This window comes from Labrenzia sp. 011 (assembly GCF_003075075.1).
Classification (GTDB): domain Bacteria; phylum Pseudomonadota; class Alphaproteobacteria; order Rhizobiales; family Stappiaceae; genus Roseibium.
In genome coordinates this window covers 1-114,602 of sequence record NZ_QCYM01000015.1, presented here as the reverse complement: position 1 = coordinate 114,602, position 114,602 = coordinate 1, and the positions used below count along the sequence as shown (strand labels likewise).

General features: G+C 62.8%; 105 protein-coding genes, 1 tRNA gene and 1 pseudogene (1 of these 107 running past the window's edge). 68 read left to right on the top strand and 39 right to left on the bottom strand.

The features are described 5' to 3' along the window. From DCO57_RS16160 to DCO57_RS16105, 12 genes are all read left to right on the top strand, one after another. Positions 1–489: the 3' portion of a GNAT family N-acetyltransferase gene (locus DCO57_RS16160; RefSeq protein ID WP_116699938.1), read on the top strand. The gene continues 57 nt to the left of window position 1, outside the view; the window shows 489 of its 546 coding nt (coding positions 58–546); its start codon lies beyond the left edge, outside the window; its stop codon occupies positions 487–489. A 41-nt stretch (positions 490–530) separates the two neighbouring features. Further along, the gene (gene obgE / locus DCO57_RS16155) at positions 531–1,577 is read left to right on the top strand and encodes a GTPase ObgE (RefSeq protein ID WP_116699937.1); all 1,047 of its coding nucleotides are present in this window, start codon (positions 531–533) and stop codon (positions 1,575–1,577) included. After that, positions 1,565–2,716 (top strand): glutamate 5-kinase, encoded by a 1,152-nt coding sequence (gene proB / locus DCO57_RS16150; RefSeq protein WP_116699956.1) that lies wholly within the window; start codon positions 1,565–1,567, stop codon positions 2,714–2,716. The genes obgE and proB overlap by 13 nt, the downstream gene beginning before the upstream one ends. 105 nt (positions 2,717–2,821) lie before the next feature. Further along, a complete protein-coding gene (locus tag DCO57_RS16145; protein WP_116699936.1) occupies positions 2,822–4,102 on the top strand; it encodes a glutamate-5-semialdehyde dehydrogenase in 1,281 nt (426 codons plus the stop codon). Further along, positions 4,099–4,734: a nicotinate-nucleotide adenylyltransferase gene (locus tag DCO57_RS16140; RefSeq protein WP_116699935.1), complete on the top strand. Its 636-nt coding sequence runs from the start codon at positions 4,099–4,101 to the stop codon at positions 4,732–4,734. Before DCO57_RS16145 ends, DCO57_RS16140 begins: the two co-directional genes overlap by 4 nt. A gap of 227 nt (positions 4,735–4,961) precedes the next feature. Continuing rightward, the gene (gene rsfS, locus DCO57_RS16135) at positions 4,962–5,345 is read left to right on the top strand and encodes a ribosome silencing factor (protein WP_116699955.1); all 384 of its coding nucleotides are present in this window, start codon (positions 4,962–4,964) and stop codon (positions 5,343–5,345) included. Positions 5,346–5,427: 82 nt separating this feature from the next. Continuing rightward, positions 5,428–5,910: a 23S rRNA (pseudouridine(1915)-N(3))-methyltransferase RlmH gene (gene rlmH, locus DCO57_RS16130; RefSeq protein WP_116699934.1), complete on the top strand. Its 483-nt coding sequence runs from the start codon at positions 5,428–5,430 to the stop codon at positions 5,908–5,910. 36 nt (positions 5,911–5,946) lie between these two features. Continuing rightward, the gene (locus DCO57_RS16125) at positions 5,947–6,444 is read left to right on the top strand and encodes a GNAT family N-acetyltransferase (protein ID WP_116699933.1); all 498 of its coding nucleotides are present in this window, start codon (positions 5,947–5,949) and stop codon (positions 6,442–6,444) included. A 330-nt stretch (positions 6,445–6,774) separates the two neighbouring features. Next, a complete protein-coding gene (locus tag DCO57_RS16120) occupies positions 6,775–8,100 on the top strand; it encodes a peptidoglycan DD-metalloendopeptidase family protein (protein WP_244287959.1) in 1,326 nt (441 codons plus the stop codon). Then, on the top strand, positions 8,097–9,425 hold the full coding sequence (locus DCO57_RS16115; protein ID WP_116699932.1) for a S41 family peptidase: 1,329 nt from the start codon (positions 8,097–8,099) through the stop codon (positions 9,423–9,425). Before DCO57_RS16120 ends, DCO57_RS16115 begins: the two co-directional genes overlap by 4 nt. Before the next feature lie 117 nt (positions 9,426–9,542). Continuing rightward, on the top strand, positions 9,543–10,688 hold the full coding sequence (locus DCO57_RS16110) for a divergent polysaccharide deacetylase family protein (RefSeq protein ID WP_208977984.1): 1,146 nt from the start codon (positions 9,543–9,545) through the stop codon (positions 10,686–10,688). Between the two features lie 77 nt (positions 10,689–10,765). Continuing rightward, positions 10,766–11,296 (top strand): RNA pyrophosphohydrolase, encoded by a 531-nt coding sequence (locus DCO57_RS16105; RefSeq protein WP_116699931.1) that lies wholly within the window; start codon positions 10,766–10,768, stop codon positions 11,294–11,296. Positions 11,297–11,427: 131 nt separating this feature from the next. On the opposite strand, the gene DCO57_RS16100 is transcribed toward DCO57_RS16105, so the two are convergent. The 3 genes from DCO57_RS16100 to DCO57_RS16090 form a co-directional block, all read right to left on the bottom strand. Further along, positions 11,428–13,596 carry a hypothetical protein gene (locus tag DCO57_RS16100; protein WP_208977983.1) on the bottom strand — a complete coding sequence of 723 codons (2,169 nt, stop codon included), beginning with the start codon at positions 13,594–13,596 and terminating at the stop codon, positions 11,428–11,430. A gap of 153 nt (positions 13,597–13,749) precedes the next feature. Beyond that, positions 13,750–14,895 carry a tRNA epoxyqueuosine(34) reductase QueG gene (gene queG / locus DCO57_RS16095; RefSeq protein ID WP_116699930.1) on the bottom strand — a complete coding sequence of 382 codons (1,146 nt, stop codon included), beginning with the start codon at positions 14,893–14,895 and terminating at the stop codon, positions 13,750–13,752. Between the two features lie 72 nt (positions 14,896–14,967). Next, complete coding sequence (locus DCO57_RS16090) at positions 14,968–15,660, bottom strand: glutathione S-transferase family protein (RefSeq protein ID WP_116699929.1); 693 nt, start codon at positions 15,658–15,660, stop codon at positions 14,968–14,970. 378 nt (positions 15,661–16,038) lie between these two features. On the opposite strand from DCO57_RS16090, the gene DCO57_RS16085 reads away from it, so the two are divergent. Beyond that, a complete protein-coding gene (locus DCO57_RS16085; protein ID WP_116699928.1) occupies positions 16,039–16,845 on the top strand; it encodes an undecaprenyl-diphosphate phosphatase in 807 nt (268 codons plus the stop codon). Between the two features lie 115 nt (positions 16,846–16,960). Here the strand turns inward: DCO57_RS16085 and DCO57_RS16080 are convergent, their stop codons facing one another. Then, positions 16,961–17,992, bottom strand: a complete 1,032-nt coding sequence (locus DCO57_RS16080; RefSeq protein ID WP_116699927.1) for a WYL domain-containing protein — start codon at positions 17,990–17,992, stop codon at positions 16,961–16,963. Between the two features lie 237 nt (positions 17,993–18,229). On the opposite strand from DCO57_RS16080, the gene DCO57_RS16075 reads away from it, so the two are divergent. Then, entirely contained in the window at positions 18,230–18,466 is a 237-nt protein-coding gene (locus DCO57_RS16075; protein WP_116699926.1) for a DUF1127 domain-containing protein, read from the top strand. A 223-nt stretch (positions 18,467–18,689) separates the two neighbouring features. Here DCO57_RS16075 and DCO57_RS16070 read toward each other — a convergent pair whose 3' ends face one another. Continuing rightward, on the bottom strand, positions 18,690–19,664 hold the full coding sequence (locus DCO57_RS16070; protein ID WP_116699925.1) for a complex I NDUFA9 subunit family protein: 975 nt from the start codon (positions 19,662–19,664) through the stop codon (positions 18,690–18,692). A gap of 190 nt (positions 19,665–19,854) precedes the next feature. Between DCO57_RS16070 and DCO57_RS16065 the strand changes: the two genes are divergently transcribed. The 3 genes from DCO57_RS16065 to DCO57_RS16055 all read left to right on the top strand — a co-directional run bounded on the left by DCO57_RS16065 (position 19,855) and on the right by DCO57_RS16055 (position 21,921). Next, positions 19,855–19,941: transfer RNA gene (locus tag DCO57_RS16065), tRNA-Leu, on the top strand. 266 nt (positions 19,942–20,207) lie between these two features. Then, a complete protein-coding gene (locus DCO57_RS16060; RefSeq protein ID WP_116699924.1) occupies positions 20,208–20,717 on the top strand; it encodes a hypothetical protein in 510 nt (169 codons plus the stop codon). Then, the gene (locus tag DCO57_RS16055) at positions 20,710–21,921 is read left to right on the top strand and encodes a biotin/lipoyl-binding protein (protein WP_165814756.1); all 1,212 of its coding nucleotides are present in this window, start codon (positions 20,710–20,712) and stop codon (positions 21,919–21,921) included. Before DCO57_RS16060 ends, DCO57_RS16055 begins: the two co-directional genes overlap by 8 nt. A gap of 1,070 nt (positions 21,922–22,991) precedes the next feature. Here the strand turns inward: DCO57_RS16055 and DCO57_RS16050 are convergent. Both DCO57_RS16050 and DCO57_RS16045 read right to left on the bottom strand, forming a co-directional pair. Then, positions 22,992–23,792, bottom strand: coding sequence for a creatininase family protein (locus tag DCO57_RS16050; RefSeq protein WP_116699922.1), 801 nt, complete (start codon positions 23,790–23,792; stop codon positions 22,992–22,994). Between the two features lie 60 nt (positions 23,793–23,852). After that, positions 23,853–24,239 carry a RidA family protein gene (locus DCO57_RS16045; protein WP_116699921.1) on the bottom strand — a complete coding sequence of 129 codons (387 nt, stop codon included), beginning with the start codon at positions 24,237–24,239 and terminating at the stop codon, positions 23,853–23,855. A 351-nt stretch (positions 24,240–24,590) separates the two neighbouring features. Here DCO57_RS16045 and DCO57_RS16040 point away from each other — a divergent pair, with 351 nt between their 5' ends. The 17 genes from DCO57_RS16040 to ptsN all read left to right on the top strand — a co-directional run bounded on the left by DCO57_RS16040 (position 24,591) and on the right by ptsN (position 40,695). Then, positions 24,591–25,601 carry an ABC transporter substrate-binding protein gene (locus DCO57_RS16040; RefSeq protein WP_116699920.1) on the top strand — a complete coding sequence of 337 codons (1,011 nt, stop codon included), beginning with the start codon at positions 24,591–24,593 and terminating at the stop codon, positions 25,599–25,601. Positions 25,602–25,697: 96 nt separating this feature from the next. Further along, entirely contained in the window at positions 25,698–26,504 is an 807-nt protein-coding gene (locus DCO57_RS16035; RefSeq protein WP_116699951.1) for an ABC transporter ATP-binding protein, read from the top strand. 40 nt (positions 26,505–26,544) lie between these two features. Further along, on the top strand, positions 26,545–27,423 hold the full coding sequence (locus DCO57_RS16030; protein WP_116699919.1) for an ABC transporter permease: 879 nt from the start codon (positions 26,545–26,547) through the stop codon (positions 27,421–27,423). Then, the gene (locus tag DCO57_RS16025; protein ID WP_116699918.1) at positions 27,424–28,755 is read left to right on the top strand and encodes a cytosine deaminase; all 1,332 of its coding nucleotides are present in this window, start codon (positions 27,424–27,426) and stop codon (positions 28,753–28,755) included. Between the two features lie 2 nt (positions 28,756–28,757). Beyond that, positions 28,758–30,164 carry an FAD-binding oxidoreductase gene (locus DCO57_RS16020; RefSeq protein ID WP_116699917.1) on the top strand — a complete coding sequence of 469 codons (1,407 nt, stop codon included), beginning with the start codon at positions 28,758–28,760 and terminating at the stop codon, positions 30,162–30,164. A gap of 60 nt (positions 30,165–30,224) precedes the next feature. After that, positions 30,225–30,821, top strand: a complete 597-nt coding sequence (locus tag DCO57_RS16015; RefSeq protein WP_116699916.1) for an NAD(P)H-dependent oxidoreductase — start codon at positions 30,225–30,227, stop codon at positions 30,819–30,821. A gap of 196 nt (positions 30,822–31,017) precedes the next feature. After that, complete coding sequence (locus DCO57_RS16010) at positions 31,018–33,375, top strand: heavy metal translocating P-type ATPase (protein ID WP_116699915.1); 2,358 nt, start codon at positions 31,018–31,020, stop codon at positions 33,373–33,375. A 25-nt stretch (positions 33,376–33,400) separates the two neighbouring features. Continuing rightward, positions 33,401–33,820, top strand: a complete 420-nt coding sequence (gene cueR / locus DCO57_RS16005) for a Cu(I)-responsive transcriptional regulator (RefSeq protein ID WP_116699914.1) — start codon at positions 33,401–33,403, stop codon at positions 33,818–33,820. Then, positions 33,820–34,254 (top strand): c-type cytochrome, encoded by a 435-nt coding sequence (locus DCO57_RS16000; RefSeq protein ID WP_116699913.1) that lies wholly within the window; start codon positions 33,820–33,822, stop codon positions 34,252–34,254. The genes cueR and DCO57_RS16000 overlap by 1 nt, the downstream gene beginning before the upstream one ends. Positions 34,255–34,270: 16 nt before the next feature. Continuing rightward, complete coding sequence (locus tag DCO57_RS15995) at positions 34,271–34,726, top strand: cytochrome c (protein ID WP_165814755.1); 456 nt, start codon at positions 34,271–34,273, stop codon at positions 34,724–34,726. A gap of 132 nt (positions 34,727–34,858) precedes the next feature. Continuing rightward, complete coding sequence (locus DCO57_RS15990) at positions 34,859–35,479, top strand: ribonuclease H-like domain-containing protein (RefSeq protein WP_116699911.1); 621 nt, start codon at positions 34,859–34,861, stop codon at positions 35,477–35,479. 58 nt (positions 35,480–35,537) lie between these two features. Further along, positions 35,538–36,206, top strand: coding sequence for an LPS export ABC transporter periplasmic protein LptC (gene lptC, locus DCO57_RS15985; protein ID WP_208977982.1), 669 nt, complete (start codon positions 35,538–35,540; stop codon positions 36,204–36,206). Beyond that, the gene (locus tag DCO57_RS15980) at positions 36,203–36,769 is read left to right on the top strand and encodes an LptA/OstA family protein (RefSeq protein ID WP_116699910.1); all 567 of its coding nucleotides are present in this window, start codon (positions 36,203–36,205) and stop codon (positions 36,767–36,769) included. The genes lptC and DCO57_RS15980 overlap by 4 nt, the downstream gene beginning before the upstream one ends. 115 nt (positions 36,770–36,884) lie before the next feature. After that, entirely contained in the window at positions 36,885–37,637 is a 753-nt protein-coding gene (gene lptB / locus DCO57_RS15975; RefSeq protein WP_244287958.1) for an LPS export ABC transporter ATP-binding protein, read from the top strand. A 94-nt stretch (positions 37,638–37,731) separates the two neighbouring features. Continuing rightward, a complete protein-coding gene (rpoN, locus tag DCO57_RS15970; RefSeq protein ID WP_116699908.1) occupies positions 37,732–39,270 on the top strand; it encodes an RNA polymerase factor sigma-54 in 1,539 nt (512 codons plus the stop codon). A 315-nt stretch (positions 39,271–39,585) separates the two neighbouring features. Continuing rightward, positions 39,586–40,167 carry a ribosome-associated translation inhibitor RaiA gene (gene raiA, locus DCO57_RS15965; protein WP_116699907.1) on the top strand — a complete coding sequence of 194 codons (582 nt, stop codon included), beginning with the start codon at positions 39,586–39,588 and terminating at the stop codon, positions 40,165–40,167. Between the two features lie 60 nt (positions 40,168–40,227). Further along, entirely contained in the window at positions 40,228–40,695 is a 468-nt protein-coding gene (ptsN, locus tag DCO57_RS15960) for a PTS IIA-like nitrogen regulatory protein PtsN (RefSeq protein ID WP_116699906.1), read from the top strand. Between the two features lie 107 nt (positions 40,696–40,802). On the opposite strand, the gene mdoH is transcribed toward ptsN, so the two are convergent. Continuing rightward, complete coding sequence (gene mdoH / locus DCO57_RS15955) at positions 40,803–42,602, bottom strand: glucans biosynthesis glucosyltransferase MdoH (RefSeq protein WP_208977981.1); 1,800 nt, start codon at positions 42,600–42,602, stop codon at positions 40,803–40,805. A 137-nt stretch (positions 42,603–42,739) separates the two neighbouring features. Here mdoH and DCO57_RS15950 point away from each other — a divergent pair, with 137 nt between their 5' ends. From DCO57_RS15950 to DCO57_RS15910, 9 genes are all read left to right on the top strand, one after another. After that, positions 42,740–43,732, top strand: coding sequence for a zinc-binding alcohol dehydrogenase (locus DCO57_RS15950; RefSeq protein WP_244287957.1), 993 nt, complete (start codon positions 42,740–42,742; stop codon positions 43,730–43,732). A 47-nt stretch (positions 43,733–43,779) separates the two neighbouring features. Beyond that, positions 43,780–44,178 carry a 6-carboxytetrahydropterin synthase gene (locus tag DCO57_RS15945; RefSeq protein ID WP_116699903.1) on the top strand — a complete coding sequence of 133 codons (399 nt, stop codon included), beginning with the start codon at positions 43,780–43,782 and terminating at the stop codon, positions 44,176–44,178. Positions 44,179–44,184: 6 nt separating this feature from the next. Further along, entirely contained in the window at positions 44,185–45,237 is a 1,053-nt protein-coding gene (locus DCO57_RS15940) for a glycosyltransferase family 4 protein (protein ID WP_116699902.1), read from the top strand. Then, positions 45,234–46,031 (top strand): class I SAM-dependent methyltransferase, encoded by a 798-nt coding sequence (locus DCO57_RS15935; protein WP_116699901.1) that lies wholly within the window; start codon positions 45,234–45,236, stop codon positions 46,029–46,031. Before DCO57_RS15940 ends, DCO57_RS15935 begins: the two co-directional genes overlap by 4 nt. Before the next feature lie 368 nt (positions 46,032–46,399). Then, a complete protein-coding gene (locus DCO57_RS15930) occupies positions 46,400–46,648 on the top strand; it encodes an acyl carrier protein (protein WP_116699949.1) in 249 nt (82 codons plus the stop codon). A 3-nt stretch (positions 46,649–46,651) separates the two neighbouring features. Further along, positions 46,652–47,833 carry an acyl-CoA dehydrogenase family protein gene (locus DCO57_RS15925; protein WP_116699900.1) on the top strand — a complete coding sequence of 394 codons (1,182 nt, stop codon included), beginning with the start codon at positions 46,652–46,654 and terminating at the stop codon, positions 47,831–47,833. Between the two features lie 3 nt (positions 47,834–47,836). Further along, on the top strand, positions 47,837–48,745 hold the full coding sequence (locus DCO57_RS15920; protein ID WP_116699899.1) for an amino acid--[acyl-carrier-protein] ligase: 909 nt from the start codon (positions 47,837–47,839) through the stop codon (positions 48,743–48,745). 16 nt (positions 48,746–48,761) lie between these two features. Continuing rightward, complete coding sequence (locus DCO57_RS15915; protein ID WP_116699898.1) at positions 48,762–49,784, top strand: DUF1839 family protein; 1,023 nt, start codon at positions 48,762–48,764, stop codon at positions 49,782–49,784. Further along, the gene (locus DCO57_RS15910; RefSeq protein ID WP_116699897.1) at positions 49,785–52,226 is read left to right on the top strand and encodes a glycoside hydrolase family 2 protein; all 2,442 of its coding nucleotides are present in this window, start codon (positions 49,785–49,787) and stop codon (positions 52,224–52,226) included. Here DCO57_RS15910 and DCO57_RS15905 read toward each other — a convergent pair. After that, positions 52,219–54,318 (bottom strand): GumC family protein, encoded by a 2,100-nt coding sequence (locus DCO57_RS15905; RefSeq protein ID WP_116699896.1) that lies wholly within the window; start codon positions 54,316–54,318, stop codon positions 52,219–52,221. The genes DCO57_RS15910 and DCO57_RS15905 overlap by 8 nt on opposite strands. A 406-nt stretch (positions 54,319–54,724) precedes the next feature. On the opposite strand from DCO57_RS15905, the gene DCO57_RS15900 reads away from it, so the two are divergent. Continuing rightward, positions 54,725–55,525: a WecB/TagA/CpsF family glycosyltransferase gene (locus tag DCO57_RS15900; RefSeq protein ID WP_205756179.1), complete on the top strand. Its 801-nt coding sequence runs from the start codon at positions 54,725–54,727 to the stop codon at positions 55,523–55,525. A 21-nt stretch (positions 55,526–55,546) separates the two neighbouring features. On the opposite strand, the gene DCO57_RS15895 is transcribed toward DCO57_RS15900, so the two are convergent. After that, entirely contained in the window at positions 55,547–56,626 is a 1,080-nt protein-coding gene (locus DCO57_RS15895) for a glycosyltransferase (RefSeq protein WP_116699895.1), read from the bottom strand. 194 nt (positions 56,627–56,820) lie between these two features. Here DCO57_RS15895 and DCO57_RS15890 point away from each other — a divergent pair, with 194 nt between their 5' ends. Continuing rightward, positions 56,821–57,717, top strand: a complete 897-nt coding sequence (locus DCO57_RS15890) for a DUF6492 family protein (RefSeq protein ID WP_116699894.1) — start codon at positions 56,821–56,823, stop codon at positions 57,715–57,717. Here the strand turns inward: DCO57_RS15890 and DCO57_RS15885 are convergent. Both DCO57_RS15885 and DCO57_RS15880 read right to left on the bottom strand, forming a co-directional pair. Next, a complete protein-coding gene (locus DCO57_RS15885; RefSeq protein ID WP_116699893.1) occupies positions 57,693–58,628 on the bottom strand; it encodes a glycosyltransferase family 2 protein in 936 nt (311 codons plus the stop codon). The genes DCO57_RS15890 and DCO57_RS15885 overlap by 25 nt on opposite strands. Positions 58,629–58,732: 104 nt before the next feature. Then, positions 58,733–60,109, bottom strand: coding sequence for an O-antigen ligase (locus DCO57_RS15880; RefSeq protein ID WP_116699892.1), 1,377 nt, complete (start codon positions 60,107–60,109; stop codon positions 58,733–58,735). A 189-nt stretch (positions 60,110–60,298) separates the two neighbouring features. Here DCO57_RS15880 and DCO57_RS15875 point away from each other — a divergent pair, with 189 nt between their 5' ends. The 3 genes from DCO57_RS15875 (at position 60,299) to DCO57_RS15865 (ending at position 64,685) form a co-directional block, all read left to right on the top strand. Continuing rightward, a complete protein-coding gene (locus tag DCO57_RS15875; RefSeq protein WP_116699891.1) occupies positions 60,299–61,378 on the top strand; it encodes an endo-1,4-beta-xylanase in 1,080 nt (359 codons plus the stop codon). Beyond that, positions 61,378–62,793, top strand: a complete 1,416-nt coding sequence (locus DCO57_RS15870) for an oligosaccharide flippase family protein (protein WP_116699890.1) — start codon at positions 61,378–61,380, stop codon at positions 62,791–62,793. Before DCO57_RS15875 ends, DCO57_RS15870 begins: the two co-directional genes overlap by 1 nt. A gap of 119 nt (positions 62,794–62,912) precedes the next feature. Further along, the gene (locus tag DCO57_RS15865) at positions 62,913–64,685 is read left to right on the top strand and encodes an alpha/beta hydrolase (protein WP_165814754.1); all 1,773 of its coding nucleotides are present in this window, start codon (positions 62,913–62,915) and stop codon (positions 64,683–64,685) included. A 16-nt stretch (positions 64,686–64,701) separates the two neighbouring features. Here the strand turns inward: DCO57_RS15865 and DCO57_RS15860 are convergent, their stop codons facing one another. Together DCO57_RS15860 and DCO57_RS15855 are read right to left on the bottom strand one after the other, a co-directional pair. Continuing rightward, positions 64,702–65,454: a cobalt-precorrin-6A reductase gene (locus tag DCO57_RS15860; RefSeq protein ID WP_205756178.1), complete on the bottom strand. Its 753-nt coding sequence runs from the start codon at positions 65,452–65,454 to the stop codon at positions 64,702–64,704. Continuing rightward, positions 65,441–66,547, bottom strand: a complete 1,107-nt coding sequence (locus tag DCO57_RS15855) for a cobalt-precorrin-5B (C(1))-methyltransferase (protein WP_116699888.1) — start codon at positions 66,545–66,547, stop codon at positions 65,441–65,443. The genes DCO57_RS15860 and DCO57_RS15855 overlap by 14 nt, the downstream gene beginning before the upstream one ends. Positions 66,548–66,657: 110 nt before the next feature. Between DCO57_RS15855 and cobA the strand changes: the two genes are divergently transcribed. Further along, the gene (cobA, locus tag DCO57_RS15850; RefSeq protein ID WP_116699887.1) at positions 66,658–67,524 is read left to right on the top strand and encodes a uroporphyrinogen-III C-methyltransferase; all 867 of its coding nucleotides are present in this window, start codon (positions 66,658–66,660) and stop codon (positions 67,522–67,524) included. After that, entirely contained in the window at positions 67,514–68,854 is a 1,341-nt protein-coding gene (locus DCO57_RS15845; protein ID WP_116699886.1) for a cobyrinate a,c-diamide synthase, read from the top strand. Before cobA ends, DCO57_RS15845 begins: the two co-directional genes overlap by 11 nt. Here DCO57_RS15845 and DCO57_RS15840 read toward each other — a convergent pair. The 9 genes from DCO57_RS15840 to DCO57_RS15800 all read right to left on the bottom strand — a co-directional run bounded on the left by DCO57_RS15840 (position 68,851) and on the right by DCO57_RS15800 (position 76,396). Beyond that, positions 68,851–69,480 carry a class I SAM-dependent methyltransferase gene (locus tag DCO57_RS15840; protein ID WP_116699885.1) on the bottom strand — a complete coding sequence of 210 codons (630 nt, stop codon included), beginning with the start codon at positions 69,478–69,480 and terminating at the stop codon, positions 68,851–68,853. The two genes, DCO57_RS15845 and DCO57_RS15840, sit on opposite strands and share 4 nt — an antisense overlap. Before the next feature lie 109 nt (positions 69,481–69,589). Beyond that, the gene (gene cobM / locus DCO57_RS15835) at positions 69,590–70,363 is read right to left on the bottom strand and encodes a precorrin-4 C(11)-methyltransferase (RefSeq protein ID WP_116699884.1); all 774 of its coding nucleotides are present in this window, start codon (positions 70,361–70,363) and stop codon (positions 69,590–69,592) included. After that, the gene (cobJ, locus tag DCO57_RS15830) at positions 70,360–72,246 is read right to left on the bottom strand and encodes a precorrin-3B C(17)-methyltransferase (protein ID WP_116699883.1); all 1,887 of its coding nucleotides are present in this window, start codon (positions 72,244–72,246) and stop codon (positions 70,360–70,362) included. The genes cobM and cobJ overlap by 4 nt, the downstream gene beginning before the upstream one ends. Beyond that, entirely contained in the window at positions 72,216–72,941 is a 726-nt protein-coding gene (gene cobI, locus DCO57_RS15825) for a precorrin-2 C(20)-methyltransferase (RefSeq protein WP_205756177.1), read from the bottom strand. Before cobI ends, cobJ begins: the two co-directional genes overlap by 31 nt. Then, on the bottom strand, positions 72,938–74,137 hold the full coding sequence (gene cbiE, locus DCO57_RS15820; protein WP_116699881.1) for a precorrin-6y C5,15-methyltransferase (decarboxylating) subunit CbiE: 1,200 nt from the start codon (positions 74,135–74,137) through the stop codon (positions 72,938–72,940). The genes cobI and cbiE overlap by 4 nt, the downstream gene beginning before the upstream one ends. Further along, positions 74,134–74,382 carry a hypothetical protein gene (locus tag DCO57_RS15815; RefSeq protein WP_116699880.1) on the bottom strand — a complete coding sequence of 83 codons (249 nt, stop codon included), beginning with the start codon at positions 74,380–74,382 and terminating at the stop codon, positions 74,134–74,136. Before DCO57_RS15815 ends, cbiE begins: the two co-directional genes overlap by 4 nt. Before the next feature lies 1 nt (position 74,383). Further along, a complete protein-coding gene (locus DCO57_RS15810; RefSeq protein ID WP_116699879.1) occupies positions 74,384–75,040 on the bottom strand; it encodes a precorrin-8X methylmutase in 657 nt (218 codons plus the stop codon). A 7-nt stretch (positions 75,041–75,047) separates the two neighbouring features. Continuing rightward, positions 75,048–76,157 (bottom strand): sirohydrochlorin chelatase, encoded by a 1,110-nt coding sequence (locus DCO57_RS15805; protein WP_116699878.1) that lies wholly within the window; start codon positions 76,155–76,157, stop codon positions 75,048–75,050. Beyond that, positions 76,157–76,396, bottom strand: coding sequence for a DUF6732 family protein (locus DCO57_RS15800; protein WP_116699877.1), 240 nt, complete (start codon positions 76,394–76,396; stop codon positions 76,157–76,159). Before DCO57_RS15800 ends, DCO57_RS15805 begins: the two co-directional genes overlap by 1 nt. A gap of 636 nt (positions 76,397–77,032) precedes the next feature. On the opposite strand from DCO57_RS15800, the gene DCO57_RS15795 reads away from it, so the two are divergent. Further along, positions 77,033–77,551 carry an ACT domain-containing protein gene (locus DCO57_RS15795; RefSeq protein WP_116699876.1) on the top strand — a complete coding sequence of 173 codons (519 nt, stop codon included), beginning with the start codon at positions 77,033–77,035 and terminating at the stop codon, positions 77,549–77,551. A gap of 69 nt (positions 77,552–77,620) precedes the next feature. On the opposite strand, the gene DCO57_RS15790 is transcribed toward DCO57_RS15795, so the two are convergent. Beyond that, positions 77,621–78,913 carry an Hsp70 family protein gene (locus DCO57_RS15790; protein ID WP_116699875.1) on the bottom strand — a complete coding sequence of 431 codons (1,293 nt, stop codon included), beginning with the start codon at positions 78,911–78,913 and terminating at the stop codon, positions 77,621–77,623. Positions 78,914–79,299: 386 nt separating this feature from the next. On the opposite strand from DCO57_RS15790, the gene DCO57_RS15785 reads away from it, so the two are divergent. The 4 genes from DCO57_RS15785 to DCO57_RS15770 all read left to right on the top strand — a co-directional run bounded on the left by DCO57_RS15785 (position 79,300) and on the right by DCO57_RS15770 (position 83,185). Further along, positions 79,300–80,097: an ABC transporter permease gene (locus DCO57_RS15785; protein WP_116699874.1), complete on the top strand. Its 798-nt coding sequence runs from the start codon at positions 79,300–79,302 to the stop codon at positions 80,095–80,097. Then, positions 80,094–80,753 carry an ABC transporter ATP-binding protein gene (locus tag DCO57_RS15780; RefSeq protein WP_116699873.1) on the top strand — a complete coding sequence of 220 codons (660 nt, stop codon included), beginning with the start codon at positions 80,094–80,096 and terminating at the stop codon, positions 80,751–80,753. The genes DCO57_RS15785 and DCO57_RS15780 overlap by 4 nt, the downstream gene beginning before the upstream one ends. A gap of 122 nt (positions 80,754–80,875) precedes the next feature. Next, the gene (locus DCO57_RS15775) at positions 80,876–82,117 is read left to right on the top strand and encodes an RkpR, polysaccharide export protein (protein WP_133192691.1); all 1,242 of its coding nucleotides are present in this window, start codon (positions 80,876–80,878) and stop codon (positions 82,115–82,117) included. A 51-nt stretch (positions 82,118–82,168) separates the two neighbouring features. Continuing rightward, complete coding sequence (locus tag DCO57_RS15770) at positions 82,169–83,185, top strand: hypothetical protein (protein ID WP_165814753.1); 1,017 nt, start codon at positions 82,169–82,171, stop codon at positions 83,183–83,185. A 112-nt stretch (positions 83,186–83,297) separates the two neighbouring features. Here the strand turns inward: DCO57_RS15770 and DCO57_RS15765 are convergent, their stop codons facing one another. Next, positions 83,298–84,656 carry an IS256 family transposase gene (locus DCO57_RS15765; protein WP_244287960.1) on the bottom strand — a complete coding sequence of 453 codons (1,359 nt, stop codon included), beginning with the start codon at positions 84,654–84,656 and terminating at the stop codon, positions 83,298–83,300. 475 nt (positions 84,657–85,131) lie between these two features. On the opposite strand from DCO57_RS15765, the gene DCO57_RS15760 reads away from it, so the two are divergent. Further along, positions 85,132–87,726: a LuxR C-terminal-related transcriptional regulator gene (locus DCO57_RS15760; protein WP_116699870.1), complete on the top strand. Its 2,595-nt coding sequence runs from the start codon at positions 85,132–85,134 to the stop codon at positions 87,724–87,726. A gap of 16 nt (positions 87,727–87,742) precedes the next feature. Here DCO57_RS15760 and DCO57_RS15755 read toward each other — a convergent pair whose 3' ends face one another. From DCO57_RS15755 to DCO57_RS15720, 8 genes are all read right to left on the bottom strand, one after another. Then, positions 87,743–88,828, bottom strand: a complete 1,086-nt coding sequence (locus tag DCO57_RS15755; RefSeq protein ID WP_116699869.1) for a DUF917 domain-containing protein — start codon at positions 88,826–88,828, stop codon at positions 87,743–87,745. Then, positions 88,825–89,916, bottom strand: coding sequence for a DUF917 domain-containing protein (locus DCO57_RS15750; RefSeq protein WP_116699868.1), 1,092 nt, complete (start codon positions 89,914–89,916; stop codon positions 88,825–88,827). Before DCO57_RS15750 ends, DCO57_RS15755 begins: the two co-directional genes overlap by 4 nt. Beyond that, positions 89,913–91,466 (bottom strand): hydantoinase/oxoprolinase family protein, encoded by a 1,554-nt coding sequence (locus DCO57_RS15745; RefSeq protein WP_116699867.1) that lies wholly within the window; start codon positions 91,464–91,466, stop codon positions 89,913–89,915. Before DCO57_RS15745 ends, DCO57_RS15750 begins: the two co-directional genes overlap by 4 nt. A gap of 99 nt (positions 91,467–91,565) precedes the next feature. Next, positions 91,566–92,660, bottom strand: a complete 1,095-nt coding sequence (locus DCO57_RS15740; RefSeq protein WP_116699866.1) for an ABC transporter ATP-binding protein — start codon at positions 92,658–92,660, stop codon at positions 91,566–91,568. Between the two features lie 104 nt (positions 92,661–92,764). Further along, complete coding sequence (locus tag DCO57_RS15735; protein ID WP_116699865.1) at positions 92,765–93,865, bottom strand: ABC transporter substrate-binding protein; 1,101 nt, start codon at positions 93,863–93,865, stop codon at positions 92,765–92,767. A 28-nt stretch (positions 93,866–93,893) separates the two neighbouring features. After that, entirely contained in the window at positions 93,894–94,700 is an 807-nt protein-coding gene (locus DCO57_RS15730; protein ID WP_116699864.1) for an ABC transporter permease, read from the bottom strand. Further along, complete coding sequence (locus tag DCO57_RS15725; RefSeq protein ID WP_116699863.1) at positions 94,700–95,602, bottom strand: ABC transporter permease; 903 nt, start codon at positions 95,600–95,602, stop codon at positions 94,700–94,702. The genes DCO57_RS15730 and DCO57_RS15725 overlap by 1 nt, the downstream gene beginning before the upstream one ends. Before the next feature lie 4 nt (positions 95,603–95,606). Beyond that, positions 95,607–96,371, bottom strand: coding sequence for an aspartate/glutamate racemase family protein (locus DCO57_RS15720; RefSeq protein ID WP_116699862.1), 765 nt, complete (start codon positions 96,369–96,371; stop codon positions 95,607–95,609). A 306-nt stretch (positions 96,372–96,677) separates the two neighbouring features. On the opposite strand from DCO57_RS15720, the gene DCO57_RS23700 reads away from it, so the two are divergent. From DCO57_RS23700 to DCO57_RS15705, 3 genes and pseudogenes are all read left to right on the top strand, one after another. Beyond that, a complete protein-coding gene (locus tag DCO57_RS23700; protein ID WP_205756174.1) occupies positions 96,678–97,685 on the top strand; it encodes a nitroreductase family protein in 1,008 nt (335 codons plus the stop codon). 129 nt (positions 97,686–97,814) lie between these two features. Then, positions 97,815–98,096, top strand: a pseudogene (locus DCO57_RS15710) (IS21 family transposase); the annotation flags it as partial. Between the two features lie 339 nt (positions 98,097–98,435). After that, on the top strand, positions 98,436–99,788 hold the full coding sequence (locus tag DCO57_RS15705; protein ID WP_116699861.1) for an MmgE/PrpD family protein: 1,353 nt from the start codon (positions 98,436–98,438) through the stop codon (positions 99,786–99,788). A gap of 50 nt (positions 99,789–99,838) precedes the next feature. Here the strand turns inward: DCO57_RS15705 and DCO57_RS15700 are convergent, their stop codons facing one another. Then, on the bottom strand, positions 99,839–100,768 hold the full coding sequence (locus tag DCO57_RS15700; RefSeq protein WP_116699860.1) for a LysR family transcriptional regulator: 930 nt from the start codon (positions 100,766–100,768) through the stop codon (positions 99,839–99,841). After that, positions 100,765–101,892, bottom strand: a complete 1,128-nt coding sequence (locus DCO57_RS15695) for a zinc-dependent alcohol dehydrogenase family protein (RefSeq protein WP_116699859.1) — start codon at positions 101,890–101,892, stop codon at positions 100,765–100,767. The genes DCO57_RS15700 and DCO57_RS15695 overlap by 4 nt, the downstream gene beginning before the upstream one ends. Positions 101,893–102,146: 254 nt before the next feature. On the opposite strand from DCO57_RS15695, the gene DCO57_RS15690 reads away from it, so the two are divergent. The 9 genes from DCO57_RS15690 (at position 102,147) to DCO57_RS15650 (ending at position 110,317) form a co-directional block, all read left to right on the top strand. Beyond that, positions 102,147–102,383 carry a hypothetical protein gene (locus DCO57_RS15690; RefSeq protein WP_116699858.1) on the top strand — a complete coding sequence of 79 codons (237 nt, stop codon included), beginning with the start codon at positions 102,147–102,149 and terminating at the stop codon, positions 102,381–102,383. Positions 102,384–102,409: 26 nt separating this feature from the next. Further along, positions 102,410–103,699, top strand: a complete 1,290-nt coding sequence (locus DCO57_RS15685) for an ABC transporter substrate-binding protein (RefSeq protein WP_116699857.1) — start codon at positions 102,410–102,412, stop codon at positions 103,697–103,699. A gap of 132 nt (positions 103,700–103,831) precedes the next feature. Beyond that, a complete protein-coding gene (locus tag DCO57_RS15680) occupies positions 103,832–104,737 on the top strand; it encodes a branched-chain amino acid ABC transporter permease (RefSeq protein WP_116699856.1) in 906 nt (301 codons plus the stop codon). A gap of 9 nt (positions 104,738–104,746) precedes the next feature. Then, entirely contained in the window at positions 104,747–105,775 is a 1,029-nt protein-coding gene (locus DCO57_RS15675) for a branched-chain amino acid ABC transporter permease (protein WP_116699855.1), read from the top strand. Next, positions 105,772–106,551: an ATP-binding cassette domain-containing protein gene (locus DCO57_RS15670; RefSeq protein ID WP_244287956.1), complete on the top strand. Its 780-nt coding sequence runs from the start codon at positions 105,772–105,774 to the stop codon at positions 106,549–106,551. Before DCO57_RS15675 ends, DCO57_RS15670 begins: the two co-directional genes overlap by 4 nt. Then, a complete protein-coding gene (locus DCO57_RS15665; protein WP_116699854.1) occupies positions 106,551–107,231 on the top strand; it encodes an ATP-binding cassette domain-containing protein in 681 nt (226 codons plus the stop codon). The genes DCO57_RS15670 and DCO57_RS15665 overlap by 1 nt, the downstream gene beginning before the upstream one ends. Next, positions 107,228–108,697: an aldehyde dehydrogenase family protein gene (locus tag DCO57_RS15660; RefSeq protein ID WP_116699853.1), complete on the top strand. Its 1,470-nt coding sequence runs from the start codon at positions 107,228–107,230 to the stop codon at positions 108,695–108,697. The genes DCO57_RS15665 and DCO57_RS15660 overlap by 4 nt, the downstream gene beginning before the upstream one ends. Positions 108,698–108,775: 78 nt before the next feature. Continuing rightward, positions 108,776–109,525: an SDR family oxidoreductase gene (locus DCO57_RS15655; RefSeq protein ID WP_116699852.1), complete on the top strand. Its 750-nt coding sequence runs from the start codon at positions 108,776–108,778 to the stop codon at positions 109,523–109,525. A 42-nt stretch (positions 109,526–109,567) separates the two neighbouring features. Further along, positions 109,568–110,317: a class I SAM-dependent methyltransferase gene (locus DCO57_RS15650; RefSeq protein WP_116699851.1), complete on the top strand. Its 750-nt coding sequence runs from the start codon at positions 109,568–109,570 to the stop codon at positions 110,315–110,317. 10 nt (positions 110,318–110,327) lie between these two features. Here DCO57_RS15650 and DCO57_RS15645 read toward each other — a convergent pair whose 3' ends face one another. Genes DCO57_RS15645 through DCO57_RS15630 form a run of 4 tightly spaced genes read right to left on the bottom strand, consistent with a single transcriptional unit; the run spans position 110,328 to position 114,233 of the window. After that, positions 110,328–111,116: a CoA ester lyase gene (locus DCO57_RS15645; protein ID WP_116699850.1), complete on the bottom strand. Its 789-nt coding sequence runs from the start codon at positions 111,114–111,116 to the stop codon at positions 110,328–110,330. Beyond that, entirely contained in the window at positions 111,110–111,931 is an 822-nt protein-coding gene (locus DCO57_RS15640; RefSeq protein WP_116699849.1) for a MaoC family dehydratase N-terminal domain-containing protein, read from the bottom strand. Before DCO57_RS15640 ends, DCO57_RS15645 begins: the two co-directional genes overlap by 7 nt. Positions 111,932–111,960: 29 nt before the next feature. Then, the gene (locus DCO57_RS15635; protein WP_116699848.1) at positions 111,961–113,070 is read right to left on the bottom strand and encodes a CaiB/BaiF CoA-transferase family protein; all 1,110 of its coding nucleotides are present in this window, start codon (positions 113,068–113,070) and stop codon (positions 111,961–111,963) included. Next, on the bottom strand, positions 113,070–114,233 hold the full coding sequence (locus DCO57_RS15630; protein ID WP_116699944.1) for an acyl-CoA dehydrogenase family protein: 1,164 nt from the start codon (positions 114,231–114,233) through the stop codon (positions 113,070–113,072). Before DCO57_RS15630 ends, DCO57_RS15635 begins: the two co-directional genes overlap by 1 nt. Positions 114,234–114,602 lie beyond the last annotated feature (369 nt).

Here is a 114,602-nt window from a genome sequence, read left to right as displayed (position 1 = left end):
GACCTTGACCGCTATGTCGAACTTCTGGGCGACTATGAGGTTTGCAAGATGTTGTCCCGCGTGCCCTACCCCTATGACAGGGAGCAGGGGAGGGTGAGCCTCCTGAAAGCGCAGGACAGCTGGCGCGACGTCGAAAAGGCGACGGAACTGAGCTTCCAGATCGGGCATGAGGGTGAAATGATCGGCTGTTTCGTCTTCAAAAAGTTGCAGGAGACCCCGGAGATCGGCTATTGGCTGGGGCGTGCCTATTGGGGCAGGGGGTTCATGAGCGAGGCGGTCAGGGCAGCGATGGCCTGGCTGTTTGAAAATACGGACCACACGCGCATTGCCTGCGAAGCCATGACCGACAATCCGGCCTCCATCACGGTGGCAGAGAAAGTCGGGTTTCGAAAGGCGGGCGATGTGGGGTGCGAAAGCGTTGCGCGGGGCGCCACGGTGCCCGCCGTCCGGATGGAAATAACGCGGGACGAATTCTTCAGAGGCCTTTGACGTGAACCGGGGCCTGACAACAGGACAATAAGAGAAGAACAATGAAATTCCTCGATCAGGCCAAGATCTATGTGCGCTCCGGCAATGGCGGGGCCGGCAGTGTGTCGTTCCGGCGGGAGAAATACATCGAATACGGCGGTCCCGACGGCGGCGACGGCGGCAAGGGCGGCGATGTGATCGTCGAATGTGTCGACGGTCTCAACACGCTGATCGACTACCGCTACCAGCAGCACTTCAAGGCCGAGACCGGCATTCACGGCATGGGCCGCAACCGCACCGGCGCCCATGGTGGCGACGTGGTTCTGAAAGTGCCGGTCGGCACGCAGATCTTCGAGGAAGACAACGAGACGCTGATTGCCGACATGACCGAACTCGGACAGCGCGTTCTGCTGCTCAAGGGCGGCAATGGCGGCTTCGGGAACGCCCATTTCAAGTCCTCGGTCAACCAGGCGCCGCGCCGGGCCAATCCGGGACTGGAGGGCGAGGAAAAATGGATCTGGCTGCGGCTCAAGCTGATCGCCGATGCGGGGCTGGTCGGCCTGCCGAATGCCGGCAAGTCCACATTCCTGTCCAAGGTGACGGCGGCGAAACCGAAGATCGCCGACTATCCCTTCACGACCCTTCATCCCAATCTCGGCATTGTCCAGATCGACGGCAACAGCTTCGCGATGGCCGACATTCCCGGCCTGATCGAAGGGGCCCATGAAGGCACCGGTCTCGGCGACCGGTTCCTCGGTCATGTGGAACGCACGCGGGTGCTCCTGCATCTCGTCGACGGCTCCGGCCAGGAAGATCCGGGCGAAGCCTACAAGGTCGTTCGCGGCGAGCTGGAAGCCTATGGCGCCGGCCTGGTGGACAAGCCGGAAATTGTCGCCCTGTCCAAATGCGACGCCCTCAACGAGGAACTGATCGCGCAGCAATCGGCCAGCCTGGAAGCGGCCTGCGGCCAGAAACCCCTGATCCTGTCCTCGGCCAGCGGTCTGAATGTCGACCGCGCGCTGCGCATGATCGTGCGCGCCATCGACAGGGACAAGCAGGACGCGGCCAATCAGGTGCCCTCACCCGAGCAGGAGGGCTGGCATCCGTGACGCCGGCCTCCCGCAGCCTGAAGGGCTACAGCCGTATCGTCGTCAAGATCGGGTCCGCCCTGCTGGTTGAACGGGGCGAGCTGAAGCGCGCCTGGCTGGATGCCCTGATCGGCGATCTGGTGGCGCTGGTCGAGTCCGGCGCCGAAGTCCTGATCGTTTCCTCCGGCTCGATCGCGCTCGGCCGCGGCATTCTCGGACTGCCCGCCGGGCCGCTGAAACTGGAGGAAAGCCAGGCGGCCGCGGCGGCCGGGCAGATCGCCCTGGCGCAGGCCTATGCGGATGCCCTCGGCGCCCACGGCAGGAAGGCCGGACAGATCCTGCTGACCCTGGGCGACACGGAAGAGCGCCGCCGCTACCTCAACGCCCGCGCCACCATCGGCACGCTGTTGAAACTGGGGGCGGTGCCGATCATCAATGAAAACGATTCCGTTGCCACCTCGGAAATCCGCTACGGCGACAACGACCGCCTCGCGGCGCGGGTTGCCACGATGGCGAGCGCCGATTGCCTGGTGCTGCTGTCCGATATCGACGGGCTCTACACCGCGCCGCCGCAACAGGACCCGGAGGCCGTGTTCCTGCCGGAAGTTGCGCGCATCACCCCGGAAATCGAGGCGATGGCCGGCAGCGCCGGGTCGGAACTGTCGCGCGGCGGCATGAAGACAAAGATCGACGCCGGCAAGATCGCCACCGGGGCAGGCACCTCGATGGTCATCACCTCGGGCAAGGAACTCAATCCGCTCAGGCGCCTCGACGAGGGGGCCCGGGGCACATGGTTCCCGGCAATCGCCACACCGGCAAGCGCCCGCAAGGCCTGGATCGGCGGTCATCTGGAGCCGCGCGGCCGGATCACGCTGGATGCCGGCGCCGTGCGGGCGATGAAATCCGGCAAGAGCCTGCTGCCCGCGGGCGTGATCTCGGTCACGGGCACCTTCACGCGCGGCGATGCCGTCGTTCTCCTCAGCCCCGAGGGACGGACGATCGGCCGGGGGCTGGTTGCCTATGACGCGGATGAGGCACAGCTCATCGCCGGACGCAACAGCCGGGAAATCGAGGCGATTGTCGGATATCCGGGACGGGCCGAAATGATCCACCGGGACGATCTGGTCCTGGAGGATGCGTTTTTGAACGGAACAGGCTAAAAGGCCGGGAGACAGACGGTTTCCGGTCGATCCCGCTTTCACACGGGCCGCAGGACAGCGGACGGACGGACGGACCCGGGGACCGGTTGAACAGGAGTTTGCAGCATGCTGGATGTGGTCGATGCAAAGACTACCGGGGAACTGATGGCGGAGATCGGGCGGCGTGCCCGTGCCGCCGGCCGGATACTTGCCACCGCTCCGGCGGAGCGCAAGAACGCCGCCCTGCGGGAAATGGCCGCTGCGGTCCGGGCGGCGGTGCCGGACATCCTCGCCGGCAACAGGCAGGATATCGACACGATGACCGCCAACGGCCAGGCCGCGTCGTTCCTCGACCGCGGCACCCTGAACGCCGAGCGGATCGAGGCGATCGCCAGGGCGCTTGAGGATATCGTCGCTCTCGAAGATCCGGTCGGCAGCGTCATGGCCGCCTGGGACCGGCCCAACGGCCTTCGCATAGAGCGCGTGCGCACGCCGCTGGGCGTGATCGGCGTGATCTATGAAAGCCGCCCCAATGTGACGGCCGATGCCGGAGCCCTGTGCCTGAAGGCCGGCAACGCGGTGATCCTGCGCGGCGGATCCGACACGATCCGCTCCAACCGGGCGATCCATGCGGCCCTGCAGAAAGGTCTGGCGGCGGCGGGTCTTCCCGAGGATGCCATCCAGATGGTGCCGGTCACCGACCGGGCGGCAGTCGGCGACATGCTGCGCGGCCTGGACGGGAACCTCGATGTCATCGTGCCGCGCGGCGGCCGCAGCCTGGTGGAGCGCGTGCAGAGCGAGGCACGGGTGCCTGTCTTCGCCCATCTGGAAGGCCTGGTGCATATCTTCGTCGACAAGGCGGCCGACCTGCAGCAGTCCGTCGATATCGTCGTCAATTCCAAGCTCCGCCGCACGGGGATCTGCGGTGCGCTGGAAACGCTTCTGGTCCATGAGGACGTTGCCCACAGTCATCTGCCGGTAATCGTCAGGGCGCTTCAGGATCAGGGCTGCGAGATCCGCGGCGACGCCCGCGTGCGCGACATCTGCGAAAACATCGTGCCGGCCAGCGAAGACGACTGGTCCACCGAGTATCTCGACAGGATCCTTGCGGTGAAGGTCGTCAGGGATCTGGACGCGGCCATGGATCATATCGCCCGTTACGGATCCAGCCACACCGACTGCATCCTGACGGGAGATCAGGCGGCTGCGGACCGGTTCCAGCGGGAAGTGGATTCGGCGATCGTCCTGCATAACGCCTCCACCCAGTTTGCCGATGGTGGCGAATTCGGCATGGGCGCGGAAATCGGGATCGCCACGGGGCGCATGCATGCGCGCGGACCGGTCGGCGTCGAACAGCTGACCAGCTTCAAGTACAAGGTTCACGGGACGGGTCAGACGCGCCCATGAGTTTATCGGGTCCCGGGCCGGAGATCGGCCGCGACTGGCTGACGCTGCCCCATGCCGAAGCGGGAAACCGGATCGGCATTTTCGGCGGGTCGTTCAATCCGCCACATTCCGGCCACCGGCTTGTCGCCTCGACGGTCCTCAAGCGGCTGGGGCTGCACCAGGTCTGGTGGCTGGTGACGCCTGGCAATCCGCTCAAGAGCCATGCCGAACTGGCGCCGCTGGACACGCGGCTGCGCCAGACGCAGGCGCTTGCCGATCATCCGCGCATGAAAGTGACCGCTTACGAAACGGTTCTGGGCACGCCCTATACGGCCAAAACGATCACGGCGTTGCGCGCGATGCGGCCCGGAGTGCGATTCGTCTGGGTGATGGGAGCCGACAATCTGGCCGGGTTCCATCGCTGGCAGGACTGGCGCTCCATTGTCGCCTCTGTGCCGATCGCCATTGTCGACCGTCCGGGCGCCTCCCTTTCGGCCCTGTCGTCCCCCATGGCGAAAACCTTTGAAAACTATAGGCTTCCGGAAGAAAATGCGGCGCTGCTCCCCGATCTGAAAACGCCCGTCTGGACCTTCCTGCACACGCAACTGGACCAAACGTCCTCGACGGAACTGCGGCAAAACCGGCAAGGCTGACTTCCGGATTAGCCATGTAAGAAACCCTGTCTTGAAAATGCCAAACGGGAAGCGGTATTATGAGCGCGGTCGCGGTGACGCGGCCGAGGTACGGTCAACCGGTCCTGTATCCGAAACGGGTGACGTATGAAGTCGAACTTTTGTTCGTGACGACGTCGGGCACAGGACGGCACAAACGGCGAAAGGCACAACACCTGACCATGACCTTTGAAAGTGGGCGGACAGACATGTCCACTCCTCTGCAGGCATCCGTAAGCACTGATCTTGCGGCTAACCTTCTCGATACGGTCCTCACCAGTCTTGACGACTCCAAAGCCGAGGACGTGGTTACTCTCGACATCGCAGGCAAGAGTTCCCTGGCCGATCACATGGTGATCGTGTCCGGACGCTCCCACCGTCATGTGGGCGCGATCGCGGAACATTTGCAGAAGGACCTGAAAGCATCCGGTGCCGGCAAGGCAACGGTTGAAGGTCTGACCACCTGTGACTGGGTGCTGATTGATGCGGGTGATGTGATCGTTCACATCTTCCGTCCGGAAGTGCGCGGCTTCTACAATCTTGAAAAGATGTGGGCGCCGGAAGCGGACGAAACACCGCAATATATCGGTTGAGACGGTTGTGAGGCCCTGACGCAAGGGCCTCGGTCCGCCGAGGGATGACAAAGTCACCGGATCTTTTTCCGGCGGAGAATTCATGCGCTTTACGCTTTCCTGCATTGGCCGGATGAAGGCCGGTGCGGACAAGGATATTCTTGACCGTTACCTGGACAGGGCCCGCAAGAGCGGGCGCGGTCTGGGCATTACCGATGTCATCCTCAACGAGATGCCGGAAAGCCGTGCCCAGCGGTCCGAGGACCGCAAGGCGGAAGAGGCCAGGGGCATTCTCGCCGCGCTGCAGACCGGGGCCCGCCTCGTTGTTCTTGACGAGAACGGCAGGAACCTGAGCAGCCCGGCCTTCAGCCGCACGCTCGAGACCTGGAAAAACGACGGCGTGCCGGACATCGTCTTCGCCATTGGTGGCGCCGATGGTCACGGCGGGGAGGTTCTGGCGCGGGCGGATCTCAGGCTGGCACTCGGCGCGATGACCTGGCCGCACCAGATCGCCCGTATCCTTCTGGCCGAACAGATCTACCGGGCCATGACCATCCAGTCCGGCCATCCCTACCACCGGGCCTGACGTCGCATCCCGCCGCTGCTGTCGAAGAGATTTTTCGTGATCCCGACCATCGAAACACAACGCCTGCTCCTGCGCGCCATGACAATGGAAGACTGGCCGGACTATGCCGCGCTCATGCAGTCCGCACGCGCGGCCCATATGGGCGGTCCCATGTCGAAGGAGAAGGCCTGGGGCATGTTCTGCCACGACGTGGCGCTCTGGCCGCTGGTGGGGCATGGCGCCCTGATGCTCGAGGAACGCGCCTCCGGTCGCTGTCTCGGCCAGGTCGGCATCAATCACGGCCCGCTTTTCCCCGAGCATGAAATCGGCTGGTTCGTCTATGAGCATGCGGAAGGGAAGGGGATTGCCTTCGAGGCGGCCAGGGCGTTGCGGGACTGGGGGCTCAGGGACCGCGGCCTGCCCACTCTGGTCAGCTACGTGGACCGGGACAATATCCGCTCGCGCCGGCTTGCCGAACGGCTGGGAGCCGTGCCGGACGCGCAAGCCCTGCGCAACGATCCTCGCGATATGGTGTTCAGGCACACCGCAACGTGAGTGCGGGGCCGCGCCGCTTCCGGAGACAGGGCTTGCATGCGGGGCAGGGAATCATGAAGAATCTTTAATGCGGCTGCCTGGCGGAAAACGCACTGCCGCCCGTATCTCGCCGCAATCGGCACGTAACGGTCGGGACATCACGGAATGAATGGGGTTGGGCGTCACTCGCGGCACCTTGCGCCGTGCCGTTGGCCAACAGGGTAAACGGTTCGTTAACACTGACTGTGTATCGCAGGTGGTCTAACCTTCGGGAGCTGAGACAGGTTGAAACCGGATCGCATCAAGGTCGTGCGTCCTGGACCTAAGAGGCGGCTGGTTGTCAGACCGCTCTTGGGCAGCCTTCTTGCGGGCGCGCTTGCATTGCCGCCGCAGGCCTTCGCCACCGAAAGCATCGACGAGATACCGCAGACCCAGCCTGCCGCCGCAGGAGAAGCCAGCGCGGCCGCCGCGGCCAAGAAGGCGCGCGAGGAGGAGCTGGCCGCGCTGTCGCGGGACATTGAAATCTCGACAGACCGTCAGGCCGCCATTGCCCGCGAAATCCGGTCTCTGGACCGGGACCGGGAAACGCTGAATGCCAGGATCATCAGCACGTCCGACACGATCCAGAGCCTTGAAAACGAGTTGACCGATACCGAACGGCGGCTGAGAAGCCTTGGCGAGAACGAGGACGCCGTGCGGCAGTCCCTGATTGCCCGCCGCGATATCCTGGCGGAGGTTCTGGCGGCCCTGCAAAGGCTCGGACGGCGTCCTCCTCCCGCCCTGGCGGTGCGCCCGAGCGATGCCCTGTCCGCCGTGCGCAGCGCGATTCTCCTCAATGCCGTCATGCCGGAACTGAAGGTGGAGACGGAGGCCCTGGCCGCGGATCTGGAGGAGCTGCACCGGCTCGGCAGCGTGATTGCCGGGGAAAAAGACCGCCTGCGGGGCGATGCGATGCGATTGGCTGAGGAAAAGTCGCGTCTGGAGCTTCTGTTGAGCGCCAAAAGGCAGGAACATCAGAAATCCGTAAGGGATCTCGAAGCGGAGAAACAGCGCGCCGCAGAACTTGCGGAGCAGGCCGGGTCTCTTCAGGAACTGATCGCGAATCTGGAAACCGAAATCGAAAGCGCCCGCGAGGCTGCTGAGAAGTCCAGGCAGGCGTCGCTGGAGACCAGGGGAAAGTCCTCACGCGGGTTTGATCCCTTTTCCGACCCGGGACGGCTGGCACCGGTGATACCCTTCCAGGAGGCTCGGGGCCAGTTGCCCCAGCCCGTGGCCGGGACCCTGCTGAAGGATTTCGGTGAGGAAGATGATTTTGGCGGTGTCACGGAAGGACAATCTATCGCCACAAGGCCGGGGTCTAATGTAACCTCGCCGGCGGATGGCTGGGTGGTCTATTCGGGACCGTTCCGTTCGTTCGGTCAACTCTTGATCCTGAACACCGGTGATGGCTACCATGTGCTGTTGGCCGGAATGGACCGGATCGATGCGGAGTTGGGGCAATTTGTTCTTACCGGGGAACCGGTTGGGGTCATGGGCGCTACGCAATGGGCAAGCGCCTCGACCTTTGGCTTGGGTTCGACCCAGCCGATACTATATGTTGAATTTCGGAAGGACGGCCGCGCGATTGACCCCACACCCTGGTGGGCGCGCTCAGAAGAAGAAAAGGCTCGCGGATGATACGGAAAGCTTCCTTGCTGCTGGTGGGTGCCCTGATGGGAGCTGCGGCAGTCACGACAATGGCGCAGATGCCGCTCAATCTGTCTGGGGCGGCCAATGCGGCGGTAACGGATACATACCGGCAGCTCAATCTGTTTGGTGACGTGTTCGAGCGGGTTCGTTCGGACTATGTGGAAGTGCCGGACGATGCCCAGCTGATCGAAAGCGCGATCAACGGCATGCTGACTTCGCTGGATCCCCATTCCAGCTACATGTCACCGAAGAGTTTCCGCGACATGCAGGTGCAGACCCGCGGTGAATTCGGCGGTCTCGGCATTGAGGTCACCATGGAAGACGGTCTCGTGAAGGTCGTCTCGCCGATCGACGAGACGCCGGCGGCCAAGGCCGGGGTTCTGGCCGGTGACCTGATCACCTATATCGACGGCGAACAGGTGCAGGGGCTGACCCTCAACGAAGCGGTCGAGAAGATGCGCGGTCCGGTCAACACCGACATCGTGGTCACCGTGCGCCGCAAGGGCCGCGCGGACCCCTTCGACATCACCATCACCCGTGACATCATCCGCATCCGCTCGGTGCGCTGGCGGGAAGAGGACGATGTCGGCTACATCCGCGTCACCCAGTTCAACGAACAGACCTTTGACGGCCTGCGGGACGGCATCGAGGAAATGACCGCCAGTATCGGCGAAGACAAGCTGAAAGGCTTCGTCATCGATCTGCGCAACAACCCGGGCGGTCTTCTCGATCAGGCCATCGCCGTGTCCGACGCCTTCCTCGACCGGGGCGAGATCGTCTCGACCCGTGGACGGGAAGCGGACGAGACCCAGCGCTACAATGCCCGCGCCGGCGATCTGACGGACGGCAAGCCGGTGATCGTTCTGGTGAACGGCGGTTCCGCGTCAGCCTCTGAAATCGTTGCCGGTGCGTTGCAGGATCATCGCCGGGCGACCATCCTGGGAAGCCGGTCTTTCGGCAAGGGCTCGGTGCAGACCATCATTCCGCTGGGCGCCAACGGTGCGATTCGCCTGACGACCGCCCGCTATTACACGCCGTCGGGAACCTCCATCCAGGCGAAAGGCATCGTGCCTGACATCGAAGCACTGCAGGAACTGCCCGAGGAACTGGTCGGCCGTGTCGACACCAAGGGGGAAGCGGGTCTGCGCGGCCACCTGGAAGCCGATGGCGAGGAAGAATCCGGCAGCCAGGCCTATGTGCCGCCGGATCCGGAAGACGACACCCAGCTCAAGCTGGCTCTCGACCTGCTGCGCGGCGTTCAGGTCAACAGCGCGTTCCCGCCGGTCTCCGACAGCGCGGCTGTCAAGAACTGACAATAGTATGCGCGCCGGTCCGCCGGCGCGCACCCTCCATTCTCGTTCTGCGTATCCATACAGAAACCATGAGGCCGGCCCGCCAGTTCGTGCGCCGGTGAACAGACACGGGACGGTATGTCGAGCGAAGATCTCACAGCTCCCCTGGGAATGGGAAAACGGCGGCTGGTCAGGCTGCCGTTCGGTCTGATCGGTGCGGGCATCCTGAGCGTGGTCGTCACGACCACGCTTATCTGGGTCGCAGTGGTGGACGATCCGGTCGGCGGTGAACCCGTGGCGGTTCTGCCGCTGGATGCGGTGGTCGAGGGGGTGACATCCCAGGACATCGAGGTCGTGGAGATCCGTCCGGGTATCGGGGACGACCTCGGCCCCAATCTGCGGCCCGAAACAAGCAACGACCTGCTCGGACCCCGGTATGAAATGGTCATGCGGCCGGACGGCCTGGGGCCGGAAGCCCCTGTGACCGGTCTGTCCGTCAATCCGGATACCAGGGTGAGCGAGCGCTCGGAACTCGGCTTCCTGCCGAAGATCAGCGAGGCCGGTGTGCGGCCGCTCGATGCCTACTCCCGGCCGATCTTGCGCGAATTTACCTCCATTCCGAAGATTGCCGTTATCGTGACCGGGCTGGGATTGAGCGAAACGGGAACCCGCAACGCCATCGGCAGCCTGCCCTCCGATGTGACCTTCGCCCTGGCTCCCTACGGCGAGGAGCTTGACCTGTACATGAAGCAGGCCCGGATGGAAGGTCACGAACTGCTGCTGCAGCTGCCGCTCGAACCCTTCGACTTTCCGGACAATGATCCCGGCCCCCACACACTTCTCGTCAGCCTCAAGCCGGACAAGATGGTCGACAGGCTGATCTACCTGCTGACCCGCGCGACCAACTATGTCGGCGTCATCAACGAAATGGGCGCCCGCTTCACGTCCACGAAGCCCTCCGTGCAGTTCCTGATGGAAAAGCTGAAGGGACGCGGATTGATGTTTGTCGACAACGGAACCTCCTCGCGCAGCATCGCCGCGGAAGTCGCCGAGGAAACACGTCTTCCCTTCAGTGGTGTCGATGTGGTGCTGGACGAGGTGCCGCGGGAGGACGACATCGACGCCAAGCTGTTGCAGCTCGAAAGCATAGCGCGCGCGCGCGGCGTTGCCGTCGCGGCGGGCTCGGCCCTTCCGGTGACCGTGCGCCAGCTTGAAAAATGGACGCGCGACCTTGAGCAACGCGGCCTGCAGCTTGTGCCGGTCAGCGCGACCATTGACAGATAGTCTTCCGGCTCCGCGGCCGGACTCGTCTGGGGCCGCTGGCGGATTTCAGGTTATTCGATTTTCAGATAGGTGCATGCGTGACGAAGCTTGAACTTGGACCGGGGTTTCCCGAACCGGAAGGGGGGCTTCCCTACCGCCCCTGTGTCGGCATCATGCTGATAAATTCGGACGGCAAGGTGTGGATCGGCAGCCGTGACGACGGTTCCGGCTCTGCTGCGTACGAATATGCCTGGCAGATGCCGCAGGGCGGCATCGACAGGGGCGAAACGCCGGAACATGCCGCACGCAGGGAGCTTTACGAGGAAACGTCGATCAGATCCGTGACCTTGCTGGAAGAGGCGCCCGAGTGGTTTGCCTATGACTATCCGCCGGACGTCGTCCAGGCGTCCCGCAAGGGAAAATACCGCGGTCAGGCGCAGCGCTGGCTGGCGTATCGCTTCGACGGCTCGGACGACGAGATCGACATTCTGACGCCTCCCGACGGACATGCGGCCGAATTCGGCGCCTGGCGCTGGGAAGACGCAAAGCGATTGCCGGGACTGATCGTTCCGTTCAAGCGCCCGGTCTACGAGCGGGTTATCGCGGCCTTTTCGCATCTGACCGCATGAGCCGCAGTCTCAGCCTGAGGTGATGGACGGCCAGGGGCTGCCGCGCGGTCGCTGATGGCGGTACCGGTCTCCCGGAGCGCAATGCCGGGAAACCGGTGTCAGGCGCCCGGACCCTTGCCCGGGCCTTCCCGTCAGTTCGCCTCGATCTTCACATTGAGAAGATCCGGCAGCAGCTGGGGCGTTGCCATGCTGCCGAGGATCTGTGTCATCGGCACCGGCTTTTCCGGCTTCAGTGTCACCCTGAATTCCTTCGGGTTTTCCAGGAACGTCGAGGCTGCCTCGCTGACCATCTGCGTGAAGGCCTCGTTGCCGATCATCGCTGTCGCTCCGGCGGCCTGGGCCACCAGCGCCTCGCGGAAGACATTTTCCGGGATACCCTGCTGGCCGGCGACATGGGCAAGCCCCTTGGTGGTCAGTCCGTCATCCGTGTAGACCACGGACGCATCGACGAATTGCGCGACGATGGCCGCCATCTGTCCCTGGCCTTCGGGATCCTCGAACAGGGTCTTGGGCACATTGGCGAACCGCGCGGAGGCTTCGGCCCTGCCCAGCCCCTTGAGGTCCAGCATGAGGCGCTCCAGACGCAGCTCCAGCGTCGCCTCGTCCCAGTAAAGGCGCGTCTCGTCCGACCACTCGAGCGTCTCCAGGCCGAGCGCCTGAAGAAGCGCCCTGGCGTCAGCGTCCTCGATGGTGCCGACGGGCACCTGAATGCCGTCATTCTTGACATAGACGCTGGTGGGCACGGGAGGAACGGAGGTGGACAGGGCCATCTCCGCCTTGCCGATCAGGGTCCGGCCGATGTCCGGCGCATTCACCTCCAGCCCTTCGACCTCGTAGCCGAAGGAGCGTGGCAGAAAGGCGCGGGCCACCTCGAGCGGATTGCCTTCGCCGAACTCCGGATCGGCCATCAGCGTGGCGATCATGGCCCGCATGGGGGGGAAGTCGGCAAACTCGATATCGCCGATCGCCGCCCAGTCGAGCTTCACCGAGCCGCCTTCCCCGAACTCCGGCACATCGAGGCCGACAACCAGCATCTCGCCGATCCCTTCGGAACTGATGTCGGTCATGGCCATTTCCCGGATGGCAAGATCGACGCTGCGATCCGAAGTGGGGGCGGGAACATTGACGGCAATTCCGCTGATTCTCGCATCGGCGACGGCAAAGGAGCGGTAGAACTGAAAGATGCCGGCGATGATCTCTTCCGGAGCGGGAACCTTCTTGTTCAGCAGCCCGTCGATCATCCGCAGCAGGCTGTTCTCCTGCTTGACGACCGTGATGTCCCGGATCGATCCGCTCTCGACAGAGGCCTTGAGCGCCGTGCCGCCGGGCAGTTCCTGCGTACTTTCGTAATCGACCATGGAGCCGGAGCCGATGAGGGTCTGTTTCTCACCCGTCACCGGGATGTCCGGATCGAACAGGTCGATGAGGATGCCGATATCGATATCCTGATAGACGGTCTTGCCCTGCCGCGTCGTCTGGCGCTGCATCCGGCCCGTGGCCGCATCGAGCGTGCGCAGGTCCTGGGTCAGGAGATCGACCGAATATTCCCCGATCCGCCCGTCCTCCGAATTCGCCATGCGATAGCCGTCCAGCTCGATTGTACCGGAAAAGACCAGCTTCTCCTCGCCGTTGTCGCTCGCATGCCCCTCCAGGGTCAGCCCCGCGCTGTCGGTGCGGACCTCGTCAAAGGACGTCAGAAAGAGAGCCTGCAGGAAGGGGATCCAGCGGCTGACCGGATGATCCGGGTCGGCCGCCGGAATTTGCGGCTGGGTGAAGCTGTAACCGGAGGCGGAGATACCCGCCAGCCTGCCTTCGATCTTCAGGCGGCCCTCGTTCTCGATCGATCCTGTCACCAGAAGTTTCGTGTCATCGGACTGTGTCCAGCTGCCGGTCTCGAATTCGCCATCCTCGTGCAGCAGTCCGGTTATGGTGAGGGAGCCGCTGGACAGGGAAATGGCATAGGCCAGATCCCGAGGTTGCGCGGGAACGGCTTCCGTCGCCCCGTCCTGTCCGGAGATGTCCGTTTCCCTGGGCGGAAGGCCCTCGATGATCCCGCTGAAGATGAATTCCGGCCGTGTGACGGTCAGGGTGTCACTGCCCTCGTCATAGTCGACAGCACCGGTTTCGATCTCCACGCCAAGCTTTTGAAGGCCTTTGACATAGGCGTCGAACGCTGCGGTCCCCGTGTCCTGCGCGAAGGCGGCTCCGGAAGCCAGGACCAGCGCGCCGCACAGGGCGGGAAACCGGACAGACGCAATCGCCGGCTTGGGCCGGGAAGAGGATTCAGGCAGAGAAAACAATGTTGTGGCTCCAGAAAGGATCGTCGGAAACGGCCGGATGCGTCGCGGCCGCGCCCGATTAAGGGGGGCGTTTTCGGCCATTCGATGACTATGGCCCATTCTCATGACAACGTCGACTCGCTCTGCACTGCTGCCGCCACGATGTTTCAGCCCTCAGTGGGGGTGTGGCGCCAGCCATTCCCGGCGGACCGATTCATCGGTTTCCCCGGCGACTTCCGCCGCCTTGAGCGCAAGGACGGAATGGTCGGGGACCAGCCGGCGGAAGGCCCACACCGCCGCGCCCCTGACCACCGGATCGGCATCCTTCAGCAGGGGCCGGATCCTGTCCGCAAGGGCGGGTTGCCCGGAATTGCCGGCCGCGATCAGAACGTTGCGCAGGAACCGGCCGCGCCCGATGCGCTTGACCGGCGAGCCGGAGAAAAGCCTGCGGAAGGCGGCGTCGTCCAGAACCAGCAGATCCTCCAGCCGCGGGTTTTTCAGATCTTCCCGGGCAATCAGCTTGGCTTCGCGCGCGGCGGAGGCGAACTTGTTCCACGGGCAGGCGGCAAGGCAGTCGTCGCAGCCGTAAATCCTGTTGCCGATCGCCTCGCGGAATTCCGCCGGTATCGGGCCTGGGTGCTCGATGGTGAGATAGGAAATGCAGCGGCGGGCGTCGAGCTGATAGGGCGCGGGAAAGGCGTCCGTCGGGCAGCTGTCGAGACAGGCCCGGCACGAGCCGCAATGGTCCTTTTCCGCGCCGCTGGCCGGCAGGTCGAGCGTGGTGAAAATCGCGCCGAGAAAGAACCAGGAGCCCAGTTGCCGCGAGACCAGATTGGTGTGCTTGCCCTGCCAGCCGAGCCCGGCGGCCTGCCCGAGCGGCTTTTCCATCACCGGGGCGGTGTCGACGAAGACCTTCACGTCGCCGCCGGCCCGTGACACCAGGAAACTCGCAAGTTCCTTCAGGCGTCCCTTGACCACGTCGTGATAATCCCGGTTGCGGGCATAGACCGAAATGCCGCCGGTGCTCCGGTCCTGAAGATGGGCGAGCGGATGGTTTTCCGGAGCGTCGTCCGGCCCGTAGGTCATGGCCAGCATGATGACCGATTTCACCTCCGGCCACAGGCGCGCCGGTGCGCTGCGCCGGTCGGCGGTTTCCGCCATCCAGGCCATGGTGCCATGGAAGCCGTTGTCCAGATAGCGGCGCAGACGGTCCCCGGCCTCCGGGATGGCGTCGGCCGGCGCGACCCGGACGCCGTCGAAGCCGAGGCCGGATGCCCTCTCGGCAAAGGCGGTCAGAAGGGTGCTGGTTTTTTTGTCCAAGACTGACTGCTGCGCATGTTGGGGCGAAGGGGCGGTTTGCCCGGTCCTCTGCCGACCCTAGGGCCGGTCGGCCTAAAAATCCAGATCGGCGTAGGTGGGGGAGGGCGGCATGCCCAGCACCTTCTCGCCCAGCAGGGGACGCATGCTGGGGCGGGATTTTACCCGGGCGTACCAGCTTCTGATGTCTTCCTCGTCACTCCAGGACACTTCCCCCAGATAATCGGCGCAGGACAGGCAGGCGGCGAGGGCGAAATCGGCGAAGGACAGCCGATCCCCGGCCAGCCAGCGGCGGGCGGCGACGAGATAGGCGAAATATTTCAGGTGATGGTGAATGTTGGCCCGGGCGACCCGGAGCGCGGCGGAATCCGGTTCGCCGCCGCCGACGGATTTCGGCATGATCTGCTTGTAGATGCGCTCGCGCACCAGGTGGCCGACCACTTCCTGATCGAACTTCGTGAGGCTCCACTCCACCAGCCGCCGCGTTTCCGCACGGGCGTCCGGGTGATCGGGCATCAGCCGCTTGTCGGCGACCGCATAGCCGCGGGTCTCGTCGAGATATTCCATGATCGGGCCCGGACCGCAGATCGCCGGACCTTCGTTTTCCACCATGACGGGAACCGTGCCGGCCGCATTCAGCATCAGGAGCTGCTGGGTGCGCTCCCACGGATTGACGTGATGCTCCTCGAACGCCGCTCCGTATTCACTCAGGATGAGTCGCACGAACCGGGACGACGGCGAGAAAGGATGATGGTAAAGCGTGAGCATTTAGGGGTTTAGAGCCTGAACTGTGGCGAGACTAGGGTGGCCGGGCATTAATCTGGCCGCAATGGGGCCGCAGCCGCGGCGTGCGGGAAAACGCCTGCGGGCCTCGCCTGTCATCACAGGGCGGGCGGCCCCACGATAGACCCGTGCCGCACATGTCTCGCGGCTTTCTTTCGCGCTGGTCGGCGCCATTGCAGTCCTGCCTGTGAAACCCGGTCATTCGCCGGATGGGAACAACGTATTATTGGTGAGTTTGACTCACATATGGTTATCAAGGGTTTGACGGCCCGCGATTGCACCGTCAAATAGGCGCCATCCGGATTCGCGAGGCATAGCGGACCGGAGGGCATTTCATCAAGCCGTTTGGAGAATCGATACACAATGGACGGTCAGACGATTGTACACGCTCTTATTCTGGGGATTGTCGAAGGGCTGACCGAGTTCATCCCGGTTTCTTCCACCGGCCATATCCTGCTGCTGGGTCATTTTCTGGGGTTCGAAAGCACGGGCAAGACCTTCGAGGTGCTGATCCAGCTCGGCGCGATTCTGGCGATCCTGTCGGTGTATTTCGGCCGGCTTTGGTCCCTGTTCATCACCCTGCCGAGCGATCCCACCAGCCGCCGCTTCGTCGCCGGCATCCTGCTTGCCTTTCTGCCCGCCGCGGTGATTGGCGTGCTGGCGCATGGTTTCATCAAGGAAGTCCTGTTCGAAAGCCCGGCGCTGATCTGTTCCACCCTGCTGATCGGCGGCATCATTCTTCTGTGGATCGACCGGCTGCCCCTGAAGCCGCGCTACACCAACGTCATGGACTACCCGCTGTCTCTGTGCCTGACGATCGGCTTCTTCCAGTGTCTTGCCATGGTGCCGGGCGTCTCGCGCTCCGGTGCGACCATTGCCGGGGCGCTCCTGATGGGAACCGACAAGCGCTCGGCGGCGGAATTCTCGTTCTTTCTGGCCATGCCCACCATGGCGGGCGCCTTCGCCTACGATCTGTTCAAGAACCGCAACGTGCTGTCGATGAACGACGCGATGATCATCGCCATCGGCTTCGTCGCGTCCTTCGTGGCCGCCGTCTTCGTCGTCAAGGGACTGCTCGACTTCGTCTCCCGGCACGGCTTTGCGCCGTTTGCCTGGTGGCGCATCTTCGTCGGCCTTGCCGGCTTCGCCGGGCTGTATTTTTTCGGCTGAGCGCGTTGGCCGGCGGCCCGCATGTGCCGCACCATTCCTATATAATGAGCTCGTTTGCTCATGCAGATGCGCAGGTTTGCGGATCAGCGCGCATATCAACTCTGACGCGTTGACCTCATGCCGACCGCTCCAGCGGCGGCCCGCCGCCGCCGTAAAGCGCCGTCAGTTCCACCAGTTCCCGCGCCAGAGCCTGCCGCAACCCGTCCGGTCCGATCAGTTCCGCACCCGGGCCGAGCCAACGGACCAGCGGCAGGATGCGCGCCCGTTCCGTGGAGGGAATGCTGATCAGGACCCTGCCGTCCTCAGCCGGGGTGAACACCGCGTGACGGTAATACCAGTCGGCGCCGAGTTTCTGCGCCTGGCGGGCCGTGATCAGGATCCTGGCGATCTCCTCTTCCTGTTCCCAGCGGCGCATGGCCCGCGAAAGCCAGGTCCCGCCAAGCAGGCTCTGGATGGAAAAATCCTTGTCAGGCCGGAAGAACAGGCCGCTGATTTCAAGGCCGCGCACCCGGTCGGCCCGGTAGACCTTGACGATATCCGTGTCCACGCAGCGCCCGGCCAGATACCAGTGATCCCGGTCGAACATCACCCCGCGCGGTTCCACGTCATGGGCCTTCACGGTCTTGCGCGACGGGTTCACATGCTCGAAGCGCACGCGCTTGCCGTCCAGGATGCCGGTCATGAAGCCGTCCAGCCCCTTCTGCCAGTCCCCGCTCGGCTCCGCCTTGGTGCCGGAATGGAAGATGTCCGCCGGGATCGGCTCGATGCCGACAATCCGCTCGGCATCCTTGAACAGCCCGTGAACGCTTTTCGGCAGGGAGGCGAGCAGCTTGCGTTCCGCCGCGGCCAGATCCGCCGCCAGCGGCACCATCCGGCTGGCCCGCACCATGGCCATGGCGGCCAGCAGTGCCGCGGTCTCGTTGCGGGTCAGGGCGACGGGCGGCTGCAGGTAGCCGCTGGCCAGCCTGTAGCCCCCTTCCGCGCCCCGTTCCGCGTCCACGGGAACCCCGAGGGCGATCAGCCGGTCGATGTCGCGGTAGATGGTGCGCAGCGACACCTGGAAGCGCTCCGCCAGCACCGTCGCCGGAATGAGTTTGCCGCCTGTCAGAAGCAGCAGGATGCCGAGCGCGCGTTCAATCGGGTTCATCGGATGGCCCCACGGGAAAGAATCTCGAAAAAAAGCTTATCCCGGGAACATAACGAGATCAAACCTGACTCCCTGCTGTCAGGATTGCCCTGTCATTGTTCTTTTGTCCCTGGAAACCGGGACCGGGCCGCCCCTGCGGTGCCCGTCTTCATCGGGTTTCCGTGAAGGCGGATGCGTCGGCCGGAATGAACAAGTGAGAGCCTCCGGGTCGGGCCGGATTGCTCCGGGAGAAGTGAGATGAGCATTGAGATCGAAACTGTATTCCGCCGCCGCGCGCGCAGCCGCAGTCTGCTGGTGTCTGCCCTTGGTGTATTGGCCGCTGAACTGCGGCGCTATTTCCGCCGCAGGGCCACTGCCAGGGCTCTGTCTCACCTGACGGAGGATGACCTGAGGGACATCGGCCTGGTCCGCACGGAGTTCGGCTACCGCGAGCTGCATCACGACCGGTTCGGTGCCGATTACTGGGACAGGTGACCGGGGGGCGATGTCTCCTGAGCGCGCAAAGGTTCCGGATCACGTCCGGGACGGCGAAGGACAACGAGAGTTGAACGTGACCGGCACACAGTACCGTCCCTCCAGCTGCGCCGCTCCACCCCGGCCCCCGAGCCGGAGCCACGCAGGGGCTGCATTCGGCTCGCGGCGCCGGTCCCGGATCAGGTCCGGCTGGGGCGAGAGTCGCAATGCCATGCGCCGCGCGTCAGGCGGTGCGATGGGCGTCGTACTGGCCGTGTTCGCGGTAGTGCTCCAGATAGGTCGGCAGAATGGCGGCCAGGGTCGCCGGGGCGATACCCATGCCTTCCAGGGTGCGCCCGTCCACCCTTGCTGCTTCGGAGACGATATTGTCGGATTTCAGCAGCTCCACCTGGTCGGCGGTAAACGGCGCCATCGGGAACATCTGCAACACCTTGCCGATGGCGGAGGCGACCGGGAAGGGGATCGGCAGCAGAATGCGGTTGCGGCGGGTGACTTCCAGCATGTCCTCAAGGCACGCGCGGAAGCTCTTGACCTCCGGCCCGCCGAGTTCATGGACCGTGCCGGGCGTCAGTTCCCCGTCGACAGCGTGCGCAACCGCCTCGGCCACGTCGCACACATAGACCGGCTGGAACTTCGTCTCGCCGCCGCCGATCAGCGGCAGCACCGGCGAAAAGCGCGCCATGCTTGCGAACTTGTTGAAGAAACTGTCTTCCGGACCGAATACGACCGACGGGCGCATGACGATGCTGCCGGGCAGGGTTTCCAGAACACCCGCCTCGCCGACCGCCTTGGAGCGGGCATAGGCCGACGAACTGTCCGCATCCGCGCCGATGGCGGAGATATGCGTGATGCCGGAAAGCCCCGCCGCGCGGGCGGCCTCGGCAATGGCGCGGGGTCCGAAGGCCTGCACCGCGTCGAAGCTCTGCTTGCCGCTGGGGGCCAGGATGCCGACCGCGTTGACCACCGCGTCGGCGCCGATGACCGCCCGGTCGACCGACCAGCGGTAGCGCAGATTCGCCTGCACAGGCATGATCTGTCCCGGCATGCCGAGCGGTTGCAGGTGCGTCGCCAGATCCGGCCGCCGGACGGCGGCGCGCACGCGGTAGCCGCGCTTGGCGAGGGCCTGGACGATATGGCGGCCGAGAAAGCCGGAGCCGCCGAAAACCGTGACGAGTTTGCCGTTAAGGGAAGTGGACATCCTGAAATGCCTTCTGTCGCGTCGAATAAGGAACGGTCATGCCCCGGGATTTTCCCGGGTCTTCCACAGTCTCTTAGCCCTTTGTGCCCGGTGTGTGAAGGGCTGGCCATGTCCTTGGCGTCAAAGAACGAAAAAAGTCGCATTCCCCGATTGACAACCCCCAACCTCCCCCTTACAAGCCCCCCTCACAGCCCAGGTGGCGGAATTGGTAGACGCGCTAGCTTCAGGTGCTAGTGCTCGCAAGGGCGTGGAGGTTCGAGTCCTCTCCTGGGCACCAAACGCCGGTTTCGGACGGACTGCCAAAGTCCGAAACACTCAAAAAAGCTCCGGTTCGCCGGGGCTTTTTTTGTTTGTGGTTGGGAGCCGGGGAAAGACGTCAGGATTGACGGGCTCGGCGCCGGGCAGCCGTGAATGGTTTTCTGTGTTGAATTCCCGCACCTGATGGCATTTAAAGGATCTTAAGAATACGCATGCGGCCCGGCATTGCAGGGGCCGCGCATTCGGCCGGCCGCGTGCCGGTCATGACCAGGCAGGGGGGGCGTCATGAGTCAAACCGGAAATGTCGCCGCGACGCTCGATCCGCCGCCAGCATCCTGGACATCGCCGGGACAGAGCGACAGCTTTGCCACCGCCGGTTTGATTACGCTGCTTCTGGTCCTGTTTCTGGTTGTCTATCTTTACGCCGTTTTCGACAGATTCGCCGCTGGCCGGGGCGAGGTCACGCCCTTGCGAACGACCATCCCGACTATGCTGACCGTTGGTCTTGCCTACGACCTGATTCCACCGCTTGCGGACGTCAGTCTTCTTCTGCCCCTGACCCTGATTGTCGCGGCACTGGCGCTCGATATCACATTGTGGATGAAGCCCAGGGCTCCGGTGGTGGAGTGCTTGCCGGAGGAGCATCCTGCGGAAGAGCGCCAGAGCGAAAAGCAGACGGTGGATAAACCCCGGAAGGAAGAGCGTCCGGCACCGGAGCGGCAGACGGAGGAAAGCCCGAATCAGGCGCTCCGCGGCGATGACGCTTTGGCGGCGGAGGGCCCGGCGAATGATTGAGCTGCTCATTACCTGCTTCCCCCTGCTTCTGCGCATTGCCTATCTGCGCTTCCGCAAGCGGCCCGTCACCCTCTACAACGTGCACCGTGCCCTCTTCGTCTGGATCGTGCTGTTCATCGCGCTCATCTTCACCGTGGAATATTATCATCCGGACACCCGCGACGCCCTTATCCCCTACCGCATAGTCCCCGTCGTGACCGAGCAGGGGGGAACGGTCACCCATGTGGCTGTACGGGCCGGACAGACGGTCAAGCCTGAGGATCTGCTGTTCACCGTTGAGGATTCGAGCGAGACAGCCGCCGTCGCCTCCGCACAGGCCGGGGTCGAGGAGGTGAAGAGCCAGCTCGAGGTTGCCAAGGCGAAAGTGACGGAAGCCAAACATCAGCTCGATGAAGCCAAGGCGGTCCTGAGCGATGCAAACCTGACTTTGAAAAACCAGGAAAAGTTGCGGGACACGAAGTCGCCTGCCTATTCGCTGGACAAATACCTGCGGGCGAAGTCTGCCCAGGAGGCCCAGGCGGCGGAAGTGGCCGCGCAGCAAAGCAATGTGACCACCTTGCAGCTGAATGCGGATCGCGTCTTGCCGTCCCGCTTGACGGAGGCCCGCGCAAGGCTGAACGAGGCACAGGTCACTCTGGATAAAACCCGCGTTCATTCGTCCGTGGCCGGACGAATCGAACAGCTCACCCTGCATGTGGGCGACAGGGCCGGGCAATTCGTCGCCAGTCCTGCCATGGTCATCGTCCCCGAGCGGGCCGCCGACGACCCGCCGGAGATCATCGGCGGATTCAGCCAGACCAACAGCGCCGTCCTGCACGTGGGCATGCCTGCCGAGGTGGCCTGCGAGAGCAACATCAACAACGGCATGAAAGACACGGTGCTTGCCGCCCGGGTCACGCGCATCCAGGATGTCATTTCCACGGGCCAGATTGCCCCGAAGGGCTACCTTCTGCAGCCATCGGAACAGGTGAGAACCGGCGACCTGGTCGTGCATGTGAAACTTGAATATCCCGAACAGCAGAAATTGCTGATCGAAGGCAGCAGATGCCTGGTGCAGGTCTATACGACGCGCATTTCAGGATCTCTGGCCGGCACCTTCATGGGAGGTGTCATCGAGGCATGGGCCCTGGAAAAGGCCCTCATCATGCGCATGAAGGTCTGGGCGATGCTGTTCGTGGGAACCGGTCTGGGCGGAGGCGACTGAGGTCTGCGGCATGTGGTTCTGACCGGCAACGCGGGTCATCCCCGGCGAGCGCGGCGCGACCGGGATCCAATCGTTTGCAGAGCGTTTGATTGAGGCAATGCCGTTGCCGGGATGGGCGGGACTCAATCGGCCCGGCGGCAATTGGTGAGGTGGATTGGATTCCCGGTCAAGCCGGGGATGACCACCGGGGTGACCAGGGCCATTGACGACGCCTGGGCTTGCGTCTGCCGGAGGAAAACGGCGCGGACACCCGGAAGATGCGAAGAGGCGCGATCCATAGGGACGGCACGCGGCAAAGGAGCGCGCTGAGTTCAGCGGAGGGCGCAGTGGATGACGAGGCGCGGCCGCTCACTTCGTGGGTCATCCCCGGCAAGCGCAGCGCGACCGGGGATCCAATCGTTTGCAGAGCGTTTGATTGAGGCAATGCCGTTGCCGGGATGAGAGGGGCACACTCGGCCCGGCGGCAAGCGGTGAGGTGGATTGGATCCCCGGTCAAGCCGGGGATGACCACCTCGGGGGAGGAGAGTGGGAGCAAACCGAGAGGCTGCATGGTATCGCCCAGGCTGGAGGCACGGAGACGCCTCCTCCCCGGCAGTCATCCCCGGCAAGCGCAGCACGACCGGGGATCCATTGGTTTCCAGAGACGGGGATGTGGAGACCGGCGTTGCGGCACGTTCGGGCACTCTCCGGCCCTGCGGCAAGTGGTGAGGTGGATTGGATCCCCGGTCAAGCCGGGGATGACCACCTCGGGGGGAGAGTGGGAGCGAACCGAGAGGCTGCATGGTATCGCCAGGCTGGACGCACAGCGACGCCTCCTCCCCCGCCCCCGGCAGTCATCCCCGGCAAGCGCAGCGCGACCGGGGATCCAATCGTTTGCAGAGCGTTTGATTGAGGCAATGCGGTTGCCGGGATGGGCGGGGCTCACTCGGTCCGGCGGCAAGTGGTGAGGTGGACTGGAACCCCGGTCAAGCCGGGGATGACCATGTGAATCGGTAACGGTTGCCTGTCATGGCCGAGCGCGGCAGGCGGAGAGAGGGGGCGTTGGGCGCGGTTGTCCTCTCCCGCCAGCCTCACCCCTCCGACCACAATCTCCCCATGTCGAAGCCGTTCACATCCTTCAGCAGGTCGATGAAGCCACGGGCGGCGTGGTCCAGGGACTGGCGGCCCTTGTCGGCGGTGGCCAGGGAGGCGTTGCCGATGGCGCCGGCAGGGTTGATGTCCTGGGCCTTCCAGCCGAACTGATGCGGGCCGTGGGCGCGCAGGTGGGTGAAGTCTTGCGCGAAGCCGTGCTGGTTGGAGCGGAAGTCCGCGGCCTGCTCCATGCGCACCAGCTCCGGGTGGAGATGCAGCATGATCGAGGTCTCGACGTCGCCGCCATGAATGCCGAAGGTGAGTTCCTCGTCGGAAAAGACGCCCTCGGGTTGGCCAAAGCGGGCCCAGGCGGTGCCCGTGGCCAGCATGGCGTGCCGGACGCGCAATTCGCGCGTGACGATGTCGATCAGGGGCACGTTGCCGCCGTGGGAATTGACGATCACCAGCTTGCGGATGCCGGCGCGCCTCACGCTCTCACCGATTTCCAGCCAGGCCTTGACGGCCGTCTCCCAGGTCAGGGTCAGGGTGCCGGGCGAGGAGATGTGTTCGTTGGATTTGCCCACCGCCTGCACCGGCAGGAAGGTTGCCGGAAGATCCTCCGGCAGCAGCTCCACGACGCGGCGGATCTGGCCGGTGGCGATGGCCGTATCGGTGGCGACCGGCAGATGGGGGCCGTGCTGCTCGATGGCCGCGACCGGCAGCACCGCGATCCAGGTTTCCACGCCGGGGCCGGCAAAATCGGTCGTCGTCATTTCATGCCAATAGGGTTTCGGCAGCATCGGGAAGTCCTTCGGGTGATCGGTGGGGTGGCAGAGGGCAGGCGCGAGGGGACGGGCGGCTCATTCGGCCGCGGCGATGACCTCCACCTCGACGACGAATTCCTCGCGCGCGAAACCGGAGACGATCATCAGCGTGGAGGCCGGCGGCGGATCGGAAATGTAACTGTCGCGCACCTTCATGTAGCCGGCAAGATGGGCGCGGCCGCTCACATAGGCGTTGATGCGCACCACGTCGGCCAGGGTCATGCCCGCGTCCTTCAGGATGGCGGCGATATTGTCGAAACACAGCCGCGTCTGGCCTTCCGCGTCCGCGGGGACCGTGTCATCGGCCGCGATGCCCAGCTGGCCGGAGGCGAAGAGCAGCCGGTGGCCCGGCGGAACCTCGATGGCATGGCTGTAGCGGGCGAAGGGAGGGCGAATACCGCCGGGTGTGTGGGCGCGTGTCAATGTACATATTCCTGTCGTGAAAGGGCGCTAGCCTCAGGGTGTTCCGGGCAAACCTATCGCGCGCTTCCGGTTCGGGCAATTTCCCCGTCTGCGTATTTTGAATGCGTTTGCCAAAATTTCAAGCATGTCTATTTTTTATGCTGACACGATCCTCCTCCTGTGCAATTGTTTCCCTGCTAGCGGCGCCCGGCGACGCTGGTGAAGATTCTGGCGGGCCGAAGGATCATACCTGGCCCGTTTTATTGCCTGTTCCGCTCCCAGGGCCTTATCAAGGCACAGCGGCAGAGCATTCGGCCCGTTGCGGGCGGACTGACCTGCGCGGTGTACGACGAGATAGGGGAAGGCGGTTACATGACACTTTCACGGAAAATCGGAATTACGGCGGTTGCGCTTGTGGCATCCACGAGTGCCCATGCCCTGGAAAAGGTCACCTTCGGTACGAACTGGGTCGCCCAGGCCGAGCATGGCGGCTATTATCAGGCCGTTGCGGACGGCACCTATGAGGCCTGCGGCCTCGAGGTGGAAATCAAGCCCGGCGGCCCGCAGGCCAACAACCGTATCCTGCTGCCGGCCGGCAAGATCGACTTCCTGATGGGCGGCAACATGCTGCAGGCCTTCTCCGCCGTGGAGCAGGGCATCCCGACCCTGGTGGTCGCCGCGCATTTCCAGAAGGAACCGCAGATCCTGATGACCCATCCGGGTGAGGGTCTGGACACCTGGGACAGCCTCAAGGGCATCAACCTGCTGCTCGGCAAGGGCGGACTGAATTCCTTCTACCAGTGGATGAAGGCGGAATTCGGCTTCACCGACGAGCAGGTCCGTCCCTACACCTTCAACTCCGCACCGTTCCTGGCCGACAAGCGCATCGCCCAGCAGGGCTATGTCACGTCGGAGCCTTACGCTATCGAGACCGAAGGCGGCTTCACTCCGAACATCTTCCTGATCGCCGACTACGGCTACAACACCTATTCCACCACCGTGGAAACGCGCGCCGAGCTGGTCGAGACCAAGCCGGAAGTGGTCAAGTGCTTCGTGGAAGGGTCGGCCATCGGCTGGGTGAACTTCCTCTATGGCGACAATTCCAAGGCCCTTGAGATGATCAAGAAGGACAATCCGGGCATGTCCGACGGCCAGCTGGCCTTCTCCATCGAAAAGCTCAAGGAATACGGCATCGTCGACAGCGGCGACTCGCTGACCATGGGCATCGGCGCGATGACGGACGAGCGCAACAAGTCCTTCTTCGAAAAGATGGTCAAGGCCGGTGTCGTCAACCCGGATGTCGATTACACCAAGTCCTACACGCTGGAATTCGTGAACAAGGGCGTCGGTATCGACCTGAAGAAAAAACTCACAGGCAACTAGGCTCGGAACCGCTTCGTGTCGGCCGCAGGACATGCGACCATGGCCGGATTGCGGATCCCCGTAATGCGATTCCCGGAAACGCACTGAATGACGGCCATGGTACAAACGAAGAAACTGCATGATCCGGCGGCAAGCCAGGCGGTCGTGTCCCTGAAGGGCATCTCCAAGACCTTCTCGAACGGCACGGTCGCACTCAACAACATGTCACTGGATATCCGTCAGGGGGAGTTCGTCTCCCTGCTCGGCCCCTCGGGCTGCGGCAAGTCGACGGCGCTCAGGATCGTCACCGGCCTCACCGGGCCGAGCACCGGGCGGGTGGAATGGCCCCAGGAAACGGCGGACGGCTCGGAGCACGAGCTCTCCTTCGTTTTCCAGGAGCCGACCCTGATGCCCTGGGCGACTGTCTTTGCCAATGTCTGGCTGCCGCTGCGCCTCAAGGGCATCTCGAAGGGCGCCGCCCATGACCGGGTCATGGAAGCGCTGGAGATGGTCGGCCTGGCGCAATTCGCCAAAAGCTACCCGCGCGAACTGTCCGGCGGCATGAAGATGCGCGTCTCCATCGCGCGGGCACTGGTCACCAAGCCGAAGCTGCTGCTGATGGACGAGCCTTTCGCGGCGCTCGACGAGATCACCCGCTTCAAGCTGAACAACGATCTGCTGCACCTGTGGGAGACTTTCGGCTGGACGGTCGTCTTCGTCACCCATTCGGTGTTCGAATCCGTCTATCTGTCGAACCGCATCGTCGTCATGGCGGCCCGCCCCGGGCGGGTGGTCAACGACATGCCCATCGACGCGCCCTATCCGCGCGACGAGAGCTTCCGCACCTCCACCGTCTACAGCGGTTTCTGCCGCGAGGTTTCGCAGGCCCTGCACGGGGCAATGGGCGCGGGAGACCACATGTGATGCACACCGCCCGCGCTGGCTACCGCAAAAGGGAAAAGTCATGACCGTCGCGCTGACCGGCAAGGCCGATCCGGCCGGAGAAACAGCTGCCGCGCCGCTTGACGCGGAAGAACTCAAACGCGTCCGCGCCGCCAGGATCGAGTCCGTCGGCAGATGGGTCATCCCCATCGTCATCGTCGTCGTGTCGGTCTGGCTGTGGGACAGGATCTGCACCTGGAACGAAATTCCCCATTACATCCTGCCCAAACCCGCCCTCGTGTTCCAGACGCTGCTCGCCGACTGGCCGATCCTGTCCGTGGCCCTGCTCAATACGCTGAAGATCACCTTCGGCGCGCTGTTCGTCGCCACCGCCGGCGGCCTCGGCCTGGCGGTGCTGTTCACCCAGTCGAAATGGATCGAGATTTCCTTCTTTCCCTTCGCCGTCATCCTCCAGGTCACGCCGATCATCGCCATCGCGCCGCTGATCCTGATCTATGTGGATTCCCTGTCCGCCAGCCTGCTGATCTGCGCCTGGATCGTGGCCTTCTTCCCGATCCTGTCCAACACGGTTCTGGGTCTCAACTCGGCCGATCACAATCTGCGCAACCTTTTCCAGCTCTACGGTGCCAGCCGCTGGCAGACCCTGCGCTATCTGCGCCTTCCGGCCGCCATGCCCTATTTTCTTGCCGGTCTGAAGATCGCCGGCGGCCTGTCGCTCATCGGCGCGATCGTTGCCGAATTCGTCGCCGGCTCGGCGGGGTCCGGTTCGGGCCTGGCCAACCAGATCCTGGAATCCAGCTACCGGCTCAACATGCCGCGCATGTTCGCCGCCCTCCTGATGATCTCCGTCACCGGTATCCTCATCTTCCTGACCATGAACCTGCTGGCGCATCTGATCCTGAGAAAGTGGCACGAAAGCGCCCTGAAGCGGGAGGTCTGAATGGGCCGCATCCTGACGGCCGGTCTGCATGGATCCGGCTACCTGAAAAACGCGACGATTCCCGCCTGCCTCATTGCGGGACAGGACGGGCCGGCCGTGCAGGACCCCGGCGACCTGATCGCCGCCGACCTGGAAATCGCGGACGGAAAACTGGTGCGCATCCTGCCTGCCGGCACTCCGGCAGGCCTGCACGGCGTGTTCGATCTCGATGGCGGGCTGGTCCTGCCGACGCTGGTCGACCTGCACACCCATCTCGACAAGGGGCACATCTGGCCGCGCAAGGCCAATCCGGACGGCACGTTCCAGGGCGCTCTCCAGGCCGTCGGCGACGACAGGACCGCCAACTGGACGGCGCAGGACCTGCGCGCCCGTATGGAATTCGCGCTCAAATCCGCCTATGCCCATGGAACCTCGGCCATCCGTACTCATCTCGACAGCCTGCCGCCGCAGGATGCGGTCACCTGGCCTCTGTTCGAGGAGATCCGCGACGAATGGGCCGGCCGCATCGATCTTCAGGGCGTATGTCTCTTCGGCATCGACCGTCTGATGGAGGACGGCCGCAGTTATCTCGAATGCATCGCCGACCGGGTCGCGACCGCCGGCGGCGTTCTGGGCGCGGTCACCTATATGGTGCCCGGTCTCGACCGGCTTCTGGAAGCGGTCTTCCGCGCGGCGATGGAGCGCGGTCTTGATGTCGATTTCCATGTCGACGAAACCTTGGATCCGGCCGCCGTCAGCCTGCGCCATATCGCCGAAACCGCCATCCGCACCGGGTTCCAGGGACGGATCGTCTGCGGCCACTGCTGCTCCCTGTCGGTTCATGACGAGGCCGAGGCAGCCAAAACGCTGGACCTTGTCGCCAGGGCAGGGATCGCCATCGTCTCCCTTCCCATGTGCAACATGTATCTGCAGGACAGGCAGGCGGGGCGCACGCCGCGCCGGCGGGGTGTCACGCTGCTGCACGAGATGCGCGCGCGCGGCATTCCGGTGGCGGTCGCCTCCGACAACACCCGCGATCCCTTCTATGCCTATGGCGATCTGGATCTTGTCGAGGTCTATACCCAGGCCACCCGCATCCTGCATCTGGATCATCCGATCGCGGACTGGATCGGCACGGTGACCGGGGTCCCGGCGGATATCATGAATGTACCGCACGGACGGCTGCGCCCGGGGGCGCCTGCCGATCTGGTCCTCTTCCGGGCGCGCGACTGGAACGAGCTGCTCTCGAGGCCCTGTGGCCCGCGCGAGGTTGTCCGCGCCGGTTACAGCATCGACAGCACCTTGCCCGACTACCGCGAGCTCGATCCCCTGATGCAGCAAAGGCAAGTCTGACCATGAACGCCATCGCCGCCCTGAAAGCCGACCTCGACGGATTGCAGATTGAGGACAACCCGCAGATCGTCAGGCAGAAGAGCCGCGATTTCTTCTGGTATTCGCCTGTGCTCAAGGCGCAGCTGGAGGAGGTCACCGGCGATCTGGTGGTGACTCCGAAAACCGAGGACGAGGTCATCCGGGTCCTCAAGGCCTGCTACGCCGCCGATGTTCCGGTGACGACGCGCGGCGCCGGCACCGGCAATTACGGCCAGGCCATGCCTCTGTCCGGAGGCGTGGTGCTGAACCTGTCGGAGATGACGGCGGTGAAGGAGATCCGCCCGGGCTCCGTCGTCGCCGAGGCAGGCGCCATCCTGGCCGACATCGATGCGGCGACGCGCGCCCATTCGAACCAGGAATTGCGCATGCATCCCTCCACCTACCGCACGGCCACCATCGGCGGGTTCATCGCCGGCGGGTCGGGTGGGGTCGGGTCGATCAACTGGGGCGGCTTGCGCGACCTGGGCAATGTCATCCGCCTGCGCGTCATCACCATGGAGGCCGAGCCACAGGTTCTGGAAATGACCGGCGACGACCTGCAGAAGGTCATGCATGCCTATGGCACCAACGGCGTGATCACCGAGGTGGAAATGCCTCTGACCGCCGGTTACGACTGGGTCGACGTGCTGGTCGGCTTCGACGATTTCATGGACGCGGCCGTCTTTTCCGATGACCTGGCCCATCTCGACGGGCTGCTGGTGAAGAACATCGCCCCCATCGCCGCGCCCGTGCCCCATGACTATTTCCTGCGCCACAGGAAATTCATCCGCCGGGACCAGTCGGTCGCCGTGCTGATGGTGGCGCCCTTCGCGATGCCCGCTTTCGAGGCGTTCGTCGCCAGGCAGTCCCGGGCCGAGGTGCTTTACCGCTCCGACCTAGCCAGCGAGGACGACAGGACCCGCCTGCCGCCGACCTATGAGCTGGCCTGGAACCACACCACCCTGCGCGGACTCCGCGTCGATCCGACGATCACCTATCTGCAGGTGCTCTATCCCTTCCCCGACCAGATCAAACGCGTGCGCGGCATGCACGAAATGTTCGGTGACGAAGCGCCTTCGCATCTGGAATATGTCCGTTTCGACGGCAACATCACCTGCTTCGGCCTGCCGATCATCCGCTATTCAAGCGAAGCGCGGCTCAACGAGATCATCCGTCTGCATGAGGACAACGGCTGTCCGATCTTCAATCCGCACCGCTACACCCTGGAAGAAGGCGGCATGAAACGTACCGACGCCGTGCAGCTCGCCTTCAAGAAGCAGGCGGACCCCAAGGGGCTGCTCAATCCGGGCAAGATGATCGCCTGGGAAAATCCGGATTACGATTTTTCCGGCGACCAGGTTTTCCTGTTTCCAGGCCTGCAGCAGGCCTGACGATCCATGCCGCCGGAAACCGGCGGGAGTGTTAAACGACGTGTCGCAAAGGCCAGACCCATGCGCGTTCTTGTGGTTTTCAGCCACCCCTGCAAGGAAAGTTTCAACGCCGCTCTTTGCAGCAAGGTGGTGGAGACCCTGGAAGGGCAGGGGCACGAGGTCCGTCTCTCGGATCTCTATGCCCGGGGCTTCGATCCGGTCATGAGCGCGGAGGAGCGGCGCGGCTATCACACGCCGCAGGCCAACACCGTTCCGGTTGCCGACGACCTTGCGGACATCATGTGGTGCGAGGCGATGGTCTTCGTCTATCCCACCTGGTGGTTCGGCCTGCCGGCGATGCTGAAGGGCTGGCTGGAGCGGGTGTGGGTGCCCCATGAGACCTTCCAGATGCCGACGGCAACCCATGGGGCGCGACCGAAAATGCAGCATGTCAGGCGTATCGCGGTGGTCACCACCTGCGGCGCCAGCTGGTGGCTCTCCAAGCTGATCGGCGAACCCGGGCGCAAGACGATCCTGCGCGGCATCGGAATTCTCTGCCGTCCCGGCTGCCGGACGCTCTATCTGGCCCACTACAAGATGGACAGCTCGACCCGGGAAAGCCGGGAAAAATACCTGCGCAAGGTCGGACACAAGGTCGCGGCGTTCCTGGCGAAATAAGTCCGGAGCGCGATGCGCATGCGCGCTCCGACGGGCCGTTTCCGGTCCGCGGTGAGGCATGCCGCGCTGTCTGCGGCGGTCCGGCACCGTGAATGTGCTGCAGGAAACTGCGGCGGTTCCCCGTCCGTTATGCCTTGACCTTCCAGTAACTGGAGACTCTAAGTCTGGGGGCAGTGCCCCAAGGTGAGAGTTCGAAATGCAGGAAACAGCAGTCACATCCGGCCGGACAGCGGCAGCCGAAACAGCGATCGACCCGGTCTGCGGCATGTCCGTCACCCCCGGCACGGGCAAGCCGACCCTGAATTACAAGGGCAAGGATTATCATTTCTGCAGTTCGGGCTGCCACGGCAAGTTCGGCAGGGATCCCTATTTCTACCTGTCCGGAAACGCCGCCCGCAAGAAGGCGATGGATGCGGAGGGCGCTGCGAAAGGCGCGATCTACACCTGCCCGATGGACCCCGAAATCGTTCAGGAGGGGCCCGGCACCTGCCCGATCTGTGGCATGGCGCTGGAGCCGGCAAGCGGCGTTTCCGACGAACCCAATCACGAACTGATCGATTTCACCCGCCGCCTGTGGGTCAGCGCGCTGGCCTCCGTTCCGCTGCTGGTCCTGACCATGGGGCCGATGATCGGCGTGCCCGTACGCAGCTGGATCGGCGAAGGGGTCGCGATCTATCTGGAAGCCCTTCTGGCGACGCCTGTCGTGCTCTGGGCGGCGCTGCCGTTCTTCAGGCGTGGCTGGACCTCTCTGGTCACCCGCAATTTCAACATGTGGACGCTGATCATGATCGGCGTCGGCGCGGCCTATCTCTATTCCATGGTGGCCGCCTTCCTGCCTTTCCTGTTTCCGGAGGCGCTGAAGGACGCCAACGGTCACATGCCGGTCTATTTCGAGGCGGCTGCGGTGATCGTCGCGCTGGTCTTCGTCGGCCAGGTGCTCGAGCTGAACGCCCGCGAACGGACCGGGGATGCCATCCGGGCGCTTCTCGATCTGACGCCGAAGATGGCCCGCCGCATCACTCCGGACGGCGACGAATATGACGCGCCTCTGGAAAACGTGCTGGCCGGCGACAGGCTGAGGGTCCGGCCCGGCGAGGCGGTACCGGTGGACGGGGTGGTTCTGGAGGGGGCGTCGTCGATCGATGAAAGTCTGGTGACGGGCGAGCCGCTCCCGGTGGAAAAGGGCAGTGGCGACAGGGCCACCGGCGGCACGCTCAACAGGACCGGAACCTTCGTCATGCAGGCCGAACTGGTCGGTGCGGACACGATGCTCGCGAAAATCGTCGACATGGTCGCCTCCGCGCAGCGCTCGCGTGCTCCGATCCAGGGGCTCGCCGACCGCGTGGCAGGCTACTTCGTTCCCACCGTGGTCGGCGTCGCGGTTCTGGCCTTCGTCGTCTGGCTGCTTGTCGGCCCGAGCCCGTCCCTGGTGCATGCGATCATTGCCGCCGTCTCCGTGCTGATCATCGCCTGCCCCTGCGCCCTGGGACTGGCAACCCCGATGTCGATCATGACGGCGACGGGGCGCGGTGCCCAGGCCGGTGTGCTGATCAGGACCGCGGAGAGCCTGGAACGGCTCGCCTCGGTGGACACAATCGTGGTCGACAAGACCGGAACCCTGACCGAGGGAAAGCCGGCGGTCAGCGACCTCGTGCCTGCGCAAGGCGTGTCGGAGGAAGATCTTCTCGCCCTCGCCGGAGCACTGGAAAAGGGTTCCGAACATCCGCTTGCGGAAGCCATTCTCTCCGAGGCGGACAGAAGGTCCGTCCCGCTTGCGGAGGCTGCCGGTTTCGAAGCGGTGACCGGCAAGGGCGTCAGGGCACGGGTCGGCGAGGATGAAGTGCTTTTCGGCAATGCGGCCTTCGCGGCGGAAAGCGGGGCGGATCTCTCCGTGGTCGAAGGCCGGGCGGAAGAACTGTCCGAACTCGGCAGGACGGTCATGTATCTGGTCACGGTGACGGACGGGCAGGCGGCGTTGAAGGGGCTGGTTGCCGTGGCCGACCCGATCAAGCCGAATGCAAGGGCCGCGATCAATGCCTTGCATCGCGATGGCATCAGCATCGTCATGGCGACCGGCGATGCACCGCGCACCGCGCAGGCGGTCGCCCAGGCACTCGGAATCGACGAAGTGCGCGCCGGCGTGTTGCCGGAAGGCAAGCAGAAGCTGATCGAGGATCTCAAGGCCGCCGGCCGCACGGTCGCCATGGCGGGGGACGGCGTCAACGACGCGCCGGCGCTCGCCGCCGCCGATGTCGGCCTTGCCATGGGCACCGGCGCGGATGTGGCCGTGGAAAGCGCCGGCATGACGTTGCTCAAGGGCGATCTGGAGGGCATCGTGCGGGCCCGCAAACTGGCGCGCGTCACGGTGCGCAACATCCGCCAGAACCTCTTTTTTGCCTTCATCTACAACACGGTCGGCGTTCCGGTTGCCGCCGGGATTCTCTACCCGGTCTTCGGCCTGCTGCTGTCGCCCATGCTGGCCGCGGCCGCCATGAGCCTTTCCTCCGTGTCGGTGATCAGCAACGCGCTGCGTTTGCGCAGGCTGAGGCTTTAGCAGGGATCGTGGTACAGGTGGACAGATGAATATCGGAACAGCGTCCCGGCAGAGCCGGCTTCCTGTCAAGACGATCCGCTACTACGAGGAGATCGGTCTGGTCCGCCCCCTGCGGGGCGCGAACGGTTACCGCGACTTTTCGGCAACGGATCTGGAGCGCCTGAAATTCCTGCAGCGGTCGCGTAGCCTGGGCTTCTCGATCGAGGAATGCCGCGATCTCCTGTCCCTTTACGAGGACACGAACCGGGCAAGCGCGGATGTCAAAGCCATCACGCGCCAGAAAATAGAGGAAGTGGACCGCAAGATCGAGGAATTGAAATCGCTCAGGCGGGTTCTTCTGGACATGGCGGAAGCATGCCACGGAGACGACCGGCCGGAGTGCCCGATCATGGACGATCTGTCCGGGCGGCGGCGTGAGGGTGGACAGGAAGGCGGGCGGCACTGATGCAACGGATTTTCCTGCTCGTGACAGCGGCTCTGTCCCTGATTGTGCTCGGCGTCCTGATCTGGGGGCTGATCTCGGAGCGGACGGAGCATGCAGGCCGGCCGACGGCGGAGGGCACCGCTCTCGTTGCGGTCACGGTGCCCGGACTGAGTGCTGAAGCACGTGCGGGCGGGGCCTTGTTTGAAGAAAACTGCGCCGGTTGCCACGGCGAAAATGCCGCTGGCCGGGATGGCTTCGGTCCGCCGCTCGTGCACAGGATCTACGAACCGGGTCATCACGGGGACGGGGCTTTCCATCTGGCTGCCACGCGGGGCGTGCGCGCCCATCACTGGCCGTTCGGGGACATGCCGCCCGTCGAGAATGTCAGCGAACCGGATGTTGAAAAGATAGTCGCCTATGTCCGCACGCTTCAGCGTGCGAATGGAATTCACTGAAGGAGCGAAAAACGGAATGCGGAACGGACGGATCGGAGTGTTTGTGGTTGCGGTGCTGGCAGGTGCGGGCGGTGCCTTCGCCCACGGCGGTGCGACAGGCATCGTCAAGGAACGCATGGATGCCATGTCGGAGATCGGCGGGAAGATGAAAGCCGTGGGCCGCATGCTCAAGGGCGGCTCCTACGATCCGGGCGTGGCGGTCGAGGCCGGCAATGTGATCGCCGGGCATGGCGGAAAGGCACTGACGGATCTTTTCCCGGAAGGCAGCCTGCAGCCGCAAAGCGAAGCCAGTCCCGCCATCTGGAGCAACTGGACGACCTTCCGGCAATATGCCGGCGATCTGAAATCCTCGGCGCTTGTGCTGAAGACGATGGCCGAACAGGGGGCGGACAGGCAGGCTCTGGCAGGTGCGTTCGGCGACCTCGCCGGGACCTGCAAGGCCTGCCATCAGGAATTCCGTGTCAGAAAGTAGGGTTCCAGCCGGATGCCGTGCCGGCCGCGACGGCAATTAGCTTGCCACATTCGGCGCCATGTTCTACCAGACGATCAAATTCTTCGGTTGATCCAGCGCTGGGCGCGAACCGGAAACAGGAGACGACGCGACATGACCATCCGCTACCACAAGGGCGACCTCCCAGATCTGAAAGCCTACGAGACGGCAAGCGCGGTGGCGGTCGATTCAGAGACCCTCGGCCTCAATCCGCATCGCGACCGGCTGTGCGTCGTACAGCTGTCTCCGGGCGACGGATCGGCCGATGTGGTGCAGATCGCCCGCGGCCAGAAAGACGCGCCCAATCTGGCCGCGCTCATGACGGATCCTTCCAAACCCAAGATTTTTCACTTCGCACGGTTTGATGTTGCCGTGTTGCGGCACTATCTGAACATCGAAGTATCGCCGGTGTGGTGCACGAAGATCGCTTCGAAACTGGTGCGCACCTACACCGACCGGCATGGTCTGAAGGACATTTCGCGTGAATTGCTGGGCGTGGAATTGTCCAAGCAGCAGCAGAGTTCGGACTGGGCGGCAGAAACACTGTCCGATGCGCAGCTCGCATATGCAGCATCTGACGTGCTGTATCTGCATGCGCTGAAGGAAAAACTGGAATTCATGCTCGCCCGGGAAGGGCGGGAACATATCGCAAAGGCGTGCTTCGAGTTCCTGCCGGTCCGTGCAGAGCTCGATCTGAAGGGATGGGACGAAACGGACATCTTCGCCCATTCGTGAATTTGTCCGGCGGTGTCAATTCCCCGTCCCCTCGATCCTTTGGTTTTCGGAGATCTTGTTGAGCGTAGTCAGCGAACATGCGGGAGGCGCGGCTCCCAGACGGCCGCAGCGCGGACCGCAGAGCCGGGCACAGAAGGCTGCGCGCCGGCACAGTCTGCTGGTGCGTATCCTGCGCTGGGTCTTTCCCCTGACGGGCTTGCTGATTTTCGCCGGCATGGCCGGCCTTGTGATAGTGTTCAACATCCTGAGTGGATTCGGCGCCTCGAACATGATGCTGACAAGCGAGGGTCTGGTCATGGATCAGCCGGAGCTGTCGGGACATGACGGCGAGCGCTCCTACAGGGTCACCGCGCGGCGCGCCATTCAGCGCCTGAGCGATCCGCGCATCATCGATCTGGAGACGATCCGCGCGGACATCGTGTTGAGCCCGGACCAGAGCGCCGAGATCGTCGCGCTCCGGGGGATCTACAACAATGCGGCCGAAACCCTGCGTCTCTATGAGGGTATTCAGCTCGACTGGAGTGAAGGCTACAAGGTGGACCTGAAAGAAGTGCAGATTGATTTGACCAACGGCGCCCTGACCACGTCGGAGCCGGTTTCAATCCGCTCGGATCAGGGGCATGTTGCTGCAGGCAGACTTTCCTATGACAAGAACAAGGGTCTCGTCAGATTTTCCGATGGCATCAAGATGACCATCAATCCGGTTTCGAAGGACGGTGAGCAATGACATTTTTCAAACGCGTATTCATAGCGTCTGCGGCGGTCCTGTTTATCGGCTCGGCGCAGGCACAGACCTTTTCCGATGCCTTCGCCGGGTTCGGTTCGAACGAGGGCGAACCGATCGAGATCGAGGCGGGCGAGCTTCGTGTGGAGGATGGCAACAACACCGCGACCTTTGTCGGCGATGTGGTCGTCGTCCAGGGGGAAACCAGCCTCAAGACCCAGCGTCTGAAAGTCTTTTATGCCGGGGATGGCGAAAGCCAGCCGGAAGGGGCGGTCCAGCAGAAGATCTCCCGTCTGGAAGCCGCTGGCGGCGTCTTCATTTCCTCCAAGGACCAGACGGCCAAGGGGGATGAAGCCAGCTTCGACATGAACCGGGAATTCATGGTGATGACCGGCAAGGAGGTTGTGCTCAGCCAGGGTCCCAATGTGGTGGTCGGCAAGAAGCTGACCGTCAACCTGAAGACCGGTCAGGCGAATCTGACGGCCGGGCAGGGAGGCGTATCCGGCACCAGTGGCGGCCGTGTGAAGGTCCGCATTCAGCCCAACAGCGTGGAAAACAGCAACTGAGCCCTGAACCAGCCTGCGTCGGAATGCACGCGGGTTGTTCCGGGAGCGAATTCCTGATCTCCAGGGAAACTGCGGCAAATATCGGATGGACGACGCATCGGTGAAGATAACCCCCATGGATTCTAACGGGCCGCAGGAAGATCTGTCCCGAGCGCTGGTCGTCGAGGGCATAGGCAAGACCTATGGCCGCCGCCAGGTGGTGAAATATGTCAGCCTGTCCGTGAAACCGGGCGAGGCCGTCGGTCTTCTGGGGCCGAACGGCGCCGGCAAGACGACGACCTTCTACATGATCACCGGTCTGATCCGCCCGGATCAGGGCAAGATCTTCCTGGACGGCTTCGACATCACCCGCATGCCCATGTACCGGCGCGCCCGCCTGGGGATCGGATATCTGCCCCAGGAAGCGTCCATCTTCCGTGGCCTGACGGTGGAGGAAAACATCCGCGCCGTTCTGGAGGTGATCGAACCCAACCGTCAGAAGCGCCGGGAGGAACTCGATTCGCTTCTCGCGGAATTCGGCCTGACCCATCTGCGCAAGGCGCCGAGCATCTCACTTTCCGGCGGTGAACGCCGCCGGGTGGAAATTGCCCGCGCACTGGCAAGTCGTCCGTCCTTCATGCTGCTCGACGAACCCTTTGCCGGTATCGACCCGATCGCCGTCGGCGACATCCAGCAGCTCGTGCGCCACCTGACCCAGCGCGGCATCGGCGTTCTGATCACCGATCACAATGTGCGCGAGACCCTGGGCCTGATCGACCGGGCCTATATCATCGCCTCCGGCGAGGTTCTCACCGAAGGCCTGCCGCAGGAAATCGTCACGAACCCGGATGTGCGGCGATTGTATCTGGGAGAACGATTTACGCTTTGATGACAGGCGGCCGACTAGGCTGTAAGGTCTGTGAATAATCGATAAGCAAAAAGCAGACCAACCGCCTTTCACTCAAACGGCGCCCGGGTAATTGATGGCCATTTCGACAAAGCTGGAGATGCGGCAGAGCCAGTCGCTGATCATGACGCCGCAATTGATGCAGGCGATCAAGCTGCTGCAGATGTCCAATCTCGACCTTGTTGCCTATGTCGAAGCCGAACTGGAACGCAATCCGCTTCTTGAAAAGACCGAAGGGGAGGATGGTGACGCCGGCAGCGCGCCCGACCGCGGTGGAGAGGAGGCGGACGCCACAGCGTCCGCCGGCGACGAGCCTGTTTCGAGCGATTGGCTGCAAAGCGACCTGGAAACCGGTTCAGAGGCCATCGCGGCGCGGATGGACACGGATCTGGGCAATGTGTTTCCCGATGAGCCGGGCGTTCCCGCCTCGCCCGACCCCGCCCTTCTCAAGGCCGGTGACAGCTACAAGAATGTTTCCAGCGGCAGCGCGTCGGACGATTACAATCTCGAGGCCTTCGTTGCCGAGGAAATGTCGCTTTGCGCCTGGCTGGAAGAGCAGATGCATCTGGCCCTGAGCGATGCTGTGGACAAGCTGATTGGCAGCCACCTGATCAACTCTCTCGACGAGAACGGTTATCTCTATGTCGACCTTGAAGAGGCGGCGGAGCAGCTCGGTGTCGACATCGGCCGTGTGGAGCAGGTGCTTGGCGTGCTTCAGACCTTCGAGCCGGCCGGTGTCTTTGCGCGCAATCTGGCCGAATGCCTGAAGCTTCAGCTGATCGACAAGAACCGTTTCGATCCGGCAATGGAAGCCCTGATCGACAATATCGAACTGCTTGCCAGACGGGACCTGGCGACGTTGCGCAAAACCTGCGGTGTGGACGACGAGGATCTCATGGAGATGATCGCCGAGATCCGCGCCCTCGACCCCAAACCCGGCAGCGTGTTCGGCTCGTCCCTCGTGCAGCCCATGGTGCCCGATGTGTTCGTGCGTCCCGCCAATGACGGCGGCTGGGCGGTGGAGCTCAATTCGGACACCCTGCCCAGGGTGCTCGTCAATCAGACCTATTTCGCCCGGGTCATCAAGACGGCGCGCAACGATACGGAAAAGGAATATCTCACCGAATCGCTGCAGACCGCCAACTGGCTCGCCAAGAGCCTGGATCAGCGTGCCCGGACCATCCTGAAGGTCTCCACGGAGATCGTCCGGCAGCAGGACGGCTTCCTGACCCACGGCATCGCGCACCTGCGGCCGCTGAACCTGAAAACCATCGCCGAAGCCATCAGCATGCATGAATCCACGGTCAGCCGGGTGACATCCAACAAGTACATGGCCACGCCGCGCGGCATCTACGAACTGAAATATTTCTTTTCCTCGTCCATTTCGGCGACGGCAGGCGGTGGCGACGCCCATTCGGCGGAATCCGTGCGGCACAGAATCAGGCAGATGATCGAAGCCGAAGATCCGAAGGCGATCCTGTCCGACGACACGATCGTCAAGATCCTGAAGGACGATGGCATCGACATCGCGCGCCGGACGGTCGCAAAATACCGTGAGGCCATGAAGATCGGCTCGTCCGTGCAACGCCGCCGGGAGAAGAACTCCCGAATCTAGCGTCGGGCGCATCCGGTTCGCGCACAGCCGGGCGTTGGGAGCCTCCGGTGTCCAATCTTGCGGTTTTCCACCAATTTCACGGATGTCCCCTGAAACACGCCAGGGATTCCGTTCCATGGCGCGGGCGGGGTTCCGCATTTCTCATAATCGTTTGACTCTTCGTACAGGCGCAATTATAGGACCGCCCTCGTAACGTAAACAGGGGATGGCGCTTCCGCGCTGACTGGTCCATTCTGTAAGCTTGAAACGTATCGCGTTTCGACACCGGCGCAGACGCCGGTGACCTGTCGGTCAATAGAAAAAGAAGAGGTCCCCATGGCTTTGCGGATTTCGGGTAAGAATGTCGATGTCGGCGACGCACTGCGCGTCCACATCACAGACCGAATTGAAGATGCCCTGTCAAAATACTTCACGGGCGGCTACACAGGCCACGTTACCCTCAGCAGGGAGGGCACAGGCTTCAAGTCGGAGTGCAACCTGCATCTGGACACCGGGATACTGCTCCAGGTGTCTGCGCAGGACCAGGATCCGCGCAACAGTTTCGATCTTGCGGCGGAAAAGATCGAAAAAAGGTTGCGGCGTTACAAGCGCAAGCTGAAGGACCATCACAGCCACAATGGCCGTGAGGCGATGGAGGCGGCATCCTATGTGCTCGCTTCGCCGGAAGAGGACGAGGAAGTGCCGGTGGATTTCAATCCGCTCGTCATTGCCGAGACTTCCGCGAAAGTTAAGACAATGACCGTCGGCATGGCGGTCATGGAGCTGGATCTGACCGAAGCACCGGTTGTCATGTTCAAAAATGCGGCAAATGGCGGTGTCAATGTTGTTTATCGCCGGTCGGACGGCAATATTGGCTGGATCGACCCGGCGCTGGTGGCCAACGTGGCCGCCGAATAAGGATGCGGACGAGGCCGGCTTCCCTTCGGAAGCCGGCTTCCGAAACTTGTAGGCGAACGAATGGATCTTGGTGATCTTCTGGGTAAAGATGCGGTCATTGCCGACCTGAAGGCCAAAAGCAAGAAGCAGGCTATCCAGGAACTGGCGTCCAGGGCAGCGGAGCTGACCGGTCTTTCCGAACGTGAAATTTTCGACACACTCCTGCAGCGCGAGCGTCTGGGCTCTACCGGTGTCGGCCACGGCATCGCCATCCCGCACGGCAAGCTCATTCGCCTCGACAGGCTGGTCGGCCTGTTCGCGAAGCTCAAGAAGCCGGTGGAATTCGATTCCCTCGATGACGAGCCGGTCGATCTGATCTTTCTGCTGCTCGCGCCGGAAGGCGCCGGCGCCGATCATCTCAAGGCCCTGGCAAGGATCGCGCGTCAGCTCAGGGACACGGTCGTGACACAGGGCATTCGCGCCTCTTCCGACCCGGCAGCGATCTACGAATTCCTGACCCAGCCGTTGGCATCGTCCAACGCGGCCTGATTTCCGGACAGCCGGAAACGCTTGGTGTCAGATGCCTTGAGCCGGCATGAGACCCTCGAAACCGCGAAGCGCGGCCTCCCGGACCCAAGAGCGTTTGCTGTCGCGGTTCAGGCTTTCACAGGGGTGACGTCGCCCTGAACGAGGTCCTGCTGCGCGGCGCCCACAGGACGGCTTTTTGAAAGCGCGGCCAGGTGAAGTTCCCCAAGCTCTGAAGGCGGTGCGGTTTCTTCGGGGATGCGCCACAAGGTGGAGCGCAGGGCCAGTGCACCGAGGGTCGGAGTTGAGGTCGCGACGGCGATTGCTATGGCCAGCAACGGGCCGATGGCGACCGGGATGACCGGCCACACAAGCCCGATCTGCTGTCCCGCGATCCAGGCAAGCCCGGCCAGTCCGAACAGGGTCTGCGGCCACAGCTTGCGGGCAGCAAGCAGAACCGGCAGTCGCGTGACGCCCCGTGCCTGGGCGCCCCAGCCAATTGTCTTGCCGAAGACAAGCCCGCCCATGAACAGGGTGTGGGAAACGGCCATGACCGGTGCGAGCATGGCCGCATAGAGAATTTCCGTAAAGACGCTGATCAGGATGCGGACCGGACCGCCGAAGGCCTTGCGCATGTCCGACCGGGCCAGGACATCTGCGACCGTGGCCAGCTTGGCGGCAAACACCATGGTCAGCACGGTGAAGAACACCATGGCGCCGGTGTCCGCGCGATAGGGGGCTTCCTCCGCCACCATTCCGAGCACCGCTGCTGCGGTCATGAAGCCGATCCATGCCGGCGACCCCAGGAACATGAGGATGGCCAGAAAGAGCTGTACGCGGCTGACCGCCTTCAGTCCGGGCATGGCCAGAAGGCGGCGGTATTGCAGGTTGCCCTGGCACCAGCGCAGGTCGCGCCGGATGAATTCCAGCAGATGCGGTGGATTGACCTCATAGCTGCCGGTCTCCAGCGGCAGGACGCGCACTTCATATCCGGCGCGGCGCATCAGCACGGCTTCCACCTGGTCGTGCGACAGGATCGGACCGGCCAGCGGCCCTTTTCCGGGCAGGACCGGCAGCTTGCAATGGTCGGCGAACGGCTTCAGCCGCAGGATTGCATTGTGGCCCCAGTAGGGGCCGCAATCGCCCTGCCACCAGGCACTGCCGATCGTATAGGAGCGCATGCCCAGCCGCATGCCGAACTGGAACACACGGGCAAAGGCGCTTTCGGTCGGCAATCCGACCACGAGGCTCTGCAGGATGCCGACCCGGGGATTGGCTTCCATGCGCCTGACGAGACCTGTAATCGCCTCCGCCGACATGTAGCTGTCCGCGTCCAGCACCAGAGCGAAATCGTGCCTGTCGCCCCAGCTGTGGCAGAAGTCCTCGATGTTACCGGCCTTGTAGCCGGTGTTCTCCGCGCGCCGCCGGTAGTGCACCGCCATCTGGCCCTGAAACCGTTCGGCAAGACGCGCAGCCATTTCCTGTTCCTGCCGGGCGATATCGTCCATCGACGTGTCGCTGAGCACATACAGGGCGAACTGCTCCGGCTGGCCCGCCCGGACCAGATGGGACGCCATGGCGCCGAGGCTGGTTTCCAGACTGTCGACGTCCTCGTCGCGAATGCAGGACAGAAGCGCCGTGGAGCATGTGAGCGGACCCTCGCCCGGCTCGATCGGGCAGACGGTTTCGACGGGATCCCGGGCAAGACGCATCACCAGCAGTCCGATGACCGCGTTCCAGAAGCCGATGATGGTCCACGGCAGTGTTACAGTGAAACAGAGCAGGATCACCAGATCGAGTGCGGAATATCCGCCGGGTGAAAGCGTGACCGCCATCAGCGCGGTAAGGCCGATGAAGCTCACGATGACGAGCGTGGAGAAAATCACGCGCCGGAGGGTCATGCGGAGAGCCGCTTTGTCGGAAAAAGTCATGTCAAAGACCCGAAACATTTTTTTGACTTCCAATCAGGGCGATCATGGCGATAGTGCGCATGTCAAAGTGTCCCTACGTTGACAGAGGCTGCGTGGATGATCATGAACCGTAAAGGAAGAGCGGAATTATGGCGGTGATGGACGACACACCCCGGTCTCAGGCGCTCTGGTATACCGGCCCGGCGCAATGCGCAATCGATGCCGCGCCATGCGAAAGACCGCAGGCCGGCGAGGTTCTGGTTCGAACTCTCTTCAGCGGTATCAGCCGGGGCACGGAAGGCCTCGTCTTGCGCGGAGAAGTTCCCGAAAGCGAATGGCAGCGGATGCGGGCACCTTTTCAGGCCGGAGACTTTCCCTTTCCGGTGAAATACGGTTACGCCAATGTCGGCAGGGTGCTGGAAGGGGATCCCGCCCTTGTCGACCGCATCGTTTTTTCGCTCTATCCGCATCAAGATGTCTTTGTTCTCCCATCCAGTGCCTGCGTGCCCGTTCCGGCCGGCATTCCGGCCGAAAGAGCCGTTCTGGCGTCCAATATGGAAACCGCGATCAACGCTTTATGGGACGGAAAACCATCACCTGGGGATCACATCTGCGTGGTTGGCGGCGGGGTGGTCGGATTGTTGACCGCCTATCTGGCAAGCAGGATTCCCGCGACGCGGGTGACGCTGGTCGACACGAATGCCGCACGGTCACGAACGGCTGCGGAGCTGGGTCTGGAATTCGCGCTCCCCGGACACGCACCGCGCGGCCAGGATCTGGTGTTTCACACCAGCGCCAGCTCGGCCGGCCTGGCAACGGCGCTGGCCTGCGCCGGGGACGGGACCAGCGTTGTCGAAATGAGCTGGTATGGCGACCGCGACGTGCTGGCGCCGCTCGGCGCCGATTTCCATTGCCGTCGCCTGAAGCTGATCTCCAGCCAGGTCGGCACCATTCCCGCAGAGCGGCAGGCCCGCTGGACCTACCGGCGCCGGTTGGAAACGGCCCTGTCCCTGCTGCAGGATTCGGCTCTGGACCGGCTGATCAGTCATCGGGTTTTATTTCCGGATCTGCCCGCGCAACTGCCGACCCTGCTGGACAAGGCTTCGGATGTGCTCACTGCGGTTGTCGTCTATGACGGCAGCCCGGGCTGATCCGGTCTCACCTCGTCCCTTCCTTTTTAATGTCAGGATCCATCCAAATGTATGCAGTTGAAGTCCGCGACCACGTCATGATCGCCCATTCCTTCAAGGGAGCGCTGTTCGGTCCCGCTCAGGCGCTTCATGGCGCGACCTTCGTCATCGACGCGGCTTTTCTGGCCGAAACGCTCGACGAGAACGGCGTGGTCATCGACATCGGCCGGGCACATGAGGCCCTGAAGGAAGTGCTCGAGCCGCTCAACTACAAGAATCTCGACGAGGTGCCCGCCTTTGCTGGAACCAACACGACGACGGAATTCCTCACCCGCCATATTCACGACCATCTGGCGAAAGCCGCCCGGGAGGACCGGCTCGGCCGTCCGGGGCGCGACCTGGGGGCCATCCGGGTGACGATTTCGGAATCCCACGTTGCCCGCGCCTGGTACGAAGCCGCGATCTGACCCGGCATGAACCAGCTCTTCCTCGCCTTCCCGGGCAATCTCGACACGCCGACCGGCGGCTATGGCTATGACCGCCGCATCATCGCCGGATTGCGGGATCTCGGCTGGCAGGTGGAGCTTGTGCCTCTCGGGGAGGGATTTCCCGCCCCGTCCGCGCAAACGCTGGTCGCGGCGGAAAAGCGGCTCGCGGCACTGCCCCAGGGGTCCCGCGTGGTGATCGACGGCCTGGCCTTCGGCGCCATGGCCGCGGCTGCGGCGGCGCTGGACCAGCACCTGTCCCTGGTCGCCCTGGTGCACCACCCGCTGTGTCTGGAAAACGGCCTGACGGATGGGCAGGCGCAGGCCCTGCGCGAAAGTGAGCACAGGGCGCTTGCCTTCGCCCGGCATGTGATCGTGACCAGTCCGGCAACCGCCCGCCAGGTGGCGGACCTGTTCGGTTACCCGGCGCAGCGGATATCCGTTGTTCTTCCCGGCACCGATCGCCCCGGCACCATAGCGCGCGAACCCGCGGACGGCGTGAGACTGCTGTCCGTGGGGACCGTCGTTGCAAGAAAAGGCTATGACCTCCTGTTTCAGGCCCTCTCCGGAATGCGGGAGCGCAACTGGCATCTGGAGATCGTCGGCGGCCTGGAGTCGGATCCGCAGTGTTACCGCGCGCTGTTGCAGCAGATCGGCGACATGCACCTTGCCGGCAGGATCACGTTTCACGGGGCTGTCCCGCCGGACGCGCTGAGCGGCTTTTACCGCAACGCGGACATCTTCGTGCTTGCCAGCCGCTATGAGGGATATGGAATGGCCTATACGGAAGCATTGGCCCACGGCCTGCCGGTGATCGGCAGCGGGGGCGGCGCCGTCCGCGAGACATTGCCCGACGGTGCGGCGATCTATTGCGGCATCGAGAACGTCCCGGCACTCCGGGAGGCGCTGGAACTGCTGATCGGTGATGCCGGCGCGCGCGCGCGTATGGCGCAGGCGGCCCGGACCGCCGCCGAAGGACTGCCCGACTGGCGGGATGCCGCCGCGCAATTTGCGCAAACCCTGCAGGAGCTTGCCCTATGAGCGGATTTTCGTCTGAATGGCTGGCCCTGCGCGAGCCTCTCGACCTGGCGGCCAGAAACGCCGGCGTGGAAGAGGCCTTCCTGGCGCAGCTGCCTGAAAGGCCCCTTCGGATTCTGGATCTGGCCAGTGGCGCCGGGTCGACAATCGCCGCCCTGCAGGGAAAGTTTCGCCAGCCGGTGAACTGGCTGCTCACCGATCATGATCCGGCCCTGCTCGAGGTGGCGGCCGCGCGCTGGGACAGAGGAGCAGCAAGCGGGGTTGAAACCCGGCAGGTCGATCTTGCCGGCGATCTGGAGGGGCTGCCGCTCGCGGATGTGGAGGCCGTCACGACATCGGCTTTTCTCGATCTTGTCTCCGACGAATTCCTGCTCCGCCTCACGGACCGGATTGTCCGGTCCGGAAAGCCCTTTCTTGCCAGCCTGACCTACGACGGGCGCACCGCGTTCGAACCGTCCCATCCTTTTGACGCCGAGATGTGCGCCTCCCTGAACGCACACCAGAAATCCGACAAGGGCTTCGGCCCGGCGCTCGGCCCGGATGCGGCGGCCCGGGCGGCCGGACTTTTTGAAGACCGGGGATACAGGGTGGTTCGGGGACCGTCCGACTGGCAGGCGGGCTCCGCTGCCTCCGGCTTTCTGCAGGAATTCCTGCAGGGCTGGGTTCGGGTCGGCCGGGAAACCGGGCTGGACAAGACGGCTCTGGAGGCCTGGTGGCGTGACCGCCAGAACAAGATCCGTTCAGGAGAGCTTCACGCGGAAGTCGGCCACCTCGATTTCGCGGCTTTCCCCGCATAGGAGTCCTGAAGGCGGCCGGGGGCACAGGACCGCGCGTTGGCGAAGCAGCTGTCCTATGCACATCGCCACCGCGCTCCGTCACAGCCTTTTCGCCGGGAGGGCGTTTTGGGCAGCATGGTCTGAGCATTGCAGCGCATCTGAAAATACGGTTTTATGGATATTTGCCCTGACACGCAGGAATACAAATTAATTTATCGAGCGCGTGCACGGTTGTTTACGCTTTATTTACTTAACAAAATTTAACCAAAGTTGATTTGTAATTTTTTACCATGCCCCTTAAGTACAGTTTATTCTTTTTTTGCGAAAAATAGAGCTTCTCAACATAGTCATCGGTTCACGGTGAACCGGCAGCAATGGCAAGGATTGACATGAAACAGGCTATTCGGACCCTTCTGGCGAAACACGGCAACCTGCCTGTCGCGATTGAAAGCATCGATGACAATGCGGACCTCTATGACGCCGGTCTGTCTTCCTTCGCATCGGTTCAGGTGATGCTGGCTCTGGAAGAGGAATTCGATATCGAGTTTCCCGAGCATCTGCTGAATCGCAAGTCGTTTTCTTCTGTTGAGGCAATTGCCGCCGCGCTGACGGAAATTCGCGAAGAGCAGGCGGCCTGATTCATGACCGCCGCCAGCAGGGTTACCGCCATGGGGCTGACCGAGCGCGCCAGGCGTGCCGCCGGAATTGCCGCTGAATACGCCGACCGGGTGGATGTCGAGGGCCGCTTTCCGTCCGAGGGCATGGACGCCCTCAAGGCAGAGCGCCTGATGGGCATCCTGATCCGTCCGGAATTCGGCGGCGAAGGTGCGACCATGACCGAGATCGCCGACATATGCGCGATTCTGGGGCAGGCCTGCGCATCGACCGCCATGACCTACGCCATGCACCAGATCCAGGTCGCCAGTCTTTCCGACTACGCGCTCGGCAGTGCCTGGCATGAATCCTTTCAGAAACGCATCTGCGAAGAACAGCTGCTGATCGCCTCCGCCACCAGCGAGGCGGGCATCGGCGGCAATCTGCGCAATTCCCTGTGCGCCATCGAGGTGGAGGGAGAGACCGCGCGGCTGACCAAGGATGCGACCGTGATTTCCTACGGTGCCGAGGCCGATGCCATCATGGTGACCTCCCGCCGCAATCCGGATGCGGCCCATTCCGATCAGGTCGCGACGGTCTTCCTGAAGGACCAGTACACGCTGGAGCGGACAAGTGTGTGGGACACCCTCGGCATGCGCGGCACCTGTTCGGAAGGATATATCTTCAAGGCAGAAGCCCCGGCCGTCCAGATCCTGCCGCGTCCCTTCGCGGAAATAGCCGCCCAGTCCATGCTGGCCGTGTCTCACCTTCTGTGGGGCGCGCTCTGGTACGGAATTGCCGCCGACGCGGTGGCGCGCGCCCAGAGCTTCGTGAAGGCGGCGGCGCGCAAGTCTCCCGGCCAGATGCCTCCCGGCGCCCTGCGTCTTGCGGAAGCCTCCAGCCTGCTGCAGCTGGTGAAGGCCAATGTGGTGGCCGGCCTCAAGCAGTTCGCGGAGTGCAAGGGCGATGGCGATGCCCTGAACGCCATGAGCTTTTCCGTTGCCATGAACAATGTGAAGATCGGGACGTCGCAGACCATCCTGACCATCATCAATCACTGCATGCTGATCTGCGGCATTGCCGGATACAAGAACGGCACGCCCTTCAGCCTCGGCCGTCACCTGCGCGATGCGCATTCGGCCCAGCTGATGATTTCCAATGACCGGATTCTGGGCAACACGTCGACGATGCTGCTGGTCAACAAGCAAGACACCAGCCTTTTGGGGTAAACCATGGACGCGCAAGTCTCTTTTCTGGACCAGCTTTTCGCCGAAGGCGTGCTGCACGACAGCGGTGTCGACGGTCTTTATGCCCGCAGCGGTGAATTCGAGGACGTGATCTCGCGGTTCGAAACCTTTGCCCTGAGCTACGGCCGGGACGAAATTTCCGAAGCCATGGTCTTTCCTCCGGGCATGACCATGCAGGACTTCGAGACCAGCGGCTACATGAAGAGCTTCCCCCAGCTTGCCGGCACGGTTCACGCCTTTTGCGGCAACGATCACGACCATATGGGACTGTTGCAATGCATTGCCGCGGGGGATGACTGGTCGAAGCATCAGAAGCCGACCCAGGTCGCGCTCACGCCCGCTGCCTGCTATCCGCTCTATCCGATCCTGTCCCGGCGAGGATCCCTGCCGCAGGAAGGCGCCTATGTCGCCCTTCAGTCCTACTGCTTCCGTCACGAGCCCTCGAAGGACCCGGCGCGGATGCAGATGTTCCGGCAGCGCGAATATGTGCGTGTCGGCTCGCCGGAGCAGACGATGGCCTTCCGGGAAACCTGGAAGGAACGCGGTCAGGACATGATGAAACGGCTGGAACTGCCACATCACGTGGATGTCGCCAACGATCCTTTCTTCGGGCGCGCCGGCAAGATCATGGCCTCCGGTCAGCGCGAGCAGGAACTGAAGTTCGAGATGCTGGTTCCGATCACCACGGAAGAAAAGCCGACCGCCTGCATGAGCTTCAACTATCACATGGACAATTTCGGCAAGGCCTGGGACATCCGTCAGGCGGACGGTTCGCCCGCGCACACCGCCTGCGTCGGTTTCGGCCTCGAGCGGATTGCCCTTGCTCTTTTCCGCCATCACGGGTTCGACACTGCCCGCTGGCCCGACGGCGTCAGGTCGGCCCTTTGGGGCTGAGAGGATCGAACACCCGATGAAAGATGCTGTCTTTGAAAATCTGGACGCGGCCCGCTATGTGCGCAGTCCCCTGCATGCGCAGGACCGGGACTGGCCGGAAACCAATTGCTATCTCGATGTCTGGATAGAAGTGCTGCCGTCCCTCGGGCTGCCGCCGGAAGCCTGTTTCGCCCATGCGGTCACCCAGGACTTCGAGGGCGACCAGTTCACCTTCTTCAAGGTGCCGCTTGAGGATCTGGAAGCGCTCTACGGCCTGAAGGTCACGGAACTGGCGATCTACGACCGGGTGGAGAACCATATTCTGCACCAGATCGGACGCGGGCGCCTGTCGCTGGTCGAGGTGGACAGCTACTTCCTCCCCGATACCCAGGGCGTCGGCTATCACGAGTTTCACGGCAAGACGACCGTCGCCGTCAACCGGATGGATCCGGAAAACCGGACGATGGACTATTTCCACGGCCTGGGCCTGCACCGGCTGGAAGGCGATGATTTCGATGGCGTGTTCCAGCGCGGCGCGCACGAAAAGCCGGTTGCCTTTTTGCCCTATGCCGAGTTCGTGAAGTTTCCCGAGGAAATGCCCTCGCATGAGCATGTCCTGTCGGTTTCCGAAGACCTGCTCCGCCGCCATCTGAAACGCCGGCCCGCCGAAAATCCGGTCGCGGCCTTTGCCCGGGTATTTCCCGGGCAGGTGGAAAGGGTGAGCGAGCGCGATTTCGGCTTCTTCCATCTCTATGCCTTCAACACGCTGCGCCAGCTCGGCGCGAATTTCGAGCTGTTTTCTTCCTATCTGGACTGGCTGACCGCCCAGGGACGGCCGGGACTTGAGGAGGCGTCTGCCGAGGCCAGGGCGATTTCCACCACCTGCAAGACGGTTCAGTTCAAGCTGGCCCGTGCGGTCATGCGCAAGAAATTCCAGGGCCTTGACGAAGGCCTGCTGCCCGCGGTGACCGCCTGGGACAACCTGATGCGGCTTCTCGACGGCCGTTACGGCGCGGGCAAGGCGGATGTCGCGCCCGTCGTCAGCGCTGTCGGTGTCTGAATGACCGGTTTTTCCGCAGCGCAATGGACCCTCGCGTTGAGCGAAGCCGGTTCTGCGGACACCGGGGCGGAGCCGAGTGACTGGGTCCCGGCAATGGTTCCCGGAACCGTTGCCGGCGCCCTTGCCGCCGCCGGCCGGTACGACCCGCAGAACCCGCAACCGCTTCATGACCGCGACGCCTGGTACCGGACGGAATTCGACACCGAACCGGGCCGCTACCGGCTGTCGTTCGACGGTCTTGCGACGATTGCCGAGGTCTGGCTCAACGGCGAACGCCTTCTGGAGAGCCGGAACATGTTCCGGACCTACGAGGCCGAAGCCGACCTGTGCGCAAGCAACAGGCTGGAAATCCGCTTCCGGGCGCTGGCACCGCATCTGGATGCCAGGGGCCCGCGCGCCCGCTGGAAACCGCAACTGGCAACCTCCCAGGGCCTGCGCCTGATCCGCACGACGCTGCTGGGTCACATGCCCGGCTGGTGTCCGGAAATTCACGCCGTCGGTCCCTACCGGCCGATCCGTCTCGAACCTGCCGATACGCCCCGGATCACCGACAAGCATGTTCTCGCCGACCTGGCGCCGGACGGCAGCGCGACACTGACGGTTTCGCTGAAGCTGGAAAACGCCGCAGGCACGCCTGTGCTTTCCTGTGCCGGAAGCACCAGGGCGATGACCCTTCAGGAGGACGGCACCTGGACGGCAGTGCTGCGGCCGGAGGATGTCACCCCCTGGATGCCGCATACCCACGGTGATCCCGCGCTGTATGACGTCTCACTCCTGGTGGGAGAGCGGAAATTCTCCCTCGGTCGAACCGGTTTTCGCCGTCTGGAGGTGGATCACGGTGCGGACGGCAAGGGCTTCGGGCTGAAGGTCAACGGCGTGTCCGTCTTCTGCCGTGGCGCCGTGTGGACCTGTGCGGATCTGCTCAATCTGTCCGGCGATGTGGACAGCTACCGCGCGCTTCTGGAGACGGCCCGCGACGCGGGCATGAACATGCTGCGCATCGGCGGCACCATGCTCTACGAGACCAGGGCGTTCTTCGACATCTGCGACGAACTCGGCCTGCTGGTCTGGCAGGATTTTCAGTTCGCCAATTACGACTACCCGGTCAAGGACGACGGATTCATTCGCGAGATTCGCGCCGAGATCCGCGATCAGCTCGCGCGCACGCAGGGCTGCCCGTCGCTGGCGGTGCTGTGCGGCGGCAGCGAGATCTTTCAGCAGGGGGCCATGATGGGCCTGCCGGAAGCGCGCTGGAAGGGACCGCTTTGCGAAGAGATCCTGCCGGAGTTGGCGGGCCGGTTCCGCCCGGACGTTCCCTATGTGCCGAATTCTCCCTGCGGCGGCGTGCTGCCGTTCTCTCCGGAGGAGGGCATCGCCCATTATTATGGTGTCGGCGCCTATCTGCGCCCGCTGGAGGATGCCCGCCGGGCCAATGTCCGCTTTGCCGCCGAGTGCCTGGCCTTTTCCAACATCCCCGATCAGGCAAGCCTGGACGCGGAGCTGCCCGGCGTCAGACCCGGCCACGATCCGCGCTGGAAAGCGCGCGTGCCGCGGGATCGCGGCGCGGGCTGGGATTTCGAGGACGTGCGCGATCACTACCTCAAGACGCTCCACGGGCTGGATCCGGCGACCCTGCGCTTTGGAGACCCGGATCGCTATCTGGATCTTGGCCGTGCGGTGACCGGTGAGGTCATGGAACAGACATTTGCCGAGTGGCGCCGGCCGGGCTCCTCCTGTCAGGGTGCCCTGGTGTGGACCTTTCAGGATCTGGCGGCGGGGGCCGGCTGGGGCGTGGTCGAGGCGTCCGGACGGCCGAAACCGGCCTGTTACGCGCTGAAGCGGGCTTTCCGTCCTCTCCAGCTGTCACTGACCGACGAAGGCACCAGCGGGCTTGCCCTCCACGTCATCAACGAGCGGTCCCGGGAAAAGGCGGTTACGCTGTCGCTCGACTGCCTGAAGGACGGCCGGGTGCCGGTGGTCTCGGGAAAAAAGGAACTTCTCCTGGCCCCCCACAGCGCCCGGACCCTCAACGCCGCCGACCTGATCGGAGCCTTTTTCGACGTCACCTATGCCTACCGCTTCGGCCCTCCCTCCCATGATGTGACGGTGGTGCGGATGCAGGATGCGGAGACGGAAGAGATACTGGTGGAAGCGTTTCATTTTCCGCCCGTCGCCCAGTCGTCGGGGTCGTCGGCGGAACTGGTCGCCGCGCTCCGACAGGACGAGGACGATGTCTGGTGGCTGGACCTGCAGACGGACCGGATGCTCCGCTGGGTGAATATCCGCGTCGATCCTTTCCGGCCCTCGGACAACTGGTTTCATCTGGCCCCGGGCAGGACCCGCCGGATTGGACTGCGGCCCGATCCGCAAGCGGATGCAGGGACCCGTCCTGCCGGCGCCGTTTCGGCACTGAACCGCGCGGGAACAGTCGCGTTCAGCTAAGCGCCGTCTGCCGTTCCACGGACACGATCACATGATCGGCCGCATCCTGCAGAACCGCTTCGACCTGCGGCGAGGCCATGGGCGATTCGGAAATGACGATGAGGTCGAATTCGGGATCCAGACCGGATCTGTTCAGCACCTGATAGCTGCCCTTCGAGTCATCCTGATATTTTCGCCGCCCATGGGTGAGGCTGAGGAAGTCGATGTCGAGATCCGCCAGTTTGACGGCGTCGTTGAGATCTGTCGTCGGGTGCGGCTGGCTCGGCATGTTCGGCGAGAGCCGCTCGGCCGCCGTGTTGTTGTCGACGAGCAGAACCCGGAAATTCTTCAGGCTGGCCGCAGCGAAAACGACCGACAGGGCCGCCATGTTGTGCCGGCCGTCGACGCTGGTGACGATGACCGTGCTTGCGAATCCGTCGACGCGCTCGGACTGCAGTTTCTTGAGGATGGTGAAGACGGCCTTCCAGTAGGGCCGCATTTCGCGGTCTGTGGCTCCGCCCTTGAAGTCCCAGAGCGAGGCCAGCAGTTCTTCCGTGTCCATGTCTTCAGGGTGCCCTTGCGAGGGCAACCGGGGCAGATAGGACACCGCCAGAGCCTCGGGGTCCGGCTGCCGGGCAAGCTGCTGTTGAGGGGGGCTGGGCGAAAGCGTTGCCGGAGCGGCGAGGGGGGCGGCAGCCTCCACCGGCGCAAAGGCGGCATCCGGTCGCGGATAAAGAAGATAGCGCAGGCAAAGGGAAAACGCCGAACGGCCGATTGCCAGCAGAGTGCCGATCATGCCGCCGGCAATGAGTCCCAGAGCCACAAGGATCTTCTTTTTCGGCCAGACCGGAGAGGTCGGTGGAATTGCCGGCGAGATGATCCGTGCATGCGGAATGCTGATCTGATCGATCTCGGTGATTTCCTTGGTCCGGCTCAGCAGATTTTCATAAAGCGTTCTGTTGGTGTCCGCCTCGATCTGCAGTTCCTGCAATTCGATGCGCGATTGCTGGTCGAGATTTGACCTCGAGCGCACCGTATCGAGCTGGATTTCCAGCTTGGCGACGCGATCGCGCAGGACATCCGCTTCAAGTTGCGCGGTGCTGGCGACGCGGCGGACTTCGGCTTCGATCTGTTCGCGGATTTCCCGGGTCTGGGCACGGGCCCGGATCAGGTCCGGATGAGAGGGCAGCAGCTCGGCGGAAAGGTTCGCCTCCGCACGGGCGACAGTCGCATACTGCTGGCGCAGGTTGGCAACCGTCTGGGACGCGGTTACATCGGCAAGCGCATCGAGACTTGCGCCGGCATCCACCATCCGCCGGATTTCGGAGGCCTTGGCTTCGGCGGCGGCTAGCGCGGCCTTCTGTTCCGTGAGTTGGGTGTTGAGCTCCGCCAGTTCCTGATCCGTCAGAAGTCCGTTCTGGTCGGTGGATTGCAGATTGTTCTTGGCCTTGAAGGCCTCGACCCTGGCTTCGGCCTCGCGAAGCTGTTCTCTCAGGATCTTGAGCCTGTCGCCGATCTTTTCCTCGACCGTGCGTCCGACATTGGAGACCTGTCCCACCTGGTCGTTGATATAGGTTTCGACAATGGCGTTGGACAGGATCGCAGCCTGGACCGGCGATCCCGCATCCACCGCCACATTGATGACGAAGGTCAGGCCTTCGCGGCTGACGGACATGGCATCGCGAAGCGCCTGCACCGCGCTGTTTGCGATTGCTTCCTGCGTTTCCGGAGAGCGTTGCGCCGATCCGCCGAAAAGCGAGCTCAGAAATCCCTGGCCGGCCGGCTTTTCACCGAATTCCGGATCTTCCGTCAGATTGAGATTCGTGACGACATTCCTCAGGACGGAGGAGGACTGCAGCACGGTCACCTGGCTGTCGACGACAAAGGTGTCTTCCAGATAGCGTGCCGGTGCGCTCCGGTCCTCGAAGGGCTGGCGCACGGACGGGTCGATGAGAACCTGTGTGGATGCCCGATAGATCGGCTTCAGGCTGATGGAGATGGCGGCCGCCAGGACCGCGCCCGCGACCGCGCATGCAAGCACGATCCAGATCTTGCGCCGGAATTCGGTCAGAAGATTCAGAATGTCCCGAAATGTGGGCGCGTTTTCTGACACTTACCCGTCCTGTCTCGCGTGCGAATTTGCTGGAATGTCAAGTTTGTTCATCCCGATAGAATAATCCAACATGGTTAGCAACTGCCTAATGGGAGCCCGTGAAACGGTCCTGCCATTCACCGCCCCCGGTCGAAGGCAGTCTGTCGGGACGTGTTTCCTCTCGGGAAAAGGCCGGGCGCGCCGATCCGCAACGCCGCGGGAATGTGACGGGAACATTTCGGTCAAATCATGGCGGCTGCCCGTCCGCCGACAGGGACCGGCACCTGACATTGCTTACAGCGTAAGAATTACGGAATTTTGTACGACCTTTTCCCCATTCCTAACCCGCATTTAACTTCAGGCGTGCTAAGGCTTGGGACAGTTCGGGTCGGTGACCCGGTTTTCCCGTCAAGAGTTCTGGAACTGAATGATCCTGTCCGAAGCCGAACAACGGCCGCAATCCGGTTCAACGCGACCCCAGGCAGCAACAGTGCTTGGCGGACTTCCCATTGCGAACATCGGGATGCGGGAAACGGCCGAGCAATTTGTCCGGCTTGCACGCGAGGCCAGGAGCGGCGACCGCCTTCCCTATTATTCCACGTCGGCCAACGGTCAGGTCATTGCCATGGCGGCGAAGGATCAGGACTTCAGGAAACTTCTGCTGCGCGCGGACCAGATCCATGCCGATGGCATGCCCATGGTGCTTTTGTCGCGCCATGTGGCCAGCAATGCCCTGAGCGAGCGTGTGGCCACCACGGATCTTGTCCATGCGGTTGCCGACAAGGCCGAGTCTGCCGGTCTCAGTTTCTATTTTCTCGGCGCGCACGAAGAGGTCAACAAGTTGGCCGTGGATCGGATGCAGGCTCTTTACCCGAAGCTGAAATTCGCAGGTCGGGGCAACGGCTATTTTTCGCACGATCAGGAAAAGGCGGTTGTCGAGGAAATCAACCGGCTGAAGCCAGACATTCTGTGGGTGGGGCTCGGTGTGCCGCGCGAGCAGGAATTCGTTGTCCGCAATCTGCACAGACTGCACGGCGTCGGGGTGATCAAGACCAGCGGCGGTCTCTTCGACTTCCTGTCGGGGAAAAACAGCCGGGCTCCCCAGTGGATGCAGAAATGCGGCCTGGAGTGGCTTTATCGAACCATCCTGGAGCCACGTCGTCTGGCCCGGCGGTATCTCGTCACCAACCCGATCGCCCTGCGGGAGATCCTGCGAAACTCCAGATAGTGGACGAAGCGCGTCCCGGCCTCATGCCCGGTCGCGGACACAGGCATCGATTTTCGCGACCGCATCGCGCCAGAGCGCGTCGATTTCCCCGGCCAGATCGGTGGCCCCGGAGGTTGCCTGTCCGGCCGTCAGAACGGCTTCGGCTGCCGCGCCGGCATTCGCGCCGGTCGGGATCAAACGGAGTCCTCCGGTTTCGATCAGACGCTGAAACAGCCGGTGATGATCGAGGGCGCCGGGATTGGCCGGTGCGTTGACGACGACCGGTTTGCCGGAAGCGGCCGCCGCCAGAATGCTGCCGCGCCGCGAGGTCAGTCCGTCCGGCAGCAGGTAGCAGAAAACGTCGATCTCGCCGAAGATCGCGAAGAGTTCCGCATCGCTCTCGATGAAACCGCTTACGGCGACCCTGTCCGACAGCCCCAACCGCTCAACCTCGGCAAAGAAGTCCTTCTCGACCGTGTCCTGACCCTTGATGAAGGATCCGGCAAAGGCCACGAAAATATCCTTGCCCCGCGCCCGAAGGTCCGCGGCCACCGCGAGGAGAGACCCCACCTGCTTTTGCGGATAGATCGAGCCGAACTGCCCCAGGATCATCCGTCCGCCTGCACGCTCCCTTGCCAGACGCGCGGAAAAGGCGCCGGGCGTCAGTTTGTCGGGTGCCGTCAGGTTGGGTGGAATGGGGAGGACCGTCCTGCGCCGGGAGGCAAGGCGCGCGAGCCGGCTTGCCGCGAATTCTGCGGCGATTTCCGGGGCCGAAAAGCAGAGTTCGCTCGCCAGCAGCACGACAGGCGCCAGCACGACCCGCCGCTTCCAGTCGAGTGCGGCCCATTCGTGCAGGATCACGACGGCGCGTTTCCCTGAGATCCTTGCGGCAAGAGCCGCCAGTGTGGGCTCCAGAAGTTTCTTCTTCCAGGCGACCATCGGGAAATTCAGGATCAGCGCGTCCGATCCTTTCAGGCCCCGCAGCAGCCCGGCGGGATCGAAACCGAGCACATGTGTTGCCGCCCGTGCGCCGAGCCTGCGGGCCAGAAGCCTGGAAAACTCCTCGACGCCGCAGGTTTGTTCAGCGTCCGAGATCATGACGAGGTAACGGGGAGAGGGCATATCCAGACTTTGCGAACGGGACCACGGCAATATCGCTTCGGTATTGAAACCATGGATATAAAGAAGATGTTTAGAAGAAGTGTTCACATGTAAACCGGAAACGGGACAACCCGAAATCCGCGGACGGCACCGGGCAGACAGAAACCTCACGGCCCGGTCCCCGCAATGCGCCGTCGCCGGCGCTGGGAGCCACTATGCAAACGCCATCGGTCTCGATCGTCACGCCGAGCTACAGCAACGACCTGCAGCGCTGCGAATTGCTCTGCGAAACGATTGACCGCTTCGTGACCGGATACGAGCATCACTTCATCGTGGTCGGAGACGAGGATCTCGATATCTTCAGGCATCTGTCGGGCCCGGCCAGGACGGTTGTGCCGTCTTCGCAGCTGCTGCCGAGGCTCTTGCCGTTGCCGAAATGGCGTGGGCGGCGATACTGGTGGTCGCCGCGCATCCGATTGCCCGTCTACGGCTGGCACCTGCAGCAGCTGCGCAAGTTCGCGATGGCTGCGGCGCAGCAAAGCGACCGTGTCCTGTTCATGGATTCCGACGGGGTTTTCTGCAGGCCGACGGATCTGGGGCAGCTCGCCGGACAGCCGAAGTCTCCGCTTTTCCATTCGCCTGGCGACATCAATCCGTCCCGGCCGCATCATGTGCGGTGGTGGCGCAACGCGCACAGGATCCTGGGACTGGAGATCCCGGCATTGCCGGGAGATGATTTCATCGGCCCCATGATCGTCTGGGAGCGGGAAACCGTGAAGGGGCTGCTGGCACGCATTGAATCCGTGTGCGGCTGTCCGTGGTGGGTCGGGCTCGCCCGTCAGCGGCATTTTTCCGAATACCTGATCTACGGCATTGCCGTTGCCAGCGATCCGGTCCTTGCCGCGCGCCACGAACGAACCTGCGTAAGCCACTGCCTCACCTACTGGGGAGGTCCGCAACTGGACAAGGCCGGGCTGATCTCCTTCATGGAGGGGCTGCAGCCTTCCCAGCACGCCATCACCATACAGTCCCATACGGCGACACCGCTGCGGATCATTCGCGAGGTCGCCCTGGCGGAACCGGCCGCTCAGGCCGCGTCCGGCGCCTTGTAGGGGGCGGGCAGACAGCCGAGCGCCGCATAGGCGCGGCCCACCGGAAGGAGCAACGGATGACTGGCGGGAAGCAGCTGCCGTGTCCGGACAAGAACCGCTATTGAACGCAGGACACCCAGTCCGAGACTTGCCGCGGTCTTGGCACAGGCCACCGCCGCGGACATGCCGTTCGACCTGTCGACCATGTAGTTTATCGACCCGGTTCGGATGGATCGGGTCATCAGGAATCTGGCTGTCGTGCGTTCCGGCGGCACGAATTCCTGTATCTCGGCCCGTGAATTCCAGAAGGTCCTGAAGCCTGCCCGGCGGCATCGGGTGAAGAAGTCCATGTCGCCGCCGCCCAGGAAATTGAAGCGGAGGTCGAAGAACGGCGCGCCCAGTTTGTCGAAGACGTGCCGCCGGATCAGGCAGTTCCCCGAACCGTGAAGCTGGTCGATTTCCCGGGTCGTCCCGTCGATGGACAGGAACAGCGGATGCCTGCGCACCTCGTCCGGCACCGCACCTTCGAAACGGCGCAGGACCGGTCCGCCGACGATATCGGCAGCCTCCCGCCGCGCAAGACCGACCATTTCGGCCAGCCAGCACGGCGCGGCCGTTTCGTCGTCATCGATCATGAGAAGGAAACCGGCTTCGGGGAACGCCTTCAGGGCTTCGCTGAAGGCCCTGTTGATCGCGTAGCAGTTTCCCTGGTTCTCCTCGGTGACAACCACATTCGCAATGGAATGGGTTTCGAAAAACGACCTGGCGACATTCCTTCCCAGCGGATTGGCGGCGTCATTGTCGACGACGACGATGGCAAAGCGGAAATCGGCGGTCTGCTCCGCCAGGGATGCCAGCGTGCGGGCCAGCCAGTCCGGCCGGCGGAATGTCGGTATGCAGACAACGGCTTCGATTTTCGTTTGGTCGGACATGCAAGCCATCGATCCCATGGAGGTGAACCCTTGCGCTGCCGGGAAACGCGCCTGCTGAGGCGGCATCTCCCGGCAACTTTACCGGTGTCATAACAGGCAAGACGTTAACGTGTGTTTGTCGCCAGTCCGCCTTGCGCCCTGCTGCGCACCCTGTCCGGCAGCGCGCAGATCAGACAGGCATGGGCCTGCAATCGCAGGCCGAAGACACCGATGAGCATGGTGAACCAGACGGGGCCGGAATTGCCGAAAAACGGACTTTCGAGGCAGGCAAAGAACAGCGAGAACATCCAGATGCGAAGGAACAGGCGGGTGAGAAGCGGATCATTGTCGCCTGCAAGGGCCTTGTTCGCATATCGGATGGGCAGAAACACCAGCCAGGTGACGACGAGCAGGAAGCCCGGGATGCCGGCATTGACGAATTGTTCCAGGTAGCCGTTGTGGGCATTGGCGGCGGTCACTGCCCAGGAATAGAGGGAATACCCGCTTCGGAACAGGGCCTCGGTCTGCCAGAAGGACTGGTATCCGTAGCCGGTGATCGGACTCTGGCCGATCGCATTGAGGGCGATGTTCCAGATCGCTGTCCTGTCGGTGAACGTCGGATCGACCCCGGCGGACGCCAGCAGTTGCTGGACGCTTTCCGACATGGCTGCCGATATCAGCAGGGTGTTCACGGTGACAAGCCCGCCGACGATGATGACCGGGCGCAGGATCCGGAACGTTTCGAAGACCCAGCTCAGGAGCAGGATCAGGGGAAGCATGGCAAAGGAGGTCTTGCTGCCGGATTTCCAGAGAAAGACGGTCGCCAGAAGGACGATCATGGCGCCGAGCAGGGTGGATCTGGCCCGCGAGATATAAAGACCGAAAAAGATCGAGAACACCATGGCGGCAGCCGCAACGTTCTTGTGCCCCATGTGACCGCGCCAGTCGCCCGCCAGCTGCTGTTCCAGAGCATCGCTGGCCTGGTGGATGGCAAGATGCGGCAGGAGGGCAACGCCGTAATAGGCCATCCCGATGACGACCGTCAGTGCGATGCAGACAAGCGTCGTGAACTGTTCGCGCGATCTCGGCAACAGCAGGATGGCGCTGCCGCAGCCGCACACGAGAATCGCAAACACGATCCGGCGGAAGGCTGTGCCCGGATCGCCGGCGAACAGGCTGGCAAAGGCAAACCATGCCACGATGGCCAGAAGGAGACTGCGCGGACACAGGAGAAACCGGCGGTTGGACTTGCCGAGCACCACGAAAAGCAGCAGTCCCGACATGAGCACGACGACAATCTGGTTGAACCGGTTGGAACTGCCACCATAGGGGGTGGTCAGATTGGCCGCGTTCGGATTCGGGAAGGGAGCAAGACCGATCCAGAAGTAGAAGAACACGCCAAGGAACAGGGCTGCCGTCAGGATCCAGGCACCCGGACGTCCGCGTGCTTGCGGACCATGGGGGGCGCTGTGCAGTGGCGCGATTGGAGTGGCGCTATACATTTTCCGGTATCGAATCCGTTCGAATGCGAATCTGCATTCCAGCAGATACTGTTCCGATTAAGCATCCGCTAACCTGTCAGATTATTTAGTTTTCAGGCAACCTATAACCGTGTTACGACGCCGATAAAGACGGGTTGACGTCAAGTGAACGAGGTCTTTTCCCGACTTGGCGCTAAGGATACGAAGTCGATGCATAGACGGGATTTTGTGCTTGGTGCACTCGGCGCAGGCCTTGCGTCCACCGGCTCCATGAGCCTGCTCTTTCCGGTCGGACTGTCCGCGAATGCGGCCGCCGCGACAAATACCATTCCCTATGGAGCGGCAATCCGCGTCGACAATCTGGAAAGCGATCCCGACTATGCGGCTGCCGTGCGCACCTATTGCCAGCAGGTGGTGGGCGAGGGCGGTCTCAAGTGGTTCGATCTGCGTCCGGACCGCTCGGTTTTCAATTTCGACCAGCCCGACCGTCTGATCGCCTTTGCCGATGCAAACGGCATGACCATGCGTGGCCATACGCTGGTCTGGTACGCGGCCCTGCCGGAGTGGACGAAGGATATCACCGCGTCCGAGGCCGAATTCGAACTGACCCACCATATCGAAGTCGTCGTCGGTCGCTATCGCGGCCGTATTCCCAACTGGGACGTGGTCAACGAGCCGATTTCCGAAGACCCCGCGAAAGAGGGGCCGCTGCGCGATTCCATCTGGCTTCAGGCCCTGGGCAAGGGCTACATCGAGCTTGCCTTCAGGACGGCGGCGGCGACGGATCCCGATGCCCGGCTCGTCCTGAACGATTTCAATTTCGAGAAGACGACCGAAGTCTGCCGCCAACGCCGTGTGGCGATGCTTGACCTGCTGAAAGAGCTCAAGGATCGCGACGTCCCCGTGCACGCGCTGGGCCTTCAGGGGCACCTCACGGGGGAAGCCGAAATCGACAAGGAGGGCCTGTCGCGCTTTGTCGAGGAGGTCAGCGGGCTCGGCCTCGATATCTACGTGACCGAACTTGACGTCATCGACAACAACCTGCCCGCCGCACAGGGAGTGCGCGATCAGATCGCGGCCTTGAGGGTGAGAGATTATCTCACCGCGATCTGCGATGTCGTCGAGCCCAAGGCGATCCTGACATGGGGCATATCGGACAAATACACCTGGGTGCCGATCTGGTTCAAGCGCCGGGACGGACTGTTGAACCGGCCATTGCCACTTGACGAGAATTTCCAGCCCAAGGCGATGATGCAGGTGCTGCAAGAATTCACGCGAGCAGGTTCATAGTGCTCCGTCAGGTTTCGTCCTACATGACCGCCAATGTGGTGTCCGCGGTGTTCGGCTTCGCGCTGGTGATGCTGTTCACGCGGGTTCTGACACCGCATGAATACGGCATCTATGTCGTCGGCATCGGGATAGCGACCCTTTTCTCCTCCCTGCTTTTCAACTGGATAAAGACGTCCCTGCTCCGTTTCAGTTCGGAAGGCGAAGAGGTCGACATGCGGCTTACCGCCCTGGCGGCCTTTGCCGGGATCGTCCTCATCAGCCCCTTTTTCTTCGAACTTTTCGTCTTCGTTTCCGGGGAGTCCAGCAGCTACGCGATGGAGGCCCTGCTGGTCGCGATCGGCGTGGGCCTGTTCGAGTTTTTGCAGGAGATCTTTCGCGCCCATCAGAAAACCGGACTTTTCGCGTCCTCGATGATCGTACGGAGTGCGATGGCCTTTGTCATTTCCTGTGTGCTGGTGATCGGGTTCGACCTTGGCGGCGAGGGGCTGCTGCTCGGGGTGGCGGGGGGCTATTTCGTCACGCTCGTGTTTTTCATGCCGTCGATCCTGAAACGGCCGATGAAAGGGTTCGATCCCGAGATCCTGAAAACGATGCTGCGCTTCGGCCTGCCCATGACCGCGTCCGGCGCCGCCTTCACGCTTCATTCCTTCTTCGACCGGATACTGATCGTGGCGCTCATGGGCGAAGCCGCCGCCGGCATCTACGGCGCGTCCGCGGATTTCGTCAGGCAGATCATCCTCATGATGGGGGTCGCCATCGGTTCGGCCGTGGTGCCGATTGCGATCAGGCTTTACGCGCGCGACGGGCTCGAAGCCACAGACCAGCATATGAGAAAGAGTTTCGAGATCCTCATGGCCCTCATCCTGCCGGCAACCGTCGGCATGGCGCTGACTTCCGGCCGGCTGGCGACCTTCGTTCTCGGAGAGGATTTCCGCGATGCGGCGACGGTGCTGATTCCGATCCTGGTCTTCGCCTGGCTTTTCCGCACCATTACCTATCAATATATTCATGTGAGTTTTCAGCTGGCGAAGAAACCATTCATGATGGGGGTTCAGGGTCTCTTCATTCTCGCCCTCAGCGTCAGTGGAATGCTCATTCTCGTCCCCATATACGGCCTTGTGGGGGCCGCGGCTTCGCTGGTGGTCTCCGAAATCTGCGGCGTCGTGTTCGGCTATTACCTGAGCCGCTACGCCTATCGCCTCCCCGTGGTGATCTGGCCGGTGGCGAAGATCTGTCTGGCAACCGGGTTCATGGCGATCCCGACATATCTTTCCCTGCGCATTCAGCTGGACAATGATTTCCTGAACCTGATCGTTCCAGTCTTCACGGGCGCCGTGACCTATATCGGTGCTGTCATGCTTTTCGACATCGTCGGCTTGCGGGCCGTGTTTTTAAACCGCTTCAGGGCGGCTTGATCGGGACACTTGCCGGATAGGGCCCTGTTAACTGCCGTTGTTGTTAGCTTCCCGTTCTGGAAAGACCTGAAATATGGTGAACGATGCACATGCGGAACACCGGGCAAAAGGATGACAACGTGGCGGCTGCCGTTGATGGGCGGGAGGATGCCGGACTTTCGGCTGCCCGGCCGGTCGTCTACGCAAATCTGGCCGGTCATTTCTCCGCCGCTTGCGGCGAGGCAGAGCCGAAAGACCTTGCGGTGCTTTTTCTCCGGCCCTGGGGTCTGGAGGAGTTTCTTACCCGGCAATTCTTCCGGTATCTGGCCGAGCGCTTCGCGGCAAATGGCATTGCCAGCCTGAGGTTCGATTATCCCGGGACGGCGAACGCCCTAGATGATCCGGCCGGCGGCGGCCTCGATTCGTGGCGTTATGCCATCGAACGCTCGGCGGACGAGTTGCGGGCGCTTTCCGGGGTTAAACGGATCGTGGTCATTGGCCAGGGACTGGGCGCCGGGCTGGCGTGCGAGTTCGCGGCCCGGGCCGGGGACATTTCCGCGCTGGCACTGCTTGCCCCGGTCTTCAAGGGGCGGGGATATCTGAGGGAGCTGAAGCTCTGGTCCAGGTTTGTCGACGACGGCCTCGGCCTGCAACCGGAAGAGCGCGACAGCACGCCGGGCTCGCTAGCCGGGATCGCCATGCCGGAGTCCGTGGCCTCGGATCTCAGGAGCTTCAATGCCCTTGAAGGGGATTTCCGGCTGCAGATACCCGTGCTGCTGGCGTCCCGGCCGGAGGCGGGGGCCGATCCGGCGTTGATGGAAAAATTCGGTTCGGCGGGCTGCGCTCTCAAGAACACGGTCTACCGGGATTATGGCGTCTTGCTGACCGATGCGTCGCCTCCGGTGCTGCCCGTTGCCTTCGCTGACGATCTCGTCGCATGGCTGAAATCCCTGCCCGGATGGCACGCACATGCAGCCAGGCCCGCCAAGACGCCGGAAGTTGTCCCGCTTGTCGGCGAACATTTCAGCGAAACACCGCTTCGCTTCGGTGAAAACCACCGGCTTGCCGGCACCCTTTGCGAGCCGGCCGGCCGTTTCAGCGGCGTGACGGTGGTGATCCTCTCGACCTCCTACGACTATCAGATCGGCTGGGGCCGGATGAATGTCCAGCTGGCGCGCAGGCTGGCCGAAAAGGGCGTTGCGACGCTGCGCTTCGACGGTGCGGGCATCGGGGACAGTCCTCCGGTTCCCAGGCGCAAGCTTCAGGTGCTCTACGATGACAGCCAGATTGAAGATGCCGAGGAGGCCTGGGAGATGCTCTGCTCGCGCGGTCTTGCCGAGAAGGCCATGGTGCTCGGCAGGTGCAGCGGAGCCTATACGGCGTTCCGGGCAGCCCTTCATGATGCGCGCTGGAAAGGGTGCATCTCCATCAATCCGTATGGCTTCCACTGGCGCTTCATCGGTTTGCCGCATCCGCTGAAGGAATACTGGACCAAATTCACGGAACCGGGCCTGATGGCCCGCATTCGTGACGGGCGGATCGACCTGAAGGCGGCGGCGGTGAACATCGCCGTGCGCATGCTGGACCGAGCGGTGCAATATCCGGGAAAACTGTGCCCCTGGTTACCGAAGGTTGTCCGGCGGAACCGCAAGGTTCATCAGGCGTTCCGCAAGCTGGCCGACAGGGGAACCCGGATGACCATCGTCTATTCCGAAGGCGACGAGGCGATGGAAACATTTCTGATCAATTTCGGCGACGATGCGGAGGGACTTGCGGCCTTTCCGAACACCAGGCTGCATTTTATTGCGAATGCCGACCACAATCTGACGCCGGGACCTGCCCGGGAAAAACTGTTCAGGATCGTCGAGGAGGAAGCCCTGGCCCTGGCCGGGGCGGACAGCGCCTCCGCCTGAACGACGACCTCACATTCTAGAAGGCCATTGCCCGCCGGACCGCCAACAGCAGGTCCGGTGGGGCGCTGAAGGTCGCGGCCTCCGGCAGGTCGGGGCGCCGGACCATGACGACCGGCAGGCCGAGATGCCTGGCCGCCCTGATCTTGGCGCTGGAGCGCTTGCCGCCGCTGTTCTTGGTGACGACATGGGTGATCTGCCGGTCCCTGAAGAGTGCGATTTCCTCGTCCACCGTCTTCGGCGGGCGGGACAGGATCAGCTCCCAGTGATCCGGCAGCTTGGCCTCGGGCGGTTCGATCATGCGGGCAACCGCATGCAGATCCGTTCGCTGCGTGAAGCATGCGATGTCCTTCCGGCCGATCGCCAGAAAGGCGCGGGCATCGGACGGCAGGACCGCGGCAGCATTTTCCAGGGAGGCGACGGTCTTCCAGTTGTCCCCGTCGACCGGCGCCCATTCCTGGCGCTCCAACCGGAACAGGGGAATGCCGGTGGAGGCCGCCGCCGCGACCGCATTGCGGCTTATCTGCGCGGCGAAGGGATGGGTGGCGTCGATCATCACCGAAACCGTTTCCGCGGCCAGATAGGCTGCCAGGCCCTCGGCACCGCCGAAGCCGCCGACCCGCACCGGCACGCCAGGGTCGGACAGGTCGCTTACCGCACCGGCATAGGAGGCCGTGATGCGCGCCGTCGGGAAGGACTTCGCCAGGTCGCCGGCAAGCAGACGCGCCTCCCGGGTGCCTGCAAGCAGGAGGATATGGTCAGTTGCCATCATCAAAACCGCATTCCCCCAGCACCTTGCCCTCCCGGTCCGTCACCAGGATCTCCACCGCGACGGGAGCATCCTTGAGAATCCGGCGGACCGCCTCTTTCGTGCGCCGGGCCAGTGCCGTGCTGAGGCCGAGCCCCAGCCCGCCTTCAAGTGCCCGGTCGAGCACTTCCTTTGCCGTGTTGGCGGATTCTGCCGCCGAAATCATCGCCGCCGGGGCATCGCAATCTTTCAGCAGGTCCTGAAGAAAGGAGAAATCGACGGAACTGCGGGCGGAATGAAGATCCAGCGCGCCCTGGGCCAGTTTGGACAGTTTGGCGAATCCGCCGGCAAGGGTCAGTTTGTCGATCGGATGATGGCGCAGGTATTTCAGGAGGCCGCCGGCGAAGTCGCCCATGTCCAGATAGGCAGGCTCCTCAAGATCGTAGCGGGCGCGGATGGCGTCTTCCGACGAAGCCCCCGTCGCTCCGGCGACATGGGTCAGGCCGATGGCCCGGGCGACATCGACGCCCCGATGGATCGAGGCGATCCAGGAGGCGCAGGAGAACGGCCGCACGATACCCGTGGTCCCCAGCACGGACAGACCGCCGACGATGCCGAGACGCGGGTTCATTGTCTTCAGGGCCAGCGCGGCCCCCCCTGCGATGGAAACCTCGATCTCAACGTCGCCGGAAGCGTGATGGAGGCAGGCGACCTCGTCGATCGCCGTCTGGAGCATCCGGCGCGGCACCGGATTGATCGCGGGGTCACCGGGCGGTATCGGCAATCCGGGAAGGGTGACCGTGCCGACGCCCTCTCCCGCCTTGAAGCGCACGCCCTCGCCCTTGCGCAGCAGACGGACAGTCGAGGTGATGAGGGCGCCATGGGTGACATCCGGGTCGTCGCCGGCATCCTTGGTGATCGTGGCCGAGGCGTGGTCCTGCATATGGTTGTGGCGGGTCAGCACGAAGGCCGCGGTTCCGCCCTTCGGCAGGGTGATGTCCACGGGATCGGGAAAGACGCCGGTCAGAAGCGCGGTATAGGCGGCCTTAGCCGCCGCAGTCGCGCAGGCGCCCGTCGTCCATCCACGCCGGAGTTCTTTTGGCTCAACAATCGACATGATCCCTCTATAGCGAATGTCGCGCGCCTTTGCGCTGAAATGTCGTTTTCACTGTGTTCCGCAGCGCGGAATCGCTTGGCGCTGGCCGCTGCGCCGGGTAAACAGGACACATGAACGGCACAGATACCGATATCAGTCTGCCCGGTGGCCTGCCTGAATTCGAGCCCGGCTGGGTGTGGCTCGCTGGCGCAGGCCCGGGTGACCCGGGGCTTCTGACCCTGCACGCCCTCAACGGCCTGCGGCAAGCGGATGTGATTGTCTATGACGCACTGGTCGACCGGAGCATCCTCGACTGGGCCAGGTCCGGTGCGGAGACCGACTATGCGGGAAAACGGGGTGGCAAGCCGAGCCCGAAACAGCGCGACATCACGCTCAAGCTGATCGACTATGCCAAGGCGGGCAAAAGGGTCCTGCGTCTCAAGGGCGGCGACCCCTTCGTCTTCGGCAGGGGCGGGGAGGAAGCGCTGGGCCTCGTGGAGGCCGGTGTTCCGTTCCGGGTCATACCGGGAATCACCGCCGGTATCGGCGGGCTGGCCTACGCGGGCATTCCGGCAACCCACCGGGATTGCAACCAGGCGGTCACCTTTCTCACCGGCCATGACCAGACGGGCCTGACACCGGACGCGGTCAACTGGGAGGGCATTGCCAGGGGATCGCCGGTGATCGTCATGTACATGGCGATGAAACATCTGGAAACCATAGCCGGCAAACTGATTGCCGGTGGACGGTCTGTGGATGAGCCTGTGGGCATCGTGTGTAACGCCTCCCTGGCCGGCCAACAGGTTCTGGAGACGACCCTTGGCCGCTGTTTCGCTGACGCCGCCGCGGCGAACATCGAGCCGCCCGCAGTGGTGTGTGTCGGCGAAGTCGTCCGCCTGCGCAGCGGGCTCGACTGGCTCGGTGCGCTCTCGGGCAAGCCGCTGGTCTCCGATCCGCTCGGACTTCGGGCCGACCGGCAGACGGCTGATGCCGGATAGCCCCAACATCAATGGAGCAAAAGGCCTGCTGATTGCCGCGCCTTCCTCGGGAGCCGGCAAGACGACGCTGACGCTGGCTCTCCTGCGGGCGCTGAAAAACGCCGGCCGGTCCGTCGTCTCCGCCAAGTCCGGACCGGATTACATCGACCCGAAATTTCACGCGGCCGCCAGCGGAAGCGCCTGTATCAATCTCGATGCCTGGGCGATGTCCGGCACAACGCTGCGCGGCCTTGCCGCCCGCCAGGCGCACGGCCGGGATCTTCTGCTTGTCGAAGGTGCGATGGGCTTGTTCGACGGTGCCGCCGACGGCACCGGATCGGCGGCGGATCTGGCGGCGGCCCTGGGGCTGCCCGTGGTGCTGGTCGTCGATTGCGCCAGACAGGCCCAATCCGTCGCGGCTCTGGTCCATGGCTTTGCCGGTTTCAGACAGGACGTCACGCTGGCCGGCGTGATTCTCAACCGGGTCGGCAGCACCCGGCACGAAAAGATGCTGCGCTCGGCTCTGGAGCCCTTGCGGGTGAATGTCCTGGGAGCGTTGCCGCGTTCCGATGACCTCATCCTGCCGGAGCGTCATCTGGGCCTCGTCCAGGCGGGGGAGCATCCGGATCTCGAAGCCTTCCTGGATCGCGCGGCCAGCCTGTGCACGCGGCATGTGGATCTCGGCCGGGTGACGGAGATCGCGGGCGCGCTGGTGCCGGCGCAAAACGAGGACCTGTGTCTTCCACCACCACCGGGACAGAAAATCGCCGTTGCCCGCGACGTGGCCTTCGCCTTTGCCTATCCTCACCTGCTGGAGTTCTGGCGCCGGCAAGGTGCCGGAATTTCCTTCTTCTCGCCACTGGCCAACGAGGTTCCGGAACCGGATGCGGATGTCATTTATCTGCCGGGCGGATATCCCGAACTTCACGCGGCCCGCCTGTCGGCCGCCGGGCGGTTCAGGGCCGGCATGACATCCGCTGCCGCGGCCGGAACGCTGATCTACGGCGAGTGCGGCGGCTATATGGCTCTGGGTGACGGGCTGGTCGATGGTGACGGCACCCGCCACCAGATGCTCGGCCTGCTGCCGCTCGAAACCTCCTTCAAGACCCGCAAACGCCATCTCGGCTATCGCAGGCTTGAACCGCTGGGCGGATTGCCGTGGAGCGGGACCCTCACCGCGCATGAATTCCACTATGCGTCCATCGTCCGCGAAGGGGCGGCGGACCGGCTTTTTCGCGCCGGGGATGCGGAAGGCAGCGGATGCCCCGACATGGGACTGCGCCGGAACAACGTCATGGGGTCGTTCGCACATGTGATCGCGTCGGCCGCAGGCCGGGCGCAATCCGCTTAGACGGCCTCCAGCACCACGAGCTGGCAGAAGACGTCTTCCTTGGTGTGATAGGGGCTGTGGACGATCTCCAGGGTCTTCGTCCGGCCGTCCGTTTCCAGTTGTCCGACCCTGGCCTTGAACCCGTCCGCTTCCCAGGCACTGTCGCGCACGGTCAGAACAAGCGGGGCGCCATGCCTTGCCACGCGGACAAGTTCGTCGATCCCCTCCGGTCCCACATGCCCGTTTGTGAAGACGCCGGCACAGACCACGCCATCATAGGAATTGTCGTCGATATTCCGGAGCTGTCCGGTCATGTCCGCTTCGGTCAGCTTGCGGTAGACCCCCTTGTGCCGGGACGCCTCCAGCATCTCCGGCGTCAGATCGATGCCGTCGATGGTCAGGCCTGATTTGCGTTTGGCGAGCTCAAGGCCCACCAGGCCGGTGCCGCAACCGGCATCCAGGATCAGCGCCGTATCGGAGACGCGCCGGCAAAGGGCATCGGCGGTGATCTGCGGCGCCACATAGCCGATGTCGAGCAGCAGGTCGCTGTCGTAGCTTTTCGACCAGCTCTTGTAGAAATCCCGGATGGCGTCAGGATCGCCTCCAAGGGAGACTGCCTGTTTCAGCAACGGATTCTCAGCGCTCATGCCTGCCTCGTTCTGGTGATGGTCGGGTCAGGATAGGGGGAAGCGATGCTGCGATGCAAATTCGCTTGCCTCCGCGAGCATGATAGGTGCCCGAGACGCCAGCCGGATCTCAGCCCTTCCCCTTCTTCTTCGGGCGCAGCACATGCACGTGATCGGCGTCGTAAAGCGCGCTGTCGCGGAAATCCTCTCCCGGTTTGAGCGCATGGCCGACAAAGACCAGCGCCGTGCGGGTGATCTTTGCGGCGCGGACCTGGCCGGCAATGGTTGAAAGCGTGCCGTGGATGAAGGCCTGGTCCGGCCAGCCGACGCGATAGGCGACAATCACCGGGCAGTCGGGACCGTAATGGGGCACGAGCTGGCGTTCGACCTCGCGCAGGTTGCGGATCGACAGGTGAATGGCCAGCGTCGCGCCGCTTTTGCCGAGCGTGTCCAGATCCTCGTTGTTGGGCATGGCCGAGGACTGCATCGCGGTGCGGGTGACAATGATCGTCTGGGCCACTTCCGGAATGGTGAGCTCGGTCTTGAGCGCGGCGGCCGCCGCTGCGAAGGCCGGCACGCCGGGGGTGACGTCATAATCGATTTCCAGCGCATCAAGCCGGCGCATCTGTTCCGCCGTGGCGCCATAGATGGACGGGTCGCCCGAATGGACACGGGCGACATCCTGTCCCTTGGCGTGGGCGGTTTCGATTTCGGCGATGATCTCGTCCAGGGTCATCGGCGCGGTATCGATCACGCGGGCGCCGTCCGGGGCCGCGGCGACGATCTGTTCCGGCACCAGGGAGCCGGCATACAGGCAGACGGGGCAGGACTGGATCAGCCGCAGGCCGCGCACCGTGATGAGATCCGGGTCGCCAGGCCCCGCGCCGATGAAATGAACGGTCATTCTGTGCCTTCCGGTGTCTGGGGTTCGTTGCGGTTCGCTGGTTGAGCCGTGTCGTCCTGCCGGGCTTTCGGAGCGTCGATGCGCTTGGCATAGCCGCGCGGCGTATAGACGAAGGGTTTGCCGTCGCCCTTCATCACGGTTCTGGTGTTCGAAGACCCGACGAGAACCGTGGTCAGCATGTCGACGTCATCGACCTTGAGCGCTTCCAGGGTTGTCACGCGTACGGTCTCTTCCGGCCGCCCCAGATTGACGCCGAGAATGACAGGTGTAGCTGCCGAACGGTGCTGCAGCAGGATTTCTCTGGCCTCCGCGAGCTGGGTCCGGCGGCGTCTGGACACCGGATTGTAGAAGGCGATGACGAAATCCCCTTCGGCGGCGGCCTGGAGCCTCTTTTCGATCACTTCCCAGGGCGTCAGGAGATCGGAGAGGGAAATGGCGCAGAAATCATGACCGAGCGGTGCGCCGATGCGGGCCGAACAGGCCTGCAGGGCGGAAATTCCCGGCGCATTGGTGATGCTGACACGTTTGGCCGCATCCGATACGCCGCCGAATGCCTCTTCGCGATGGAGCAGTTCGTAAACCAGTGTCCCCATCGCATAGATGCCGGCGTCCCCGGAGGAAATCAGGGCGACATTCTTGCCCTTGCCCGCTTCCTCGAGGGCAAAGCGGACCCGGTCCTCTTCCGCGCCGAGCGGAAAGTTGTGCAGCGTCTTGCCGCTGATGTGGCTCTCCACAAGATCCAGATAAAGCGAGTAGCCGACCACATCCGTTGCTTCGGCGAGCAGCTGTGTGGCCTCCGGCGTGCGCCAGTCGTCCTTGCCCGGCCCGATGCCGATGACCGACAGATGTCCGCGCGCGCGGCCGGTCTGTTCCGGATCGATGAAATTGGGCGAGCGCGCAATCGCGCAGGTGGCGTTGTCGGTCTTCTGCTTTTCCACAGTAAGCGTGCCGAAGGCACCGGAGGCTGCCAGGGCAGCGCCTTCCGACACACCATGGCAGCCGACTTCGGCGAAAACCACGTTGGACGGGTTTTTCAGCCGGGGCGTCTCGCGTTGCAGCTCGATGGCCGAAAAGACCCGCAACGGCACGCCCAGATGCTCCGCCAGCGCGGTGACGGCAGCTTCGTCGGCCTTCAGGTCGATGGATGCGACGCAGGCGACGGCACCCCTGGCGATATTCTCGGCGGCGAGATTCTGGTCCACCAGACCGATCAGTTCCTCTGGGGAGCATCCGCGGGCGCAACCCACCCCGACCGCATATTTCAGCGGGTGGTAGACGAGCCGTGTCGGGCTGCCCTCCACGGGCTGTTCCGTCACGGTAAGCGTGATGGCGGCATCCTCGGACTGAACGAGCCTGGCCGCTTGCAGCCAGTCCGCCTTGCCCTCGATGCGCACGGTCGCACCGGAAAGCAGTTCGGCCATCACCGGTTTGGCGTCGTCCGGGTTCGCAAGACGCCAGCCCTTCGGCGGGGCGTCGAGGGCGATGCCCAGTTTGGTGTCGCCCGCCGTGGTGATCGCCGCATGACCGCCAAGGGCCTTGGCCAGCAGACGAGCCAGTTCGTTGGCGCCGCGATGACCGCCGAGCAGCGGCACGATGCTCGAGCCGTCCTCGGAAACGGCGATCACCGGTGGCTCGCTGCGCTTGTCCGAGAGGATAGGAGCCAGGGCGCGGATCAGGATGCCGCTGGCGCAGAATCCGACGATCGGATGACCGGCCCTGAACAGCAGCTGCAGATGCTCCACCGTTTCATTGAACTGCGTATCCGCCGTGGGCACGCGGCCGGCAAGCCCGTGAATGCGTGCGGTTGAAAACCGCCCGGCGATGTCTTCTGCGGTGTCGAGACCGGCCTGGTTCAGGACGAACAGGATGGGGGAAGCGTCCACGCTTCTTCTCCCTTGTATATGAGGATCATGGAAAAATAGGGGGCCGTTTGCGTATCGAGGTCAATGAGGCGGCGAACCTTTTGCTCCGGTAAGCTCGCGCGTTCCACATACCCGGCCTTGTCGATGAGGTCCATCTCGGTGAGCAGCATCTTGAGACGGGGCAGATGCCGGCCGACCTTCATGATGACCACCGCCTGGGCCTGCTCGATTCTCGTGCGGATTTCCGCATTGGGCAGGGGGCCGGGAATGACCGTCATCACGTCGTTGCGCGCGGTCAGCGGCCGGCGCAACTGTGCCGCGCAGGCGGTCAGCGACGTGACGCCGGGCACGACCTCGACAGGGAACCGGCCGGAGAGGCGTTCGAACAGATACATGAAGGAGCCGTAGAAGAACGGATCGCCCTCGCACAACGTGACCACGTCCTGGCCGGTGTCCAGAACCGCCGCGATTTGCCGGGCGGCACCGTCGTAAATCTCCTGTGCGGGAAACCTGTCGGTGCGCATCGGCACGACGATCGGGATCTCGCGTACGCCCGGAGGCAGGGCGCCGGCGGCAATAGACCGGGCGAAGCTTTCGCCGCTGTCGGGGGCCGGATAGGCAACCACCCGCGCGTTGGAAATCAGCCGGTGGGCCTTCAGGGTCATCAGCTCCGGGTCGCCGGGGCCGAGACCGATGCCGTAGAGGGTTCCGCTCATGCTTTGGTGAGGCTCCACTGGGTGACCGGCATGGACGGGCGCCAGCCGGTCAGGCCGCCGACCGCACTCGCCCTGTGCACGGAAAGTTTTTTCAGACTGCCTCCGAGCGTGTGATAGGCGCCCATGAGGATCGCCTCGCTTTCCAGCGTGACGGCATTGGCGACAAGCCGTCCGCCGGGAGAAAGCGCATCGAAGGCCGTCTCGACGATCTCGGGAGCAGTCAGTCCGCCACCGATGAAGATCGCATCGGGCTGCGGCAGGCCATCAAGTCCCTCGGGAGCCTGGGCGTCGATCAGGTCAAGCTGCGGTACTCCGAGAGCAACCGCGTTTTCGGTCGCCATCTGCCGCCGCTCCGGGTGGGGTTCCAGTCCGATGGCCCGCGCCCTGTCTGCCGCGCGCAGCCACTCGATGGCAATCGACCCGCAGCCGGCGCCGATATCCCACAGGAGCGCGCCCGGGTACGGTTGCAGTTCGGCCAGAGTCACCGCGCGGATGTCCTGCTTGGTCATCTTGCCGTCGTGGCGGAAGGCCTCGTCGGGCAGACCCGGCGTTCTGCTGCGCAGCCGCAGGCCCGGATCGGCAACGGCCTCGATTGCCAGCGTATGGAAGTCGGCAACCTTTCCGGACCAGTCTTCCGCCGTCGCCGTCACAAGACGTTCCCTGTCGCCGCCGAGATGTTCCAGGACGGTCATCCGTGTCCGGCCGTATCCCTCATCCGCAAGCAGATCGGCCACCTGGCGCGGTGTGTCCGCGTTGCTGGTGAGCACAAGAAGGCGCGCACGCGGATAAAGCGCGGCGCGCAGCAGATCAACAGGCCGGCCGTGCACCGAAAGGCACTCGGCATCCTGCAGGGCCCAGCCGAGACGGGACGCCGCCAGTTGAAAGGCGGAAAGCGACGGCAGGATCGTCATCTCCTGCGCAGGGAAATGCCCGAGGAGCGAGGCGCCGATCCCGTACCACATGGGATCGCCGGTCGCGAGCACCGCGACCTTGCTGCCTCTCCGGCTTTTGAGATCCTTGAAGACGGTCGAGAACGGGCTTGGCCACGGCCTCTTTTCTGCCTTCAGGGGGCCAGCAAGATCAAGATGCCGGGTGCCGCCATAGACGATATCCGCCGAAGACAGGGCATGCGCGCCGCCCGGTGCAAGGCCGCCGTCCTCGCCGATGCCGATCAGGGTGAGCCAGGGGAAGGTCATGTGTCCTCCAGCGTGTAGGGCCTGATCCTCGGGCTTGCCTGAAGCGCTTCGGGTTTGCCGTCACGGGAGACGGATACCGAACGGGAGCCCCGGGAGCGGTGATGTTCTGGTCCGTCATTGCCGTTGCCCGCTTCGCCCGGGATCGTCTTGATCGGGGTGCCGGGCTGAGACAGGAAGCCAAGCGAGCGCAGGGGCTTGCCGCCGGTACGCGATTTCAATCCCTGTTTGCGTTCGTCTTCCGCCATCTCAGCTTTCCTCCGGCAGGCCGGCGGCCAGTGCATTGACGGCCGCCGCCGCCATGGCGGATCCGCCCCGGCGGCCGCGCACGGCCAGAAAGGGAATGCCGAACGGGTTGGCGATCAGCGCGTCCTTGGATTCCGCCGCGCCGACGAAGCCGACGGGAAACCCGAGAACGAGCGCCGGTCTGGGGCCGCCCGCGGCAATCATTTCCAGAAGATGAAACAGGGCCGTGGGCGCATTGCCGATTGCAACCACCGCCCCCGCCAGCCCGTCGCGCCAGGCCTCGACCGCCGCGGCCGATCGGGTCGTGCCAAGCCGGGCCGCGAGTCCGGGAACGGCGGCATCGTTGAGCGTGCACCGTATATCGCTGCCCTCCGGCAGGCGGGAGCCGATGATGCCGTGAGCCACCATTTCCACATCGCAATAGACCGGCGCCGCCCTGGCGAAGGCATCGCGCGCTGCTGCAACCACACCCTCGGACCAGGCAAGATCCTGCGGCAGGTCCGTCATGCCGCAGGCATGGATCAGCCGGATCGCCACCGGGTGAAGCTCCCCGGGAAGATGCGCAAGATCGGCCTCCGCCCGCACGATCGAGAAGGACTGCCGGTAGATGGCCGAAGGGTCCTTTTCATAAGGATAGGATGGGCACGGGTCGCGGCTCACGGTTTCCTCACCCCTTCCGCTTCAGCGACTTCGGCCCGTGCGGATGGTCCGCATGCGGATAGGGGGGGTGATGATGCCCGTGATCGTGGGAGTGCGCATCGCCATGGTCATGCGCATGGTCGTGTCCGTGGTGATGCGAATGGTCATGGGCGTGATCATGATCATGATGATGCCCGGCGGCCTGCACCTGCTTTTCGCAGGCGCCGGTGCAGATCTCGTCGCAAAGCTGGCATTCGGCCTCCGCGCCGAGACCTTCCACGTGATGATGATGGCTTTCCTGCGCAAGGCCCACTTCCGCCTCGAAGCCAAGCACCTGTTCGCGGTATTTGCACAACTGGCAGTTCATCAGGTTGGCGCCCTGCAGGATTTCCTGCACCCGGTCCGCCATGGTGTCGATCACCTGCGGATGGTCGTTGAGGTAGCCAGCCTTCAGAAACTCGATGTCGGGATGCTTCGCGGCGATTTCGTCCGTGGTGCCGTAGATCCGCTGCACCAGCACGCCGGTGAACAGGAAATAGGGGAAGACGATGACCCGTCTGTAGCCGAGTTTCGCCGCGTGTTCCAGGCCGGGACCGACCAGCGGGAAGGTCACGCCGGAATAGCAGGTCTCGGCCCAGCCGAAGCCGAAGCCTTCCCACAGCATGCGCGTGATCTTGGCGACATTGGAATTGGCGTCCGGATCGGAGGCGCCGCGTCCGACCACCATCAGCAGCGTATCATGCAGCGGGACGTCGCTGTCCGCCGTGTCGATTGCTTCCTGAATGCGTGCGGCGGCGGCTTTCACCATGCGCGTGTCGACGGCCAGTTCCCGGCCATAGGAGATGGTCATCTCCGGATGGCTGGCCTGATAGGTGTTGAGCACCGAGGGAATGTCGTTCTTGGCGTGTCCGGCGGCAAACAGCATGCCCGGCACGGCCAGAACGCGCGTGCAGCCTGCTTCGCGCAGCCTGTTCAGGCCGTCATGGATCACCGGATTGGCAAATTCCAGATAGCCGTATTCCACCGGCCAGTCCGGGAAACGGGCCTTCAGACCCTTCGCAAGCTGGGCGAACTGCTTGACGGCCCCCTTGTTGCGGCTGCCGTGACCGCAGATCATCAGCCCGAGTTTGTCAGCCATCAGGCAGCCTCTCCGGCGGTCTCTTCCTCGGCCGTCTCGGCTTCCGGAGCCTCATCGGCCTGCTTCCGCTTGCGGTCCCGGAGGGCGATGATGCCGGCAACGAGGGCGGCCCCGGCCAGCGCGGCGGCGCCGACCCAGTGGGAATGGCCTGCGAGCTCGCCCAGATGCCCGGCATGGGCAAGGGCGGATGTGGGAATGAAGGCGGCGGCGAGGCCGGCAAGGATGGTCCGGTGAAACATGAGTCTCCCCCATTTGGCAGGTGCCGGGACGGCGGTTGTTGGTGCCGGCGAAAAGGGAGATGAAAGCAAACACGCGCGAAAAGCCGGTCGGGAACCACTGGCCGCGACTCATGCTCATGCAAATGCCCTGGACAGCTCCGGCCTTGGTCCCCTGCATGGGTCAACCGCATCCGGAATCGCTTTCAGTCCCTTGCAAGGACGCCGTCAGATCGCGGCACCTTAGGGGAGGCCTTCGGGCGGATCAAGCGTGAATGCGACATCCTTTGTCCGGAAAGGCGGCTCCCGGGGGCTTCGGCCAGAAGGCTCCGGAAATCGGCCTCATGCGCGCGGAGTCTCGATTCGGATGCTGTTTCTGTCCGGCCCGTGTCCGGCAATCACCGAAACAGGAACGCCATCGGGTGCCCGGTGAGCGTGAGCCAGACCGTGTCGACACGGCGGCGTTCGCCTTGCTGAATGGGAAGCCTGAGTTTCGTGCCTGTGGAGATATCCCGCATGTCTGCCGGGCTTGCGACAGGTCCGGCAGATGCAGGCAGGAAACACACCTCCCGTTTCGCCCGGCGGCAATCTGCGGACTTGTTTTGACCGCGCGAAAACGGTCTAGTAACGCCATTGGGAAGCAAACCACCGAGGAGCGGCATGCAGACACATCTAGTCTTCACGGTCATTGCCAGGGACCGGCCGGGTCTGGTGGAGCGCGTGGCCGATATCATTGCCGGCATGGGCGGAAACTGGATCGAAAGCTCCATGGCCCGTCTCGGCGGTGAATTCGCGGGTATCGTGCGCATCGGCATCGCCGGCGCGGCGTCCGACGAACTGGTGTCCAGACTGCAGGCGCTGTCCTCGGACGGTATCGACATCACTCTCAGGTCCGACCAGACCGGCGCGGATGTCCTGCAAGGGGGCTGCGCCCATCTCGACCTGGTTTCCCAGGATCATCCCGGCATCCTGCGCGACATCACCCGCGTCCTGAGCGAACAGGGCGTCAGCATCGAGCATCTGCAGACCGAAGTCGTGAGCGGCTCCATGCAGGGGGAGGCCCTGTTCAAGGCCTCCGCCGACCTGCGTCTTCCCTCCGGCCTCGCGCCGGCCGACCTGAGCGACGCGCTGCAGGAAACGGCGGCGGACCTGATGGCGGATGTCAATCTGATCGACTGATCCGATCGGCCGCACAGGTGGCGGGCAGGCGATGTCGCGCGGTTCTGCCGGGCGGATGCGGGAGGCCGCCTATGCGGCGACGCTCCAGTCCGCCGCGTCCGCGCGCGCGCCGATCAGTGCCAGGCCGTTGGCGACGGATGTCAGCTCATTGCCGCCGGAGGTCTTTTCCGCGCCGAAGCGGTTGGCGAACTGCTGCCGGACGGCCGGGACGAAGGAGGTACCGCCGGTCATGAACACCCGGTCGATATCCGCTTCCCGCAAGCCGGCCTTTTCCAGGGCTGTATCCAGTGCCCTGTCCATCTTCTGCAGGTCCGGCGCGATCCAGCTCTCGAAATCCCGGCGGGTGACCGTGGCGCGGAAATCCTTGCCAAGCGGGGCAAAAACGAGCTCGGCCTCGTCTGCGCCGGACAGCGCGGCCTTGGTCTCGGAAACGGACTTGTAGAGCGGATAGCCCTGGTCTTCCTCGACCAGGTCGATGAAAAGCTCGATCTTTTCCGGCTCCAGGCACCAGCGCAGCAGCTTCTTCATTTCCCGGAAATCGTCGGAGGTCTTGAAGATCGACAGAAGGTGCCAGCGGGCGAAATTGGAAAACAGGTTCGGCGGGATTTCCAGCTCCTTGCCCATGCTCTTGTACAGCGACCCCTTGCCCAGTCTCGGCAGCACCACATTGTCGATGATGCGATAATCGAACGTGTCGCCGGCGATGCCGACGCCGCCGCGGCCGAGCGGTGTCGCCGACAGGTGGCCCGCATGGGTGTGGAAGCGCATCAGCGAATAGTCGGTCGTGCCGCCGCCGAGGTCGGCGACCAGGATCGTCGTGTCCCTGTCCAGCGACTGGGCATAGGAGAAGGCCGCGCCCACCGGCTCCATCACGAAGAGGATGTCCTCGAAGCCGAGTTTGCGGAAGGCTGCCCGGTAACGGGCCATGGCCAGCGCCTCGTCGGGCCTGTGGCCGGCAAATTCCACCGGCCGGCCGACGACGAGCCGTACCGAGGCCGGATCGACCGTCGTGCCCGCGCGCTCGAAGGCGCATTTCAGGAAGGTCGCCATCAGGTCCTCGAACGCGAAGCGCTTGCCGTAGATTCCGGTGCCGGCGAAGGCGGAGCTGGCCGCGAAGGTTTTCAGCGACTGGATGAAGCGCACATCGCCGTAACTTTCCAGAAACTGCCGGATCGCCCAAGGGCCTACCTCCGCATGCGGCGGTTTCCCCGCGCTCCGGTCGAGAAAACTCAGCACCGTCGGCAAAGAGGCAAAGGCCTCGCCTCTGTCCCGAAACGTCATCGCCCGGGTGCCCCCGTTCCCCTCCGCCGAGACTGCCACGGTGTTCGATGTTCCGAAATCTAGCCCGATCGTCTCGGTCATGGGAATAGTCCTGGTTCATGCTCCGTGGCTGTGATCAGGCGCAGCTGGACGATACTCCCGGAGCGTGGAATGGACCGGCTGGATACGTGGGAAACGGGGTGAGTTCAAGGGGAAGATACTCGCGGCCGTACAGGCGAGACTGGTTACAGGAAACGTGGGGGAGGTCTCCTGCGTCCGGTCAGGGAAAGGCGCCTGGTTTCGGCGGACTGCCCGGGCGGGTCAAGGAATGCCCGATGTTGTCATTGAAGCTGCTTCTGTGCTAGTTCGTCTGCAAGCGTGGCAGGATATCCGAAAAACATGATATCCCGCGTGGCACTTCGGTGCACCAACCGTCTGTTTTGAAAAGCGGGCCACCGTGGATTCCATCGCAAGAACCTGATCCGGCCATGGCGCAAATCTATTCCGACCCGTTGCTCAAGAGCCTGAAACGGCAATTCGCCATTGTCTTTGCGCTGGTCGTGCGTGAAATGACGACCCGCTACGGCAACAAGTTCGGTGGCTACATGTGGGCCGTTCTGGATCCGGTGCTGACGATCGCAATTTTGACAACTGTTTTTTCGGGAATCGCACACGTACCGCCATTAGGTCGGAGTTTCACGCTGTTTTTCTCAACAGGCTATGCGTTGTTCTATATGTACAGGTCGACGTCCGAGCAGGTCAGCTCCGCTGTGGAAGCCAACAGGGCCTTGCTGAACTATCCGGTCGTGCGTCCTTACGATGCCATCATCGGTCGAGTGTTACTCCAGGTCGCCACGCTCTTCGTCGTGAACCTGCTCTTGTTCGGAGGGCTTTATCTCGTGGTGCCGTTCGAGCAGATCGATCTCGCTCCGATTCTTCTGGCTTCCGTGATCGCGATCACGCTCGGGGCCGGTGTCGGCGCTGCCAATATCGTCTGGTTTCACCTGAGCAGCACCTATCAACAGGTCTGGGGCATCATCAACAGGCCTGCCTTCATTGTGTCAGGGGTGTTTTTCCTGCCCGAGAGCATTCCGCATCCGTTTCAGGACTACCTTCTCTGGAACCCTCTGGTTCATATCATCGGTTTGTTTCGCACCGGTTTCTATCCGACCTACCGGGCGGGATTTGTCGATATGCCCTACATCGTCGGACTTGCCATCTTTTCGATCGTTTTTGGCCTTTTCCTTGTCTGGCTGTTCGATGCAGAATTGCGGGAACCAAAATGATCCGGCTGGACCGAGTGACGAAGAGTTTCAGGCTCAAGGGCGAAACACGCTACATTGCCAAGGACGTGTCCTTTACCGTCCCCAGAGGCGACAGCATCGGCCTGCTCGGCAGAAACGGCGCCGGGAAATCGACGCTGTTGAGATTGATCGCCGGGACCATCAAGCCGACATCCGGCCGGATCATTCGCCTGGCGAATGTATCCTTCCCGCTCGGGTTCCAGGGCAGTTTCAACGGGTCGCTGACCGGTGAGCAGAATGTGCGTTTTGTCGCACGGATCTATGGTCACGATACGGAAGAACTGGTGGACTATGTCCAGGATTTTGCCGAGCTGGGGAAATCCTACTACACACCTGTGAAGAGCTATTCCTCGGGAATGAAGGCACGGCTTGCCTTTGGCGTCAGCATGGGTATCGATTTCGACTATTATCTTGTCGACGAGATCACCGCGGTCGGCGACTCGAACTTCAAGAAAAAATGCAAGCGCGTTTTCGAAGAAAAACTGCAGAATTCCGATATCATCATGGTGTCCCACTCCAATGCGTCATTGAAGGACTACTGCACGACGGGAATTGTGCTAGAAGACGGTTCGTTAACGTATTTCGCCAACATTGATGATGCCATCAAGATGCATGACGAGAACATGGCACGGCGCTAGGCCGGGTTTCTCCGTTCCAAGGTTTGAACAAAATGTCTTCAGAAAAAAAAATGCCTGAGACAGAAGTCCGGCCCGATCCGAAAGGAGCTGTTTTCACCCTTCCCGCCAAAAAGGGCGGCTCGGTGTCAAAAACCTCTGATCGGGATGGAAAACTTGTCGCCCGCCTGAAGAAGTCCGGTCTCGATCCTCAGAAACTGCTGGATCTCGCACTTCCAGGCACGACCGCCAAATCCGTGGCCAAGACCCGGCACCGGCTCATCCTGTTCGGTTTCTTTCTGTTCGTGGCACTGCCCTCGGCCCTCTTTTCCGCTTACATGTTCTTCTGGGCGAGTGACCAGTATCACAGCACCACTGCCTTTGCCATTCGCAGTTCGGATCCGGTTGCTGCCACCGAGATCCTCGGCATGGTGATGGGGGGAGGCGGATCGGAATCGACGACCTCCAACAGTTACATCGTCTCGGATTATATCCAGAGCCAGGCGATCCTGGAGGATCTGCCCGAGGATATTGACCTTCAGGCGATCTTCAATCGTGAAGCGTCCGATTTCCTGTTCTCGATGGGAACCGATCTGCCAATCGAGGACCAGCTAGACTACTGGAACAGCATGGTCGATGTCAGTTTCGATTCGACATCCAGCGTGATCTATGTCGAGGTTCGCTCGTTCCGGCCGGAGGATTCGGTGACGATCGCCGAGGCGGTGCTGGAGCGCAGCGAGATCCTGGTCAACAAATTGTCGGAAGCAAACCGGCGTCAGACCGTCCGCTATGCCGAGGAATCGGTCGCCCGGGCCGAGGCCCGGCTCAAGGCCATCCGCAAGCAGATGCTGGCCTACCGCCAGGAAACCCAGGAAGTCGATCCGGAAGCGAATGCGGAGATTGCTTCGGAAATGATCGCCGGGCTGGACCAGGAACGGGCGAGCCGTGAGGCCGAGAAGGCCACCCTCATGGGGTATCTGGACGAGGAGTCTCCGCGCATCCGGATGCTGGACCAGCAGATCGCTGCTCTGGAAGGGCAGATCACTTCGGTGCGTCAGCGCCTGGGGACGGGAGGCGTGCCTGCGGGCCAGACCGAAACGGGAGATGGCCGCGACAACCTGTCCCTGAGGCTTGCGGACTATTCCGATCTTGCGGTGGAAGAGGAATTCGCGCAACAGCTCTATGTCACCTCTCTGGCGAGCCTGGAGCGGGCGCGTCAGGAAGCCGACAACAAGAGCCTCTATCTGGCGACCTTCATCCATCCGACCTTGTCCGAACAAGCCCAGTATCCAGGCAGGTTCCTCTATTCATTGGCCGCATTCCTGATGCTGGCCGGACTGTGGTCCGTTGCCGTTCTGCTCTATTACAATGTCCGGGACAGGACCTGACCGCCGGCAGGCGTCGTCGATGGCAGCCATGCAACGCTGGGGTGAATGCCCATGAGGATCGGCATCGCCACATCCGGTCTCTGGCGGCTGCGGGATGCGGTCGAACTGATGACCGGCGGCACTGCCTGTTGGCTTCCCCCCTTTGGGCTGGGCGTGGATGCGATTGCCGGATGGGGGCACAAGCCGACCGCCAACCGCACCCGTGAGCTGGCAAGGATGCGGGGGGTGCCTTATATCGCCTTCGAGGACGGCTTCCTGCGCTCCGTCAATCCGGGCAATGCCGAGAAACCACTGTCGATGGTGATGGACCGCACGGGCATCTATTACGATGCTCGGCAGCCGAGCGATCTGGAAGCCCTGATTCGCAAGCGAGCCGCATCTCCGAGGTCTGATGCCGCGGCGCGGCAGGCGATGGAACTGCTCAGAACCGCGCGCCTGTCCAAATACAACAATTCTACCATCCAGGACGTTGGTGAACTCGGTTTGAAGGCCGCGCGGCCGGAAGATCGGGTGCTGGTGGTAGACCAGACTAAGGGTGATGCCTCCATTGAGGGTGCTCTTGCCGACGCATCGACTTTCCCGCGGATGCTGGAGGCCGCTGTGACGGAAAACCCCGGGGCGGAAATCTTGGTGCGCATCCACCCGGAGACGATGATGGGCCGCAAGGCAGGGCATTTCAGTCCCAAGGCCCTACAGGATATTGCCGGGAGCAGTCCAGCAGTCGCCAGGGCATTCAATGCCGACCTCCTACGCCTGACGTCCGAACCAGTCAATCCATGGGCCCTGTTGGAGGCCTGCTCGAAGGTCTATTGCGTTTCTAGCCAGCTAGGCTTTGAGGGGTTGATAGCCGGCTGTGAGGTGTATTCGTTCGGGATGTCGTTTTATGCGGGGTGGGGGCTGACGGGGGATGGACTAGCTCCGGCGCCGCCGAGGCGCGGGGTTGCCAGCCTTGAGACGGTGTTTGCCAGCATCTATTTAGATTATAGTCATTTTATTGAACATGAGAGCGGGGTGCTTCTGAATTTTCTCGAATCTATCGACCTGATGTCACAAAGACGAAATGAATAGATGGAGTGGTTGGGTAATCATCCCCGGGCACAACGACCAAACCAACCGCCAGAGTCTCCGTCAAACTGGATAAAACTTGGGGGTGACCTGCTCCCCTTGGAGACCGCGTTTTTTAGTTCGCTCTGTTCAGGGTTTGGCCCTCTATTGACCGTTGGTGATACTCCCACGGGGTGAGCCCGTCGAGGCTCGTGTGTGGGCGGTGATGATTGTAATCGTCGCGCCAGGCCGCGATCAGCGGTAGTGTCAAAGATCTTTCGCACTTTCGTTTCCAGGCGACGGCTCCGTGGGTTTGGTACTGGTCCGCGTAGAGCGGTGCCATGTTCATGTATTTTCGGCTGGACCACTTGCCGGCGGCGATATGCCTGAGCCTGGCCGCGGCCAGGTTCAGGCATGATTGGCCGTCCGGGAACGCCCCGACAACCCGAGTTCGTCGCCGGATCTCCTTCATGATCCGCTCCAGCGGATTGTTGGTTCGGATCTTGCGCCAATGGCTGTCCGGAAAGCCGTAATAGGTCAGCGTCTCGCCGATGCTCTCTTCAATGAGATCGGCAGCTCGTGTCAGGCGTTGCCCTCGCAGATCCGCAATCACGGCATCGGCCTTTTCCTGTGCCGCCTTGCGGTTCTCCTGGGCATGGATGGCCTTCAGCATGTGCGTGACCTCCCGCACCTTGGTGGACGGCACATGGCTGAACACATTGCGATAGAAGTGCACCATGCAGCGCTGCCACTGCGCATCCGGAAGGTAATCGGCAATGCTCTCAACAAGGCCCCGGCAGGCGTCGGAGATGATCAACTTCACGCCGCTCAATCCCCGGTCCACCAGGTGCCGCAGGAAGTTTGACCAGCCGGACTTGTCTTCCTTGGCACCCTCGCAAATGCCCAGAATTTCCCGGTACCCTTCAGAATTCACCGCACTGGCCACCAGCAGAGACACGTTCCGGACCTCGCCAGCCCATGTCCGCTTCATCACGATCCCGTCCAGGTAGAGGTAGGGGTGCTCCCCTTCTATTCGGCGGTTCCGCCATTCCTCGATCTTGGCGTAGATCTTCTTGTTCAGGTTCGACACCGTACCCGGACTGACCCGCGTACCCCACAGGGCCTCGGTGATGTCCTCCACACGGCGCACCGAAACGCCGGCCAAATACATCTCGATCAAGGCTTCCTCGACGCTGCTTTCCCGCCGCTGGTAGCGCTCGATGATCGCCGTCTCGAACGTCTGGCGCCGAAGCTTCGGCATCTTCAGCTTTACGTCGCCCGCCTTGGTGTGTAGCGAACGCTCATAGCTGCCCGCCCGTGTGTCCTGGCGTCCTTCGCTGCGCTCGTAGCGCCCAGCTCCGCAAAGCCGGTCCGCCTCCGCATCCAGCATTGCATTCAATGCTTCTTCAACGGTGCCACGCACCATCTCGCCAAGATGATCCTTGATCCGTGCCTCGTCGATCCGGATCACGTTGCCAATCTCTTTGCCGTCCATATCGTCAGTCATGTCTTGCTCCCTTCCGTCACAATAAAGGGAACCGTCTCAATCGGAAAATGTGCGAAAGATTTTGTACGTTATCTGGAGAATTCGTCGGATTGTGGAGTGCTACCCAACTTGCCCTCGAGGAAGGCTAGAGTTTTCCGATGCCGTTTGAGGTCAAATTGGGGAAACACAACACTCGGGAAGACAGTCTCCCAGAATCGCGAAAGGATTTGCGAAAATTGCCCAGAGCGAGAAATGAGTCCTTATGCGAATCCTTGCCGCTGAAACCGGTAAAGTTGACGGGACCCGAAACGGAACCTGCAAAAAAAGAGGCCCAAAACCGTAGCGATTAGGAAGGATTTACTCGTTCGATCATCAGTGCAATGCCAAGTGCTTCGTAATATTCCCGGAGTTGCACTGGCAAATTGGCCGAGGAATGCTACTCTGACCTAATCCCGAAGAGTGAAGTCGACCTCCAGTAAGCACCTTGAAGACCGATACCGCAAAAATACCGTCCTTCCCGCCGCGCAACAACCTGAAGCTCCTCTCAAGGCCGGAACTCGAACATCGCCTGATCGCTGGATTGGAAGGTCAGATAGTCCTCGTTCACGCTCCGGCGGGCTACGGCAAGACCGAAGTTTTGGCGAAGCTGTTTCGAACGGCCGAGCGCCGCGGACGGAACGCGGTCTGGTTCAGCCTGAGGCCCGAGGACGACAGCGTAAGTGTTCAGAACCGTATTGCGGTTGAACTCGGGGTGGAACCTGCTGGTTCCGACTGGCTCTCAAGCCATCTTGCTACCCGGGACAAGGTCGTAGAGCTTTACTTCGATGACGTCGACAGGCTGAACGATCCGGATCTTTTTTCATGGTTCCTCGACCGGCTTTCGGATGGATTGAGGATTGTCATAGCGGGCCGCAGGTTGCCGGAACTCCGGCTGTCTCGCCTGCGCATGCGGGGGCTGCTGGCGGAGATCTCTGACGAGGAACTCGGCTTTAGCCGTGGAGAGACGCGCCAGTTGCTTGGCTCCTGGCTGAGCCAGCGGGAGCTGGAAAGGGCTGGTGAAACGCTTGGTGGTTGGCCGGCCCTGACCCGGCTGGCCGTTATCGAACTGGAGCGGGGTGTCAACGGGCTGGAACGAACCGCTCTTGTGGAGGGCGAATCGCGCGTCTATCGCGAATTCCTTAGGGAAGAAGTGTTCCGCAATCTGGATAAGACCGAACTGCAGATTCTCAAAGCCGTCGAGGGGATCGACGTCTTTACCCTCAAGATGGCTTCAACGCTTGCCGGACTTCCCTACGACTACCGCACCCTGCGCCAGATCGAGCAACTGTCTCCACTGATCGAGAGAGAAGAGCAGAGCGCCGGCTGGTTTCGACTGTCGACGGTGGTGGCCAAAGCCCTTGAGTTTCATGAGGGCCAGGAGGATGCGGAGAGCCGGAAAGCTCGGCACATCCGCGCCGCACAGCTTTTTGCCGAAAACGGCAACCTGGCAAAATCTGTTCTGCATGCGTCGATAGCCGGCGAGATCGACCTCGCCATCAAAACTATTGAACAGGCCGGAGGCGTTGAGCTCTTTCTCCGGGCGGGTTATACGGTGCTGCGCGGCATCATCGACGCTGTCCCCCATGCGGTCGTGGTGAAAACGCCATCGCTGCGTCTTTGTCGCGCGGTCATGATGGGAAAAACCGGCCAGATCCAGGAAGCGCGGGCGGTTCTGGACGCTCTGCGCGACGACACCATGTCAGGCGCCATCCCGGCGAACGAGGGATGGGAGGAAATGCTGCGTCACATCGAAAGCCTCAACGAGGTTTACGAGGATCGCGTCATGGACGCCGACGGTATCGCGCGGTTGCACGAGGAAGCCGACGGCGAGCGGACCGAGAATACCTGGCGGCTTGGCTGGATCCACAATCATCTGACGATTTGTTACACACGGCAGGGCAATCTGGAGGCGGCCAAGTCCACGGCCCTGCACGGACTGGCGCTCTATCGGGAAGAAAGGTCAAGCTATCCGCAGGCCTTCATGCTGATCCATCTGGCCTTTATCGACATGCTCAGCAACAATTTCCAGGCAGCCTACAGCTACCTGGAGGAGGCTTTCTCGATCATCCATAGCCAGTATTGGAATGATGCCTGCCTTCTTGCGATTGCCAATGTTCCGCTGGCGGGATTGCGCTACCGGCAGGGGCAAATCGGGGATGCTGGCCGGCTGATGCTGCGCGACATACCGATCATGGAAGCTGCCGAGGGTTGGGTGGACTTTTACGTCGAGGCGTATGGCGTCCTTGCCCGAGTTCGATTTGAGGAGGGCGGCCTGGCCGATGCCGAAAAGGTGCTGGAGGGCGGGTTTTCCGTCGCCGATAACCGGGATCTTCCGCGTTTGCGCCTTGCGCTTGCCATTCTGCGAATGGAGTTGCTGACGCGGGCAGGAGCGCTTGACCAAGCGGAACGCCTGGCAAGACAGTCGCCTGATCTGGACGCGGCGGACATGTGGCCGACAGTGCGGGAGCGTTGGGACGCGATCGTGGCAACCGGCCGTCTGCGACTGCGGCAGGGGCAATTGGAGGAAGCAAAGGCACTGCTGATAAAGGCGGCAGGGGAAATGAGGCTGACACGCCGTGCGGACCATCTCATTCGCCTGTCCCTTCTCTTGGCCGAGACCCATGCACGCCTCGGTGATGACGGCGCCGCGGTTGGTGCACTTGGCGAGGCTGCATCGCTGGCCTTTCCCAGCGGCCAGATCCAGCAGTATCGCGATGAGGGCACGGAATTTGCCGATGTCATACGCAAGCTCGTACGCCGGGTTGGATTGAGGCGAATGGGGCATACGACGTCACAGTATCTTGCTTGCGTTGTCGTGCCTCAGGTGCGCCGAACGCCGAGCGGCAGCCTGCTCAGCCCGCGTGAGCGCGAAGTGCTGACGCTGCTTGGCGAAGGCATGTCCAACAAGGGTATTGCCCGTCAGTTGAAGGTGGGCGAACCGACAGTGAAGTTCCACATGAAGAACCTCTTCGCCAAACTTGGCGTCTCCCGCCGCACGCTTGCGGTCAGTGTCGCCCGCAGCAGCGGTCTACTGGAATAGGTGTGGGGTAGCGGCGCTAGCGGCCCCCCAGCACCGAATAGTCCACCTCGATGCCGAAGGCCTTTGGCCCGAAGACGGCCAAGGCTTCCGGGGTCCGCATGATTTCCGGCACGCGAATGCCGAGAATATCGATGCGCTGGCCGTAGCGCAGACGTTCAGTCGGGATGGCCTCGCAAGTATCAATGTCGAGAAGGCAGATGAGATCGGGCACCACAGCCAGGATCTGTCCTTCCCGTTCCAGCATCAGGTTTTCATTCTGGATTCGGATCTTGTAGCTTGCGCTGCCGTCGAACGGGCTGATGGTCACGACGCCGACGGACCAGCCGTTTTCCACCTTGCGTTCGATGTCCGAGACCTTGCCGCTTCCCAGCAATTCCGCATGGCCGTAGTGGGTGGTCTTGAGAAACTCGATCAGCGCGACAAGCGTTTCTTTCTTCTCAGTCTTTGCCTCCCGCAGGACCCGACCCATGTCCTGGGCCAGTGACATTGTCGCAGGGACGGATACCCTTTTGGCGGTGGCGCCATCCATCGGGTAGTTGACGATGGAGACCTGTCCGCCAAGGCGGATGCACAGGCTTCGGGCCAGGAACTCGGCCTTTGCCGCGCTTTCGGTCTCCACCATGGCAAGGTTGCCCCGCTCGTCGGCAACGGCAACGGGTGCAGCCTTCACGCCGTAGACGTTGAAGGTTTCCATTTCGAGCTGAGGAAACGCCCGACCCATGCCGTCCGCATCGACCAGGGGCAAACCGGTCTGGGCCGCGAGCACGATGGGCAGGCAGGAATTCAAGCCGCCTGCTTCAAAGGGCATCAAGGCAGTCACGGTCTCGCCCGTGACATCCTCGTAGTGACGCAGCGCCAGCAGCATCTCCTCGCCTGAGGGCACCTTCTCGATCAGGATCGTCGGTGCGCCCATGGCGCCGCAGGTCACGACTTTCGCGTCGTCGGGCAACTCTTCCAACGAGATCATCTTCACCGGCCCGTTCACCTCGATGGCGCCGCGGGCCAACAGCTTGCCGATATAGGGATCACCGCCGCCGCCGGTGCCGAGAATGGCAGCGCCGACAGCTATATCTTCCAGGTCCTGCGGATGTATTTCCCTCATGCGGAAAGATCCTCGATCTTCGTGTAGGGCTCCTCCAGGCCGAAGCAGGACGGGCCGAAAACGGCAAGTGCCTCGGGTGTACGCATGATCTCGGGTACGGAAACCGAGATCACTGTTACGCGCTGGCCATAGCGCAGGCCTTCGGTGGTGATCGGTTCAGCGGTCTCACTGTCCATGATGCAGATGAGATCCGGCACGATGGCGCGTACCTCGCCGTCGACACGGGCAATCAGGTTCTCGTTCTGGATCTCGATTTCCATGACGCCGTCATACGGCGCGAAACCCTGGATCTTGGCCCGGCCCATGGAAAATCCGTTCCGGGTCTCACGCTGCAGATCGGCAATCTTGCCCGAATAGATGATGGTCGCGTAGCTGTAGAGCGTCTTCGGCATGAAGGCGAGCAACACCTCGAAAGGGTTCTGGTGGTTGGTCTTGGCCTCGCGCAGCACCTTGCCGATCTGGATGGCCAGGGAAAGTGTCCGCGGCACGGCGGTGCGCTTCACATCGGCGCCTGACATGGCGTATTCGGCGATATAGGCCGCCCCGCCCATACGGATGGCAACGCCGCGTGACAGCCATTCCATCATCTCGTTGGACCGCGCCTCGATCAGAGTGCAGTCGCCCCATTCGTTGGAGACCGCCATCGGGCAACCGGGAACGCCGTAGACCCCGAAGGTCTCCATCTGAAGCTCTGGAAACGCCCGGCCCATACCGTCGCCGTCCACGATCGGCAGTCCAAGTCGTGCGCCGACCAGGAGCGGAATTGTTGAATTGATGCCGCCGACCTCGATCGGCATGGTGTGCGTGGCGCTCTTGCCGAGGCGCTTTTCCAGCCGCTTCAGAGAATTGATGGCCTCCTCACCGGAGGGGAGTTTTTCAACCAACACGGTCGGCGCCCCCATCATGGCGGTCGGAATGACCAGTGCATCGTCGGAAAGGGTGTCCGGGTCGACCAGTTCGACGGTCAGACCGTCGTCGAGGCACTTCTGGACCATCTGGCGGCCGATATAGGGGTCGCCGCCGCCGCCCGTTCCGAGGAATGCCGCACCGACTGCAAGGTCCTTCAAATCCTGTGTGTCGAGCTTCATGCCGAGGCCTCCTCAAATGCAAGGTCGCCGACTGCCTTCACCCGGATGCGGGTTGCTGAACCCGGTAGATAGGCAAGCGGAACCTCCTCAATGTCCACGATCTTGACGCTGTTGCCGATGGCGCCTGCCGCGACTGCGTTTGCGGTGGCTTCGGCCTTGGCTTCGGCCAGGACGTCGTCGCGCTGACGGCCTTCCATGGCGTAGATCCGGTCAACTTCACCGCCGACCTGCGCAATCGCGGCTCCGATGGCATTGGCGACCCCGGCGTTATTCGGCTGGATCACTTCGCTGGCAGAGGGGAGATCGCGGGAAATTAGCACCGCCCCCCCGCCAACAAGGATCACCGGCAATTTGTCCGCGGAGGTTTTCATACGGTCGACCGCCTCGTCAACCATCCGGTGCATCGTGTCGATAGCCGCGTTGATGGTCGCCTTCGGAAGGGAGGCAACACGAGAGGCATCGCCGATATCGGCCAACCCTGCGGCAACGATGATGTCGGTCGTTGTCAGAGTATCGCCTCCGAAGACCAGGGCCTTTTTGGTGATTTCGTATCCGACGGAGTCAGGGCCGATACGGGTGCCCTCGTCGCGCACCAGAGAGCCGCCGCCGAGGCCAACTGCGAGGACGTCCGGCATGCGGAAGTTTGTGCGCACGCCACCAATGTCAACGGCGACGGCACTTTCGCGCGGGAAGCCCTGCATCAGCATGCCGACGTCAGAGGTGGTGCCGCCGATATCGACCACCATGGCATCCCCCAGTCCGGCGAGACGCGCGGCGCCGCGCATGGAGTTGGTCGGACCGGAGGCAAAGGTGAGCACGGGATAGCGTTCGACGTGATCCGGTGTCATCAGGGTTCCGTCGTTCTGAGAAATGAAGAACGGCGCCGTGATACCCTTTTCTACCAGGGCGGAACGGAAGCTGTTGACCACCTTGACCGAGAGTTCGGACAGGCAGGCGTTCATGACAGCGGCGTTCTCACGCTCCAGGAAACCAACGCGACCGATCTCGTGGCTAAGGGAGAGGGCAATACCCGGGCATTCCTCGCGCAGAATTTTGGCCGCCCGCAGTTCCATGACGGCAGTGACAGGGGAGAAGACGGAGGTGAGCGCGGCAGAACGGATACCCCGTTCCCGGATTTCCTTCGCGACGTCGAGAAGCCCCGCCTCGTCGAGGGGCGCGATCTCGCGGCCGTCGAATTCATGGCCGCCATGCAACATGAAGGTATGCCGACCGAGCGTGTCGGCGAGATCGGCAGGCCAGTCGGTCATGGGTGGCACACCGCGCGTCGCCGGGAGGCCGATGCGGATGGCGGCCACTTGCAGCAGGCGGCGGCGTTCGACCACGGCGTTGGTGAAATGGGTTGTTCCAATCATCACTGCATCGATGGCGTCCGGCTGGATACCGCTGTCGCCCATGACGATGGACAGGGCAGCGGAGATGCCAGAACTGACATCCAGTGTGGTGGGCGATTTGCAGGCCGCGACAACAGTGTCGCCGTCCAGAATGACGGCATCGGTGTTCGTGCCGCCCACATCAATACCAACACGCATTGGCGGATCCTTTCTTTAAAAGACCAAAATTTTCCGGTTCCCGGCAGACATGAGCCCGCCGGGTTGTTGTAGATTTGCGTTTTCTGTCGTTTTCCGGAGCTAGCTGCCTGTGGCGGCCGGCTTTTCGTCTGGCAGGGCCCGGGCCCTGCGTTCCGTCCAGCCGATCTTCACCTCCGTTCCCGGAGCCCATCGCTCCAGGTGAAACTGGTTTTGTCGCTCCGCAACAATCTCCTGGCCGGCGATCTCGAGCCTGTAGCGCAGCATCGCGCCCTGGTAGGTCTCATCGATGACCGTGGCTGTGAGGAGCGGTACGCCTTGCGCTTCCGCCTCCTTACCCATCAGCACGTTTTCCGGCCGGATCACCAGCTTTGCGGGCGTTCCCTTGCCGAACAGGTGTCGCGTGCTCGCATGAAGCGACTGGCCACCGAGCTCGACCGTCGCCTTGTTCTCCTTCACCCCCTGGCAGGTCACGTCCAGTATGTTGGACTGTCCGATGAAGGAAGTGACGAAGAGCGTGGCAGGCTCTTCATAGATCTCTCGAGGCGTGCCGCTGTGTTCGATCTGGCCAGCCCGCATCACGCCGATGCGGTCGGACATGGTCAGCGCCTCATCCTGATCGTGAGTAACGTAGATCGTCGTAATGCCGAGCTTCTGCTGAAGGTTCTTGATCCAGAACTTCATTTCTTCGCGCAGCGTCTTGTCGAGTGCGGACAGCGGCTCGTCGAGCAGTAGGATGCGCGGTTCCGTTACCAGCACACGGGCAAGTGCGACACGCTGCTGCTGACCGCCGGAGAGGTTGCGCTGGTAGCGGTCTTCGAAACCGGTCAGGCCGACCTGATCGAGCGCGGCGCGCACAGCAGTGTCGATTTCGGTCCGGGACTTTTTCCTCAGCTTTAGGCCAAAGGCGATATTCTCGGCCACCGACATGTGCGGGAAGATGGCGTAGTTCTGGAAGACGATGCCAATGTCACGCTTTTCCGGTGGCAGGGGCGTCAGGTCCAGACCGTCAATGATGATCTTGCCGACGGACGGCTTGACGAAGCCGGCGACCATGCGCAGCGTCGTCGATTTGCCGCAGCCCGACGGCCCGAGCAGAGCGTAGAACTCGCCTTCTTCAATGTGCAGAGACACGGAGTCAACCGCCGTGGAGTCGCCGTAGCTCTTTGTGAGATGTTCCAGCCGAATGTCCGACACGTGGTTTCTTGCCTTGTCTTGATTGGGGTCCGGGGGGCGGAGCCGCCGCCGGGACCTTCCGCGGAAGAGCGGAAAGGCCAGGCAGCGGGCCCACCCATTCGGGATCAGGAGCCGAAGATCTCGTTCGTGGTCTCGACGATGTCGATTTCGTCTACGAGATATGCCGACCAGTTCGGAATATGCAGGCCTTCCGTGGCATCTGCCGTGTTGGCAACGCCAAGGGCGGTCATCTTCTCCGGAAGGACAGCATTCTTGTTGGTCGGCCGCATCCAGAAGGTGTCGGCGAAACCGGACTGGAATTCCGGCGCCAGCATGCGGTTCAGCAGCGCGAACGACAGCTTCTTGCTCATTGGATCAGCGTATTTGCTGATCGTCTGCGTCTGGGTGAGGATGCCCTTGTATTCATCCCAGTAGTAGAGATCGACGGGCACGCCCTTTTCCTTCTGCAGAAGAGCCTCAGCATCGGACTGCACTGCGATGTTGACCTCACCGCGTTCCACCAGCGTCGCCATGTTGCCGGTAAAGTCGGAGATTTTCATCGGCATGGCGTCCTTCATAGCCTTGTAGCCGGCTTCGAAGTCGGTCTCGCCGCTGCCGAACTGGTCGCAGGCGGCCATGAAGAACATCATCTGCAGTGTGTTGGAGGTGATGTAGGTGCCGCGCTTGCCGGAATAGTCGGGCAGCCAGAAGTCCTTGAAGCTCTTCGGTGTGATGCCGACGTCGGTACGGAAGACGTAGCAGTAGCGCGAGAACGCCCAGGTGATGCCGATGCCTGTCTGCATCGAGAAGTCCCAGAGCTCCGACGTATTCGGGACATTGGCGCGCACTTCCGACACATCCATGAAGTAGTCACCCGCGCCCGCGGTCTTGAACATTTCCGGCATGTTCCAGTTGTTCATCGCGAACGGCGGATTTTCCGGTCCGGCCGCGACGTATTTCGGGAACCACGGAAAGGTGCTGTCATAGCGGACCTGGCAGTTGAAATCCTTCTGGAACTGGTCGAGAACGAGCTTGTTTTGGGTTTCTTCCCAGTAGCCGCCCCACCCGGCGATATTGAGCACAGCGCCATCGGCGTCGAACACGCCGCCGTCATAGATCACGTCCTGCGACCAGACGTGATTGATGTTGAACAAGCTGACGCCAGTGGCGGCGGCGCCCGTCTTCAGAAGCGTGCGGCGGCTGAGGCCTTTTTTTGCATCGGTCATGGATAGTCCCTTTCTGGAGGTTGACGTCTTATCGGCGGCTCAACAGTTTTTTCAGATTGGAAAGTCTTGTGCTTATGAGCGTTGAGACGGTGACGAGGCAGATTGCGAAGATTCCGGCGGCAGCCGCGGTCGGCTCGAAGGCGTAGCGCAGCGAGCTGTAGATCGCGAGCGGCAGGGTCTGCAGGTCTGGTGTGGACAGGAACAGCGTCAGCTCGAACTGTCCGAAGCTGACGATAAAGGCGAAGATCGAGCCGGCGGAAATGCCGGGCGTAATCAGGGGCAGGGTGACCTTCCAGAAGGCCTGAAAGGGTGTTGCGCCCAAAGAACGGGCTGCTTCTTCCACTGACAGGTCGAAATCGACGAGGGAGGCGGTCACCGTGGCGATCACGAAGGGCATGGTGACAAGCACATGGCCGATGATCAAACCTGCAAGGCTGCGGGCGAGGCCGACATCGCTCCAGATGAAGAAGACATAGAGCGCGAGGCCGAGCACCACGCCGGGCAAAACGACTGGCAGGAAAAACAGGCCGCGCAGAATCTCGCGTGCCTTGCTGGTGCTACGGGTCAGGAAGATCGAGGCGAGGGTGCCCAGGATCGTCGAGATGATCGTCGTTGCCAGCGCCAGACCGAAGGACAGCTTGAAGGCCGGCAGGAACGTCGGTGAGGTGAAGAAGTTCTCGATCCAGCGCAGCGAGAATCCCTCGGGCGGAAAGGTCAGATATTCGCCGGAATTGAGCCCGGCCAGCACCACGATCAGAACAGGCACAAGCAGTACCATGAGGGCAACGACGGCTATGATGCGGAAGGTGAAGGGGATCGGGTTGATATCGTCCATCAGACACGGCCTCCGGCGTTTCGGCGCAGGGCGACGACATAGAGCGCCATGGCGAAGAGCGATGTGAGGAACAGGAGCGTTGCAACTGCCGCTCCGAACTGCCAGCGCCCGACTTCCGCGATCTGCTGGTAGATATGGATCGGCAGGGTGATGACCTTCCAGCCTCCCATCAGGGCGGGCACAACATAGGAGGAGATCGCCAGGGCGAAGACCAGCAGCGTTCCGGCATAGATCCCGGGCAGGGACAGCGGCCAGGTGATCGTGCGCATGACGTGCCAGCGCGACGAGCCAAGGCTGCGCGCGGCTTCCTCGAGTGCCGGATTGATGGAACGGATCGAGCCGATCAGCGACAGCACCATGAATGGCAGGGTTACCTGGACCAGCCCAACAATGACGCCGACCTCATTGTACATCAGCGGCAGCGGCTCGGAAGTGATGCCGAGCGCAATCAGGCCGGTGTTGATGAGGCCCTTGTCTCCCATCAGGACCATCAGCCCATAGAGGCGGATGACCATATCGAGCTGCATGGAACTCAGGACCAGGATTGTGAGCAAGGTCGCGGTCCCCGCGCGGAAGGTCCGGGCGATGATGAATGCCAGTGGATAGCCGATGACGAGACAGACGCCAGCGACCGTAGCGCCCAGCCATACGGATCGCCAGATAGCCGTGTAGTAGAGCGAGCGGGAAAAGATCCGTTCGTAGTTGTTCCATGAGAAATTGCCCTGGAACGTGATCTGGCCGGGCATTGCCTTGTCGAAACTGGAGGCAAAGAGGGAGAGCACCGGGATCAGGAAGAATAGCAGGATGAACAGGATCGCCGGAATAACCAGCCACCAGAGGTTAGGTGATAGCCACGAGGGGCGCTGTCTGGGGGTGGGGGAACCGCCGGTCAGATCCGTCATCAGGTTACTCCGCCGCCGTTTTGTGAAGGTCTGGCATGTCGTATCCGGGCATCGCCTTGACTGGCGGTAACGGATAGGTGTGTGCCGAATGGCTGAGCCGGCTCCGCACCAGGGCTGCGGCGGTGTTGACGGTAGTCGGAATGGGGTCGATCACCGGCACGTCGATGCCGTGGCGAAGAAGACCGTCTCGAACGGCGGCTGCGCAGCCGAACAGGCCTGTGCAGCCGAATATCACCGCGTGGGCACCATCAAGTTCGACGGCCTTGCGAGCTTCTTCGATCAGGGCGGCGCGGGTTGTCGCCATGTCCTTTTCCAGCTCGAGCACTGGAATGTCCACCGAGCGGGCCGAGGCCATGCGGGAAGAAAGCCCGGCAAGCGCTGCGGCATTTTCAAACTGGGCAAGCAGTCGATGCATGACAGTGATGACGGAAAACTTGTGTCCAAGCATGGCGGCCACATGCATGCTGGTGTTGCAGGGGCCTAGAACGGGAATGGTCACGGCCTCACGAGACGGTTTCAGGCCAGGGTCTCCCATGCAGTCGATTACGCAGGCGTCGACGCCCTGTCGTTCCGCCTCGACGATTTTTGCGATCGTATCGGGCGCAGCCATGGCGCCTTCATATTCGCTTTCGATGGAACCGGGACCTCTGGAAATCTGCGTAGCCGAAATGATCAGGCCAGGTCCTTCCAGGGATTTTACGTCCCCATCGGGGCGAAACCCTGTGGTTGTGATCGGCGAAATGATGCGGACATGAACCGTATCCTGCACAAAAATTCTCCCTGCCGGTTTGCGAGGCAAATTACAGTTTCATACTGGGGCGCGGAAGACGGGGAGAGGAAGGGTTTTGCCGGATAGGTTTGGTGCTTATTTGGAGGAAAAATTCTAACCGTCTTATGTGAAAAACTATTCAAAGGAATAGGTAATGATTAATTTGTATAACTTAATCATAGTGTTAATCTATACAACTTATCCGGTTTAAAATTTCTAAACCTATCCCTTTGTTCCGGCGAAGGACTTGCGTGGGGCCAGTTTAGGGGCCAGACTTTGCACTGCAACATTATGGAGTCAGCCTTCATGTCCGGTTCTTTGCTTGAGCCACGCCCTTCATTTTCCAATCAGATCCGTTCCTTGACGATCCTCTTTTCAAACTGTTTCAGGGATGCGCGCCGATTCTGGCGAAGTTCCTTCACAGGTTATGTGAAATCCCGCGAAAATCTCAGAGCCCGGATCGCCATTAGTTTGCATTTCCTGGAATACGGCAATGCGCTGAAGGACTCGGTGCCGGGACATGGAATGGATCGGGCCATGATGCTTGCCCGCGATATTGAGATCTATATCGAACGGTTCGGCTCGGACGCGACGACGGAAATTGCCTTGCGGACGCTTGAAAGTTATCTCGCCTTCAATGAAGGCAGCGGACTCGATCTCAGCGTTATCGAGGAGGTCGTCGCCCGGCACGGTAAGAGTGCCTTCACCGGGCTGAAGGGCGGGGTTGAAACCGTCACGGCCGAGGAGATCCGCAAAAAGGGCATGATCGACTTCCTGGCGTTCGCTGAGGCCCGTCATTCGATCCGCACCTACGAAAAGGGAGAGGTGCCGCTGGCCTCCATCGAAAACGCGGTGCGAGCCGCCCAGCAGTCGCCGTCCTCCTGCAATCGGCAGACCTGCCGCGCTTATGTCTTCACCGACTCGGAAGCCGTGCAGAAAGTCCTCTCCCTACAGAATGGCAACCGCGGCTTTGGCGACCAGCTTGGCGGTGTTGCGATCATAACCTCGAACCTATCGCACTGGGAAAATGCGCATGAGCGCTACCAGGCCTGGGTCGATGGCGGCATGTTCGCCATGAGCTTCGTCTACGGCCTTCATGCCGAAGGGCTAGGCTCGGTCATGCTCAACTGGTCCGTGACTCACGACCAGGATGAAAAACTCCGCAAGCTCGCATGCCTGCCGGAGAGCGACCTGGTGATCACTATGGTCGGCTTCGGTCTCCTCCCTAAGGAACTGAAAGTACCCGTTTCTCAGCGTAAACCTCTCGATTATGCTCTCTTCGTGAATTCACCGGTTGCTGCGAGTGAAAATTGAAAGGCCTGTCGCAAAGTGTTGATTTTCACTGAGAACTGACTCGGTAAGGCCCGGTTTTTTCACGGAGAACTGACCCATGTTTAAACCCACCCCTGCGTAATTTCTGTGGGGGAATACGGAGTGATAGACATGGCGTTGTTGAGCGTTATCAGACGCTGGCATTTTCGTGATCAGCTTTCGATCCGGGAGATTTTTCGGCGCACCGGATTGTCCCGGAACACAGTGCGCAAGTATCTGCGCACCGATACGGTTGAATCTGCGTTCAAGATCCCCGAACGGCGCAGCAAACTCGATGCCTTTGCCGACAAGCTGTCGGCCTGGCTGCACGCAGAGGCCACCAAATTGTGCAAGCAGAAACGGACGATCAAGCAGTTGCACGCCGATCTGGTGAGCCTCGGCTATGATGGTTCAGAGGTGGTCGCGAGATTTCAGACTGAAATCTCGCGACCGCCTCTGGGCTTCGACTTTGCCGGTCAGTGGAGCGTTCGCGAACAGAACGAACTGCTTGTGCTGTTCTTCGGAATTGAAAAAGTTAACGAAGCTTGAAAGTCGCTCCCAAAACGGGAGAGAGCTGTCCGTCAGCGAAAGTTGTGACAAGCCCTCCCGCGGTTCCTCGGCTTCTAGCGCTGGCGGGGCAGGTCCGAGATCGTCCTGTCCGGCCAGAGCCTTGTGCGATAGCTGGCAGAGGCAAGTGTTATTGGTGTGGCGCCGACTGAAGCGCGATGGTGGTGGAGATTCAGGAGGTCGCGAATGTCAGATGCAAGCCCTGTCCCGACCGGACACACCGCCGTCTCTCCGCTCGATCTGTTGATAGACCTGGCGAAACGGGCGCCACGGGATTGCGCGCCGGACGCGCTTTCGCTGGCGCGGGTCTCCCTGGCGGACTGGCTGGTGTGCGGCATTGCCGGGGCAACCGAACCGGTTGCCGGGAAAATGCGTGCTTTCGCCGCCGCGGAGGGCGGAACGGAAGCTGGCGCGTCGCTTTTCGGGGGGGGCTACGCGCCCGCGCGAACAGCGGCGATTGTCAACGGCACCATCTCCCATGCCCTCGATTATGACGACACCCACTTCGACCACGTCGGTCACCTGTCGGTGGGCATCTATCCCGCCGCGCTCGCCATGGCCGAGGTTCAGGGCGTCAGTGCGGACGATCTGTGTGCCGCCTTCCTGATTGGCGCGGAAAGCGCGATCCGGATCGGCCGCGTTCTTGGCGCCGCTCACTACAACCGCGGCTTCCATCAGACTGCGACGGCCGGTGCCTTCGGCGCAACAGTCGCGGCCGGGCGCCTTGCCGGGCTGGACGAGACGCAGATGCGGGCGGCGCTCAGTCTCTGCGCGACGAGGGCTTCCGGGCTGAAGAGCCAGTTCGGCACAATGGGCAAGCCTCTGAACGCAGGCATTGCGGCCTCCAACGGCGTCGAGGCCGTACAACTGGCCGGGCTCGGCCTGAGTTCGGCGGACGACGGCATTTTCGGGCCGCAAGGGTTTGTCGAGACACATGCGGACACGGCGGCGGAGCCTTTTCTCGAAAGCCTCGCCGACCTGCGGTTCATGGACAATCGGTACAAGTTCCATGCCTGCTGTCACGGCCTGCACGCGATGATCGAAGGCTTGCGCCCGATTGCGGCCGGGGTCGCTCTGGAAGATGTCGAAAAGCTGGAGGTCCGGACCAATGCGCGCTGGTTGAGGGTTTGCGACCTGAAAGCGCCGCGCACCGGACTTGAGGTGAAGTTCAGCTATGCCTGGCTTGCAGGCATGGTGCTCTCCGGCCTCGAAACCGGCGAGCGCGGCCTCTATACCGACGCATTGGCACAGGACCCCGGCCTTGTCGCTTTTGCCGGCAAGGTCGAAGTCCTCGCAGATGACACGCTAAGCGATCAGCAGGGGGCCGGTACGCTGACCCTGCGGGACGGCACGACCCGCAGCTACACGCACGACCTGGCAGCCCCTGTCCCGCCAGCCGAACTTATGGAGCGTGTCTCCACCAAGGCCTGCACCGTTCTCGGGGCTCGGGCTGCGCCGGTGCTGCAGCTGGTGGAGCGCCTGAATGACGATCCGGGCGCCGTACCTGCCCGCGATATCGGTGCGCTGATCCGAGGATGAGTCCCTTCCCTGGAGTTTTCGCCAGAAGCTCTGGGCGCATCGGCCCCGTGTCAGACCAGACGGGCTTCCCAGATGTCGCGCTGCACCAGTTCGCGGGCCACGTCGAGCGTTAGCTGCTCCACCGCCCGGCACGCCCGGGTCATCACCCGGGACGGGTTGGAGACAATATAGACCGGCCGTATCATCGTCGGCTCGACGATGGGTGCCCTCAGCAATTCGCCGCGCCGGACGAAATCCTGTGCGGCGACCGGCGCGAAGATCGTGTAGCCGGACCCACGGGCCACCAACTCCTTGATCTGTGTCATCGCATCCATCTCGACGACGACATTCAGCTTGATGCCGTGCCGCTTGCAGTAGCCCTCGATGGTTTTGCGAAGTCCGTTCGACGGCAGGACCATATCCAGTGTCTGCAACTCCGCCAGCGGCACGGGGGTGCCGGGCGGCGTATCGAGCGGCCAGGCGTCCGGTGCGGAATAGAAGAACAGCTCTTCCTCCATGACCGGCGTCGCGCGCAGGTGCGCGGCATCCGTCAGATCGTAGAGAAAGCCGATATCGACCGTTCCGTCCTCGATCCAGGTCTTCAGGTAGCCGCTCATGGCCTCGACCGCGCGCAGGCGCACCTCGGGCAGCTCCAGCCGCACGGTTTCGGCGAGCGGTACCGACATGACCATGGAACAGGAAGGCGGCATGCCGAAGCCGACCTTGCCCCGGACCACGCCTCCCAGCTCGCGCATGTCGGCGATGCAGCGGTCGAGACTGTCGCAGATCCTGCGCGCATGCTCCACGAACACGTGGCCTTCCTGCGTCAACAGCGTGCCCCGCGGCGAACGGTCCATGAGCTTGACGCCGAGTTCCTCCTCCATCCGCTGGATATGCTGCGACAGCGAGGGCTGCGCGACACCGATGTTGTGCGCCGCCGCCGAGATCGACGGCGAGTCCGCAATGGCAAGGAAATAGCGCAGCTGGCGAATGTCGATCATTCGTCGAACTCGATCACCTGGCGGATGGCCTCGCCCCGGTCCAGCTGGTCCATTGCCCGGTTGATGTCGCGCAGCTTGAGCCGGTGCGTGAGCATCTTCTCGACCGGCAGCTTGCCTTGCCCGTGAAGCGAGAACATCCTCGGCAGGTCGCGCTGCGGCACGCAGGAGCCGATATAGCTGCCCTTGAGGGTACGCTCTTCGGCCACGAGCTGCAGTGCGTTCAGCGACATGCGCGCATCGGGGTGCGGCAGTCCTGCGGTGACCGTCGTACCGCCCCGGCAGGTGCAGCCCCATGCGGTTTCCAGTGCACGGGTCGAACCTGCAAGCTCGATCGCAACATCCACGCCCCCGCCAGTTGCTTCGCGCACGGCCTCGATGGTGTGCTCGTCGGCCTTTATGGTTCTGGTCGCGCCCATCTCCAGAGCCGTCTGCATCTTGGTCTCGAACGGGTCGATGGCGATGATCTCGCCGGCACCGGCAGCAGCTGCCCCAAGGACAGCCGAAAGTCCAACACCGCCGAGGCCAAAGACGGCAACCTTCGACCCCGGCATCACCTTTGCCGTGTTGAAGACCGCTCCGGCGCCGGTCAGCATGGCACAGGAAAACAGCGCCGAGACATGCGGCGGCAGATCGGCATCGACCTTCACGAGCGACTGCCGGGCCAGAACCGCATGGGTGGCGAAGGCCGAAACTCCGACGTGATGGTTCACCGGCTTTCCGTCCATCGAAAGGCGGCGGTGCCCGGTCATCAGCTCGCCCACGCCATGGTGTTTCGCCGCGCGGGTGCAAAGCGCCGGACGCCCTTCGGCGCAGGGCAGGCAGGTGCCGCAGCCCGGCGCGAAGATGCACACCACGTGATCGCCCGGAGCAAGGTCGCCGACACCATCGCCGACCCTTTCGACATAGCCCGAAGCTTCGTGACCCAGCACCATGGGCACCGGGCGCGGGCGCGTACCGTTGATCACCGAAAGATCCGAATGACACACGCCGGCGGCCGCAACGCGAATCCTCACCTCCCCCGGTCCGGGCTCGGCCAGGTCGATCTCGCGCACCTTCAACGCCTCTGCGGCCTCGAAATCGCGCGCCACTCCACCGTCCAGCAGCACGGCTGCTTCAATCTTCATGCTCAACTCCTCCCGACCTCTTGGAGCGCCCCTTGCCGATGCTCCAGCCAGTGGGCGCACACATAGATGAACTCTTTACCCTGCGGTAACGGATTCACCTTGATTTATTCCCCCAGCCTATGCGCTCCGGCGGGTGCGGAAAGCTCTTTTCCAGCGATATAGCCTAAACCTATGACTGGAATTGCACCAAGGTATTGGCGGTGCTTCGCGCTCTGACCCTATGCTCCACTGCATCTCGAGCTCTGGGAGGAAGCATGAGCATTCAATCGAAAACAGCGCATGCGGGCAATGCTGGCGGACGGCAAAAAAGCCTTGGTCTGGCCGTCGCAGGCATGGCTCTGACAGTCTCTGTGCAGAATGCGACGGCCCGGGACCGGACCGAAAGCCGCTGGGGCGCCGACGACTGTGTGCACGCGTTCCTGTTCGTACTCGGACAGGCCCGGCTGAAGGGTGCCGTCCAGAAGATCATCAACCCGATCGCAATTCGCTGACGGGACTGAAAAGGGAGGATTTCAAAATGAAAAAACTACTGCTGACAACGGCGATTTGCGTGGCGATGCCGCTGGCCGCGATGGCCGCGGACAAGCCCGAGGCCCTCAAGATCGGGATGACCACATTCCTGACCGGTCCGGCATCCGTGTTCGGCGTTCCGGCGCGCGACGCAATGGACATCTTCGTCAAGAACCTCAATGCCGAGGGCGGCATCAACGGCGTACCGGTCGAGGTGACATACATCGACGAAGGCGCCGGCGCCGAAGCACTGACATCGGAGTACCGCCGTGTGGCGGAGACCGAAGGCGCCGAGGTCATGCTGGCCTCGATCTCTTCGGGCAACTGCCAGACGCTGGCTCCGCTCGCCGAAGACCTGAAGGTGCCGAACCTGATGTGGGACTGCGGCACGCAGCGCATCTTCGAGGAAGGCAGCTACGACTATGTCTTCCGTCCGCAAGGCAACGCGACTTCCGAAATGCTGGCGGCCGTGGCCTATCTCCTCAAGACCCATCCGGACTTCAAGACCATTGCGGTAGTAAACCAGGACTACGCTTGGGGCCGCGACAGCTGGGACATCTTCCGCACAGCGCTCGAGGTGATGAAGCCCGACGTCAAGGTGGTCGGCGAATTCTTCCCGAAATTCGGCGCGCCCGATTTCTCGACTGAGATCTCGCGTCTTCAGGCCCTGCGGCCGGATGTCGTGCTGTCCACTTCCTGGGGCGGTGACCTCGACACCTTCGTGCAACAGGCGTTTCAGCGCGGCCTGATGAACAACTCCACCTTCGTGCTGCCGCTGGCCGAAAGCTCGCTGGAGCGTCTCGGCAGCAGCCTGCCTGCCGGTCACGTCGTCGGTGCGCGCGGCGATCACTACTTCCTGCATCCCGAACGCCGGGACGATGCCGACTTCCAGAGCTTCATGAAGCAGTACAAGGAAGCCACCGGCGACATTCCGGTCTACTCGGTCTTCCATGCCAGCCAGGCCTTCGCGGCACTCAAGACCGCCTATGAAAAGGCGATTGCAGACAACGGCGTCGACTGGCCGGACGAAGACCAGCTTCTTGCGGCGCTCAAGGGTCTCGAGTTCCAGGGGCTCGGCCGCTCGCTGCACATGCGTGAAGACAACCAGGGCGTCGAATCCCAGCTCATGGGCACCAGCGCGCAGGCAGGCGAATACCCTTTCGCCACGCTTGAAAACATCATGATCTTCGACGGCGAAGGGCTGCTGCCGCCCGTCGGCGAAACCTCTATCGACTGGATCAAGGGCCTCGACGCAAGCTTCGTCGACGGTCTCACGGTCAAGACCTACGAGAACTGATGGCGTCCGGCCCGGCGCTCTGCCGGGCCAACGCGACGATCCTGATCCGCGTTTGGCCGGAACCGGCCAAGGAGAGCGTGACTACGCTCTCCCGTCAAACGCGCGCACGATCCAACAACAAGAGGCGGTCTCATGGACTTGACCATCTTCCTGCTCGCGCTCTTCGACGGGATTTCCTACGCTGCATTGGTCTTCATCGTCGCTCTCGGGCTGACCCTGATCTTCGGTGTGATGCGCATTCTGAATGTCGCCCACGGCTCCCTTTATGCAATCGGCGCCTATGCGACGGTGTCGCTGACCGGGTTCGTTCTTTCCCTCGGGCTCGCCCCGGTGCTTTCCTTTCCGCTGATGCTGATTTCCGCGGTGCTGGTCGGCGTCCTTCTCGGCGGTCCGATCGAATGGCTGCTGCTGCGGCGCATTTACGACAAGCCCGAAGTGCTGCAGCTGCTGGTTACCTTCGCGGTGTTCATGATCCTCGAGGACGTTCAGCGCCTCGTCTGGGGAACACAGCCCTATTTTCAGGCTAGCGCGTTGCAGGCGCTGGGGAACGTGACGCTCTTCGGCGTGACGTATACGGTCTATCAGCTCATCCTGCTGTCGGTCGTAGCCATGGGGCTGCTCTTCGGCCTGCGCTTCTTCCTGCGCCATACGGTCATCGGCAAGCTGATCCTCGCCACCACCGAGGACCGCGAGGCTGCGCAGTCCATTGGCATCGATGCCGATCGCGTCTTCCTCTTCACCTTCATCGTCGGCGCCGTGCTGGCCGGGCTTGGCGGGGCGCTTGCCTCACCCACCACCTCCATTCTGCCGGGCATGGGCGCGGACATGATCGTGCTTTCCTTCGCCGTCGTCGCAACCGCCGGGCTGGGGCAGATCGAGGGGGCTGCAGTGGCGGCGCTGCTGATCGGACTGGGGCGCTCCTTTGCCATCTACGTGTGGCCGGAGGTCGCCGTGCTGGTTCCCTATCTCATCATGGTGCTGGTTCTGCTGGTCAGGCCGCAAGGGCTCTTCGGCACCTCCGTCGCCCGCAAGATCTGAGGACGCGACATGAGCGATATTTCCCAACATTCCCCATCGCGAGGCCTCGTGAAATCCGGTTCCCTGCCCTCCATGCGCGCGCTGCTGACGCTGCTCGCCGTGCTGCTGCTGGCTGCGGTGCCATTCATTGCGCCGTCGATGCAGCTTCTGATCAACCTGGCTCTCGCCAAGGGCCTCGCCGTGCTCGGCGTCACCATTCTGCTGCGGGCCGGTCAGGTCTCCTTCGGCCACGCGTTGTTCTTCGGCATCTCCGCCTATGCGGGCGCCTTCCTGACGGCATCCCTGCCGGGCGCGGACATCGTTCTGGTGCTGATCGCCGGTGTGCTTGGCGCCGCCTTGAGCGGCCTGCTGGTGGGGCTCTTCGTCGTGAGGTACCGGGGCATCTTCTTCGGTATGCTGAACCTCGCCTTTTCCATGATCTTCTGGTCGATCCTCGAAAAGTTCTACCACATCACCGGCGGCGCGGACGGTATCCGCCTGACACGGCCGTCCGTGCTCGGCATGGCGCTGGAACGGGACAGTTTCGAGGCCGTGATCTTCTATCTGTCGGTGGTACTGATGGTCGGTCTTGGCTGGTTCACCCTGCGCTGGTTCGCTTCTCCGGTGGGGCAGATCTTCCAGACCATCAAGACCAACGAGACGCGGCTCGAATATCTCGGCCTGTCGCCGAAGCGCGCGCTGCTGTCGGGTTACCTGCTTTCGGCAATGCTGTGCGGTGTCGGGGGTTCGCTCATGGCGATGACCCAGGGCGTCGTGACCCCGGAATATGTCTGGTGGGTGCGTTCGGCGGAGATGGTCTTCATCGCCGTTCTCGGCGGCGCGGGGTCCGTGCGCGGGGCCTTCATCGGGGCGCTGATCTACGAGATCGTGCGCGTCTATGCCTCTGCCTTTGCCGGCGACATCTGGCAGATGCTGCTCGGCGGCTTCCTGCTCGTAATCATCCTCTTCGCGCCCGGCGGGATCATGGGTATCGCCGACAGTCTCATCGGAAAAGGGGGCAAGAGCCGGCCGACAACAACGAAGGAGGACGCGCAATGAATGCCATGAACAGGCCTGACGCTGCGCCGCCACCGCTGCTGGAGACCCGGGACCTTCTGATCAAATTCGGCGGCGTGACCGCGGCCGACCACGTCTCCATGCAGATCGAAGCGGGAAAGAACCTTGCCATCATCGGTCCCAACGGGGCGGGCAAGACGACGTTCCTGAACATCTGCACCGGCTGGCTCAAGCCCCACAAGGGCAAGGTCTTCCTCGAAGGCGAGGATATCACCCCGCTTCCACCGCGAAAGATCGTGCGCCGCGGCGTCGCGCGGGCTTTCCAGATCCCGCAGTTGTTCACCGAGCACACCGCGCTGGAGAACCTCCTGATTTCCGCCGCAGCGCGGGAAGGGCTGCGAAACCCGCTGCAGAACCTCCACAACATCAGCCAGAGAGACGAGATGATGCATCTTCTCGATCTGGTCCATTGCACGGATGTCGCGGACCGCGTGGTCGTGGAACTGTCGGAAGGCCAGCGCAAGCTGATCGATATCGCCGTGGCGCTGGCTCTGAAGCCGCGCCTGCTCCTGATGGACGAGCCGACCTCCGGCGTCGCCTCCTCGCAAAAGCACGAGGTGATGGAGATCCTCGTCGGTGCGCTTGCCGAGGCCGGCGTCACCTCCGTCTTCGTGGAACACGACATGGGCATCGTCGAGCGCCATGCCGACGAGGTCGCCGTCTGGAACGCCGGCAACGTGCAACTGCGCGGCACGCCGCGGGAAATACTCGAACACCCCGATGTCATCCGCGACGTCATCGGCGAGGAGGTTGCCTGATGCTCGAATTTCGCAACGTGAGCGCTTCGATCGGCATCATCGAAATCCTTCGGGATCTCGATTTCCGCATCGAGCCGGCGGAGACGCTGGCGCTGATCGGACGCAACGGTGCCGGCAAGACGACGCTGCTGCGCACGGTCATGGGCTTCACGAAGGTCCAGGGAGAACTGTTTTTCGACGGCAAACCGCTGACGGCGGTTTCCCCGCCGAGACGGCCCGGCCTCGGCATCGGTTATTCGCCCGAGGACAGGCGGCTTTTTTCTGCCTTCACCGTCGAGGAGAACATCCTTCTGCCTGCCGATGCGGCCCGACTCGGCAAGGAAAAAACCCGGCGACGGCTGGACAAGGTCTACGACATCCTGCCGGAACTGAAGGAGATGGCCGGTCGGCCGGCCGGCAACGTTTCCGGTGGCCAAGGAAAGATGGTCGCCCTTGCCAGGGCCCTGATGCTCGGCACCAAGCTGGTGATGCTGGACGAACCCTTTCAGGGTCTCGCCCCGGCGCTTGCGCTTCGCTATGCCGATGCATTGCGCGCGCTCCGCGACAGCGACCGCAGCATCACCCTCATCATCACGGAATCCAACCCCGCACTGCTACGCGGTTTCGCCAGCCGCACGCTCGTCATCGAGCGCGGCGAAGTCAGCGAAGGATCGATCGATCCCGAAAGGAAAAGCACATGAAACACTTCCCCGTCAGCGAGCGCAGTCTCAAGCTGCCCCGGCCGCTCAACCTAATCGGCAACGAATTCCTGCCCGCCGCATCGGGGGCCGAGATGGATGTGCTTTCGCCGCTCGACGGCAAGCCCTTCACGACTATCGCCGACAGCGGAGCGGATGACATCGATGCGGCGGTGGCAGCTGCGCGCGCGGCCTTCGACGGCGGCGCCTGGAGCAAGCTTTCCGCAGCCGAGCGCGGCCGGCTCATGCTCCGGCTCTCGGCGCTGATCCTGGACAATAGCGAGGATCTCGCACAACTGGAAACCGCCGACAACGGAAAGCCGATCGTGCAGTCTCGCGCCGACATGCAGGTGACCGCGCGCTATTTCGAGTTCTATGGCGGCGCCGCAGACAAGGTCCATGGCGAGATCGTGCCGTTCCTGCAAGGTTACAATGTCGAGGTGCAGCGCGAACCCCATGGCGTAACCGGTCACATCATCCCGTGGAACTATCCGGCCCAGATGTTCGGAAGATCGGTGGCGCCGGCGCTGGCGATGGGGAATGCGACCGTGCTCAAGCCCGCCGAAGACGCCTGCCTCACGGCGCTCCGCATCGGGGAACTGGCCGTCGAGGCCGGGTTCCCGGCAGGAGCTCTCAATATCGTTACCGGCCGCGGAGACGTTGCCGGAAAGGCGCTTTCGGAACACCGCGGCATCGACTTCATCTCCTTTACCGGTTCGCCCGAAGTCGGCGTGATGATCCAGACCGCCGCCGCGCGAAATTTCATCAGTTGCACCTTGGAACTTGGCGGAAAATCGCCCCAGATCCTGTTCGAAGACGCGGATCTCGAGGCCGCGATACCGGTGGTCATCAAGGCCCTGATCCAGAATGGCGGCCAGACCTGTTCGGCCGGCACACGCGCGCTTGTCCACCGCAGTCTCTGGGACCGCGTCGTCGCAGACCTGAAGACGGCATTCGAAGGCATCGAAGCCAGCGCGTCCGATGAGACAGCCGTGCTCGGTCCGCTGATTTCCGCACGGCAGAAGAACCGCGTCGAGCGCTACATCGCCGAAGCGGATGCGCCGCTGATTGCACGCGGCGGCATCGCTGACGGCACACCGGAAGGCGGCTATTACGTTGCCCCTGCGATTTTCGGGCCCTGCGCACCCGATGCGAAGATCGCGCAGGAAGAAGTCTTCGGTCCGGTGCTGGCGATGATCCCCTTCGATGACGAGGCAGACGCAATCCGCATCGCCAACGGAACCGAGTACGGACTGGTTGCCGCGGTCTGGACGAAGGACGGCGCGCGCCAGCAGCGCATGGCGAAGGCTCTGCGCTGCGGACAGGTGTTCATCAACGGATATGGTGCGGGCGGCGGCGTGGAACTGCCCTTCGGCGGCATCCGCAAATCCGGGCACGGGCGCGAAAAGGGCTTCGCGGCGCTTCTGGAATTCTCCCATATCAAGACGGTCGTGAACCATCACGGCTAGGCGTGCCAAAGACAGAGAACCAGGAAACCCGAGGCGGCCCATGCGGCCGGACCAAAAGAAATCCAAGGGAGAAACGAAGTGAGACTTCAGGGCAAGACAACAATGGTTACCGGTGCGGCCTCCGGTTTCGGCAAGGGTATCGCAGAAGCCTATATCCGCGAGGGAGCCAAGGTCGCCGTGGCCGACCTCAACGCAGAGGGCGCACGTAAGGTCGCCGAGGAACTTGGCGAGAACGCCATAGCGGTTACCTGTGACGTGTCGAAGGCGGACCAGGTCGAGGCAGCCGTGGCAAAAACCGCCGAGGCCTTCGGCAGCCTCGATATCGTGGTCAACAATGCGGGCTGGACAAATCCGAACCGTCCGCTGATGGAGACAGACGAAGAGACCTTCCGCCGGATCTACGACATCAACGTGCTGTCGATCTTCCACATGACCAAAAGCTGCGTGCCGCTGTGGCGCAAGCAGGGTGGCGGCGTGATGCTGAATGTCGGTTCGGTGGCCGGCATCCGTCCGCGGCCGGGCCTCACATGGTACAATTCGTCCAAGGGCGCGGTGAACATCATGACCAAGTCCCTGGCAGTCGAACTGGCGCCGGACAAGATCCGCGTTTGCGGCATTGCGCCGGTCATGGGCGTCACGGGGCTGCTGGAACAGTTCATGGGCATGCCGGACACGCCGCAGAACCGCGAAAAGTTCCTCGCCACGATCCCTATGGGACGGCTCTCCGAGCCGCGCGATGTTGCCAACGCCGCACTTTACCTGGGCTCGGACGAGGCTGATTTCATTACCGGCGTGATCCTGGAGGTCGACGGCGGGCGCACTGTCTAATCGAATAAACCGGGCAATTCAGGCAAGAGGAGACAAAAGCCCATGCCAAGCCGCAAGATGCTCGACGCCACGCGCCAGGCCACCGGGCAGACCGCAAGGCCCGAGACCAGTGTCGTCACCGCGAAGATCCTTGAGATCCTGGCTACCGAAGACGTGCGCCGCGTCATGGATATCGGCTGCGGCAGGGGAGACCTTGCCGCAGCGCTGGTGAGACGCGGCTATTCCGTGACCGGTGTCGATCCGCTGCAATCGGCCCTCGATATCGCTCGCGGACGGGCGCCGGGCGCCGAGTTCCTGCACGCGGGCGCGGAGGCGATCCCCGCCCGTCCGGACAGCTTCGGGGCAACCGTTTTCCTGAATTCCCTGCACCATGTGCCGGCCGACCTGATGCCGGCCGGCCTTGAAGAAGCCTGGCGTCTTCTACGCCCGCGCGGCGTGCTGCTTGTGATCGAACCGCTCGCCCGGGGCAGTTTTTTCGAAGCGATGCGCCGGGTCGATGACGAGACCGAGGTGCGGGCGCAGGCGCTTGCAGCGCTGGAGCGGTTTGTGGAAAGTCACGGCTGTGAGACGGTCGAGGATAGCGAGTTGGACCGGGTCAGCCATTTTGGCTCCGTGGAGGCCTTCCTGACGTATCTCTGCGCGGCAGATCCCGCACGCCAGGCAGCAATCGACGCCGACCCCGAGGCCGTGAAGGAGGACTTTTTGCGGTATGCCGAGACGCCGGAGGGCGAGGAGACCTGGATTCTGACGCAGCCGCACATGGTGCGCGTATTGCGCAAGTTGCCGGACTGATCCGGGAGGATCAGCCGGAGTTTGCCAGAATGGCGCGCGCGCGCAGGCGTACCGGCTCGTCCACCATGGCCCCATCCACCGCGATCGCCCCGTCGCCGGAGGCAAGCACTCGACGCGCCCAGTCCTTCTCCGCCTCGCTCGGTGCAAAACCCGCGCGTATCGGCGCGACCTGCTTCGGGTGGATACAGAGCTTGCCCGTCATTCCAAGGCTTCGGGCATGACGGCTGTCGTCTTCCGTGATTGCCGGGTCCGACAAGTCCGCGGTCACGCCGTCGATCGGTGCCGCGATGCCAGCAAGGCGGGAGGCGATTACAAGGTCTAGACGCACCGGCCGAAGCGTCTCGCGTTCATGCTCGCAGCCGATGTCGGCGCAAAAATCGATGGACCCGAAGGCCAGGCGCACGGTGTCCGGACATGCTGCAATCTCGCGCGCCGCGGCAAGGCCGCGCGCCGTTTCGATCAGGGCAACGACGGGATGGCCGGTCAGCCGAGCAATTCTTGCAACGGCGTCCGGGCTTTCGGCCTTGGGCAGCATCACTGCCCCGAAGGGCATGGCTGCGGCCGCCTTGAGGTCGTCCTCGTACCAGGGCGTACTGTCCGGATTGATCCGCACCAGCACCGGCAGCTGCGTAAAGTCGCAGGCGAGTGCGGCCCGTGCCGCAGCCTTGTCTTCCGCGGCCACGGCATCTTCCAGGTCGAGGATGACGGCGCATGCGCCGGACGCTGCGGCCTTGGCAAAGCGTTCTGGCCGGTTGCCCGGTACGAAGAGCGGCGCGCGAAGCGTCTCGAGGCTTACCATGTTGCGATTGCCTCCATTGCAACGGGCCCCTCGGGCCGCGCGGTCCAGAGCTTCATGCCTTCCGCCGTTTCCTCAGCGTTCAATGTGAGATCCGCCGTATCGAACAGCGGCGAGAAACTGCGAAAGCGGAAACTGGAAGGCACGGCGCTGCAAAGATCGGCTGCGTATTGCGCAAGCAGCGTTGCCTGAAGCGGGCCGTGGACGACCAGGCCCGGATAACCTTCCTCGCCGATCACATAGGGCTGGTCGTAGTGAATACGGTGTCCGTTGAAGGTCAGCGCCGAATAGCGGAACAACAGCACCGGATCGACCGGTATCTGCTTGCGATGCAAGCCTGGTTTGGCGGCAGCTGGTTGCGATTGCGGCGTGCCGCTGTCTGCACCGCGATAGACAATGTCCTGCCGCTCGGCGATGGCGAGGCCATGTTCGTCTGAGATTTCATGGTCGACTGTGACGAAGCAAAGCGGCCCCGTGCGCCCCTGTTTCAGCACCGTGTCGCGTATGGTCGAGTTCCGAGTCACCTTCGAGCCGATCCGCAGCGGGCGATGGAACGACAGGGCGCCACCGGCCCACATGCGCCGGGGAAGCGGCACCGGCGGCAGAAATCCGCCCCTTGCCGGATGGCCGTCCGGCCCAAGGTCGCCGGCGGGGACCGCAGGCTGGGTCAGGCACAGGTGGATCAGAAGCGGCGCGTCGGCGCCATCGTCAAGCGGGCCGGTCCGCCCGAACGTGGCATTGAACCGTTCCACCAGTCCCGCCGTCAGGAGCTCCGAGCGGACCTCGGACCGGCCAATCCAGTCCTTCAGTGCATTCATGTCGAGGGGGCTTCCCGTTGCGCTCACGTTCACTGCTCCGTCTCAAGGCGGGGTTCGGGCAGGCCGGGCACCGGTCCGTAACGTCTCGTGCCACCGGTGACGAGCGGTGCGGGCGCCGGGTAGGAAACGGGACCGTTCGGCGTCTCCACCGTGATGCGGCGCAGATGCGGATGAGACGAGAGCCCTGCCATATCGTTCACCGATGCCATGGCGACATCGGCGCGGTCCAGAGCCGCCAGTGCTTCCTCATGGCTCATTCCGGCAAAGGCTTCGGCGACGATGCCGTCGGTCTCCGGCCGGTTGGCGACCCGCGCCACATTTGTCGCAAACCGGGGATCGCGGCCAAGCTCGGGCCGCTGCAGGAAATGCTCGCACAGCATGCGCCATTCCCGGTCGCTTTGAATCGAGATGAGAATGAGCTGCCCGTCACGCGTTTCGAAGGCGCTGTAAGGCGAGATCGAAGGATGCGCCATCCCGACCCTCGTCGGGGTCTTGCCGCCTTCGTGGTTCAAAAGCGGCACGGTCATCCAGTCCGCCATGACATCGAACATTGAAATCGTGATCGCTGCGCCTTTCCCGCTGATGCCGCGGGCAATCAGCGCCTCCAGAATGGCCGCATGGGCGGTGGCTCCCGTTGCGACGTCCACGATGGACATGCCGACACGCGCCGGCTCGGACGGGCCGCCAGTGATGGAACACAGCCCGGATTCCGCCTGGATCAGCAGATCGTAGGCCTTTCGGTCGGCCATGGGCCCGCCCTCCCCGTAGCCGGTGATGGAGCAGGCGATGAGGCGCGGATAGTCCCTGGCAAGCCTTTCGGGAGTGAAGCCGAGCCGGCCGAGAGCGCCGCGCTTGAGGTTCTGCACCAGAACGTCGGCATCTTCCAGAAGCCGGGCCAGTTCTTCCTTTCCGGCCTGGGAACGCAGATCCAGCGCGACGGATTTCTTGCCGCGGTTGAGCCAGACGAAATAACTGGACTGGCCGGCGGCAACGTCATCGTAGCCGCGCGCGAAATCCCCTTCGGGTCGCTCGATCTTGATCACTTTCGCGCCGGCATCGGCAAGACGCGAGGTGGCGAAAGGGGCGGCAACAGCCTGCTCGACGGCAACGACCTTGAGACCGGTGAGAGGCAGGGTCATCAGAAACTCCGCGGCAGACCGAGCACGTGCTCGGCGACATAGGACAGGATGAGATTGGTGGAGATCGGCGCCACCTGGTAAAGCCGGGTCTCGCGGAACTTGCGTTCAACATCATATTCGCAGGCAAAACCGAAGCCGCCGTGGAACTGAATGCAGGCATTGGCCGCTTCCCAGCTGGCCTTGGCCGCAAGATACTTGGCCATGTTCGCTTCCGCGCCGCAGGGCTTGCCTTCGTCGAAAAGGGCGCAGGCCCTGTAGCGCATGAGATTGGCTGCCTCGACCTCGATGTAGCTTTCGGCGATGGGGAACTGGACGCCCTGGTTCTGCCCGATAGGCCGCCCGAAAACCTCGCGCTCGCTGACATATTTCGACACACGGTCGATAAACCAGTAACCGTCGCCGATGCATTCCGCTGCAATCAGCGTGCGCTCCGCGTTGAGGCCGGTAAGGATATACTTGAATCCTTTCCCTTCCTCCCCGATCAGGTTTTCCTCGGGAATTTCCAGATTGTCGAAGAAGAGCTCATTGGTCTCGTGGTTGACCATGTTGGGAATCGGTCGCACTTCCATGCCCGATTTCATGGCCTCCTTGATGTCCACGAGAAAGATTGACAATCCTTCGGACTTCTTCTTCACCTCCGACAGCGGAGTTGTCCGGGCAAGCAGGATCATCAGATCGGAATGCTGCACGCGGCTGATCCAGACCTTCTGTCCGTTGATGACGTAGCGGTCGCCCTTCTTGACGGCGGTGGTCTTGATTTTCGTCGTGTCCGTGCCGGTGGAGGGTTCGGTCACGCCCATCGATTGCAGGCGCAGTTCCCCGGTCGCCAGCTTCGGCAGGATACGCTGGCGCTGCTCTTCCGACCCGTGACGGACGAGCGTGTTCATGTTGTACATCTGGCCGTGGCAAGCTCCGGAATTGCCGCCGGCCCGATTGATCTCTTCCATGATGACCGATGCTTCGGTGAGCCCGAGACCAGATCCGCCGTATTCCTCGGGGATCAGCGCCGCCATCCATCCAGCCCTTGTCAGCGCATCCACGAACTCTTCCGGGTAGCCGCGGGCCTCGTCTATCCTGCGGTGGTATTCGTCGGGGAACTGTGCGCAGAGCGCTCTCACTGCGTCGCGAATGTCCTGAAACTCTTGTGCAGCGTGCTCAAGCAACGCCTTCTCCTTCTGTCCGATCTGCCTGGGCCCTTGAGGCACCTTGACCTGCAACCTGCCGCACGACACGGACCAGCGGAAATACCGGATTGTCATGGGGGGCTATAAGTTCAGTCTATGGCTTAATTTTCGCATATGAGGCTCAAGCTGCCCAAGCGGGAGAAGAGAAGGGTTTGTGGCATTTTTCGCGGTCGACTGCGCGTCGGAGAGTATCGAAGAATTTCCCGGTCTCCATGAGGGCGTGATGATGTAGACGCCCGCCGCTGGCTCAGATGTGCCAAGGTAGGTTTTGTTTCAATCCTATTTGGAGGCGTCGATGTCAGAAGTTCATACAATTGGTTTGGATTTGGCGAAATCGGTATTCCAAGC

Coding starts and splice junctions, on each gene's coding strand:
- obgE (WP_116699937.1), top strand. CDS start 531: ATGAAATTCCTCGATCAGGCCAAGATCTATGTGCGCTCCGGCAATGGC.
- DCO57_RS16145 (WP_116699936.1), top strand. CDS start 2,822: ATGCTGGATGTGGTCGATGCAAAGACTACCGGGGAACTGATGGCGGAG.
- DCO57_RS16140 (WP_116699935.1), top strand. CDS start 4,099: ATGAGTTTATCGGGTCCCGGGCCGGAGATCGGCCGCGACTGGCTGACG.
- rsfS (WP_116699955.1), top strand. CDS start 4,962: ATGTCCACTCCTCTGCAGGCATCCGTAAGCACTGATCTTGCGGCTAAC.
- rlmH (WP_116699934.1), top strand. CDS start 5,428: ATGCGCTTTACGCTTTCCTGCATTGGCCGGATGAAGGCCGGTGCGGAC.
- DCO57_RS16115 (WP_116699932.1), top strand. CDS start 8,097: ATGATACGGAAAGCTTCCTTGCTGCTGGTGGGTGCCCTGATGGGAGCT.
- DCO57_RS16110 (WP_208977984.1), top strand. CDS start 9,543: ATGTCGAGCGAAGATCTCACAGCTCCCCTGGGAATGGGAAAACGGCGG.
- DCO57_RS16090 (WP_116699929.1), bottom strand. CDS start 15,660: ATGCTCACGCTTTACCATCATCCTTTCTCGCCGTCGTCCCGGTTCGTG.
- DCO57_RS16085 (WP_116699928.1), top strand. CDS start 16,039: ATGGACGGTCAGACGATTGTACACGCTCTTATTCTGGGGATTGTCGAA.
- DCO57_RS16080 (WP_116699927.1), bottom strand. CDS start 17,992: ATGAACCCGATTGAACGCGCGCTCGGCATCCTGCTGCTTCTGACAGGC.
- DCO57_RS16075 (WP_116699926.1), top strand. CDS start 18,230: ATGAGCATTGAGATCGAAACTGTATTCCGCCGCCGCGCGCGCAGCCGC.
- DCO57_RS16070 (WP_116699925.1), bottom strand. CDS start 19,664: ATGTCCACTTCCCTTAACGGCAAACTCGTCACGGTTTTCGGCGGCTCC.
- DCO57_RS16060 (WP_116699924.1), top strand. CDS start 20,208: ATGAGTCAAACCGGAAATGTCGCCGCGACGCTCGATCCGCCGCCAGCA.
- DCO57_RS16055 (WP_165814756.1), top strand. CDS start 20,710: ATGATTGAGCTGCTCATTACCTGCTTCCCCCTGCTTCTGCGCATTGCC.
- DCO57_RS16050 (WP_116699922.1), bottom strand. CDS start 23,792: ATGCTGCCGAAACCCTATTGGCATGAAATGACGACGACCGATTTTGCC.
- DCO57_RS16040 (WP_116699920.1), top strand. CDS start 24,591: ATGACACTTTCACGGAAAATCGGAATTACGGCGGTTGCGCTTGTGGCA.
- DCO57_RS16035 (WP_116699951.1), top strand. CDS start 25,698: ATGGTACAAACGAAGAAACTGCATGATCCGGCGGCAAGCCAGGCGGTC.
- DCO57_RS16030 (WP_116699919.1), top strand. CDS start 26,545: ATGACCGTCGCGCTGACCGGCAAGGCCGATCCGGCCGGAGAAACAGCT.
- DCO57_RS16025 (WP_116699918.1), top strand. CDS start 27,424: ATGGGCCGCATCCTGACGGCCGGTCTGCATGGATCCGGCTACCTGAAA.
- DCO57_RS16020 (WP_116699917.1), top strand. CDS start 28,758: ATGAACGCCATCGCCGCCCTGAAAGCCGACCTCGACGGATTGCAGATT.
- DCO57_RS16015 (WP_116699916.1), top strand. CDS start 30,225: ATGCGCGTTCTTGTGGTTTTCAGCCACCCCTGCAAGGAAAGTTTCAAC.
- DCO57_RS16010 (WP_116699915.1), top strand. CDS start 31,018: ATGCAGGAAACAGCAGTCACATCCGGCCGGACAGCGGCAGCCGAAACA.
- cueR (WP_116699914.1), top strand. CDS start 33,401: ATGAATATCGGAACAGCGTCCCGGCAGAGCCGGCTTCCTGTCAAGACG.
- DCO57_RS16000 (WP_116699913.1), top strand. CDS start 33,820: ATGCAACGGATTTTCCTGCTCGTGACAGCGGCTCTGTCCCTGATTGTG.
- DCO57_RS15995 (WP_165814755.1), top strand. CDS start 34,271: ATGCGGAACGGACGGATCGGAGTGTTTGTGGTTGCGGTGCTGGCAGGT.
- DCO57_RS15990 (WP_116699911.1), top strand. CDS start 34,859: ATGACCATCCGCTACCACAAGGGCGACCTCCCAGATCTGAAAGCCTAC.
- DCO57_RS15980 (WP_116699910.1), top strand. CDS start 36,203: ATGACATTTTTCAAACGCGTATTCATAGCGTCTGCGGCGGTCCTGTTT.
- lptB (WP_244287958.1), top strand. CDS start 36,885: ATGGATTCTAACGGGCCGCAGGAAGATCTGTCCCGAGCGCTGGTCGTC.
- rpoN (WP_116699908.1), top strand. CDS start 37,732: ATGGCCATTTCGACAAAGCTGGAGATGCGGCAGAGCCAGTCGCTGATC.
- raiA (WP_116699907.1), top strand. CDS start 39,586: ATGGCTTTGCGGATTTCGGGTAAGAATGTCGATGTCGGCGACGCACTG.
- ptsN (WP_116699906.1), top strand. CDS start 40,228: ATGGATCTTGGTGATCTTCTGGGTAAAGATGCGGTCATTGCCGACCTG.
- mdoH (WP_208977981.1), bottom strand. CDS start 42,602: ATGACTTTTTCCGACAAAGCGGCTCTCCGCATGACCCTCCGGCGCGTG.
- DCO57_RS15950 (WP_244287957.1), top strand. CDS start 42,740: ATGGACGACACACCCCGGTCTCAGGCGCTCTGGTATACCGGCCCGGCG.
- DCO57_RS15945 (WP_116699903.1), top strand. CDS start 43,780: ATGTATGCAGTTGAAGTCCGCGACCACGTCATGATCGCCCATTCCTTC.
- DCO57_RS15940 (WP_116699902.1), top strand. CDS start 44,185: ATGAACCAGCTCTTCCTCGCCTTCCCGGGCAATCTCGACACGCCGACC.
- DCO57_RS15935 (WP_116699901.1), top strand. CDS start 45,234: ATGAGCGGATTTTCGTCTGAATGGCTGGCCCTGCGCGAGCCTCTCGAC.
- DCO57_RS15930 (WP_116699949.1), top strand. CDS start 46,400: ATGAAACAGGCTATTCGGACCCTTCTGGCGAAACACGGCAACCTGCCT.
- DCO57_RS15925 (WP_116699900.1), top strand. CDS start 46,652: ATGACCGCCGCCAGCAGGGTTACCGCCATGGGGCTGACCGAGCGCGCC.
- DCO57_RS15920 (WP_116699899.1), top strand. CDS start 47,837: ATGGACGCGCAAGTCTCTTTTCTGGACCAGCTTTTCGCCGAAGGCGTG.
- DCO57_RS15915 (WP_116699898.1), top strand. CDS start 48,762: ATGAAAGATGCTGTCTTTGAAAATCTGGACGCGGCCCGCTATGTGCGC.
- DCO57_RS15910 (WP_116699897.1), top strand. CDS start 49,785: ATGACCGGTTTTTCCGCAGCGCAATGGACCCTCGCGTTGAGCGAAGCC.
- DCO57_RS15900 (WP_205756179.1), top strand. CDS start 54,725: ATGATCCTGTCCGAAGCCGAACAACGGCCGCAATCCGGTTCAACGCGA.
- DCO57_RS15895 (WP_116699895.1), bottom strand. CDS start 56,626: ATGCCCTCTCCCCGTTACCTCGTCATGATCTCGGACGCTGAACAAACC.
- DCO57_RS15890 (WP_116699894.1), top strand. CDS start 56,821: ATGCAAACGCCATCGGTCTCGATCGTCACGCCGAGCTACAGCAACGAC.
- DCO57_RS15885 (WP_116699893.1), bottom strand. CDS start 58,628: ATGTCCGACCAAACGAAAATCGAAGCCGTTGTCTGCATACCGACATTC.
- DCO57_RS15880 (WP_116699892.1), bottom strand. CDS start 60,109: ATGTATAGCGCCACTCCAATCGCGCCACTGCACAGCGCCCCCCATGGT.
- DCO57_RS15875 (WP_116699891.1), top strand. CDS start 60,299: ATGCATAGACGGGATTTTGTGCTTGGTGCACTCGGCGCAGGCCTTGCG.
- DCO57_RS15860 (WP_205756178.1), bottom strand. CDS start 65,454: ATGATGGCAACTGACCATATCCTCCTGCTTGCAGGCACCCGGGAGGCG.
- DCO57_RS15855 (WP_116699888.1), bottom strand. CDS start 66,547: ATGTCGATTGTTGAGCCAAAAGAACTCCGGCGTGGATGGACGACGGGC.
- cobA (WP_116699887.1), top strand. CDS start 66,658: ATGAACGGCACAGATACCGATATCAGTCTGCCCGGTGGCCTGCCTGAA.
- DCO57_RS15845 (WP_116699886.1), top strand. CDS start 67,514: ATGCCGGATAGCCCCAACATCAATGGAGCAAAAGGCCTGCTGATTGCC.
- DCO57_RS15840 (WP_116699885.1), bottom strand. CDS start 69,480: ATGAGCGCTGAGAATCCGTTGCTGAAACAGGCAGTCTCCCTTGGAGGC.
- cobM (WP_116699884.1), bottom strand. CDS start 70,363: ATGACCGTTCATTTCATCGGCGCGGGGCCTGGCGACCCGGATCTCATC.
- cobI (WP_205756177.1), bottom strand. CDS start 72,941: ATGAGCGGAACCCTCTACGGCATCGGTCTCGGCCCCGGCGACCCGGAG.
- cbiE (WP_116699881.1), bottom strand. CDS start 74,137: ATGACCTTCCCCTGGCTCACCCTGATCGGCATCGGCGAGGACGGCGGC.
- DCO57_RS15815 (WP_116699880.1), bottom strand. CDS start 74,382: ATGGCGGAAGACGAACGCAAACAGGGATTGAAATCGCGTACCGGCGGC.
- DCO57_RS15805 (WP_116699878.1), bottom strand. CDS start 76,157: ATGGCTGACAAACTCGGGCTGATGATCTGCGGTCACGGCAGCCGCAAC.
- DCO57_RS15800 (WP_116699877.1), bottom strand. CDS start 76,396: ATGTTTCACCGGACCATCCTTGCCGGCCTCGCCGCCGCCTTCATTCCC.
- DCO57_RS15795 (WP_116699876.1), top strand. CDS start 77,033: ATGCAGACACATCTAGTCTTCACGGTCATTGCCAGGGACCGGCCGGGT.
- DCO57_RS15790 (WP_116699875.1), bottom strand. CDS start 78,913: ATGACCGAGACGATCGGGCTAGATTTCGGAACATCGAACACCGTGGCA.
- DCO57_RS15785 (WP_116699874.1), top strand. CDS start 79,300: ATGGCGCAAATCTATTCCGACCCGTTGCTCAAGAGCCTGAAACGGCAA.
- DCO57_RS15780 (WP_116699873.1), top strand. CDS start 80,094: ATGATCCGGCTGGACCGAGTGACGAAGAGTTTCAGGCTCAAGGGCGAA.
- DCO57_RS15770 (WP_165814753.1), top strand. CDS start 82,169: ATGAGGATCGGCATCGCCACATCCGGTCTCTGGCGGCTGCGGGATGCG.
- DCO57_RS15765 (WP_244287960.1), bottom strand. CDS start 84,656: ATGGACGGCAAAGAGATTGGCAACGTGATCCGGATCGACGAGGCACGG.
- DCO57_RS15755 (WP_116699869.1), bottom strand. CDS start 88,828: ATGAGGGAAATACATCCGCAGGACCTGGAAGATATAGCTGTCGGCGCT.
- DCO57_RS15750 (WP_116699868.1), bottom strand. CDS start 89,916: ATGAAGCTCGACACACAGGATTTGAAGGACCTTGCAGTCGGTGCGGCA.
- DCO57_RS15745 (WP_116699867.1), bottom strand. CDS start 91,466: ATGCGTGTTGGTATTGATGTGGGCGGCACGAACACCGATGCCGTCATT.
- DCO57_RS15735 (WP_116699865.1), bottom strand. CDS start 93,865: ATGACCGATGCAAAAAAAGGCCTCAGCCGCCGCACGCTTCTGAAGACG.
- DCO57_RS15730 (WP_116699864.1), bottom strand. CDS start 94,700: ATGGACGATATCAACCCGATCCCCTTCACCTTCCGCATCATAGCCGTC.
- DCO57_RS15725 (WP_116699863.1), bottom strand. CDS start 95,602: ATGACGGATCTGACCGGCGGTTCCCCCACCCCCAGACAGCGCCCCTCG.
- DCO57_RS23700 (WP_205756174.1), top strand. CDS start 96,678: ATGTCCGGTTCTTTGCTTGAGCCACGCCCTTCATTTTCCAATCAGATC.
- DCO57_RS15705 (WP_116699861.1), top strand. CDS start 98,436: ATGTCAGATGCAAGCCCTGTCCCGACCGGACACACCGCCGTCTCTCCG.
- DCO57_RS15700 (WP_116699860.1), bottom strand. CDS start 100,768: ATGATCGACATTCGCCAGCTGCGCTATTTCCTTGCCATTGCGGACTCG.
- DCO57_RS15695 (WP_116699859.1), bottom strand. CDS start 101,892: ATGAAGATTGAAGCAGCCGTGCTGCTGGACGGTGGAGTGGCGCGCGAT.
- DCO57_RS15690 (WP_116699858.1), top strand. CDS start 102,147: ATGAGCATTCAATCGAAAACAGCGCATGCGGGCAATGCTGGCGGACGG.
- DCO57_RS15685 (WP_116699857.1), top strand. CDS start 102,410: ATGAAAAAACTACTGCTGACAACGGCGATTTGCGTGGCGATGCCGCTG.
- DCO57_RS15680 (WP_116699856.1), top strand. CDS start 103,832: ATGGACTTGACCATCTTCCTGCTCGCGCTCTTCGACGGGATTTCCTAC.
- DCO57_RS15675 (WP_116699855.1), top strand. CDS start 104,747: ATGAGCGATATTTCCCAACATTCCCCATCGCGAGGCCTCGTGAAATCC.
- DCO57_RS15670 (WP_244287956.1), top strand. CDS start 105,772: ATGAATGCCATGAACAGGCCTGACGCTGCGCCGCCACCGCTGCTGGAG.
- DCO57_RS15665 (WP_116699854.1), top strand. CDS start 106,551: ATGCTCGAATTTCGCAACGTGAGCGCTTCGATCGGCATCATCGAAATC.
- DCO57_RS15660 (WP_116699853.1), top strand. CDS start 107,228: ATGAAACACTTCCCCGTCAGCGAGCGCAGTCTCAAGCTGCCCCGGCCG.
- DCO57_RS15650 (WP_116699851.1), top strand. CDS start 109,568: ATGCCAAGCCGCAAGATGCTCGACGCCACGCGCCAGGCCACCGGGCAG.
- DCO57_RS15645 (WP_116699850.1), bottom strand. CDS start 111,116: ATGGTAAGCCTCGAGACGCTTCGCGCGCCGCTCTTCGTACCGGGCAAC.
- DCO57_RS15640 (WP_116699849.1), bottom strand. CDS start 111,931: ATGAATGCACTGAAGGACTGGATTGGCCGGTCCGAGGTCCGCTCGGAG.
- DCO57_RS15635 (WP_116699848.1), bottom strand. CDS start 113,070: ATGACCCTGCCTCTCACCGGTCTCAAGGTCGTTGCCGTCGAGCAGGCT.